Below are 112,854 nucleotides of genomic sequence, written 5' to 3'. Positions count from 1 at the left end.
CGTCGCCGCTCTGGGACAGGCGATGTGACGGACCGTGACGCATCTCCCACATGGCGGGACACACTTGACTGTGCACACCACGCATCGTCACTCTGACGCTATGCCGCCAGAACTCCTTCTCTTCGGCCGGGTCCACGTCGACCTGGTGCGCCACGCGAGCGCGCGCTGTCCGGGTGCCTGAAGACCCCACGGCCCCGTACGCCTCCTCGCAGAAGGATCTCTCCATGACGGCCTCCCCCGATCTCGGCACCTCCCGGACAGCTGCCCCCGAACTCCTCCGCTCCGTCTTCCGGCAGCACGCCGCCGGGGTCGCCGTGATCACCGCGGCGGGCGCCGGCCCGGTCGGGTTCACCGCGACCTCGCTCAACTCCGTCGCCGCCGAGCCCCCGCTCGTCTCCTTCGGCGTGGGCACCTCGTCCTCCAGCTGGCCCGTGGTCGCGGAGGCGGAGCACATCGGCGTGCACATACTCGGCGAGGAACAGCCGGAGCTGGCCGCGACGTTCGCGCGCAGCGGGGCCGACCGGTTCGGCCCGTCCACCGACTGGCGCACCGGCCCGGAGGGGGTGCCGCTCCTCGGGGGAGTGGTGGCCTGGCTGGTCTGCCGGGTGGTGGCCCGGATCCCGGCAGGTGACCACCGCATCGTGATCGCCCGGGTGGAGGCCGGGGACTCCTCCGGAGGGGGCCGGCCGCTGGTCTACCACCAAGGCCGGTTCACCGCTCTGCGAGACTGAGGGCGGGCAAGGCGGCACCGGGGCCAGGCCGTTGGCTACGTCACAGTTCCAAGCGCTTGCTTATGGGTAACGTACTGGGTGTACTGGCGAGTAATATTTCAGCCGGGGGCACGGTCGCCCCGACCGGAAACCGCCCGATAAGGCGCCTATGCTGCGTGCAACAAGGCAGCCCAGAAATGACGATGCAGTAGGAGAGCCGGCGTGAGCTTGAGGATCGTTGTCTGTGTGAAGTACGTGCCCGACGCCACCGGCGACCGGCACTTCGCCGATGACCTGACCCTGGACCGTGACGACGTCGACGGTCTGCTGTCGGAGCTCGACGAGTACGCGGTCGAGCAGGCGCTGCAGATCGCCGGCGAGGCGGACGACGCGGAGATCACCGTGCTCACGGTGGGTCCCGAGGACGCCAAGGACGCGCTGCGCAAGGCGCTGTCGATGGGCGCCGACAAGGCCGTCCACGTCGAGGACGACGACCTGCACGGCACCGACGTCATCGGTACGTCCCTGGTCCTGGCCAAGGCGATCGAGAAGACCGGTTACGACCTGGTCATCGCCGGCATGGCGTCCACCGACGGCACGATGGGTGTGCTCCCGGCGCTGCTCGCGGAGCGTCTCGGCGTCCCGCAGGTCACGCTGCTCTCCGAGGTGTCGGTCGACGGCGGCACGGTCAAGGGCCGCCGTGACGGCGACTCCGCGTCCGAGCAGCTGGAGGCGTCGCTGCCGGCCGTGGTCTCGGTGACCGACCAGTCGGGCGAGGCCCGCTACCCGTCGTTCAAGGGCATCATGGCGGCGAAGAAGAAGCCGGTGGAGTCCCTGGACCTGGAGGACCTGGAGATCGAGGCGGACGAGGTCGGCCTGGGCGGCTCCTGGACCGCGGTGGACTCCGCGGCCGAGCGTCCCGCCCGCACGGCGGGCACGATCGTCAAGGACGAGGGCGAGGGCGGCAAGCAGCTGGCCGAGTTCCTCGCGGGCCAGAAGTTCATCTGAGCCCCGGTCGTTCCCTCCATCGCCGCCCCGCCTCTTTCGCACGCAGGAGATTGAAGTCCCATGGCTGAAGTTCTCGTCTATGTCGACCACGTGGACGGTGCCGTCCGCAAGCCCACCCTGGAGCTGCTGACGCTCGCCCGCCGCATCGGCGAGCCCGTCGCGCTCGCCCTGGGCAACGGTGCCGCCGACACCGCCGCCGCGCTCGCCGAGCACGGCGCGGTCAAGGTCCTGACCGCCGACGCGCCGGAGTTCGCCGACTACCTCGTCGTCCCCAAGGTCGACGCCCTGCAGGCCGCCTACGACGCGGTGTCCCCGGCCGCGGTGCTGCTGCCCTCCTCGGCCGAGGCCAAGGAGATCGCGGCCCGCCTCGCGCTGCGCATCGGTTCCGGCATCATCACCGACGCCGTCGACCTGGAGGCCGGTGACTCGGGCCCGGTCGCGACGCAGTCGGCGTTCGCCGCCTCGTACACCACCAAATCCCGTGTCTCCAAGGGCACTCCGGTCATCACGGTCAAGCCGAACTCGGTCGCCGTCGAGGCCGCCCCGGCCGCGGGTGCCGTCGAGGCCCTCACGGTCTCCTTCTCCGCGACGGCCACCGGCACCAAGGTCCTCTCCCGCACCCCGCGCGAGTCGACCGGGCGCCCGGAGCTGACCGAGGCCGCGATCGTCGTCTCCGGTGGCCGTGGCGTCAACGGCGCCGAGAACTTCGGGATCATCGAGGCGCTCGCGGACTCCCTCGGTGCCGCTGTCGGTGCCTCGCGTGCCGCGGTGGACGCCGGCTGGTACCCGCACACCAACCAGGTCGGCCAGACCGGCAAGTCGGTCTCCCCGCAGCTGTACATCGCCTCCGGCATCTCCGGCGCGATCCAGCACCGGGCCGGCATGCAGACCTCGAAGACCATCGTCGCGGTCAACAAGGACGCCGAGGCCCCGATCTTCGACCTCGTCGACTACGGCGTCGTCGGCGACCTCTTCGACGTCGTCCCCCAGCTCACCGACGAGGTCAAGACCCGCAAGGGCTGACCCGGCCGGAGCTCCGCCCGTACGACGGCCCGGGGCCGCGTGGTGTTCTCACCGCGCGGCCCCGGGCCGTTTCCGATCACCATTGACGCATGACCTGGAGACTTATAACTTCACTATGCGGATGAAAGATTCCGGGAAGTGGAAATTTCTGAACACGTGGAGGGTACGTTCATGGGTCAGCAGGAGAAGGTGGCAACGAGCCTCGCCGGCACGGTCGGTCAGGACATCAGCGCCTCCCTCACGGCGGTGGACGCCGAACTCGCCCGCCGCTACCCGGGGGACCCCGGCACACGCCAGCCCGTCCATACCGTCTACGTCCCCGCCGACGCCTTCACCGCCACCACCCTGCGCACGTGGGGCGACCAGGCGCTGGCGGCGCTCGACGAGCACGCCCCCGACGCCTCCGCGTTCGCCGAGGTGCTCGGCATCCCCCAGGAGCTCGCCGTACCCGTCCACGACCGGGTGCGCGCCAAGCTGGAGCGTGAGCCGGTCGAGGACCTGCGCATCGACTTCGAGGACGGCTACGGACCGCGCCCGGACGCCGAGGAGGACGAGGCCGCCGCCCGCGCGGCGCGCCTGGTCGCCGAGGCGTACGCCGACGGGACCGCGGCCCCGTACATGGGTATCCGGATGAAGTGCATGGAAGCCGCCGTGCGCGACCGGGGCATCCGTACCACCGACATCTTCCTCACCGGCCTGATGCGCGCCGGAGGCCTCCCCGAGGGGCTCGTGCTGACGCTGCCCAAGGTGACGTACCCCGAACAGGTCACGGCCTTCGTGCGCCTCCTGGAGGCCTTCGAGGAGACCCACGGCCTGCCGGCCGGACGCCTCGGGTTCGAGATCCAGATCGAGACCAGCCAGTCGATCCTCGCCGCCGACGGCACCGCCGCAGTGGCCCGCATGATCGACGCCGCGCGGGGACGGGCGACCGGCCTGCACTACGGGACCTTCGACTACAGCGCGTGCGTGGGCGTCAGTCCTGCCTACCAGGCCAGCGACCATCCCGCCGCGGACCACGCCAAGGCGGTCATGCAGGTCGCCGCGGCGGGCACCGGCGTGCGGGTCTGCGACGGTTCCACGAACGTCCTCCCGGTCGGGCCCACCGCGCAGGTCCACGACGCCTGGCGCCTGCATCACGGCCTCACCCGCCGCGCCCTGGCCCGCGCCTACTACCAGGGCTGGGACATGCACCCGGGGCACCTGCCCACCCGTTACGCCGCCGTCTACACCTTCTACCGGGAGGGCCTCGGCCAGGCCGCCTCCCGGCTCGCCGCCTATGTCGCCAAGGCCGGCGGGGACGTCATGGACGAGCCCGCCACCGCGAAGGCGCTCAGCGGCTACCTGCTGCGCGGCATCGACTGCGGGGCCCTGGACACCGACGAGGTCACCGGCCTCACGGGGCTGACCCGCGCGGACCTGGACGGCTTCGCCTCGCCCCGCCGCGGCGGGCTGACCGTGACGGCGCCGTAGGACCCCTCCGGCGGTGACGGCGCCGTACCCCCTCCCGGGCGGTGACGGCGCCGTGGACTGCCTCAGGCCGGTGGCAGCTCTCCCGAACCGCGGGGGATGAGCCGGGTGGGGAGCTCCACCCGGGCCGGGGCGTGCGCGGCGCCGTCGAGGCGGCGGAACAGGTGTTCCGCCGCGGTGCGGCCGACCGCCGCCGCGTCCTGCGAGATCACGGTGATGCCGAGCAGGTCGGCCAGCTCGATGTCGTCGAAGCCGACCAGGGCGATCCTGCGGTCGCACTCGGCCAGGACGCGGACCGCGGTGACCGTCACGCGGTTGTTGCCCGCGAAGAGGGCGGTCACCGGCCCGGGGCCGCCCAGCATGGCCTCGGCGGCAGCCCGGACACGGGCCGGGTCGGTCGGGCCGAGGGAGACCCAGGAATCCTCGACCTCTATCCCGGCATCGGCCAGTGCCGCATGGTACCCGCGCAGGCGTTCCGTCGCGGTGTGGATACGCGGCTGGTCGCCGATGAAGCCGATCCTGCGGTGCCCGTGCGCGATGAGGTGGGCGACTCCCGCGCGTGCGCCGCCGAAGCTGTCCGAGAGGACCATGTCCGCGTCCACCCGGCCCGCAGGGCGGTCGACGAACACGGTCGCGATGCCCGCCTTCATCTCGGGTTCGAGGTAGCGGTGGTCGTCACCGGCCGGGATCACGATGAGCCCGTCCACCCGGCGGGCGCAGAGCGCGAGGACGAGTTCCTGCTCGCGCTCGGGGTCCTCGGCGCTGGAGCCGTTGATCAGCAGGGCGCCGTGCGCGCGGGCCACTTCCTCCACGGCGCGGCTCAACGGGCCGTAGAAGGGGTCGGCCAGGTCTTCCAGGACGAGACCGATGGAGGCGGTGCGCCCCTTGCGCAGGACGCGCGCGCTGTCGTTGCGGCGGAAGCCGAGCGCCTCGATGGCCTCCTGGACGCGGCGCTCGGTGTCGGGGGTGACCCCGGGCTCGCTGTTCACCACGCGGGAGACCGTCTTGAGGCCTACTCCGGCGCGGGCTGCCACGTCCTTCATGGTCGGCCTGTTGCCGTAGCGGGACTCGGAATGGCGGGCGGTCTCGGCCACGGTGCGCTGTCCTGTCGTCGGGAACGGGTGATTCCGGGCTCCGCGGGTGGTGCCGGGGAGGTCCGGAGGGTGTGGCGTCGAGCATAGGCCCTGGACAACGTTGTCAAGAGAATGGAGACTGGGTGGACCATCTGACTGAAGTCGCAGGTCCTGCGCCTCACCCCTCCGGAGAGTCCACACCGATGCTTACCGACCTCGTCGCCGCGCTCGACATCGGCGGTACCAAGATCGCCGGTGCGTTGGTGGACGGAGGCGGATCCCTTCTCGTCCGGGCGCAACGCCCGACCCCCGCCCGTGACGGCGCGGAAGCCGTGATGGGCGCCGTGGGCGACGTCCTGGCGGAGCTGACGGCATCCCCGCTGTGGCACCGGGCCGGCGCGGTCGGCATCGGTTCCGCCGGGCCCGTGGACGCCTCGGCCGGCACGGTCAGCCCGGTCAACGTCCCCGGCTGGCGGGGCTTCCCGCTGGTCGACCGGGTGGCGGCGGCAACCGGAGGCCTCCCGGTCACGCTCGTCGGCGACGGGGTCGCGATGACGGCGGCCGAGCACTGGCTGGGCGCCGCCCGCGGTTACGACAACGCACTGTGCCTGGTCGTCTCCACCGGCGTCGGTGGTGGCCTCGTGCTCGGAGGGAAGCTGCACCCCGGACCCTCGGGCAACGCCGGGCACATCGGCCACATCAGTGTCGACCTGGACGGCGACCTCTGCCCTTGCGGCGCGCGCGGCTGCGTGGAGCGCCTCGCCAGCGGACCGAACATCGCCCGGCGCGCCCTGGAGAACGGCTGGCGCCCCGGCCCGGACGGCGATGCCACCGCGGCCGCGGTGGCCGCCGCCGCGCACGCCGGAGACCCCGTCGCGGCCGCGTCCTTCGAGAGGGCCGCCCAGGCGCTCGCCGCCGGGATCGCCGCCACCGCCACCCTGACCGACATCGACATCGCCGTGATCGGCGGGGGAGTCGCCGGCGCCGGCGAGGTGCTCTTCGCGCCGCTGCGCAGGTCCCTGCGCGACTACGCGACCCTCTCCTTCGTCCAGGGCCTCACCGTGACCTCCGCGGTCATGGGCACCGACGCGGGGCTGGTCGGCGCCGCCGCCGCGGCTTCGGCCATCCGGTCCGGCTCCGGCTCCGGCTCCGCGAACGGTGTGCGGGCGGTCGTCGCGCCGTAGTCCCCGTACGCGCCGCGGGCGGGGCCGGGCCCTCTGAGTCAGCGGCTCCGGTCCGCCGGCTGCTGGGGCACCACCACGAGGAAGGCGTCCCGTTCGAGGTCCATCACGACTTCGGCGGCCATGCCCTCACCGCGGCGGGCCGCCGCGAACTCCTCCGCCGGCCGGCTGCCCCGCGGTCCTCCCGCGGGAAACTGCTCAAGTACCGTGCGACGCACCGCGCATCCCCTCGTGGTTCCAGTGACTGACCGTTCCAACGACGTCCCGCCGCCACCCGTTACGGCGGCGCGAGCGTCCGGACCTCCACCGCGTGACGCCCCCGGCGGCCGCGCCGGCGCAACCGCATTCCCCCGGTGGGTTTCCGGAGCGGGGTGATGCGGGCAAGCCACAGGGGGCTACGGAAGAGGGGGAACCGTGATCGTCTGGATCAACGGTGCGTTCAGTGCGGGCAAGACCAGCGCCGCGTGCGAACTGATCGATCTGATCCCGAACAGCACTTTCTACGACCCCGAACTGACAGGCGGGGCGCTCAGCCGGCTGCTGCCGCAGAAGAAGCTCGCGGAAGTGAACGACTTCCAGGACCTGCCGATATGGCGGCGCCTGGTGGTCGACACGGCCGCAGCCCTTCTCGCGGAACTCCCGGGGGTACTGGTGGTGCCGATGACCCTGCTGAGGCAGGACTACCGCGACGAGATATTCGGCGGACTGGCCGCCCGGCGCATACCGGTGTGCCACGTGCTGCTCTCACCGGAGGAAACGATCCTGCGCAGACGGATCGCCGCGCGCGAGGAATGCGCCGACGACCCCGGGCGCAGCGAGCGGATCCGGCAGTGGGCCTACGAGCACATCGAGCCCTACCGGGCGGCGCTCGGGTGGATCAGGGCCGACGCCCACACGATCGACACCAGCGCGCTCACCCCGTACGAGACGGCCGAGCGGATCGCCGAGGCGCTGCGCACCGGTGAGGCCGGGGAGTGCGGGATCGTCCAGACCCCCGAGCCGCGTGCGGAGACCGTCGCGTCCGGGGTGCTGCTCTTCGACGAGCAGGACCGGGTGCTGCTCGTCGATCCCACTTACAAGCCGGGCTGGGAGTTCCCCGGCGGCGTGGTGGAGGCGGGAGAGGCCCCGGCGCAAGCGGGGATCCGGGAGGTCGCGGAGGAGCTCGGGCTTCGTCTGGAGACGGTTCCGAAGCTCCTCGTCGTCGACTGGGAGGCGCCGAAGCCGCCGGCGTACGGAGGACTGCGTTTCCTGTTCGACGGCGGCCGGCTGCGCGGCGACGAGGCCGCACAGCTGCTGCTGCCGGGCTCGGAGCTGCGCGACTGGCGGTTCGTCACCGAGCAGGAGGCAGCCGGGATGCTCCCGCCGACCCGCTTCGAGCGGCTCCGCTGGGCGCTGCGCGCCCGGGAGCGGTCCACCGTGCTGAATCTGGAGGCGGGGGTGCCCGTGGGCGGCCGGTAGCCGCCCGGGTGCCGCCGTTCACCGGGTGGCGGCCCGCAGGACGGCCGGCGCGTCGACGGTGAGCGGGTCACCGTGCCCGAAGCAGGTGACGGTGGGGCGGTCGACCCGGGTGGGCGGCGACTTGAGGACCGTCAGCGCACGCGCGTACGGGGGCCGTTCCCAGTCGTGCGGTACAGGATCGGGGACAGGCTCCTTGCTCCGGACGTACGGGGCGTCCGCCCGGTGGGCCGGGATCTCCGCGCCGTGCCGCCGGGGGAGGCCTGACCGATCGGGAAGCTGAGCATGTGCAGTTGTGGAGTACCTCGACGGTGTCCGTACGGCGAACGTACGGACGGCCGGCGGCCGTCGCCCGGAATTCTGCTCCGGGCGACGGCCGCTGAGCGCGTACTGCTGGGCGCGTACCGCCGAGGCCGGTGTGTCCTCAGCCCTTCTTGGACTCCGCGTAGGTGCGCAGGAACAGTGCCTCGGCGACCGAGAGCCGCTCGAGCTCCTGGGGGGAGACGCTCTCGTTCACCGCGTGGATCTGCGCCTCCGGCTCGCTCAGCCCGATGAGCAGGATCTCCGCCTGCGGGTAGAGCGCGGCGAGGGTGTTGCAGAGCGGGATGGAGCCGCCCATGCCGGAGGCCTGCATCTCCTCACCCGGATAGGCCTGCCGCATGGCCTCGGCCATCGACGTGTACGCCGGGCTGGTGATGTCGGCGCGGAACGGCTGCCCCTGGCCGACCTGTTCGACGGAGACCCGGGCACCCCAGGGGGCGTGCGACTCGAGGTGGGCGGTCAGCAGCTTCGTGGCCTCGGCGGCGTCCTGGCCGGGCGGCACCCGCAGGCTGACCTGTGCCCGGGCGCTCGCCTGCAGCGACGGGGTGGCGCCGACGACCGGCGGGCAGTCGATGCCGATGACGGTGACCGCGGGCCGGGCCCAGATGCGGTCGGCGACCGTGCCCGCCCCGATGAGCTCCACGCCGTCGAGCACCTTGGCGTCCTTGCGGAACTCGTCCTCCGGGTACTGGAGCCCCTCCCACTCCGCGTCGGTCGTGAGCCCGTCGACCGTGGTCGTGCCGTCCTCGGACCGCAGCGACGCCAGGAGCTGGATCATCGCCGCCAGGGCGTCCGGGGCCGCGCCGCCGAACTGCCCCGAGTGCAGGTTCCCTTCGAGGGTGTCCAGCGTCACGCGCAGCATGGTCATGCCCCGCAGCGTCGCGGTGACGGTGGGCAGCCCGACGCGGAAGTTGCCGGTGTCACCGATGACGATCGTGTCGGCGGCCAGCAGCTCCGGGTGCGCCTCGGCGTACTGTTCGAGGCCGCCGGTGCCCTGCTCCTCGGAGCCCTCCGCGATGACCTTGACCGAGACCGGGACTCCGCCGTTCGCCTTGAGGGCGCGCAGCGCGAGCAGGTGCATGATGAATCCGCCCTTGCAGTCCGCGGCGCCACGCCCGAACCAGCGGCCGTCCCGCTCCGTCAGCTCGAACGGCGGGGAGAGCCACGCGGACTCGTCCAGCGGCGGCTGCACGTCGTAGTGCGCGTAGAGCAGCACCGTGGGCGCGCCGGCCGGGCCGGGGAGGTAGCCGTAGACCGACTGGGTGCCGTCGGGGGTGTCGAGCACGGCGACGTCCTGGAAGTCCTCGGCGCGCAGCGCGTCGGCGACCCATCCGGCCGCCGCCTCGCACTCGCTCCTGGGGAACTGCGCGGGGTCCGCGACCGACCGGAAGGCCACCAGCTCGGCCAGCTCCGTCTTCGCACGGGGCATCAGCGAGGAGACGGACTCGGAAATCGGACGGGCGGTCATGGGCACGCTCCTCGTGGGTGCGACGTTAGGACTGTGGCGCGGTGTGTACGCGGCCGGGGGCGACGCCGTGGACGCGACGTTGCGTGTACAACGAATTCATGGCTGATCCTCCCACAGCGGAGTTCGGCCGCGACGCGCCGTAGGATGCCGTGAGCACTGGGGCCACAGGTCGGATCGGGAGCAGAAGCACATCGTGAGCAGCGAGAACGCAGACGCCGGACGTGAGCCGGAAGAGTCGTCGTCGGTACCGCAGGAGTCCTCGGTCTGGGATGTCGTCGTGGTCGGCGCGGGCCCGGCCGGAGCGTCCGCGGCGTACGCGGCAGCCGTGGCGGGCCGCAGGGTGCTGTTGCTGGAGAAGGCGGAGATCCCCCGGTACAAGACGTGCGGCGGGGGAATCATCGGGTTCTCGCGGGACTCCCTGCCGCCCGGATTCGAACTGCCCCTGAAGGACCGGATCCACGCGGTCACCTTCTCGCTCAACGGGAAGCTCTCCCGCACCCGCAGGTCCAAGCGCATGCTCTTCGGGCTGATCAACCGTCCGGAGTTCGACGCCGGACTGGTGGAGGAGGCCCAGAAGGCGGGGGCCGAGCTGCGGACGGGTGTGGCGGTGACACGGGTCGAGCAGCACGGCCCCGCCGTCCCCGACCGGCGCACGGTCGCGGTCGTGCTCGCCGGCGGTGAGACGGTGCTCGCCCGGGCCGTCGTCGGCGCGGACGGCAGCGCGGGCCGCATAGGAGCTCATGTCGGCGTGAAGCTCGACCAGGTGGACCTCGGTCTCGAGGTGGAGATCCCCGTTCCGGAGACGGTCGCCGAGGACTGGGCGGGCCGGGTGCTCATCGACTGGGGGCCGATGCCGGGGAGTTACGGCTGGGTCTTCCCCAAGGGCGACACGCTCACCGTCGGGGTGATCTCGGCGCGCGGCGACGGAGCGGGGACGAAGCGCTATCTGGAGGACTTCGTCGGCCGGCTCGGTCTCGCCGGATTCGAGCCCACGGTCTCCTCCGGCCATCTCACCCGGTGCCGGAGCGACGACTCGCCGCTCTCCCGCGGACGGGTGGTGGTCTGCGGTGACGCGGCGGGCCTGTTGGAACCCTGGACCAGGGAGGGCATCTCCTTCGCTCTGCGCTCCGGGCGGCTCGCCGGTGAATGGGCGGTGCGGATCGCGGAGTCCCACGACGCGGTCGACGCCCGGCGGCAGGCGCTCAACTACGCGTTCGCGATCAAGGCCGGACTCGGTGTGGAGATGAGCGTCGGGCGGCGCATGCTCAAGCTGTTCGAGCGGCGCCCCGGTCTCCTGCACGCCGTGCTGACCGGCTTCCGCCCCGCCTGGAACGCCTTCGCGGGGATCACCCGGGGGACGACCTCGCTCGCCGAGCTCGTCCGTTCGCATCCGCTGGCCCAGCGGGCGCTCCATGTGATGGACCGCCGGGGAGCGGACGGGGTCAGCTCCCGACCGTGATCCGGAAGACGGGGTGGTCGGGGCAGGCGGCGAGGAGTTCGGCGTCGGTCGACTTCACGGTGATGCCCTGGAAGTACTGGTTGACCTCCCAGCCCCAGCGCTTCAGGTAGGCCCGGACGATCCGTGCCTTCTGCTCGTCGTCCGCGATCTCCACGGCGGTGAAGGCACTGACCTTCCGGCCCACCTTCAGCTCTCCGCCCCCGGCCACGCGCATGTTGCGCACCCACTGGGAGTGGCCGCGGGCGGAGATCAGGTACTGGGCGCCCTCGTAGGGGTGGGGGTTCACGGGGATGCGCTGCATCCGGCCGCTCTTGCGGCCCCGCACCGACAGCTCGGCGGAGCCGAGGAGGCTGACGCCGTGGCGGGCGAGCCACCCGACGACGTTGTTCATCCGCTGGGCGAAGGCGTTGGCCTGGAGGTAGTACGGCTGCTGCGACATGGGTGACTCCTGCTCCACCGGGAGAGCGGTGCTCTCGCTTGAGATCAGTGTGCACGGAAGCGGCACTCAAAAGCAAGAGCGGTGCTCTCGTTTGTGTTCGGCGCTCCGATCGCATGGCACACTGGAGCCCATGAGCACCATCAGAGGGGCCAGGGAACGCGCCCGCATCGAAGTCACCGCGGCGATCAAGGACGAGGCCAGGAAACAGCTCGCCGCCGAGGGCGCCGCGAAGCTCTCCCTGCGCGCGGTGGCCCGTGAGCTGGGCATGGTGTCCTCCGCCCTCTACCGCTACTTCCCGAGCCGCGACGACCTCCTGACGGCTCTCATCGTCGACGCGTACGACGCGGTGGGTGAGGTCGCGGAGGCGGCCGGGGCGAAGGGCGACGGCCGGCCCGGCCCCGACGCCGCCCGCTGGACGGCGGTCGCCTGCGCCGTACGGGAGTGGGCGCTCGCCCACCCCCACGAGTACGCGCTGATCTACGGCTCGCCCGTCCCCGGCTACACCGCCCCGCAGGACACGGTCGGTCCCGCGTCCCGCGTGGGCCTGGTCCTCATCGGCGTCGTGCGCGACGCCCACCGTGCCGAGGGCCTCGCCGTTCCGTCGCTGGACCCCGGGCTGCGTCCCGAGGCCGCACGCCTGGCGGCCGATCTGGCCCCCGATCTCCCGCCGGCCGTCGTGGCCGCCCTCGTCGCAGCATGGGCCCAGCTCTTCGGGCTGATCTCCTTCGAGCTCTTCGGCCAGTTCAACCGGGTCGTCGAGGCACGCGAACAGCTCTTCCGCCACGCGGCGCACGAGATCGGCCGCTCGGTGGGACTGCTGGAGGGCCGCGCTCCGACCGGCGCCGACGGCCCGGGAGCCTGACGCAGGGAGGCGCCGGGACCGGGGCCGTCCGACCGGACGGGTACTCCACAGGGAGTACGGGCGACCACCACGCCCGGCTGACGTGCACCGGCGGCCCGCGCGTCTAGCGTGGCCGGTATGGACCAGCAGCGAGCGCACCCGGGCGCCGGCCCCCGCCCGGCCCCGGACGGCCGGTGGCCCGTCCACGGACCACCGTGGCGCGGCCGGCCGGCCGGCGGCGGGCCCTCCGGCGGTCCGGGAGCGCGGGGCGACCGCCTCCCGTGGCTCTCGACGGTCGTGGTCGGCGTGATCGTGATGGGCGGCACCAGCGTCGCGGCGCACGGCCAGGGCCGCGAACCGCTGGGCCTCGTCGCGCGGCTGCTGCTGCTCGCGGCCGTCGCGGTGCTGCTCGTGCGCCACCGTCACCCCGTCGTCGCCGTGGCCGGAACGTCCGCCGCGACGCTCGTCCATCTCGCGCTGGGGTATCCGTACGGACCCGTCCTCCTCGCCGTCGCCGTCGGCTGCTTCAGCGCGATCGTGTCGGGGCACCGCACGGCCGCGTGGTGGTCGCTGGGCGGACTCTGGGCGGGGCATCTGCTGGCCGCGCACTGGCTGTACCGATGGCTGCCGCCGGACGGCGACGGCCCGGCCCCCTGGAGCCAGGAAGCGTTCGTGACGGCCTGGGCCGTGGCGGTCGTCGCCGCGGCGGAGCTCCTCCGGGTGCGCCGTGAGCAGTGGGCGGCGGCCAGGGCGGAGCGGGCTGCCGCGGAGAAGCGGCGGGCCGACGAGGAACGGCTGCGCATGGCCCGGGAACTCCACGACGTCCTGGCCCACAGCATCTCCGTCATCAACGTCCAGGCCGGGGTCGGGCTGGCGCTGCTCGACGTCGACCCCGAGCAGGCGCGTACGGCCCTCACCACGATCAAGTCGGCCAGCAAGGAGGCGCTCGGCGAGGTGCGCCAGGTGCTGGAGAACCTCCGGGCGCCGGGTGACGCCCCCCGCGCCCCCGCCCCCGGACTCGACCGGCTGCCCGAACTGGTCGACCAGGCCGCGGGGGCAGGGCTCGCCGTCACGGTCGAGACCGACGGAGACCGCGGCCCGGTCCCGCCCGGCGCCGACCTCGCCGCCTTCCGCGTCGTGCAGGAGGCCCTGACCAACGTGGTGCGTCACTCCGGATCGCGTACCGCTCACGTCCGCGTCACGTACGGGGAGGAGCACCTCGGGCTCGTCGTCGACGACGAGGGGCCGGCGACCGGCGGCGACGCGGGAGGCAGCGGCAACGGACTCATCGGGATGCGGGAGCGCGCCGCCGCTCTGGGGGGCACGGTCGCCGCCGGCCCACGGCCCGACGGCGGTTTCCGGGTGACGGCGGAACTCCCGCTGAAGCCCGGCCGGGGCGCCGCACCGGACGCGGCGGGGTCGGAGGGCGCGTCGTGATCCGCGTACTGCTGGCCGACGACCAGCTGCTGGTCCGGGCCGGGTTCCGGGCACTTCTGGACGCCCAGCCCGACATCGAGGTGGCCGGCGAGGCCTCCGACGGTGCGGAGGCCGTAGGCCTGGTGCGTGAACTGCGCCCCGACGCCGTGCTCATGGACATCCGGATGCCGACCCTGGACGGTCTGGCCGCGACCCGTGCGATCACCGGTGACCCCGCGCTCCACGAGGTGAAGGTGGTCATGCTCACCACGTTCGAACTCGACGAGTACGTCTTCGAGGCGATCCGCTCGGGCGCCTCCGGCTTCCTGGTCAAGGACACCGAACCGGACGAGCTGCTGCGGGCGGTGCGTGCGGTGGTGGGCGGCGACGCGCTGCTGTCGCCGGGAGTGACGCGCCGGCTGATCGCCGAGTTCGCGGCGCGCTCCAAGGAACCCGCAGCGGCGACCGTCCTCGACCAGCTGACCGAGCGGGAGCGGGAGGTCATGGCCCTGGTCGGCATCGGGCTCACCAACGAGGAGATCGCCCGCAGACTCGTCGTCAGCCCGCTCACCGCGAAGACCCACGTCAGCCGCGCCATGGTGAAGCTGGGCGCCCGGGACAGGGCCCAGCTCGTCGTGCTGGCCTACGAGTCGGGGCTCGTGCGCCCCGGCTGGCTCGGCTGAGCGGGCCGCAGCCGGCGCTTCTCCGCCGCACGGGGGAAACGCCACAGCACGTGCACGACCCGGAGGACGAACACCAGCGCGCCGAGCACGGTGCCCGCCCGGGACAGCAGGTGTTCGGCGCCGCCCGGCAGCTGGAGGAACACGGCGGGGAGGAACACCCCGGCGAAGGTGACCGCGGCCACCACGGCACCGCTCACGAGCGCGTAGCCGATCTCGACGGTCATCGCGTCCCGCTCCGCCTGCGTGCGTCGTGACATGTCCTGAGTGTCACAGGGGCCGTGACCGGCGACAAGGACGTCCCTCCGCGTCGCGCCCGGAACCGCCTCCGCCTCCGGGTCCGGGGCATGTGGCGCCACGCTGCAGGGCCCCGTCCCAGGACGTCCGGACCCGGACCTGGATCCGGATCCGGCGCACGATCAGACGACCGCGGAGTTCCTCTCCCACAGTCCGGCCACCTCGCGGTCACCCGACACATCGACGGACGAGAGCGGAAGGCGATTCCAGAGCGTCAGGAAGAGGTCCTCGGCCGTGCCGTTCAGCGTGCAGTCGGCGGGCGTGTCCAGGGCGGCGGCCCCGCGTACGGTGTGGGGCGGGTCGGCCGACAGCCGCACCGTCCACACCGCGTCGGTGTCCACGGCCCGTATCCGCAGGGTGCGCGGGGAGTCCGTGCGGACGCGGCTCCTGGCGCGGGCGTGGAAGCCGGCCAGCAGTTCGTCGATGCCGTCGACCGCGTGCGGCGGGGAGACCGCCGTCAGCGGGCCGCCGCGCGCGGACTCGGCGTCCACCCGGTGGACCCTGGTCTCGTGCGCCTGACGGCGTGTCCAGAAGGCGAGCGGTGACGCCGCGGGAAGGAAGGTCCAGCAATCCAGGCCGGCTGGAGCGGCCCGGAGCGCGTCGACCAGCGTGCGGTGGCCCTCGGTGTAGTGGTCCAGGAGCGCCTCCCCGTCGAGGTCGGGCTCCCCGCCGTCCGGACGGTAGGTCAGGTGTCCCTCGACGACGAACGCGGTGGCCCAGCGGTGGATCGCGGACGTGTGCCGGAGGAGGTCGCGTACCCGCCACCCGGGGCAGGTCGGCACGGCGGCGTCCGTGCCCGCCTCACGGGCGGCGGAGGCGAGCGCGTCGCCTTCGGCGACAAGGGCGGTCAGGTGTTCGGAGGTCTCCACGGCGGCGATTGTGCCAGAGCGGGATCAGGCGCCATGGGGGTGTGCCGGGCTGCTCCGGCGGGTGCCCCGGAGCAGCCCGGCGAACCAGCCCAGCGCACAGGCCTGGACGAGCACCGACACCACCAGCGCGAGATAGACGAACCAGGCGGGCCCTCCGGCGTCCGCACCTGCCACGGAGCTGCCCAGGAGGAAGAGGAAGACGGTCGGCGCGGCGAGGAGGAAGACCCAGACACCGGCGAACGACGCGTCGTCGGTGGACACGAACAGGGTGTCCACCGCGACGAACACCGAGACCGCCAGCACGAGGCCGAGATAGACCCGCGAAGCCGTGTTGCCGTATGTCAGTCGCGCCAGTGCGCGCAGTTGCCGAGCGATCGTCACCTGGTGGTTCATGTCCCACTCCCCGTGGATGGCTGATGCCTCCATCGTGCGCCGGGGGAGTGTTCCGCGCCTGAGTACGCCTACTCAACCGCTCAGGTGTTCGCCGCGTTGCGGGCCGCGTAGCCCAGGACCGCCGCCGTGGCGGCGAGCAGCGTCACCGTGACGAGGGCCACCGGAAGGGAGAACCAGTCGGCGAGGAAGCCGATGACCGGCGGGCCGAGGAGCATCCCGCCGTAGCCGAGGGTCGACGCGGCCGCCACGCCGCTCGGACCGGCCAGCGCGCCTGCCCGGCCGACCGCGACGGGAAAGATGTTGGCCAGTCCGAGGCCGGCCACGGCGAAACCGGCCAGGGCGAGCCACAGGGCCGGGGCCAGCGCGCCGAGCAGCATCCCCGCCGCGGCCGTCACCCCGCCCGCCACCAGGGTCCGGGTCTGCCCGAACCGTTCGAGGAGCGCGGTGCCGCTGAGCCTGCCGACGGCCATCGTCAGCGCGAACACGGAGTACCCGGCGGCGGCGAGACCGGGCTCGGCCCCCAGGTCCTGGCTGAGGTGCAGGGCGCCCCACTCGGCCAGGGCGCCTTCCCCGTACGCGGTGCAGAGGGCGATCACGCCGAAGAGGATCACGATCCGGCGCGCGCGGGCGCTCATCCTCCCCGGCTGCTCCGGACGGTCCGCGCCCTCCCGCCCGGACGTACGCGCCACCCGCTCCTCCGCGGGCGGGGCGGCGGCCGATCCGGCGCGCAGGAGCACGGGGCCGGTGACCGCGGTGACGAGGAGGCCGACCCCCGTGAGGGCGAGGAGGTGCGTCGCGGGCGAGAGGCTGCCGGCGACCAGTCCTCCGAGCCCGGCGCCGGCCATGCCGCCGAAGCTGAACGCGGCGTGGAAGCTCGGCATCACCGGCCGGCGCATCGCGGCGACCAGATCGACGGCTGCGCTGTTCATCGCCACGTTCATGCCGCCGTACGCGGCGCCGAAGAGCAGGAGCACGAGGCCGAGGGAGAGGGCCGAACCCGTCTGTGCCGGGAGGGCGATGCTCAGCGACAGCAGCACACCGCAGACCACGGTGACCGCGTGGCTCCCGTAGCGCCGGCAGAGCCTGCCGGTGAGCATCATGGTGATCACCGCACCGGCGGAGACGCCGAGCAGGGCGAGCCCGAGGGTGGAGGGCGTGGCTCCGGTCTGGTGCTTGATGGCCGGGATGCGGACCACCCAGCCGGCGAACAGGAACCCGTCGAGGGCGAAGAACACGGTCAGCGCGGTACGGAGGCGGGCCGACGAGGGAGGGGCGGTGTCTCCGCCGATTCCCCCCGACAGGGCCGTCCGCAGTTTGTTTACTTGCGGCACAAAGTGAGCATAGGGTGGCCCCGACGACGTACGCAAGACGGGGTGCCGCAGCGACCGCCCGGTGGACGGGGCGGGATGCCGAGGCGTCGGCAACGGCCCGGGATCATGGGAGACTCGCCCCCATGAACGGCAAGTCGACCACCACGCGGACGAAGTTGGAGAGGGGCCGCAGCGCGCTCGGGCCCGCCCTGGAGCTCGTGCACACCGGACGCGCCCCCACCCGCGCCGTGCTGACCTCCGAGCTCGGCGTCACCCGTGCCACCGCCGGCGCGGTGGCCGCGGAGCTCGAGGCGCTCGGGCTCATCAAGGTCGACTCCAGCCCCGGATCCGCCGCCGGTTCGCAGGGGCGCCCCTCGCACCGGTTGTCCGTACGCGACAGCGGCCCCGTGACCCTCGCCGCCCAGGTCCACTCCGACGGTTTCCGTGCGGCGCTGGTGGGGCTCGGGGGCAGGATCGTCGCCACCGCGCCCGGCTGCGTCGCTGTCATGGCCGATCCCGCCCAGGTCCTCGGCGAGGTGGTCGAGGCCGGCGCCCGGCTCCTGCGCGAGAGCGGGCTGCGCTGTGTCGGCGCGGGGCTCGCCGTGCCCTCCGCCGTGGCCGAGCCCGACGGTACGGCGCTCAACCCGCTGCACATCGCCTGGCCGGCCGGGGCGCCCGTCCGGGAGATCTTCTCCGCCTGTGTCCGGGCCGCGGGGATCACCGGTCCCGCGTTCACCGGCAACGACGTCAATCTCGCCGCCCTCGCCGAGCACCGGCACGGCGCCGGGCGCGGAGCCCAGCACCTGCTCTGTGTCGCGACCGGCCACCGGGGGGTGGGCGGTGCCCTCGTCCTCGACGGCCGCCTGCACAGCGGGAGTTCGGGACTCGCCCTCGAAGTGGGGCATCTGACGGTGAATCCCGAGGGCCGCCCCTGCCACTGCGGCGGGCGGGGCTGCCTCGACGTCGAGACGGACCCGCTCGCCTTCCTCACCGCCGCCCGCCGGGAGCCAGGCCCCGAGGAGTCGCTGCTCAAGCAGTCCGGCGACCTGTTGCGCACGGAGTACGGCGACCCCCAGGTGCGGGCCGCCGCCGAGGAGCTGATCGACCGGCTGGGCCTCGGCCTCGCCGGGCTGGTCAACATCCTCAACCCGGACCGGATCATCCTGGGCGGGCTGCACCGCGACCTCCTGGAGGCCGACCCCGAACGGCTGCGGGCCGTGGTGGCCGACCGCAGCCTGTGGGGCCGCAGCGGGAGCGTGCCGATCCTGGCCTGCACCCTGGACCACAACAGCCTGGTGGGCGCGGCGGAACTGGCCTGGCAGCCCGTGCTCGACGACCCGCTGGCCGCACTGGCCTGACCGACCGGTCCCGCGTCCGCGCCGTCCGGGTGCCGGGCCCCTGTCCGCGCCGTCCGGGTGCCGGTCCCGCGTCCGCGCCGTCCGGACCGCTCAGACCGTGGCCAGGGCGAAGGCCCGCGCCGGGTTCTCCACGAGCACCGCACCCAGCAGTTCCTGGCCCAGCGACCGCTCCAGCCGCGGGCGCAGCCGCCGCAGCAGGTACGGCATGCCCGGGGTCCCGGGCACCGTGGTGTCGCCGCCGAGCAGCAGCTGCCCGCCGAACCCGGCCTCCGCGAGTTCGGCCAGTTGGTCGGGCAGTCGCCAGTCCGTCGCGTGGTGGGCCCGCGAGGGGCCGTCGAACGCCAGGAACGCGCCCGCCCGCGCGGCGTCGAGCTGAGCGACGCCGTCGGGGAACCTGCCCAGGTGCCCGAGGACCACCCGCCGTGGTTCCACCCCCAGCTTCCCGCACAGCAGATCCAGCACGTCCCGCGCACCCGTGCCCAGTTCCAGGTGGACGGCGATCGGAGCGCCCGTACGGTGATGCGCTCCGGCGGCAGCCGTCATGGTGCGCCTGGCATGCTCGTCGACGCCGTGGAACGCCCCGGCCACCTTGATCAGGCCCGCCCGCACCCCTGTGGCGCCGATCCCGTCCGCGATCTCCGAGACGAACAGGTCCTCCAGCACCGGCATGATCCGGCCGAGCAACTCGGGTGCGTAGTGGGCCGCCTGGTGCAGTCCGGTGGCGGCGACGACCCGCACCCCGGCTTCCCGTGACAGGGCCACCAGCTCCTCGGTACGCCGGCCCATGCCGTACGGAGTCCACTGGACGACGGCTGTCCCGCCCAGCTCGCGGAAGTCCCGCAGCCGCTCCCGGGCCTCTGCGAGGTCGTCCAGCTCCAGCCCGGGCAGCAAGGGTGTGCGGATGAAGAGGTGGTCGTGCGCGTCGCAGACGCCGAGCTCCCCGGCAGGGACGTCCCCGAGGACCGTGCGGACCCGGGTCACCACTGCTTCCCCCGGCCGAGCAGGTCACGCTCCGGTGCCGAGAGGTGCAGCACCTCGAAGCGGTCGCCGGGGATCCCGGACCGCGGCTCTCCCTCCCAGAGGGTGAAGCGGAGCAGCTCCCAGTGGAGGGGGTCGACGGCCAGCGCCGTGGCGACGACGCCGGACAGCGTGGCCAGCCGACGGCTCTCCGCCAGCGCGGACTCCACCGCTGTGGCGGGCCGCACGCTGTCCGGTATCCGCTCGCGGTGGCGGAGCGCGGTGCGGGGGAGTGCCTCCGGAGCCGCTCCCTCCAGGTGGAGGAGTCCGGTCCAGTGCTGCACCTCGGGACGGCCGAAGTCGTCGACGATCCCCTGGAATCCGGGGCCCCAGAGGAAGGCGTTCATGCCCTCGGCGGACGTCCACAGGTAGAGCGGGGCGTACTGGTTCACCGGAGAGGTCTCACCGCGTTCGCGGATCAGATAGGCCTTGAGGCCCAGGCCGGGGAAGTCGTCGAGGAGGTGGCCCCTGGTCGCGACCCGCCTGCGGATGATCTCCATGTCGTAGTCGGCCGGCAGCGTCAGCTCGTACTGCATGGCGTACATCGGAACTCCTCAGGCCTGACGGGACGACGTGATCTGCGGGGCGAGCAGGGAGAGCAGCCCCCGGACGGCCGAGTCGAACGCGGCCGACGACCCGGACGCGCGGGCCAGGACATAGCCGCCCTGGACCGTCGCCACGACGGCGGCCGCGACCTCCCGGGGCTCGATGCCGGGGGAGAACTCCCCCCTGTCCAGGCCTTCCTGGAGGATCTCGGCGAGACGGCCCCGCAGCCAGCCGATGGTCTCGTCCACCGGGGCCCGCAGCGCGTCGCTCGCCACCACGTCGGGATCCATCGTCAGCCGGCCCACCGGGCAGCCCCGCAGCACCTCCCGCTCGCGCAGCAGGTAGGCCGAGATCCGCTCGTAGGCGGATCCCGGGCCGTCCAGCAGCCGGGCCGCCGTCTCCCGCATCTCGGCCGACGTGCGGAGCACGGCGGCGAGCGCCAGATCGGGCTTGCCCGCGAAGTGGTGGTACATGCTGCCCTGGCCGGCCCCCGCCCGCTGCTGGATCGCCTTGGGGCTGGTGCCCACGTAACCGCGCTCCCACAGGAGCTCCTGGGTGGCCTCGATCAACCTCTCCGGAGTGCTCATGAACTCACTGTACATACCAGTAGGTACAGAATCCACGCCGTTCGGTGGATCCACGGAAGCAGGCCACGGGCCCCGGCGTACTTTCCTCGCCGTACAGGGACGGCCGCCACCCGTACGACGCGCACGGCCCCTCGGGGAGACAGGCTCGTGGGTGACAGGAACGCACGGCTGAACCCCTGACCGAGGAGCTGACCGAGATGGACACCCTGGCGAACTCCGGAGGACCCGGACCCTGGATCCTCTTCCTCCCACTCATCTGGGCCGCTGTCGTCATCGGCGTCGTCACACTGCTGCGGCGGACCGTCCTGCGCGGACGCCGCGGCCCGTGGCAGCCGCACGGCCTCCGGCAGGGCGGTCCCGCGGGCGAGCACTCGCCGATCGGCCTCCTGGGCCGGCGCTTCGCCGCCGGGGAGATCGACGAGGACGAGTACTGGCGCAGGCTCTCCGTCCTGGACGAGCCCTACGGCCGCTACAAGGACGTGCCGTCCTGACCGCGTGCGCCGGCCGAGGACCGGGCGCACGGCGCACGGAGCGCGGCGATCCAGGAGGATCGCCGCGGTCCGTGGTGCGGGGCGGGCCCGGTCAGCCGACGACGGCGGACCGGACCCGCGTCCGTGCCGCGGTCGTCTCCATGAACCCCGCGACGTCCGAGCCGAACGGGCCGTCGGTCGTCGACCCGTACACCGGGAGAGGGGGCAGGGCGGTGGTGAACGTCGGCGCGAGCAGGGTGAACCAGATGACCTTTCCCGCGTCGTCGCTCGGTCGTACGCCCCAGCTCTCGCTGACCGCGGCGATCATCGCCAGCCCGCGCCCGGAGGTGGCGGAGAAATCGGCGTCGCACACGGTCGGCAGCCGGGGGTCGTGGTCGTGGACGGAGACCGTCAGCCGGTCGAGCAGCAGCTCGACCTCGACGGTGCATGATTTGTCCGGCTGTGCGTGCCGGTGGACGTTGGTCAGCAGTTCGGTGACGCCGAGCGCCGCATGGTCGATCAGAGGATCGAGATGCCAGTAGCGCAGTTGCGCCGAGATGATTCTGCGGACCTGACCGATCCGCGACGGCAGGGCCTGGAGCTCCACCGCGCAGTGCCTGCTTGGCTCGCTGATCACGGCTGCGACTCCCCGAATGAGGTCCGGAAGAAGACGAAGGAACGGATCCAGCAGATGGCTGGCTGCTGTTTCTGGTCATGCGTGGTCCGCCCTGCGTGGCTCCCGGCGAGGCGGCTTGCGCTGTCACCGCCGGTGCACCATCAGTGACGTGTGACCAGCGTGACTCAGGGGGTTGGGGTCCGCAACTCGCGGTGTCCGCACCGGACCGTAGCGTCAGATGTGCCGTCCCGCGGCATTCCGCAGCGCCTCCAGGAATCTTCGCACCGGGGCGGCTCCGCCGGGCCTGCGATTGCGCTGGCCCATGGTCAGCCGGTACCGCACCCCGTTGATGCGGGCGACCGCCGCGTCGGCGGCCGGGAACCACGGTCTTCCGGCGCTCACCGCCGTCACCGGAGCGCTGGCGATCTCCCGGCCGTTGCTCGTGAGCAGGGCGATCCGGCCGTCCTTGACGATCACTTGGCCGGCTCTGGTCAGCGACCTCGCCCACCGCTGGATCCTGACGTCGCTCGCTCTGAACTCCACCGTGCCGAAATCCGGCGTGCCGAAATCCGCAGCGCTGAACTCTGTCTCGGCCATGGTTACTTCGCCCCCCTTGTACCGGCTTCTGCAAGTCTGCCCGCGGACGGGGTTCCTGCACCAGGGTCCGTCACGACCGATCGCGGCCGGCACCGCGCGGGTGCGGAGGACGGGGACACCTGGGCCAAGGGAGGGCTATGGATCGTCAAAGTGAACGTTTGTGCAGGTGGGGAGAATATCGTGGGCCCCACGGAGTACCGCTGTCATCCCCGAAGGAGAGCGCTGATGGACACCGGTGAGCACACACCCGGCGGTGGCGTCATGGAGACCGTGGACATCGACCGGAGCGACCCTGTCTACCGGGACTGGCTGAAAGAGGCGGTGCGCAAGGTCCAGGCGGACGCGAACCGTTCGGCGGACACCCATCTCCTGCGCTTCCCCCTGCCGGAGCACTGGGGCATCGACCTCTATCTCAAGGACGAGTCGACGCACCCCACGGGCAGCCTCAAGCACCGGCTGGCCCGTTCGCTCTTCCTCTACGGGCTCTGCAACGGCTGGATCCGCCGCGGCAAGCCGGTCATCGAGGCGTCCAGCGGCTCGACGGCCGTCTCGGAGGCGTACTTCGCGAAGCTGATCGGTGTGCCGTTCGTCGCGGTGATGCCCCGGACCACCAGCCCCGAGAAGTGCCGTCTGATCGAATTCCACGGCGGGCAGTGCCATTTCGTCGACGACTCCCGCCGGCTGTACGAAAAGTCGGCGGCCCTCGCGGCCGAGACCGGCGGGCACTACATGGACCAGTTCACCTACGCCGAGCGCGCCACCGACTGGCGGGGCAACAACAACATCGCCGAGTCCATCTACCAGCAGCTGAGGCTGGAGCGGTATCCCGAGCCCGCCTGGATCGTCGCCACCGCGGGCACCGGCGGCACCTCCGCGACCATCGGACGCTACGTGCGCTACATGCAGCACGACACGCGGATCTGCGTACCCGACCCGGAGAACTCCTGCTTCTTCGACGGGTGGACCCGGCACGATCCGCAGGCGACCAGCGACTGCGGCTCCCGCATCGAAGGCATCGGCAGACCCCGGATGGAGCCGAGCTTCGTGCCCGGAGCCATCGACCGGATGATGAAGGTGCCCGACGCGGCCAGTGTCGCCGCCGTCCGGGTGCTGGAGCGCTCCATCGGCCGGAAGGCGGGCGGCTCGACCGGCACCGGGCTGTGGAGCGCCTTCAAGCTGGTGTCCGAGATGGTCGGGAGGGGGAGCACCGGAAGCGTCGTCACGCTGTTCTGCGACCCGGGCGACCGCTACCTGGACAAGTACTACTCCGACGACTGGCTGCGCGCGCAGGGCCTGGACATCCGGCCGTACACCGAGACGATCGACCACTTCCTGGCCACCGGCACCTGGCCCGCCTGAGACGGCCCGCGCACCGGCTCCGGGACGGCGCGCGGATCAGGCCGGGTCCGGGAGCCTCTCCACCGCGACCAGGGCCGCGTCGTCGCCCAGGCGGCCCCCCGCGTGCCGCAGGAGATCGGCGCACGCCTCCTCCAGCAGCCGCTCCGGCCCCAGGCCGGTCCATGACGCCGCCCGCTCGGCCAGCGGGTAGAAGCGCCCCGCGCGGTCCCGCGCCTCGGTGACCCCGTCGGTGTACAGCAGCAGCACGTCACCGGCCCGGAAGGCGAACTTGTCCTCGGTGGGTGGGGCCCCCGACAGGGGCCCCACCCCCAGGGGCGGGCCCGGTTCCGTGGCGTCCAGCGTGTGCACCCGGCCGGCCCGCAGCAGCAGGGGCGGCGGATGCCCACAGCTGACCAGCCGGAGCTCCGGAGCCGCGTCCGGCAGGTCCAGCACGGCAGCGGTGACGAAGGCCTCGACGAGCCCGGGGTCGTCGGACCGCCCGCCACTCTCGTTCAGCGAGTCGATCCGGTGCGCGGCCACGCTCGTGTCCAGCCGTGTCACGAGAGCTGGGAGACGCCCCTCCTGGCGGGCCAGTGCGCGGAAGGCGCCCAGGACCCCGGCGGCGCCGCTGATGGCGTCCAGGCCCTTGCCGCGGACATCCCCGATGATCACGCGGGTCCCCTCCGCCGTCCGCGCCGCAGCGAACAGGTCGCCGCCCAGCTGCGCGCCCTCCTCGGCCGCCAGGTAGAGCGAGGCGAGGTGCAGGGGCCCGCTGCGCACGGGCAGGGGGCGGAGAACGCTGCGCTGGGCGGCCTCGGCCACCGTGCGCAACTGCACCATCTCCGCCGCGTTGCGCTCCCGCAGGCGGGCGAAGAACGTCACGATCGCCGAGATCAGGAACAGGGCGACGATCTGGTACATGTGATTGAGGTCGGTGATGCTGGAGCGCGCCAGCGCCACGGCGGCCTGGGCCAGTACCGCGACCACGCCGACGACGGCGGTCATGCGGGGACCGGCGAACGACGCGGTGAGCGCCGGTGCCGCCACGAGAAAGGGCCCGAGGTGCACCTCGGGCGGCACGTTGATGTCGATCACGGTCACGACGGCGATGAGTGCGAACGGCGCCACGAGGAGCGCCGGGCCCGGCCGGGTGCCGTCCCGCGTCCCCTCGTGCCCTCGCCGGTGACCCATGAGTCCGGGATACCGCACCCGTCCGGCCGCCGCCCCTTCTGGGCGGACGTCCGAGACCCGCCCGCCGTGCCGCGCTCCCTCAGTCCTCCAGCAGGACGCCGAGCTCGCGGGAGAAGACCCGTCGGCCCGCGGTGGCCAGCAGCGGATCGGCCCAGCGGGGCAGCAGCCGCACCCGCAGCTCCTCGACCCAGATGACATGCGAACCCGAATCGGTCGGCCGGACGTCGATCGACGCCCGGCCGCGCACCACCGAACCCCGCTTCTCCAGCGCGCACAGCCCCGCCCGGCCCGCGGTGGGCGGGGTCCACCGCACCACTTCCATCGGATCGTCGAAGCCCAGCGGCCCCAGACCGGTCCTGGCCACGAAGACCGTACCGGTGCGGGTGGGCAGGCCCGTCGTGACGGTGACCGAGGTGAACGGAACCGTCCCGCCGTGCCGGTCCCAGTCGGTCACCCGTCGCCACGCCTCGGCGGCGGGAAGGGGGGAGAAGCGCTCGATGCGGAATACGGCCACAGGCCGATCCTAGGACGTCCGGCGCCCGCGGGCCGGGGAACGGAACACGCGGGCGGCGCGCGGCGGACTACTCGTCCGACGCCCGGCCCGCCACCACCAGGCCCGGCAGATGTTCCTCGATCTCCTGCCGGGCGCCGTCCGGAAGCCCGGCGTCCGTCACGAAGGTGTCCACCTCGTCGAGCGTGGCGAAGGAACTCAGCCCCACGGTGCCCCACTTGGTGTGGTCGGCGACCACGACGACCCGGCGGGCCGCCCGGACGAGGCGCCGGTTCGTCTCGGCCTCCGCCAGATTCGGCGTGGAGAGACCGGCCTCGACCGAGATGCCGTGCACCCCGAGGAAGAGGACGTCGAAGTGGAGCGAGTCGATCGCGCGGTCCGCGACCGGGCCGACGAGCGAGTCCGACGGCGTACGGACACCGCCGGTCAGCACCACCGTCGCGGCCCCGGCCCGCGCGCCGCCCGACGACGTCGGACGCTGCGCGCCGTGGAACACGTCGGCGACCCGCCCCGAATTCGTCACGACCGTCAGCCCCGGCACCTCGAGGAGATGCCGGGCCAGCGCGAACGTCGTCGTGCCGCCCGAGAGCGCGATGGCGCTGCCGGGCACGACCATCGCGGCGGCCGTGCGGGCGATGTCCTCCTTGGCGCTGAGCTCCAGCGTCGACTTGGCCTCGAAACCGGGCTCGTGCGTGCTCGCCTCGACGACCGGGACGGCTCCGCCGTGCACCTTCTCGATGACGCCCTGGCGCGCCAAGGCGTCCAGATCGCGGCGGATGGTCATGTCGGAGACGCTCAGCTTGCGGGTCAGCTCGTTCACCCTGACCCCACCGCGCTTGCGCACATCGTCGAGGATGAGCGCGCGCCGCTGTTCCGCGAGCAGATTCTGGTTCTCGCTCAACGCCGGGCCCCGGTCCTTCCGTCTGTCCGCACGGTCCGGCAGCGGTCCTGCGGACGGCCTCATCCTTTCACGCACGCACGCCCGCCGTCCCACTGGGGAGATTCCGTGAGAGCGGGTGCGTCGAGTGCCCCGCGTCCGGGATGGTGGTGACTGCGCATCAGCTCGGTCCCGCGCACCAGCCCACCCCCTGCCGGCCCCATCCCGCCGGTCCCCACCGGACGGACCAGAGAGCGAGTCACCGACATTGCCCCCTGCCCACCAGGCCGAGGCCGCGCAGAGCCGCGGCGCCGCACTGGAACTGCTCGTCCACGGTGTCGGCGGCACCACCCCGCAGGAGATGCTCGGCGACCCGCGGATCACCAGGATCACCGGTGACGCCACGGCGGCCGTCTACCGGCGCACCGAGGACGTGGGTGCCGAGCAGCACCCGGAACGTCACCGGGACGGCCCCGTCGCCGAGGCCTACTGCTGGTCCAACCTGACCTCGGGCAACGGCTCCCGGGCCCTCTGGCTGCTCCTGCTCCCCTTCATGGTCGTCAACCTCGCCCACTGGATGCGTCCCAGCGCCCGAGGACGCACCCGGGCCGTGCGCCTGTACGGCGTGCTGGTGCGGCTCGTCGCCCTCACCCTCACCGTGCTGCTGACCGCCGCCGCCTGCGAGGTGGCCCTCGACCTGGTGGCCTGGCAGTGCGCCGGCACTCCCGAGTGCTCCGCCCAGCGCTCCTGGCTGGGCTTCCTCTCCACCCACCAGGACGGGTGGTTCGCCCAGCCCGGACGACGCCTCGCCGTCGCCGCGCTCGTGCCCGCCGCCCTGGTCGGACTGCTCTGGTACCTGTCCAACCGCACCTGGAGCGCCTACGAGTCGCAGCGACCGCTGACCTGGGACGAACCGGACAGCACGGAGACGGACGAGGACCCGGACACCGACGTGGTGGCGGAGTCCGGCCCGCGCCGGATCCGTCCCGCCCTCGGCAGGCCCGGGTTCTGGTACGGACGCCGGCTGGTGGCCCGGCTGCGCGCGGCGCACACCGCGGCCGGATTCCTCACCGTCGCCGCCGCGGTCGGCTCCACCGCCGCACAGTACGACCGTGACGCCGGCAGCCCCGTCCCCGCGACGGCCGGTGCCCTGTTCGAGACCGCTCTCGTCCTGTGCGCCCTCGTCGTCCTCGCGGTGGTCTGCCACCGCGGACGCAGCGAGCGGCGCCTGGACAACCGGGTCGACCGGGCGGTCACCACGTTCCTGCCCGGTGCCGCGCTCGGCCTGCTGCTCTGCTCGGTGGTGTACGCCGGCTGGTCGCGTCCCGGCTGGGTCTCCTCGGGAACCCTCCCCGGGGAGACCGTCTTCCGCGCACTCGCCCTGGGCCAGGGCCTGCTCGTCGTCCTGCTCGCCGTGGTGGCGCTGAGCCTGTACCGGCGCGCACCCGAGCCGCGCACCACCCTCCACGGCCTCGGCGGCCCCGCCGTGGCCATGCTCGCCTGCGCCCTCGGCGGGGTGATGACCGGCGGGATCGCCCAGCGCGTCGCCGACTGGCTCGACGGCCCCGGCACCCCCGGCATGGGGGCGGGAGCCGACATACCGGGACCGCCCGTGCTCCTCAGCTGGCAGGCCTCCGTCATCCCCGTCCTGCTCCTGCTCCTGCTCCTGCCCCTCCTCTGGCTCGCGGTCCGCACCATGCGGCGCGCGCGTCGGCTGGGACCCGCGATCGAGGCGGAGTACGAGGAGAAGCGCCCGGAGCCGGGACGCACCCGGAGGATCGCCCGGACCAGGGCCACCGCCGCGCTCACCGACTCCGCGCCCGGGATCCTCGGACTGCTCTCCGGGGCCACCCTGCTCCTCGGCACGGGGGCGGTCACCGGTTCCTGGCTCGCGGGCGAGGTCCCCGGCCTCGCCATGGACGGAACGGGCCCGTTCGTCGAATCGCTCGCCGAGACGGCCCAGTCGACCGGCTCCTGGCTGACCGGATTCGGCGCCATACTGTTCGTCACGTGGGGTCGGCGCGCCTACCGCGACGTCTCCGCACGCCGCACCATCGGCATCCTCTGGGACGTGGGCACGTTCTGGCCGCGTGCGGCCCACCCCTTCGCGCCGCCCTGCTACGCCGAGCGGGCCGTACCGGACCTCTCGTCCCGGATGTGCGCCTGGACGGGGCGCACCCGCGGCAGGCTCGTCATCTCCGGCCACTCCCAGGGCAGCGTGCTCGCCGCGGCAGCGGTGTGGCAGCTCCCCGACTCCGCCCGGCGCCGGGTCGCACTGCTCACGTACGGCTCTCCGATCGAGCGGCTGTACGGGCGCTGGTTCCCCGCCTACTTCGGCCGCGTCCCCCTGGAGGGGCTGCAGCGGTCCGTGCACTGCTGGCGCAACCTCTGGCGTGCCACCGACCCGATCGGCGGCCCGGTCCGCATCGACGAGGGGCGGGGCGGCCACGAGGTGGACCGGGGCCCGCTGAAGGACCCGCTGGTCTACGGCCGTACCGCCGAACACCCGCTCCCCGAACCGGTCCTGGGGCACTCGGACTACCAGGCCGACCCGGTCTTCGCGGTGGAGCGCGCCGCCCTTCTGGAACGGCTCGGACCCGTCCTGCCCCAGCAGCAGGCCGGCGCGGGTGCCCAGGGCGGTGGCGCACCGGACGGCACCGCCCGGACCGGCACCGATCAGGGGAGCGCCGGGAGGTCCTCCGGATAGAGCATGGTCAGGTCGTCCGTGCTCGGATCGGCGAGCTGGGCGACCCGGCCCGCGTGCCGCTCCACCATCGACTCGAAGGTCTGACGAGCCGTCCGGCCGTTACCGAACGCGGGGCCCTTGGGAAGCACGGTGAAGTACTTGACCAGTGCTTCCCCCGTCCCGTCCGCCAGGCTGTACTCGTGCTCCTGGGTCTGCTGCTCGACGATCCGCAGCAGCTCCTCGGGCTCGTAGTCGCTGAAGGTGATCGTCCGCGAGAAGCGCGACGCCACACCGGGGTTGACGGTGAGGAAGCGCTCCATCTCGTGCGTGTACCCGGCGACGATCACCACCACCGCGTCGCGGTGGTCCTCCATCAGCTTCACCAGTGTGTCGATGGCCTCGCGGCCGAAGTCGCGGCCGGAGTCCTCGGGCGACAGCGCGTAGGCCTCGTCGACGAACAGGACACCGCCGCGCGCCCGGTCGAAGGCCTCCTGGGTACGGATGGCGGTCGACCCGATGTGCTCGCCGACCAGATCGACGCGCGAGACCTCCACGAGATGGCCGTGCTCCAGCACACCGAGCGAGGCCAGGATCTCGCCGTACAGCCGGGCCACCGTCGTCTTGCCCGTGCCGGGCGAGCCCGTGAAGACCAGGTGCCGGCGCACCGACGCAGCCTTCAGACCGGCCAGCCGGCGGCGCCGCCCCACCTCGATCATGTCGGTCAGCGCCCGCACCTCACGCTTCACGCTGTCCAGTCCCACCAGCGCGTCGAGCTCGCCGAGGACGGCGTCGGAGTCGCGCGCGGGCTCGGCCGGGGCGGGTGCGGCCGCGGGTGCGGCCGGCTCGGAGGTCCGCTGTCCGGGCATCGCGCCGAGCAGCCCGGGTGTGGTCTGCGTCGCCGTCAGCACCGCGGGGGCCGGGGGAGTGGCGCCGCGCAGTCCGCTCTCGTCGCTGGTGCAGTCCTGTGCCACCGGGCCGGCGGTGTGCCCGTCGCCGGAGCCCTCGGCGAACTCGTAGCCGCCGCGTGCGCACCGCTCGGTGCGGCACCGCGTCAGCGTGGAGCGGCAGCCGTCCATCACGTGGAAGCCGTAGCCCTCGCTCCCCGTGACCCGGCAGCTGTCGAAGGTGCCGCGGCCCTCGGCGGAGACGTAGAAGCCGGCCTCCGCGGGTGAGGTGACCGTGCACCTCTCGATCGTCGGGTCGGCGCCCTTGGTCACGATGACCCCGGTCTGCGCCGCGTCGATGGTGCAGTTGTTCAGCGTGCCGCCGCTGCCGTGGTCGCGGAACCACGCCCCGGTGGACGCCTCGCGGATCCGGCAGTCGTCGAGCTGGGCCGTGGCCCCGTCGCTCACCGAGACCGCCGTGTTGCGGATCTGGGACAGATCGCTGTCCACGACGTCGGCGCGCGAGCCCCGGTCGAGGACGAAGAGGGCGTCCGGCACGTCGTGGACGCGGCACGAGTCGAGTATCACCGTGGCGCCGTCACTGACCCAGACCGCCGGGTAGTCGCCCGTACTGTCGTGGATCTCGCACTGGTTGGCGTCGACGCGGGTGCCCGGATCCCAGACCGAGAGGCCGTTGCGGCCGAATCTGCGGACGGTGGAGCGGGTCAGGGTGAGCACCGAGCGGGACCGCAGATCGACCGCGTTCTCCGGGATGTCGTGGATGTCGCAGTCGGCCAGCGTGACGACGGCGTCGGTGTCCAGGGTGACGCCGTCGGAGGACGTGCGGTGCACGGTGCAGTCCGTGAGGTGCGCGGTCCCGCGGGAGGCGACCTGCACCCCGCTGCCCTTGATCTCGTACACCTCGCAGCCCACCGCCTCCAGTCCGCTGCCCTCCCCGGTCACGCTCAGACCGGCGCCCGACGCGTGGTGCACGCGGCAGCGTTCGAGCCGTGGGTGCGCGCCGTCCCGTACGGAGACACCGGACTGGCCGGCGGAGACGATCTCGCACTCCTCGAACACGCCCCCGGCACCGTCGAGTACGGCGATGCCCACGCCCGCCGGATTGTCGACGGTGCAGCGGCGCACGGTCGGCCTGGCCGAGCCCCGCACCTCCAGGCCGGCGGCCGACCTGGTCACGATGCGCAGGTCCGACAGCTCGGGAGCGCCCTCCTCGACCAGCAGTGCGGGGGCGGCGGAGTCCTGGCCCTCGACGTGGAGGTCCTGGAGGACGGCGGAGGCGCGGACGGTCAACGGGACTCCGTCGGCCGGCGCGATCCGGACCGAGCCGGCGGAACCCTCGGGACCGCGCAGGGTCACCGCGCGGTGGACGACGAGATTCTCCCGGTAGGTGCCGGGGGCGATGGTGAGGACGTCACCGTCCGCTGCGGCCTCCAGGGCTGCGGTGAGGGAAGCGTATTCGCCCGTGCGGCGCCGCCATCGCGATGTGCCGGTGTGCGTCACCTGGACCGTGCCCTGTGCCATGGTGCTGCTGAGCCCCCACCTCGTGCCGTGTGCGCTGCCTCGTGCCTGTCCGTCCGGGCCACCGGTCCACCGGCAGCCCTCCGGCCCGCCTGCCGAGGAGTCGGGCGGGCCGCTCCACCGTAGCGCGCGTGACGGGCGCGAGTTGACGAAGTCGGCTGCTGAGAGGCCCTGCTCGGCCGTGCACGGGGGGAACTGCCCCCCGGGCTCAGCTGCCCGTCCCCGTTCTGCCCCAGTCGGGACCGACTTCGGCCCAGGCGCGGTCGAGCCGGGCGTACCGCCGTTGCATCATGCGCCATACGACGACCCTGCGGGCGATTTCGGTCAGACCGCCCGCGGCAAGCGCGGCGCCCAGACCCGCGAGCGCCGCGTGGGTGTGCGCCGTGGAGGTGTCCATGGGGCGCGGCGCCGCATTCCCCGAGCCGTCCGTCCAGATCCGGATCGGGGTGCCGGGCGCGGTCCTCGTCGCCGCCGTCGACACGGTGCCCGTACGTGCCGTACCGTCCGGGGCGCGCCAGCCGGCCACCACCGACGTACGCATGGAACCCTCGGCGACGGCCGCCTCGGGGTCCTGGGCGAAACGGGACGTCGTGCCCGAGGGCACGCGGACCACGACGGCCGCGGTGGGGTGGAGGTGCTCGTGCTGGGCCCGCACCGTCCGACGGAGCGCGTCGTCCGTCAGTGAACCGACCTTCCAGCCGAACACCGGGGCGACCAGCAGCATCAACAGCAGGGCGGACAGCCCCACCCACGCCTCGTGACGGTCGGTGCGCCGGCACACGGGATTGTGCCGCCACCGCCGGATTCCCAGAACCGCTCGCACAGTCATGCACCCCCTTCCCTACCCGTGATAACCCGACAGGGTGGCGACTGCGTCCGGATCCGGTGAAGAGAGAGCAACCTCACGCCACCAACGCCCCCCTTGTCCCTCCGGGTTCCCTCGGAGGGCCCCGTGCATCCACGCACGGTCAGTCGAGCACCCGCACCGGGTCCCCCACCCGGATCACGCCGGTGCCCTCCGGAATCATGTTCTGGCCGAAGAGGAGGTGCTTCCCGTCGCGGCGGTGCCGGGCGAGTGTGTGGAGCGGCTCCTTGCCCCGCTCGGCCGTCCGCTGGTCCGTGGTCGTGATGACACACCTGCCGCACGGCTTCACGACGCGGAAGGCGACCTCCCCGATCGCGATCCGCTTCCAGCCGTCCTCGGCCCAGGGCGCCGTCCCCTCCACGACCACGTTCGGCCGGAAACGGTTCATCGGCAGCGGCCCCTCCTCCGGGTGATTCCCCTGCGCCACCAGCGCGTTGAGCGCGTCCAGCGAGGACCGTGCGGTGAGGAGCAGCGGAAAGCCGTCGGCCAGGGACACGGTCTCGCCCGGGCGGCCGAACTCCGGATCGACGGGCCTTCGATGCGACGGCGCGTCGAGATGGACGAGCCGGACCTCCGCACCGAGGCGCGCGCTGAACCAGGTGTGTGCGTCATCGGAGGCCACCACCACCTCGACCTTGCTCCGGTGGAGCTCGGCGGTGACGGTGCGGGCCGGATCGGGCACCTCCACCGTGAGCGACGCACCCCCGGGTGCCGACATCGACAACCCGCCACCGGGCAGCGGCTCGGCGGACAGCCCTGCCATGCGGGGCTGCTGACGCTGGGTGACGACCCTGCTCCCGTCGTCGATCAGCATCCAGCGACGGTCGCCATCGAGTCCCCATGGCTCGACGACGGCCTCGTCCGCCGCGCGGGCGGCCAGCGACTTGACCGGGTGGACGTACACGGCACCGAGTGAGGGAGAAAGCATGCCCTCATCCTGCCAGCCGTCACTGACAGTGCGCGGCAGCGCCGGTCAGTACCCCCGGCTCTGGTACGGGCGGTTGTACGGATCCTCGTACGGCGACTGCGCGGGCGCGGGTGCGGGCCGGGGCGACGCGGGACGCATCGCCTCGTACCCGGTGCCGGGCCGCTGCTGCTGCGCCTGCTGCTGGTAGCCGCGGGGCGCGGACGGCTGCTGCGGGATGTAGGGCGCCGGCGCGTGCTGCAGCTGTGCGGGCTGCATCATCGGCGCCTGCTGCATCCCGGCGTTCTGGTACTGCGGCTGGGCCGCCTGCTGCGGGTAGCCGTAGGACCCGGTGTGCTGCGACGGGGCCGCGGGCAGGGCCGGGAGCGCCGACGGCAGAGCCGGCAGATAGCTGTTCCCGGTGTCGTAGGCGGCAGGGACCCGGATCGGCGCGATCTGAGGGGTCCCCCGCTCGGCGACCAGGGAGTCGTAGATCGGGGTGTCGGGGAACGACGGCGCGGCGTAGTAGCCGCTGCCGTAGGTGGAGCGGGGGGAGGTCATGACACATAAGTTAAGCCCACGATGTGCCGGTTGGGGAGACCCAATCTTCGGGTCATCCTTTTTATGCTGGTTCTGTCTGCTTGACCTGGCAAAACATCGTCAAGACTCCTCTTGGCGGCGGGGGAATTTTCGCCGGATGGCCCGATGGATGACAGTAGGTTTCGAATGCACTACAAAGGGCGACGCCCCGTCTGTCGTGTCGGAGCCGGCTATTGCCCGTCAACTGCTGCCTCGTGCGGGAGGGGTGGTTCGACTCCGTCGTGTCGAGGAGCGTGCCGAATGCCGGGGGCCGCCTGCACAGGAGCTCCGCCCTGTCGGCGACCGGCCGCATCCCGGTGCACGGCCTTGTCGTCCCACGCCCAGGGCCGCAGCTTCTCAGGATTGCGTACGACCCAGATCCGGGTGACGAGGCCGTCGGTGACGTCGAACGAGGCCACGGTCGTCACGACGCCCGCGCGACGGGCCACCAGGCCCGGTGCCCCGTTGACCGACCGCTCCAGGAGTTCGAGTCCCGGGGCCCTGTCGGCGAGGGCGACCATGTACCGGGCGATGCGCGGGCCGCCCTCGACCGGACGCAGGACGGTGCCGACCATGCCGCCGCCGTCGGCGGTCATCACGGCGGCGGGGTCGAGGAGGTCGACGAGGGCCGCGATGTCGGTCGCCTCCCAGGCTTCCTTGACCTGTCGCACCGTGTCGGCCTGCCCGGCCGTCGTCACGGGTGCGCGTGGGGCGCCCACCCGGCGCCGGGCGGAGGCCGCCAGCTGTTTGCAGGCGGCGGGCGTGCGGTCCAGGATCCCGGCGATCTCGGCGAAGGGGTAACGGAAGACGTCGTGCAGGACGAACGCCACCCGCTCGGCGGGCGTCATGGACTCCATGACGACGAGGAATGCCATGGTCACCGATTCGTCCAGGACCATCCGGTCGGCCGGATCGGTCCCGTGACCGCCATGCCGCTCGGCACGGTCGGGCAGTGGTTCGGGCAGCCACGCGCCGACGTAGCGTTCACGCCGGACCCGCGCCGAGCCGAGGACGTCGAGGCAGATGCGGCCGGTCACCGTCGTCAGCCAGGCGCCGGGGGACACGATCTCCTCCTGCCGGCCGCGTGGCAACGCGTACCAGCGTGCGTAGGCCTCCTGCACGGCGTCCTCGGCCTCGGCCAGGGAACCGAGCAGCCGGTAGGCGACGTTGATCAGTCGGGGCCGCTCGTCGGCCGCCCCCTCGGCACGCGTCGTCACCGCCCCCATGCCTCCGCCCCCTCGTCCCGCTTCTCGCCCGCCCGGTGCGACCTTATCGATCAACTGACCGCAGAGGGGCGGTCGATGGAAGCACGGGGAGTGCCGCGGTCGCGCGGAGGTGCTGTCCGCGGGGCCGTCCCGCCAGGAGGCCGTTCCCGGAATCCGCGCCGCGCCCGCCTCCGGGCGCTGTCCGGGCCGACCGCCCGGCGTGCCTCCCGGGGCCCGTGTGAGCAGGCGACTTCCGGGAAGTCTGACGAAGGGTGAGCACGCTACGTGCCCGGATTCGGAGAACATGGTGACGTACGATCAGGATGAGGCCGAGCAGCTCCGAGGAGAGCTCGAGGACGCGATAGGCCACTACATGGTGGCGGTGGCGGCCAAACTCCTCGACGAGGGACTGCCGGTGGCCGGCATTTCCGCATTCGGCGCGTACGACGATCCGGGTCAGGCGGAATTCGACGGTGATGTCGAGGGCAGCGTGGAATTCACGCAGGCGTTTCAACAGAGCCTGTCCGGCCAGGACGGCGGCGCAGGTCTTCTCTGGTGCGGCGTTTCCGGCTGGTGCCTCTTCCGCACGCCGCAGGGATCCGGTCAGGTACTCATGGACTCGGCCCGCTGGATGGGCGCCGGTCTGCTGCCGACGCCGGCCCGGGTCGCCGCGTTCCTCTCCACGGCGCGACTCGATCCGTCGACCGCGGGCAGCGACGAGCGGCCGTTCTACCGTGCCCCGCGCAGTGGACCCACGGCACTGCTCGACCGGCTCCACGGACTCGACGACGGCGAAGCCGCCGCAGAGGAGCGGTTCTTCGAACGTCGATTCGCGAGCGTGAGGACCGACGCCTACCAGCGACGCGTCCTCGACGCCCTCACCGCGCCGAAGCAGGGCATCGTCGACGTGGCGCTGCACACGGGAGAAGTCGAGTCCCTGGTGCGGTTCCTGGAGTACGTCGAGGGAGCGGCACCGAGCCGGCAGGCCCGGGAGCTGGCGCGAAGACTCGGATCGGACCTCTCCCTGCGCGCACGGGACGGCCGCGAGAGCCATCACGAGCACCGGGCCGCTTTCGACTACGCCGTGTCCGACGGGGCGGGTGACGGGGCGAAGGCATGATCGCTCAGGGAAGCCCAGTCCTCCGGCCGGCACGCCCCGGTCCTCCGGCAGGCACAGGGGGCAGGGCGTGGCGGCGCGGGCTCCCGGCCATACTTGGCCGTTCCATCCGACGCACCGCGACGAGGATCAGCCATGCCCAGCACCACCAGGATCCGCCTGATCCAGCGCACCGACGCCGCCCCGATCGCCGCGCACCGGGTACGGGACGTCGAGGCCTTCCGGCGGTGGGAGCCGGCCCAGCCGGCCGACTTCTTCACCCCGGAGGGCCAGGCGGAGCGGATCGACGGGCTGCTCGCCGGGCACCGTGCCGGCGCGGTCTGGCCGGGCGCGGTGCTCGCCGACGACCAGGTGATCGGGCAGGTCACCGTAGGAGGCATCCTGCCGCAGCCGCACCTGCGCCGGGGCTCCGTCGGCTACTGGATCGCGAGCGTCGCCCAGAACCAGGGGCACGCCGGTCGCGCCGTCGGGCTCGCACTCCGGGTCATGACGGACGAACTCGGGCTGCACCGCGCCGAGGCGTCCACGAACCTGGAGAACCTGCCGTCGCAACGGGTGCTGCGCCGCAACGGGTTCAGCCCGTACGGCGTCGCGCACTCCTCGATCCTGCTCGACGGGAGCTGGCGGGACGGGCTGCTGTGGGAGCGGATCCTCGGCGACTGAGGAGCAGGCTCGTGACCGGTCCGCTGCCGGATGCCCCGCTCAGTGCGGTGCGGGCTGCGGGTTCAGGGCGTTGCCGATGCTGCAGCCGCCCTCTCCGGGCATCCGCTGGATCCGGGACGGCACCCACACCCTTGTCTCGCCGGGGCTCACGCGGGCGACGAGACAGTCCTGCGGGTCGAATCCGTTGCCCGGCACCGACATGAGGACGCCGACCCGGCCGCCCTCCGCCTTCACCTCGGTACGGATCGCCGGGTCCAGGTCCAGGGAGGCCAGCGTACGGCGCACCCCGGCCTCGTCCGCCCGGCCGCCCTCCGGCACCTGGGGAAGTCGCGCGCGGAGCTCCTCGTAGGGCAGCCGGGGCGGTTCGGGCGGCGGGGCGAAGGTCAGCGGAGGGCCGTCCGGGCAGTCCACGTCGCGGGGGGCCTCGTCCCACTCCGCCTTCGGCGACACGCGTACCGTGAAGCAGCGCCGCACGGTGACCTCTTCGACGTCGATCCATCCGTTGTACGCCGAGCCGGTGGTGCGGACGACCACGTCGACGCCGTCCCCGTCGTGTGTCGACGTACCCGTCAGCCGCATGACCTCGACCCCGTCGATGCCGGAGGCCGAGCGCCCGACCTCCTCCGCCGTGCGAGGACGCTGGCTGTGGAGCAGCCGGCCCGCCCTCCCGGCCACCTCCCGTGCGGTATCCGTCGCCTCGTCGTCGGAGGACTGCACCAGGCCGCAGCCGGCGGTGAACAGCAACAGGGGTGCGAGCAGCAGCAGTCGGCGCATGTGTCCACCTTTCCGAGCGCCGCACGGGGCGGGCACCCGCTCACGTACTCGGACCGGAGTAGGTGATCGTACTCAGGCGGTGCGGTGACCGGAACCGGCGCATCCGCGGGCCCTCGCGGTGGCCCGCCGACCGTTGCGGCCGGTCCACGCGTCGTGGGGAACCCTGGTCCCCGAATCTGAGCGAACGTGCGGGACGGGGCACGGAGCGGTGCTTTGATCGTGCGGAGAGCGAGCGGACGGGGCGCCGGCGGATCGACGGCACCTGTCCCGTCGAGACGGTGGGCTCCCCGGTGGACCGGGGATTAGGTTGGCGGGAAACTCTCCGGGAAGCCGGACGCGTGATGGGGGCGAGCATGACCATGCAAAAGGGAACCAACGTCGCGGTGCCGGCGCGGGCCGTGCGGGTCGAACTGGGCTGGCGGGCTTCTCCCGGGACACCCGACGTGGATGCCTCGGCGCTCCTCCTGGTGTCGGGAAAGGTGCGCAGCGACGCGGACTTCGTCTTCTACAACCAGCCGGCCCACGGATCCGGCGCGGTGCGCCACGAGGGCAAGCGCACCGACGGGGGCGCCGTCACGGACAGTCTCGTCGTCGACTTCGCGCGGATGGAGCCGGCGATCGACCGCGTCGTGGTGGCCGCCTCGGCGGACGGCGGCACCTTCGGGCGGGTGAACGGCCTCTACGTGAGGATCGTCGACGCGGCCGGCGGCTCCGAGATCGCGCGCTTCGAGAGCGCGGACGCGACGGTCGAGACCGCGTTCATCCTCGGCGAGCTGTACCTGCGCCAGGGCGCCTGGAAGTTCAGGGCGGTGGGACAGGGCTACGACACCGGACTCGAGGGCCTCGCGACAGATTTCGGTATCTCCGTCGACGAGCCGCAGCAGGCGCCGGCGGCCCCGCAGCCACCGGCCCCGCAGCCGGTGAGGGCTCCCCAGCCCCCGGCGCGCCCGGCCGCGCCCCAGGCCGCACCGGCGCCCCCGCCCGCGCCCCCCGTCGTGCAGGCCGTCAGGCTGACCAAGGTGACCCTGACGAAGGAGGCGCCCTCGGTATCGCTCTCGAAGCAGGGCGGAACGTCCGGGGCGCTCCGCGTCAACCTCAACTGGGAAGTGCGCAAGCAGTTCAAGGGCTGGGGCGCGAAGCTCGGCAGGGCCGTCGCCGTGCACGGCGACCTGGATCTCGATCTCTGCGCCCTGTACGAACTCACCGACGGGAGCAAGGGGGTCGTGCAGGCCCTCGGGAACGCCTTCGGTTCCCTGCGGCAGCCGCCGTACATCCACCTCGACGGGGACGACCGCACGGGCGCGGTCTCCAGCGGTGAGAACCTCACGGTCAACCTCGACCACAAGGACCGGCTGCGCCGCGTCCTGATCTTCGTCACCATCTACGAAGGTGCCCGGAGCTTCGCCGACCTGCATGCCACGGTCACGCTCCAGCCGCAGAACGGCGCGGCAATCGACTTCTCGCTCGACGAGTGCACCGTGCCGTCCACGGTCTGCGCGCTCGCGCTGATCACGAGCAACGGGGGAGACCTCACCGTGCAGCGCGAGGCGCGCTACCTCGTCCCCCAGCGGGGGGTCAGCCCCCAGCGGACCATCGACGCCGCCTACGGGTGGGGCATGAACTGGACCCCCGGGCGCAAGTGAGCCCGGCCGCGGCCGGGCTCAGGCCTCCGGTGCGGCCTCGGGGCGGGCGTACGTACGCCCCTTCCAGGCCGCACCGCGCCCCCGGTGGTGCCGCACCGCCGAATCGACCGTCATCAGGAGGTAGAGGACCGCGGTGAAGGGCAGCAAGGGCGCCAGCCACAGCGACTGCCGGTAGTACCCGAGCATGGGCATGTACGTCCCCGCCATCACCGCCCAGGCCGCCCCGCCCGCCGACGCGGCCACCGGGTCCCCCGCGGCCAGACCGGCGAACAGGGTGACGGGCGGGGCGACGTAGACGAGGCCGAGCCCCAGGACCGTGCCGGCCAGCAGCACGGGGCTGTGCCGCAGCTGTGCGTACGCGCTGCGCGAGACCATCCGCCACAGGTCGGTGAGGCAGGGGTACGGGCGCACGCTGTCCACCCGGTCGGCGAGCCCCAGCCAGATGCGGCCGCCGGAGCGGCGCACCGCACGCGCCAGCGACACGTCGTCGATGACCGCCTGGCGGATGGACTCAGGGATCCGTGCCCGCTCCGCCGCCCCGGCGCGCAGCAGCACACAGCCGCCCGCCGCCGCAGTGGTCCGCGACCTCGCCGCGTTCACCCGGCGGAAGGGGTAGAGCTGCCCGAAGAAGTAGACGAAGGCCGGCACGACCAGGCGCTCCCACGTGCTCGTCACCCGTAGCCTCGCCATCTGCGAGACCAGGTCGAACCCGCCCGCCCCCTCGGTCCCGGCCGCCGCGACGAGCTCCCGCAGGCTGTCCGGTTCATGGGCGATGTCGGCGTCCGTCAGGAGCAGGAACTCGGGCTTCCGCTGCCCTGCCAGTGCCATCCCGTGCCGCAGCGCCCAGAGTTTGCCCGTCCAGCCCGGCTCCGGCTCACCGGGGGTGACCACCGTGAGCGGCAACCCCCCGCACCGGTCGGAGAGCGTCAGGGCGAGCTCGCCCGTGCCGTCACCGCTGCAGTCGTCGACCAGGAAGACCTCGGCGTCACCCGGATAGTCCTGGGCGAGGAGGGACGGCAGGCTCAGGGGCAGGACGTCCGCCTCGTCCCTCGCGGGGACGACCACGGCCACCGAGGGCCAGCGCGCCGGTTCCCCGCGTGCGGGAAGCCGTTGGTCGGTCCGCCAGAAGAACCCCTGGCCCAGCAGCAGCCACACCCACACGGTCAGTGAACCCACGGCGATCCAGGCAAGGGCGCTCATCCGTCGAAGTGTGCCCCACTCCGACGGTGCCGCAAGGGCTGTCGACTATGGTGACCGGGTGAAGATCGCACTCATGGACTCGGGAATCGGCCTGCTCGCGGCAGCGGCCGCGGTACGCCGGCTGCGGCCCGACGCCGACCTGGTGCTGTCGTCGGACCCCGGCTCGATGCCCTGGGGGCCCCGCACGCCCGAGGACGTGACCCGGCTGGCGCTCGCCGTGGCGCGTGCGGCGGCGGACCACCGGCCGGACGCCCTGATCGTCGCCTGCAACACCGCCTCCGTCCACGCCCTGCCCGCGCTGCGCGCCGCACTGGAGCCCGCGCTGCCGGTCATCGGCACGGTGCCGGCGATCAAGCCCGCCGCCGCGGGCGGCGGCCCCTTCGCCATCTGGGCGACGCCGGCGACCACCGGGAGCCCGTACCAGCGGGGGCTGATCCACGACTTCGCCCGCTCGGTGGACGTGACCGAGGTGCCCTGCCCGGGGCTCGCCGACGCCGTCGAGCACGCCGACGAGGACGCGATCGACCGGGCCGTGGCCGCCGCGGCCGCGCTCACCCCGGCCGGGGTGACGGACGTCGTCCTCGGCTGCACCCACTACGAGCTGGTGGCGGAACGTATCCGCGCCGCCGTCGAGGGCGACCGCCCCGGCCGGGCGCCGCTCGTGCTCCACGGCTCGGCCGACGCGGTGGCCGCCCAGGCACTGCGCCGGTTCGGGGCGCAGCCCGCTCCGTCGGCCGAACCGTCCGGCACCCTCACCGTGCTCCTCGGCGGACACGCCTCGGATCTCACGGAACCCGCTCTGGCCTACGCCGAGGGCCTGCTGCTCAAGGCCGTCAGCCCCGCGGTCTGACCCCCGTCCGGCGCCTCGCCGGGGCCGCGCACCCCGCCCCACGGGCGGGAACCTGGGTACGCTGCTTGGCATGACGGACCACCCCGGTGACACGCGGCACGGTTCGAGCCAGGCCCCGAGCACGGTCTGGACGGGCCGGGCCACCAACCGCTTCCAGTGGCTGCTCGCCGCTGTGGGGGCGGGCTGCCTGGCGCTCGGGATCGAGCTCGCCGTCGACTCGGCCTGGAGCGCCGGGATCGCCCCCCTGCTCATGTCCGTCATCGGCTGTGTCGCCGCCGGACTCCTGATCCTCTTCGGGACCCTCGCCTTCGTCCACGTCGCAGTGAAGGTGGACGGCGACGCCCTCGAGGTGCGCTGCGGTCACGCCGGACTGCCCAGGCGCCGGATCCTGCTCACCCACGTGGTGGGCGCGGACTTCGCCCCCAAGGTCACCCCGCGCCACTGGGGCGGCTGGGGCTACCGCTGGCGTCCCGACCAGGGCACGGCCGTGGTCGTACGCCGGGGGGAGGGGCTGGTGCTCCTGCTGGGGGACGGCAGGACCTTCACCGTCACGGTGGACGACGCGGAGGCCGCCGTACGCTTCATCCGCGACCGGCTGCACCTCCCGGCCACCGGGAAGGCCGCGGGCCCGGCCTGACCCGGCCCCTGCCGGTCCCTGGGCCCCGCGGGCCCCTTGACCTCAGCCCCGCCGGATCCGGGCCCCGGCCGCACGTCTCCGGGCCGGACCGGGACCGCCGTCCGGCGCGGCTGACGTCCTCACAGCCGCTCACCGTAGACTCCGGCAGGTGAGCGCCACCATCACCACCGCCGAACCGCCGCCCGCCCCCGTGTCCCGCAGCCGCACGCTGTGGCCGCGGCTCGTCCGGCCGGCCGCAGCCGTCCTGTCCGGTGTGCTGCTCTACGCGAGCTTCCCGCCCCGGCCCCTGTGGTGGCTGGTGCTGCCCGGCTTCGCCCTGCTGGGCTGGGTCCTGACCGCGCGCAGGGCACGCGCGGCGCTGGGTCTCGGCCTCCTCGCGGGCCTCGGCTTCATGCTCCCGCTGCTGCACTGGACGGGCGAGGAGGTCGGCCCCGTCCCCTGGCTGGCCCTCGCGCTCGCCGAAGCCCTCTTCATCGCCGTCGGCTGCGTCGGCGTCGCCGCGGTCTCCCGGCTCCCGTACTGGCCCGTCTGGGCGGCGGCCGTCTGGACCCTCGACGAGGCGCTCCGGGCCCGTGTCCCGTTCGGCGGCTTCCCCTGGGGCAAGATCGCCTTCGGCCAGGCCGACAGCGCGTTCCTGCCGCTCGCCGCGCTCGGCGGAACCCCCCTGCTCTCCTTCGCCGTGGTGCTGTGCGGCTTCGGGCTCCTGGAAGCCGTCCGGCAGGCCCGCCGGTACCGCGCCACCGGCACCGTGCCCCGCTCCGCCGTGATCGCGGCGGCCGTCACCGTCGCCGCCCCCGTGGCCGCGGCGCTGGCCGCCCTCCCCCTCGTGGACGATTCGCCCGAGGACGGCACCGCCACGGTGGCGGCGGTCCAGGGCAACGTGCCGCGCCTGGGGCTCGACTTCAACTCCCAGCGCAGGGCCGTGCTGGACAACCACGCGGAGCGCACCGAACAGCTCGCCCGGGACGTCGCAGCCGGGAAGGTGGCCCAGCCCGACTTCGTCCTGTGGCCGGAGAACTCCTCCGACCTCGATCCGTACCGCAACGCCGACGCCCGCGAGGCCATCGACCGTGCCGTCCGGGCCATCGGCGCCCCCACAGTCATCGGCGCCGTCCTCACCCCGGACACCGGACCGCTCCGCAACACCCTGATCCAGTGGGACCCGAAGAGCGGTCCCGTGGACACCTACGACAAGCGGCACATCCAGCCGTTCGGCGAGTACATGCCGATGCGCTCCGTCGCACGGATCTTCAGCAAGGACGTCGACCGGGTGCAGCGGGACTTCGGCTCCGGGACCAAGGTCGGCGTGTTCGACCTGGCGGGCACGAAGGTCGGGTTCGTGACCTGCTACGAGGCCGCGTTCGACGACGCCGTGCGCGACACGGTCAAGGACGGCGGTCAGCTGATCGCCGTACCCAGCAACAACGCGACCTTCGGGCGCAGCGAGATGACCTACCAGCAGCTGGCGATGAGCCAGGTGCGCGCGGTCGAGCACGGGCGTTCCGTCGTCGTGCCCGTCACCAGCGGTGTCAGCGCGGTGATCCGGCCGGACGGCACGATCGTCGAGAAGACCAAGATGTTCACCCCGGACGCCCTGGTCGACGAGGTGCCCCTGCGTTCCTCGCTCACCCCCGCCACCCGGCTCGGAACCCTCCCGGAGGGCATCCTGGCGCTGCTCGCCGTGGCCGGACTCGGCTGGGCGACGACCCGCTCGGTGCGTCGGAGGAAGGTACGGAAGGGCCCCACGGCCGGCCCGCAGGACGCCCGGGCCGCAACGTAGGCTCCTCGCATGGCTACTCCTGACTTCATCCGCGACATCCGCGCCACCGCCGGCCACCAGCTGCTTCTGCTGCCGGGAGTCACCGCGATCGTCTTCGACGACGCGGGCAGGGTGCTGCTCGGCCGGCGGTCCGACACCGGCAAGTGGTCGGTCATCGGGGGCATCGGGGAGCCCGGCGAGGAGCCGGCGCTGACCGCCGAGCGTGAGGTGTACGAGGAGACGGCCGTGCGCTGCGTCGCGGAGCGCGTCGTGCTCACCCAGGCGCTGAAGCCGGTGCAGTACGCCAACGGTGACCGGTGCCAGTACGTCGACATCACCTTCCGCTGCCGGGCCACCGGCGGCGAGGCGCGGGTGAACGACGACGAGTCGCTGGAAGTCGCTTGGTTCGACGTCGACGCGCTGCCGCCGCTGAGCGAGTTCTCGTTGTTCCGGATCAAGCAGTCCCTCACCGACGGCCCCACCTGGTTCGCGCGCACCCCCGAGGCCTGACGTTCGGTTCCTGGGCACGGGAAGCGGCGTTCCGTTGACCTCCCCAGGCGCGGAACGGTCGCTTCCCGTGCGTGTCCTCCGGAGCTTGCGCGTCCTGGCTGACCGCAGGTCCGTTTCACCCGGAAACGAGCGCGCAAACCTGAGGAGTCCTAGGGAGCGGCCGGGACCGGTTCGACCTCTCACGGCGCCCGGCCGGAAGCGCGTCGTCCTCCGTACGCCCCCCACGGTGAGAACCCCTCCCGAGCAGGTGTGAAGTGCGTGTGAAGGGGTACGCGGTGCTGGTGCTTCCCGTCATCCTCGTGTTCCTCCTCGGCCTTGTCCTCCTCTGCGCAGGCTTCGCGCTGGAGGAGGTGTGATGAATCACGGCCACGGCGCTCGCCGTCCCCCTCCGGTCATCGCGCCGCTCCGGCCCGTCAGGGCGGGAATGCCCTGGTGGCGGGCGTGCGCACGGTCGCTGCCGTAGTCGGGCGAGGTGCTGCCCGGTGCCCGTCCGTGGACCGGAGGCCCTCCGCCGGGCATGGTGTCGGTCCCGTGCCCCCCATGGCAGGCTGGACGCAGTCCGAGGCGTCACGGCGATGACATACGCTGCGAAGAAACTGTGATGACGAGCATGAGAGAAGGGGTCACCTCGGTGGCAGAGCAAGAGATATCCACCCGCCTGGTGACGCTGCTCACGGAGCAGCGGGAGTCGCTCGAAGCGGCGTGGGTACAGACGGTCTCGCGCACCCTGCGCGGGCGCATCTCCCTGGTGGAGCTGGACCGTGAGCTGCGGGAGCTGTACTCGGCGCTGGTGGAGAGCCTCGGGGCGGGCGGATTCGACTGGCAGGGCGACAAGTACGCCGAAGTCCGCGCCCTCCTCGGTGAACTGTCCCGGAACCGGGCGCGGCAGGGTTTCACGCCGACCGAGACGGCGATCAGCGTGCTCGCCGGCAAGGAGATCCTCGAACCGACGACCGCGACATCGGCCGAGGACATCCACGCCTACCTCCGCTTCAGCCGTCTCATGGACGCCCTCGGGCTCCACACCATCGAGGTGTACGCGAAGGCGCGTGAGGAGATCATCAGCGCCCAGTCCGAGCAGTTGATGGAACTGTCCACCCCGGTCGTGAAGCTGTGGGAGGGCGTCGTCGCCGTTCCCCTGGTGGGCACCCTCGACTCGGCGCGCACGCAGGTCGTGATGGAGAAGCTCCTCCAGACCCTCGTGGACACCGGATCCGACCAGGCGATCATCGACATCACCGGCGTTCCCGCCGTCGACACCGAGGTCGCCCAGCACCTGCTCAAGACCGTGGTCGCCGCCCGGCTGATGGGCGCCGAGTGCACGATCTCGGGCATCCGGCCCCAGATCGCCCAGACGATCGTGGCGCTCGGTATCCAGTTCGGTGACATCGTCACCAAGGCGACGCTCGCCGACGCGCTCAAGCACGCTCTGCGGCGTAACAGCGTCGAGCTGAACCTGCCCGGAGGACGAGCGTGACCGAGCGTGTGCCCGTGCTGAAGATCGGCGACGTCCTGCTGGTCTCGATCCAGGTCGACCTCGAGGACCAGACCGTCCTCGACCTGCAGGACGATCTCGCGGCGCGGATCGTGGCGACCGGGGCGTCCGGCGTCGTCATCGACATCACCGCGGTGGAGATCGTCGACTCGTTCGTCGGGCGCATGCTCGCGACGACGGCGGCCATCTCGCGCATGCTGGACGCCGAGACCGTCGTGGTCGGCATGCGGCCCGCCGTCGCCATCACGCTCGTGGAGCTGGGCCTCTCGCTCGGCGGCGTCCGCACGGCTCTCACCCTGGAGAAGGGGCTCGACATGCTGGCCCGGCCCGACAGCCGTCCTCCGGCGACGACGTGAGCGGGTCGCGGCCCGTCCCCGACGCCGATCACGAGACGATCACCATCGACTCGAACGACGACGTGGTCCGAGCCCGCCAGCTGGTGCGCACCCTGGCCCAGCGGTGCAAGCTCTCCCTCGTCGACCAGACCAAGCTCGTCACCGCCGCCAGCGAACTCGCGCGCAACACCCTGGTGTACGGAGGCGGAGGCGTCATGCGCACCGGACTCGTCCGCCAGGACAGCCGGGTGGGGGTCACGGCCGTCTTCGAGGACTCCGGCCCCGGCATCCCGGACCTGGACCTGGCCCTGACCGACGGCTGGACGTCCGGCGGCGGCCTCGGCCTGGGCCTCAGCGGAGCCCGGAGGCTCGTGGACGACTTCACCCTGGACACCGAGGTCGGCCAGGGCACGCAGGTCGCGGTGACCAAATGGGCTCGCTGACCCCGCCCCTGCTGGAATCCGAGGACATCGCCTGGTTCCGTGACGACGAGTCGCTCCCCGCGTCGGCGAGGGGGGCCGCCGCCGCGCTCGCCAGGCGCCTCGGGTTCGACGCGACACGCTGCGCCGAAGTCGCTCTCGCCGTGAGCGAGGCCGCCTCCAACCTGCGCAAGCACGCCGTCGACGGAGCGCTGCTGCTGCGGATCGTGCGTACGGAGCACGACGCCGGCGTCGAGTTCGTCACGACGGACGAGGGCCCCGGCATGGCCGACGTCGACAGGTGGCTGGTGGACGGTTCGTCCTCGGCGGGCACGCTGGGGATAGGCCTCGGGGCGATCGTCCGCCTCGCCGACACCTTTGACGTGCATTCACTGCCGGGCAAGGGCACGGTCATGTCCGCCCGGTTCTGGACGAAGGACGCCGCAGGCCGTTCCACCGCGCTGGGAGAGCCCGTCGTCGCCGGACTCACCCGGCCCATCACCGGCGAGACCGTGTGCGGGGACACCTGGGCCGCGCGCGCCGTCGGCGGCGGTGAGCACCGACCGGAGCCCACAGCCGCACGGCAGGTGACGGGACGGGCGTCCTCCGACGAGCCGCTCGGCTGGGCGGCGCTGACCGGATTCCGGCCGGAGCCGGACCGAGCCCGGCTGGAGAGAACCGCACAGGTGCGTACGAGCGGCACCGGGGTCCCTGCCCTGTTGCTGATGTTCTGTGACGGACTCGGTCATGGTCCTCTCGCGCACCGTGCCGCCCAGACCGCCGTGACGGCGTTCCGCGACAGCCGGTCGGAGACTCCCGAAGGCGTCCTCGCCGACCTGCACAGGGCCCTCCGCGGAAGCCGTGGGGGAGCCGTCGCCGTGGTGCGCGTCGAGACACTGACGCGGAGCCTGTACTTCTGCGGCGTGGGCAACGTGAGCACCTTCGTCGTCGACTCGGACACCGAGACCAGGCGTTCACTCCTCTCGGCGCCCGGGATCGTGGGCCACCAGCTCCCGACGCTTCGTCCCGTGCGTCAGGAACTCCCGCGCCACGGCGGCGTGGTCATGCACTCCGACGGACTCACCGAGCGATGGCAGCCGGCCGCCCTGCCCGGCTTCCTGGAGCACACCCCGCTGGTGGCCGCTGCACAACTGCTCCGTGAGGCAGGGATACGCAAGGACGACGCGGGCGTCGCCGTACTGAAGGGAAGCTGGTGAGTTCCACCGCGGCCGACGGCACCATCCACCTGGTGACGATCGCCATCACCACAGAACAGGACCTCTTCGCTCTTCGCCGCAGCGGCAAGGCGGCGGCCGAGGCCCTCGGTGCGGAGAGGCAGGACCAGATACGTCTGGCCACCGCGCTGAGCGAGCTCGGCCGGGATCTGCTCGGCTCGTCCGGTCTGAGGGTCGCCCTGAGCACGGGACAGGGAACCCAGCCCGTGCTGCGCGCCGTCCTCCTCTGGGGAGACGGGCCGGGCCCCGGCGACGAGTCCTTGCAGGCCGCCTCCCGACTGGTCCAGGTGCAGCACGAGGACCGGAGCCGGACGCTGCTGATCGAGCAGCAGCTCACCGCGGGCGCACAGACCGCCGAAAGCGTGCAGAGAGCGCGGGACCTTCTCGTGCAGCACAACGGCGGCAGCGTTCTCGAGGATGCCCGGGCCCAGACCAGCGACCTGATAGCCGCCCTGGAGGAGTCGCGGGCGCAGAGGGAGGAACTCCGCCGCCTCAACGAGGAGCTGGAGGAGACCAACCGGGGAGTGGTCGCCCTCTACTCCGAGTTGTCCGAGGAGCTGGAGGAGACCAACAGGGGGGTCGTCGCCCTGTACGCGGAACTGGACGAGAAGTCGCGACAGCTGAGGGAAGCCAGCGAGGCGAAGACACGGTTCTGGGCGAACGTGAGCCATGAACTGCGTACGCCGGTGAACTCCGTGGTGGGCCTCGCCCGGCTCCTCCTCGACGACCGCACCGGCGGGCTCGAGGAGGAGCAGCGCAGGCAGGTCTCCCTGATCTCCGCCTCCGGCGCCACGCTGCTCGCGCTCGTCGACGAGCTCCTGGACGTCGCCAAGGCCGAGTCGGGCAGGCTCGAACCGCACATGGCACAGGTCGACCTGCGGGCCGTACTCGGCCAGCTGCGCGGAACGCTGAAGGGGTACGGCGCGCAGGGCGAGGTGGAGCTGTCGGTCGCCACCTCCGGTCTTCCGCTCGTCACCGACGAGGTGATGCTCACCCGGATCCTGCGCAACCTCCTGTCCAACGCGCTCAAGTTCACGGAGCACGGCACCGTGAGCCTCGACGTCGCGTCCGACGACGGTCCCGACGGCCGCCACGTGGTCTTCACGGTGACGGACACGGGGATCGGCATCCCGCAGGAGGAGCAGCAGCAGATCTTCGAGGAGTTCTACCAGGTGCGCGGGCCGCACCAGCGCGGGCGTTCGGGAACCGGCCTCGGCCTGCCCTACGCGCGCCGCCTCACGGAACTCCTCGGCGGCAGCCTGGTCCTCACGAGCGGGCCGGGTTCGGGTACCCGGGTCACCGTGAGACTGCCCGCCGGACCGGAGCCCGGGGACGCGGGCGTCGCTCCGGCCCCGCACAGCCCGGTCCTCGCGACGCTGGTCACCGTGGACGACGACGAGGTGTTCCGAAGCGCCATCCGTCCCGCCCTGGCCCAGCTGGCCGCCCAGGTGGTCGAGGTCGGAGAAGGCGGCCTTGCGGTCGCCACCGTCCGCACCGAACGGCCCGACGCCGTCCTCCTCGACCTGCACATGCCGGACATGGACGGCTACGCGGTCCTGGCCGGACTCGCCGCCGATCCCGAACTGCACGGCACACCGGTCGTGGTCGTCACCTCGGCCCCCGCCGGATCGCTGGACAGGGAACGACTGGCGCACGCGCGAGCCGTCCTCGACAAGTCCACGCTCACCCTCGCGCAACTGGTCTCCGCCTTCGGAGACGTGAACAGCCCTCGCACAGCCGGAGAGGACGGCGGACCGTGAGTACCCACGCGCATACCGACAGCGCCGTCGCGACGGTCATGGTGCTCGACGACAACGACACGAAGCGCTACATCGTGAGCAGCTGGCTGCGACGTGCCGGTCACACGGTGGTGGAGGCCGCCGACGGGGCCGAGGGGCTCGCCCTGCTGGCCGGGGCGTCCGAAGAGGAACTGCCGGAACTGGCCGTCGTGGACGTGCGCCTGCCGGACATGAGCGGATTCGAGGTGTGCGAACAGATCAAGGCGGACCCGCGCACCGCCTCCCTGCCCGTCATCCACGTATCCGCGACGGCCGTCGAAGTGAGCGACCGCGCCCAAGGGCTGCACCGTGGAGCCGACGCCTACCTGACCGAGCCGATCGCGCCCGACGAGCTGCTGGCCACGGTCACGGCGGCGCTGCGCTACGCCCGTGCCCGCCGACGTGCCGAACGGCTCGCCAGGCGCGTGGCCGCGCTGAACAGCAGCACCCTCGCCGTGTACGGCGCGCGGAACGGTGAGGCCTTCACCACCGCCGCCGCCACGGGGGCGGCCGCGCTGATGTCCTCCCCCGCCGTGGCGCTCTCTCAGAGCCTCGACAACCGCGCACTCCTTCTCGCCACGTCCCCACCGGTCCTGTCCGGTCCGGCGGGGACGGCGGGAGTTCCCGAGCAGCCGACGGAACCCGCCTGGCAGACGGACCTGCATGTCATGGACAGTCTCTGCGAGACGGCTCTCGGGGACGGCATCGGGACGGACACGGTGCTGCTGTCAGGTGAGCAGTGGAGAGCCCTCATCTCGAGGGACGCGTCCGGCCGGGCCGACGTCTTCCCGGGCCGGGTCGGGCTGGTCCTCGCCCGGACGAAGCACGGACGCCCGCCCGTGGCGCTGGCGGTGGACGCCACCGCGCTGGCGGGAGACGACGACGGTGAACTCCTGTCCCAGCTGGCACAGGCGTGCGCCCTGGCCCTGGAGGCGCTCCGCAGCCAGAGCGAGGAGCACGCCCTCGTCCTCACCCTGCAGCGCTCGTTCCTGCCGGACCGGCTCCCTCGAACGGCCGGTGTGGACATGGCGGTGCGGTACGAGCCGGCGGCGGATCACGCCGAGATCGGCGGTGACTTCTACGAGGCCATAGAGACGCCCGACGGCCTGTTGCTGGCCATCGGCGACGTGGCCGGGCACTCCCTCCAGGCCGCCATGATCATGGGTGAGGTCCGCCATTCGCTGCGTGCCTACGCCATCGAGGGGCACGACCCCCGGACGCTGCTGAACCGCCTGGACGCGTTGCTGGTGCGGCTGCGTCCCTCCATCACCGTCACGGTCTGCCTCGTCCTCGTGGAGCCCGGCGGACGGCGGATCCACGTCGCGAACGCGGGACACATACCGCCGCTGCTGAGACGCCCCGACGGGTCCACGTGCTATCTGACGGAACACGGTCCGCTCCTGGGTCTCCAGCTGCCGCACCCTCCCGCCACCAGTCATGACGTGGGGGCGGGCTCCACACTCCTGCTGCTGACCGACGGGCTCATCGAGGTCCCCGGGGAGGATCTGGACGACAGCATGGAGGCGTTGAGCAGCACGCTCCGCGGCGCGCCACAGGAACTGGGGAAGCTGTGCGACGTCCTGCTGGACACCTTCGGAAAGGGGAAGACGGATGACATCGCGCTGCTGGCCGCCCGGCTCCTGTGACACCCTGCTCGCCCCGGCCCGGGCCCATCGTGACCAGGGCGTCGCTCCGTCCCGACGGGGTGCTGGGATTGCCTGACCGCGCGCTGGAACTCACCGCGGACCACAGCCCTTCGGGCGAGGTGGTCCTGAGGCTCACGGGAGAGCTCGACCACCTCACCGCCGACCGCTTCCGCAGGGCCGTCGAGGAGATCCCCCTGCGTGCGGAGTCGCCGCTCGTCCTCGACATGTCCCGGCTCGCGTTCTGCGACTCCGTGGGGCTCACGGAGCTCGTCCTCGCCCACCGCAGAGCCCGGACGGCGGGGGCGTCGGTTCGGCTCGTGGGCGTGTCCAGGGAACTGGGCCATCTGCTCGAACTCACCGGCGTCGACAGGGTGCTGGCCGTGGAGAAGAACCCCCACCGTGCGCCGGGCTCCGGCGGGTGACGGCCCGGAGCCCGGGCGGAAGGTGACGTGACGGCCCCCGTGCCCCGTGACGCGGGGTGCCCGCACGCCCGTCCACGGAGCACCCTGTGGCCGAGGTCCTTCTCCGTCGTGCGGGGCGACGGGCCGGGAGCCGGTGCCCGGCCCGCCCTGGGGGAGTGTCAGACGCTCCGGGCGTCGACGGGCGGCGTCGCGGCATCGGCGCCCTGCCGGCCGGCGTCCGGCTCGATGTCCGCGAGGTCCCGGCTCCGCGTCTCCTTCGCGCAGACGATCGCCAGCACGGTCACGAGCGCGGCGGCGATCACGTACAGGGAGATCGGTGTCGAGCTGCCGAAGTCGGCGAGCAGCGCCGTGGCGATGAGGGGCGCCGGGGCGCCCGCGGCGACCGAGGAGAACTGCGCGCCGATCGACGCCCCCGAGTAGCGCATCCGCGTCGCGAACATCTCCGCGAAGAAGGCCGCCTGCGGCGCGTACATCGCGCCGTGGAAGATCAGCCCGACCGTGACGGCCAGCAGCAGGCTCCCGAAGCTGCTGGTGTCGATCAGCGCGAAGAACGGGAACATCCACAGCGCCACACCGATGGCGCCGACCAGGTAGACGGGCCTGCGGCCCACCCGGTCGGAGAGCGCACCCCACAGCGGGATCACGGCGAAGTGCACCGCGGAGGCGATGAGTACGGCGTTGAGGGCCGTCTGCTTGCTCAGCTCCGCCGACGTCGTCGCGTACACGAGGATGAACGCGGTGATCACGTAATAGCTGATGTTCTCGGCCATCCGCGCGCCCATGGCGATCAGCACGTCGCGCCAGTGATGCCGCAGGACGGCGACGAGCGGCATCTTCTCGGCCTGGGCGTCGGTGGCCTTGCGCTGCTCGGCCTGGGCCAGGGCCGCCTTGAAGACAGGCGATTCATCGACAGAGAGACGAATCCACAGGCCGAGGATCACGAGGACCCCGGAGAGGAGGAAGGGAATCCGCCACCCCCACGCCCCGAACGCGGAGTCGGACATGAGCGCGGTGAGGGCGGAGAGCACCCCGGTCGCCAGCAACTGACCGGCGGGCGCCCCCGTCTGGGGCCAGGACGCCCAGAACCCGCGCCGTTCCGCGTCGCCGTGCTCCGACACGAGCAGCACGGCGCCGCCCCACTCGCCACCGAGCGCGAAGCCCTGCACCAGGCGCAGGACCGTGAGCAGGACGGGCGCGGCGGACCCGATGGTGGCGTGCGTCGGAAGGAGTCCGATGGCGAACGTCGCTCCGCCCATCATCAACAGGCTGAGCACCAGCAGCTTCTTGCGGCCGAGCCGGTCCCCGTAGTGCCCGAAGACCAGGGCTCCGACCGGTCGCGCGGCGAAGCCCACGGCGTAGGTGAGGAAGGAGAGAAGGGTGCCGACGAGCGGGTCGGAATCCGGGAAGAACAGCTTGTTGAAGACCAGCGCGGCGGCGGAGCCGTAGAGGAAGAAGTCGTACCACTCCACGGTGGTGCCGACGAGGCTCGCGGCGACGATGCGGCGGAGGTCGGACGGCGGCGGTGGAGCGGTTGCTGGGGCGGCCATGTGTACCACTTCCGGACAGTTGGCGGGGACGTTTCCGTGTCGCCATACGGTAGGAAGGGGCAGGTCGGGCGCGTATGTGGCGGGACACCACAGTTCGGTCCGCCGGTGTGCGGGCGGGCGCTACGGGACGGTGTTTCCGGGACCGGCCGCGCTTCGCCCGGCGGGCCGGGAGGCCGCCGAGCGAGGCCGCGAGGTCTGCCGTGTGCCCATGGAACGCCGTCAGGCCGGCCGCAGCGCGCTGCGGCCGGCCTGACGGACGGGCGGTCCGGGTCCGTCGGGCCGGGCAGATCCCCCGGTGGTGGTCCCGCGGATCCTGTCCGGCCCCGGTGCCCGGTCAGGAGGGCTTCGACTCCAGGTGGTACGTCGTGTCGACCCAGAAGCCGTTCGTGGCCCTGGCCTTGATCTCCAGTACGTACTGGCCGGGAATCAGCGGGGCCACGCCGCCCCAGAGGCCCCACGCGTAGCGCTGGGTCAGCCCTGTCCTGAAAGGCGCGGTGAACTCCTCGAGCGGCAGGGCGATGCCGTTGAGCGAGGCCGTGGCCTCCGCCACCGACATGGACAGAGGCACCCTCGAGTACGAGCGGGTGTGCTGCATGTTGAGAACGGGGAAGAACAGCGGCCGGGCCGAGGGCACCGCGCAGCGGCGTACGACCTGGCCGCCGTAGGTGCCCGCCAGGAACCACAGATCGTCAGGCTGGTTCCAGGCGGCGTGCTCGCCCGTCGTGTCCTCGACCGGGCTGCGGCCCTCGGGCGCGGACAGGGCCCACTTCCACCACCTGCCCGCGAGCCTCCCGCCCTCCGCAGAGCTCAACTTCCATCCGCTGTCGACCGATCCTGTTCCGCTCATGACACCCCTCCCACGCAGAGCCCCTGGTCCGGGGCCCATTTCGAACGAGCAGACAGTACCCGGGGTGTGTGACCGGCCCGGCGGCGGCCTCCGCCCACCGGAGGCCCCGCCCGACGGGGAACCGGGCGCCGCGGCCGACGGCCAGGTCTGCGGCTGTCAGCCCGGATTCCCCCCGGCCGGCGTCCTCGACGTACCCGTCCGTGCCGGCGTCGGCCAGGAGTCGCAGCGCTCGGGTGCCTGCGTACCGTCCGTGCCCCGGAGCGTCACCTTGATCCCGCCGTCCGCACTCTCCGCGTACGCGAGGGTGCAGACGAGCTGACGTCGTGCCGACCCGGTCAGCCCGCCCACGGGGGCAGCCACGTCGACGTCCACCGTGTCCCCGCTGCGGGAGAGGCGGGCGCGGGCGGTCAGGGAACGGAGGGACGGATCGCTGCGCAAGCCGGCCCGGAGCTCCGCCCCCTGAGGACCCGCCACCAGCGCGGCGAGGGTCTTCTCGGTCGGTGGGCGCGCGGAGGGGTCCGTCGAGCCTGCCTTGTCCTCGGCCTGGCGGGTGTACTCGTCGCCGAAACCCGCCGGGTCCTCGCCGCTCACGATCCGGGGCACCGGCATCAGGGTGCCGTCGGGGGAGAGGAAGAAGAGCAGCATACGGACCTGCCGGGCCGGGAGCACGTCGATGGTGGCGGGCCCGCTCGCCCCGATGACATCCGTCTCCTGGATGCCGCACGCGGTGAGCGCCGCCAGGGCGGCCACTCCGGCGGCAGGACGGAGGAACGTCCTCATTCCTGGGCCTCCTCTGTGCCGGGGCGGTCGTGCAGCGGCAGCTCGACCGTGAACACCGCGCCGCCCTGCGGCCCGTTGGCGGCTCGGACCGTACCGCCGTGCAGCCGCACGTTCTCCTGGGTGATCGCGAGCCCGAGACCGCTGCCCGCCGAACGGCCGCGAGCGGCGTCCGCCTTGTAGAACCGGTCGAAGATGTGCGGCAGCACCTCGGGCCGGATGCCGGGGCCGTTGTCGGTGACCTCGGTGATCAGCACCTCCGCTCCCTCCGCCGTCGTGCCTCTGTCGAGCCGCACGGTGACGGGCTCGCCGCCGTGCCGCAGGGCGTTGCCGACCAGGTTGGCGACCACGAGGTCGAAGCGGCGCGGGTCCAGGCGGATCCGGATGCCGTCGCGCAGTTCGGTGCGGACGCGATCGCCCCAGTGCCGGTGGTCGAGCGTCTTGCGGACGGTTTCCGCGGCGTCGACCTCGTCGGTGTTCAGCTCGGCGGCGCGGGCGTCGAAGCGGGAGATCTCCATCAGGTCCTCGACGAGCACGGCGAGCTTGCCGGTCTCCGCGCTGATCAGCCGCACCGCCCGCGCGGTGTCGGGGTCCAGGCCGTCGGCGTCCTCGTCGAGGACCTCGGTGACGGCCAGCATCCCGGCGAGAGGGGTCCGTAGTTCGTGCGAGACGTCGGAGGCGAACCGGCGGGCACGTGCCTCGGCCTGCTGGAGCGCCTCGACGGAGTGTTCCAGCAGGCCGGCCGACTCGTTGAACGTGCTTGCCAGGTCCGCGAGTTCGTCCGATCCACGGACCTGGATCCGGGTGTCGAGCCGGCCGCTGCCCATGGAACGGGCCGCCCTGTTCAACGCGCGGACGGGGCGCAGCACACTGCGCGCCGCGATCAGCGCGGGTACGAGCGCGATGGCGAGGGCGGGCAGCGCGCCGTTGCGAGCCGCGGTGAGCAGGGCGTCGACGTCGCTCTGTTCGTCCGTCATCCTCATCACCGCGAACAGGAGGAGCCCGGTGGGTACGCTGCTGCCGGCGCTGGTCCTGGTGACGACCGGCATGCCGATCGTGAGGTAGGGAATGCCGTTCTTGACGACCCGCTGGAAGCCGCCGTGCGGTGTGGAGAGGGTGGTGTGGCGAAGCTCCGGGGTGACCACCGAGGAGGTGGGGCTGGTCCCCGACGACACGCGCAGCGACCCGTACTCGGCGAAGACGATCCAGGGGTGCGGTTTGGCCTTGGCGGCGATGACGAAGAGCGTTTCCCGGAGCATGTCGGGGTCCACCGGCAACGTGGGGGCGAGCGTCTCGGCCTGCTCACGGAAGGACGTCACCGCCGTGTCCTGGGCCCCGGCGAGGACGGCGTTGCGCGCCTCGCGGTAGGTGAGCGCGGCGGTCGTCCCGGCGCTCACCGCGGCGACCAGGAGGAACGCCAGGACGAGGCGGGTCCGCAGTCCGAAGGGCGCGGCCCGGCGCGGACGGCCGGTGCGCGGAGCACGGGTCGCGGCGCCGGGCCGGCGGGCGTCGGTCACAGCGGGCCGAAGCGGTAGCCGAAGCCCCGCAGGGTCTGTATGTAGCGGGGGGTGCCCGGTGCGTCCTCGATCTTGTTGCGCAGCCGTCGTACGCAGGCGTCCACGAGGCGGGCGTCGCCGTGGTAGCTGTGTTCCCATACGTGTTCCAGCAGTTGCTGACGGCTGAACACCTGCTCGGGCGCGGCGGACAGGTGGAGGAGCAGCTTCATCTCGGACGGCGCGAGCGCGACACGGTCCCCTCGCTTGGTGACGGTGAGCCCGGCGCGGTCGACGGCGAGATCGCCGTGGAACTCCACAGCGGGCCGACCGCCGCCCGGCTCCTCGATCCTGCGCAGCACGGCGCGGATGCGGGCCTCGATGACCTCGGTGCGGGCGGGTTTGACGATGTAGTCGTCGGCCCCTGCCTCCAGGCCGATGACGACATCGAAGTCGTCCCCGCGGGCGGTGAGCATGATGATCGGCAGCTGGCTGTCCTCCCGGACCTGGCGGCAGACCTGCACCCCGTTCATGCCCGGGAGCATCAGATCGAGCAGGAGCAGGTCGGGCCGGAACTCGGCGAGAGCGACGAGCCCGGCCTCGCCGGTGGCCGCCGTCCGCACCTCGTGGCCGCGGCGGCGCAGCCCGAGCTCGACCCCCTCGCGTACGGAGGGGTCGTCTTCGATGAGGAGCACGCGTGGCATGGGCAGAACATCCCTGGAAGCCGGAGACGGGGCGTGGTGATGACGGTCAGGGCCTGCGGCGCAGACGCGTGGCCGCGCCCCTGACCAGCGCGGTGATCTCGGTCAGCCGCAGGGGGTGGGCCACCAGCAGGAAGACGGCGCAGATGGAGGCCGCTCCCACCCCGGTGGCCGCTGCCGCTCCGCCGGGGGCCGCCCAGCGCGCGGTGACGTGGCCGACCAGCGTCGCGGGCACGGCGGCCAGCAACAGCCGGGCCTGCGCGGCGGCGGTGGTGGAGCGCCACAGTCCGGACGCCCGGGCGTCCCGCGCCGTGAGCCTGCGGTTCAGTGCGAAGGCGGTGACGGCCCAGCCCGTGAACAGCGCCAGGGAGTACGCCCCGGCGATGCCGGTCACCGCCCAGCGCGCCGGGAGCAGCACGTACGCGGTCACGGACAGCCCCGCGTTCAGGCCGGCGATCACCAGGTTGAGGAGGAAGGGGGTCCGTGTGTCGGACAGGGCGTAGAACGTGCGGCTGAGGACGTACTGCCCCGAGAAGGCGATCAGTCCCGGGGCGAACGCCATCAGGGTGCCCGCCATGACCGCGATGTCACGCGCGTCGGTCTCGCCGTACTGGAAGACGAGCGCCATCACCGGCTGTGCCAGGGCGAACAGGGCGCACGCCGCCGGCACGACCGCTGCCGCGCTGGTGCGCAGGGCGTACGAGAGGTCGCGCCGCACCCCCGGCATGTCCGCGTCGGCGGCCGCCGCGCTCATGCGGGGCATCAGCGCGGTCACCAGGGACACCGTGATGATGCCGTGCGGCACGGCCCACAGCAGATAGGCGTTGTTGTACGCGCTGAAACCCGCGCCCCCGTCGATGCCGGTTGCCTGCGCGCGCAGCCCCGCCGCCGTCGCCAGCCGGGTCGTGACCCAGTAGGCCGCCTGGTTGGTGAGCACCAGCAGGACCAGCCAGCCGGCTGACCGCAGCGGGCGGGTGAGCCCGCTGCCCCGCCAGTCGAAGCGGGGACGGAAGCCGAAGCGGGCCGCGCGCAGCGCGGGCACCAGCGCCAGGGCCTGGACGGCGATGCCCGCGGTGGTGCCCCAGCCGAGCAGTGCCGTCTCGGCGGCGGTGAGCGATCCGCCGTCGCCGGACGCGAGGTAGAGGCCGAAGACGGCGATGACCACGACGTTGTTGAGGACGGGCGTCCACATCATCGCCCCGAACCGGCCTCGTGCGTTGAGCACTTGGCCGAGCAGGGTGAACAGCCCGAGGAAGAAGATCTGGGGCAGGCAGTAGCGCGCGAAGGCGACGGTCATGGAGGCCTGCCCGCCCGTGTAGTCGGTGTACGCGCCGACGATCGCCGGCGCGGCCCACACCGCTGCCCCGGTGATCACCAGCAGGGCGAGCACGCAGACGGTGAGCAGCCGGTCGGTGTAAGCCGCTCCGCCGTCCTCGTGCTGCTTGGCCGCCTTGACGAGTTCGGGTACGAAGACGGCGTTGAGGGCGCCGCCGAGGAGCAGCATGTAGACGATGGTGGGAACGGAGTTGCCGACGGCGTATCCGTCCGCCGTCAGCCCGAGTCCGAGCGCGGCGGCGACCACGGCGGACCGCAGGAACCCGGTCGCCCGGGAGACGACCGACCCCGCGGCCATGATCGCGCCGCTGCGCAGGACCGACGACGTGCGGGAGGGCGCCGTCCCGTCGGACGCGGGCGCCGTGGTGACCGGCGCGCTCACGGGCGTGCTCACCGGCGTGCCATGTACGCCTGGAACGCGCGGTACAACGCGTGGTTGGCCGTGCCGTCCAACGGTCTCTCCCATTCCCCCAGCGTCTCGACGACCTCACCTCCGGTGCCGAGCTTCCAGCGCAGCAGCCCGTGGGAACGGTCGTCAGGATCGAGGGTCGAGGGTACCCCGCGCATGTCGTAGACGTGGGCGCCCAGCGCCTGCGCTTCGAGCAGCATGCGCCACTGCAGCAGGTTGGAGGGGCGCACCTCGCGGCGATGGTCGGCGGAGGCGCCCGTCTGGTACCAGACCCGGTGGCCGACATGGACCATGGTGTGCGCGGCCAGGGTCTCGCCGCCGTGACGGGCGAGACAGAGCCTCATCCGGCCGGGCTCCTCCGCGTTGAGCGCGGCGTACTGGCGCTCGTAGTACTCCAGCGATCTGCCGAGCCGGAAACCGTCGCGCTCCTCGGTGATCCTCAGCAGCCGGTAGAACTCGGGCAGGTCCGCCGCGCCACCGGTCACGACCTCGACCCCCGACTTCTCGGCGCGGCGGACGTTGCGCCGCCATTCCTGGTTGAGCCCGGCCCACAGGTCGTCCGGTCCGCGCCCGGCGAGCGGCACCTGGAAGACGTGGCGCGGCTGCGCGTCGCCGTCCTCCTCCCCTCCGCACCTCTGCCACCCCCGGGCGCGCAGCCGTTCGGCGACCGCCGCGCCCAACGGGTCGACCTGGCTCGCGAGGACGTCGGAAAGCCTCCGGCCCGGCCCTGTCGCCGACTTGACCCGCGCGGCGCTCCAGCGGCGGTACGTCGGCGAGGGCCCGATCCGGACGGCGAAGGCACCCGCCGCACGCAGATGGCGCAGCAACGGCCGGAGCCAGCCGTCGATGGCGGGATCCGCCCAGTCGACGACCGGGCCCTCCGGTAGGTAGGCGAAGTACTTCCGTGTGCCCGGGAGTTGGCGCAGCAGGACGAGGGCGACACCGGACAGCCTTCCGGACTCCGGCTCCGGCCCCCAGCCCACGAGCTGCGCCCGCCAGCCGTCCTTGACCTGCGCCCAGGACGGGCACTGCAGGAAACCGGGCCCCAGCTCCGCCCCCTCGCCCGATGCCAGGAACGCGCGGTACACGGCAGGGGTGACGGGCCCCAGTGACATCTCATGGCCGTGGCCGGCCGTCACGAGCAATGCTGACACGGTGTGAGCCTCTCTCCGAGCGGAATACCGGTGATGCTCACAGCCGTCCGTGACCGCTCCGCGGGCCGGATGTGACCGGACGACGACCGTTGCCCGACGGTCGCCGTCACATGGCCGCATCGCCTCTCACCTGCGGTTGCTTCCGCCCTACAGTCGCTGCCGTACCCACCCGACGACCATGGACGGAGGCTCCGTTGAGCCATATACGTGTGCGTATCGCGGCGGTCGCGGTGCTCCTCTCACCGCTCGCCGCCTGTTCGCCGGGACCCGGCCCCGACGCCGTGGCCCGGACCGCCGGCCACGGCGGTGCGGCGGAGCCGCGGGACCGCCCGGCCCGTGTGAGCGTGGTTCCCGAGGGCCGAGCGGTCGGAGCCGGGCGGCCGGTGAAGGTCACGGCGACGGGAGGCACGCTCACCTCGGTCACCGTCGCCGACGGCGACGGCCGCGCGCTGACCGGCACCTTCTCCACGGACCGGTCGAGCTGGACGTCCCGGCGGAAGGCCGCACCCGGCACCTCGTACACCGTCACCACCGCCGCCACCACCGAGGCCGGTACGAAGAGCTCGGACAGGTCCGTCTTCACCACGGTCGCGGCGGACGAGGTCAACAAGGTCGACTGGCGGCCCGGGACCGACACGACGGTCGGCGTCGCCCAGCCGGTCTCCCTCGTCTTCGACCACCCGGTCACCGACAGGGCCGAGGTCGAGAGACAGCTGAAGATCACCACCTCGGAGCGGACCGAGGGCTCCTGGGCCTGGATGAAGGACTGGTCCGGCCGGGACCGGGTCGACTGGCGGCCCGAGGAATACTGGAAGCCCGGTACGAAGGTCACCCTCGACGCGGAACTGAAGGGCACCGATTCCGGCGACGGCGGCTGGTTCGTCCGCGACTACTCGACGACGTTCACCATCGGAGCGAGCCGGATCACCGAGGTCGACCTCGACCGCAAGCTGCTGACCTTCGAACGGGACGGCAGGAAGGTCCGCACCATCCCGGTCTCCGGCGGCACGCCCGGCGGCGACAAGCGGTCCTGGAGAGGAACCGCGGTGCTGATGGCCAAGGAGGGCACGATCAACATGAACTCGGAGACCGTGGGCCTCGGCGACGCGTACGACAAGATGGTCGACCACTCGATGCGGCTCACCTGGTCCGGCATGTACGCGCACGCCGCGCCGTGGAACGCCCGGTGGTTCGGCAGGGCCAACATGAGCTCCGGCTGTATCGGCATGAGTGACGCCGACGCCGCCTGGTTCTACGGCCAGGTCCGCCCCGGCGACCCGTTCGAGATCAAGGGCCGCGACACCAAGGGCACGGTCGCCCCGGGCAACGGCTTCGGTGACTGGAACGTGCCGTGGGAGCGGTGGCAGGAGATGAGCGCGCTGCGCTGACCACTGCGTGCGGCAGCCGGCCGGGCGCGCGGCGGTGGGGCCGGGGGCCGAACCGGTGGGAGCCGCCGGGGCCCGGAGCAGGAGGTGATGCCCGGGCTGCGGCGCCGACCGCGCTCGTCACGACGGGTCGGGCAGTCCGAAGCGGGCGGCGACCCTCCGTGGCGTGGACCGCCGGGCCGAGAAGGAGGAGGCGCGCTCGCGGCGTCACGGCCTGGACAGCTGAAACGTCTCTGCGTCGGTGATCGTAAGCTGGCCCCGGTCGGCGCGTTGGCGAGCGGAGCCACCTGCGGGTCGCCGGCCGGGGCCGGCCGTGCCGACCGGCCGTACACGATTCATCAGCAAGGATGTCCATGCAGGGAGTTCTCACCGGCTTCGCGGTGATCGCCGTCGTCATAGGCGTCGGCTACGTCCTCGGGCGCCGCGGACACCTGGGGGACGACGGCCGCACGGTCCTGACCCGGCTCGCCTTCAACGTGGCGACCCCCGCGCTCCTCTTCACCACGCTGGCGCGAGCCGACCTGTCGGTGATCTTCTCCGAGCGCCTCCTGGTCACGGCGGTGGCCACCGTTGCCACAGCCGCCGTCTTCCTCACCATCGGACTCCTCAGAGGCTGGGGCGCCGGACAGCTCACCATCGGCGCGCTGTGTTCCAGCTACGTCAACGCCGGCAACCTCGGAATCCCGATCGCCGTCTACGTGCTGGGTGATGCCTCGCTCGTCGCCCCCGTGCTGCTCTTCCAGCAGATCGTCGTCACCCCGCTGGCCCTGACCGTCCTCGACCTGACCAGGCCCGGCGGGCCCCGCCCCCTCCGGCAGCGCCTGACCACGCCGCTCCGCAACCCGATGGCGGTCGGCTCGCTGTCGGGTGTCGCGGTGGCCGCCATCGGCTGGACCGTCCCGGCGCCCGCCTTCGAACCGCTCACTCTCATCGGCAACATGTCCGTGCCCGCCGTACTGTTGGCCTTCGGGATCTCCCTGCGCGGCAGCGGCATACCCGCCCGTGGCGAGAACCGGCCCGCAATCGCTCTGTCCGCCGGGCTCAAGACGACCGTGCAGCCGCTCGTCGCCCTGGCCGTCGGCGCGGGAGTGTTCCATCTGCGGGGCGCGGCTCTGCTCGACGTCGTCGTGATCTCGGCCCTGCCCGCCGCCCAGAACCTCTACACCTACGCCAGCCAGTACCGGGTCGCCGAACAGATCGCCCGGGAATCCATACTCCTGTCCACCGTGGCCTCCGTGCCGGTCCTGATCACCATCGCCGCTGTCCTGGGGTGAACCGGCGGCCGTCCCCGAGCCCGCACCCGGTGAGGCCGGAGACCGGTGCCCTCTACACCCGTGCGTGAGGATCCCGCAGACTTTCAGCAGAACACGTCGGCCGGACCAGGTGAGCCGCATACGTTCGAGCGCATGCCAGATACATCTGACGCCACGTCATATCCGGTCCCGCCCTCCCGGCGTGGGGTGCTGCGCGCGGCAGCCGTCGTCGGCGGCGCCCTCAGCGTCCCCGGAGGGGTCCTCGCGGCGGCCGGACCCCCGCCCGCCGCGGCGGCGCCCTCGGTCATCCCCTCGCCCGCTCCCGAACTGCCCTCCGGGCTGGAGCCGTACCGTACGCCCTACATCAACTGGGCCGGTGAGATCACTCATCACGGGCTCTGGGCCTGCGCTCCCCGCGACGGCCAGGATCTCGCGGATCTCGCGAACTGGGCGCACAGCAACGGCTGGCGGCTGCGCGCCCGCGGCAAGGCGCACAACTGGTCGCCGCTCACCATCACCGGGCCGGCCGAGTCGGACCGGAGCGTGCTGCTCCTGGACACGACCAAGCACCTGACCCACATGGAGCTGGTCGATCCGCCCGCCGGCGCTCCCGGCGCCGTCCGGGCGCAGACCGGCGTGACCCTGGAGACGCTGACGGCCTACCTCGCCGGGCACGGGCTGGGTGTCACCAACACCCCCGCCCCGGGCGAGCTGACGCTCGGCGGCACCCTGGCCATCGACGCCCACGGCACCAGCGTGCCCGCGGTGGGGGAGGCCACGCGCCCGGGCCACACCTACGGCACCCTGAGCAACCTCGTCCTGTCGGTCACCGCCGTCGTCTGGGACGCCGCCCGGTCCGCCTACGTCGTACGCACCTTCCACCGGGGCTCCGACAAGGAGTGCGAGGCCCTGGCCGCGCACCTCGGCCGCGGCCTCGTCGTCGAGGTGGTCCTGCAGGCCGGGGAGGAGACACCCCTCCGCTGCCGGAGCCGGACCGACCTCACCAGCGACGAACTGTTCGCCGCTCCGGGCAGCGCACTCGCGCGCAGGGGGAACACCTTCGCCGACTTCCTCGACCGCACCGGGCGGGTGGAGGCCATCTGGTTCGCGTTCACGGACAGGCCGTGGCTGAAGGTGTGGAGTCTCAGCCCGGAGCGGCCCCTCACGGCGAGGGCGGTGCACCATCCGTACAACTATCCCTTCAGCGACTCCCTCCCGACGCCTGTCGCCCGTCTGGCCGGGCGCCTGGTGGGGGAGGCAGCCTGGTACCTCGCCCCGGCCTTCGGCGCCGCCCAGTACACGGTGGCGGCGACGGGGCTGACCGCCACTCTGGCCACCGATCTGTGGGGCGCCGCGCACACCCTGCAGTTCTACCTGCGCCCCACGACCCTGCGGGAGACGGCGAACGGCTACGCCGTCCTGACCCGGCGCGCGGACGTGCAGCGCGTCATCTCGCAGTTCGCGGCCTACTACAGCGAGCAGCTGAAGACACGGGCCGCGCGGGGCGAGTTCCCCGTCAACGGGCAGGTCGAGATCCGGGTGGGCGGGCTGGACCGGCCCGAGGAGTCGGCTGCCCCCGGCGCCCGGCCACCGCTGCTCTCCGTCGTACGACCGCCCGCGGACCGGCCGGAGTTCGACTGCGCGGTGTGGATCGATGTCCTGACCCAGCCGACCACACCCGGGGCCCACGCGTTCTACCGGGACCTGGAGCGTTTTCTCCTCGCCACCTTCGACGGGGAGTACGCCCTGACGCGTGTCGAGTGGTCGAAGGGCTGGGCGTACACCGACACCGAGGCCTGGGCGGACGAGGAGGTCATCGGGACCACGGTCCCGGCCTCGTACGGCCCGGGGCAGTGGACGGAGGCGGTCGGCGTGCTCGACCGCCTGGATCCGCACGGGGTCTTCGGCAACGCCTTCACCGACCGGCTGGTCCGCGCGTGACCGCCCGTACGTGACCGCCCGCGTGACGCGGTGCCGGGCACCGCGTGTCAGGCATCGCGCCACCCGCCGTCGATGCGCAGGGTGGTGCCGTTGACGTAACCCGCCCCGTGGCTTGCCAGGTACGTCACCATCCCGGCGTAGTCGCGGGGCCTGCCGATACGGCCGCTGTCGTTGGGCGCGAGGTTGCTGACGGCATGCGGTTCGATCTCGTCCCAGGTGTCGCCCCAGCCGTTCCTCCGGCCCAGGTCGGTCAGCGTCCGCCGCGTGGCCGCCACGAGGATGCCTCCGGCCGCCACCGCGTTGGACGTGACGCCTGTGTGTGCCAGTTCGCGGGCGAGCGAGGCCGCCAGGTTGTCCCGGGCGGCGTTGGAGGCGGCGTAGTGGGGCTGGCTCGCCTGGGGCAGATGTCCGGTGACGCTGCTGATCTGGATCACGCGACCCCAGCCCCGCTCGCGCATGCCCGGCACGAGGCGCTGGATCATGCGCACACCGGCGATGACGTTGATGTTGTAGAGGTCGGCCCACCGTGCGGCCGAGGTGCTCGTCCAGTCCGCTTCGGGCTCGTAGACGCCCGCGTTGTTCACGAGGATGTCCACCGGCCCCGCCGCGAGCGCCGCCGCCACGGCGTCGTCCGCGCCGGCGTCCGTGCCGATGTCGCCGATCGCGACGGCGGCCGTTCCGCCGTTCTCCCGGATGCGCTTCGCCACCGCTTCGGCCCGTGCCTCGTCCCGCCCGTGCACGACGACCGACGCTCCCTCGGCCGCGAGCTGCTCCGCGATCTCCTGGCCGAGTCCGGCGCTCGATCCTGTGACGAGGGCACGCTTTCCCTCAAGCTGCAGGTTCATGGGACAGCTCTCCTCCGCTTCGGGCCTGTTCCCGGTGGCGGCCCCCGGATGACGGGCGCGCCGTGCTCCAAGGTGCTCGAAGAAAAATGGACCGGCAAGTCCAGAAAAGGGCCGGCCCCCGCGGTGAGCGGGGGCCGGCCCACCGGGCGACGGGACCGCTCACACCCGGCGGTGGAGCAGGAACCCGAGCAGCGCCTCGATCTCATGGGCCGCGCGCGGGCCGAGGGGCACGCTCCGCAGGCAGGCGCGGGCGGCGTTCAGGTGGTGGCGGGCCTCGTCCAGGGTGGCGGCGCGGCCGCCGCAGGACTCGACGAGCGCTGCCGCGCGGGCCGCGCGGGCGTCGTCGAGGGGGAGGGGGGACCGCAGGAGCGCGGCGAGTTCCTCGGAGCGGGGGCCGTCCCCGGCGAGGGCGGCGAGCACGGGACAGGTCTTCTTCCGCTGCCGCAGATCGCTGTACACGGGCTTGCCCGTCACCGCCGGGTCGCCCCATATGCCGAGCAGGTCGTCGACGGCCTGGAAGGCCACCCCGAGGTGACGGCCCGCCAGGTCCAGAGCGGCGACGGTGCGGGCGGGCGCCCCGCCCAGCAGCCCGCCCAGCGCGGCGGCGCAGCCCAGCAGGGTGCCGGTCTTGAGTTCCGCCATGGCGCGGTACTCGTCGGTCCGCACGGCGTCCGGACCCGTCCAGGGGCGGGCGGAGAAGAGCAGGTCCTCCGCCTGACCGCGTACGAGGCCGTTCAGCGTCCCGGACAGCCGGCCGACCGCTGCCGCGGTGTGCGGCCCCGGTGTCTCGACGAGGGTCTGCACCGCGAGCGCGAAGAGCGCGTCGCCCGCGAGTACGGCGGGCCCGGTGCCGTACGCCTTCCACACGGTCTCCCGCTGCCGCCGGGTCCCGTCCCCGTCCATGATGTCGTCGTGCATCAGCGAGAAGGTGTGGATCAGCTCCACGGCCACCGCCCCCGCCACGGCTCTCTCCCCGGGTGCCCCCACCGCCTCGGCGCACAGCACGGCCAGGGCCTGGCGCACACCCTTGCCCTCGTACGACCCGTCGGCGGGCGTCCCTCCCACGCCGCACCAGCCGAGTGAGTACGCGGCCATCTCGCCGTGCCACGGATGGAGCCGGGATATCGCCGCGGACAGCGAGGGGCGCACCAGGTCGCGGCAGCGCGCGAGTACGCGGTCCGCGGTGACCTGGGGTTCCGCCGTCCCGGTGGGGGAGTCGTGGCGTACGGACCCCGTGCCGTATCCGGGTTCCGCCGGTGCGGTCGCGGGGGAGTTCATCGCGTCACCGCCTCCTCGACGCGCTGCCCGACGCCGGGCAGCGGGCCGACCCCCAGCTCCGCCGTCGCCTTGTCCACCATGTCCCGCGCGTGCCGCAGGCCGATCCGGTCCAGGGTCCCGCGGAGTTCGGCCAGCTCCACGGCCGTCTCCGCCGGGTTCCGGCCGAGCCGGGCCAGCGACTTCGCGAGCCCCAGCCGGGAGAGCGCGGTCCCCCGTGGTTCGTTCATCTCCCGGAACTCCGCGAGTGCCTGCGTGTAGAAGTCCCGTGCCTGCGGGTACTGCCCCGCGCGGTAGTGCACGTTGCCCCGCATCTTGTGGTTGTAGGCCAGGGCGCTGGACAACGTCATCTCGCGACACGCGGATTCTGCCTCGGTGAGCAGGGCGAGCGCGCGCTCCACGTCACCGTCCCGTACGGACACGACGTCGGCGATACCACGCAGTGCCCACGCCCGCCCCCGCCGGTCGTCGGCCCGGCCCGCGGTCTCGGCCGCCTCCTCGAAGAGGGCCAGCGCCCTGTCGTACGAGCCGGTGTTCCGGTGCATCTGGGCTATGCCTTCCAGTGCCCAGACCGTGTGCCGGGCCTCGCCCCGCCTGCGGGCCTCGGCCAGCAGTTGTTCGTGCAGTTCGCCGACGGCCTGGTAGTCGCCCTGGATGCGCCCGGTCTCCGCGAGGCCGGCCAGCGAGTAGCCGCGCACCACCACGTCGCCCCCTCGCTCGCCCAGCTCGGCCGCCAGCCCGAGCAGCCGGTAGGCCAGTGCCAGCGAGCCGCGCTGGCGGGCGAGCGTGCCACCGCTCCAGAGCGCCCAGGCCATCGCCCCGACGTCCTCCGCCGCGCGGGCCGCCCGGTAGCTCGCCTTCCATGCGGCGTCGGCCTCCGTCACCCGCCCCAGGCGCCGGTACGCCTCGGCCACCGCGAGCCCGCAGCGCGCCATCTCCCGGTGCTCACCTGCGCGTTCGGCGGCGCGCAGTTCCTCGACGCCCTTCGCCAGTACCTCGGTGAGGGAGGAATTCACCGACAACGAGCCGAGCGCCCCCTGGTACTCCGGTGCGAACGCCTTCTCCTTCGGCCGATGCTGCTGAGTCACCCGTGCCACCCGCTCACTGTCTCGCCTGTCTTCGGAAACATCCCGGCGGTGGTCGGCCGCCGTCCTTGATCAAGACGGTATGAGCGCGCAGAGGTTCCCCGAATCCCCCTGCGCGTCGGTCATGGGTCGTACCTGAGTGCCATGCGAGGGGTCTGCCGTAGTCAGTGGGAGGGATGCCGCACCGCGAGCGGGGCCGCCGGCCGGCGTGTCCTCGGGAGCGGTGGTCCGCCGGCCCTGCCGTCCCGATCCGCCTTCGGCCGTGGACAGTTCGCCGCGCTGCGGGCCGGTGCGCCCGGAGAGACATCCGGGTAGAGTCGCCCACAGCCAAGCAAAGAGAGCCTTACCTAAGTTCGAGGAGTATCGGTGACCAATCCTTTCGAGGACGAGAACGGCACCTACCTGGTGCTCGTCAACGACGAGGGGCAGCACTCGCTCTGGCCCGCGTTCGCCGAGGTGCCGGGCGGCTGGACGGTGGCCCACCAGGAGGACACCCGCCAGGCGTGCCTCGACCACGTGGAGCGGAACTGGACCGATCTGCGGCCCAGGAGCCTGGTGGAGAGCATGGCGGCCGACCCGGCCTGACGCCACCGGGCGCCTCCGCGTGCTCGCGCGTCACCGTCCCGGACCCGGTCCGGACGCGACCGGCACGCCCGGCCGCGTCCGGACCGGCCTCAGCGCGGGGGCCCGGCGATCCGTACGCGACTGCTCCCGCCGTCGGAGAGGAACGCCGCCAGCCCGGCCCCTTCCTCCGCGACGGCCTCGCGGTCGGCCCGGGACAGCCCGTGCAGCGGGGTCACCACCACCGTGCCGTCGTCGGCGCTCCACGTCGCGGAGACCCGCCCGTCGACCAGCACCACACGCTCACCGGCGACCGACAGCCCCCGGTGGGCGTCGTCGATGATCCGGCCGCGGTCGTGATAGCCGAGGATCGCGTTGTCGAACGCCGGCAGGAACCGCACCGGTGCGGGAGTGCCGGGGTCCGGGCGCGGCGCGTCGGGGAGGTCGAGCAGTTCGCGACCGCGTCCGTCCCGGAAGGACACCAGCTCCTCCCGCAGCGCCGACACCGCAGCGGGGAGGCCGGCCAGGCCGCACCACGCGCGCAGATCGGCCGACGCCGCGGGGCCGAAGGCGGCCAGGTAGCGACGCACCAGCGTCTGCCCCACCGGGTCCGACGCGTCGGCGGGTGCCGGGTCGACGTCCCGTCCCAGCCAGGAGGAGAGCAGGACGTTCCGGACCCCTCCCTTGGTGCGCCACAGCCCCCGGGGCGGCGCCTGCACCACCGGTACGAGGGCGGCGAGCACCATCTCGCCCAGCGCCCGGCGCCCCGGCGCCGCGTGACGCCCGGTGAGCGCGTCGACGACCTCGGCGGGGGTACGGGCCTCTCCGTCGGCCAGCAACGCCCTTCCCGCCAGCGCGAGTTCGTCGAGGTCCGTACCGTCGAACTCGTTCCGGTAGACGCCGAGCACCCGTTGACGCAGCATGGCGTCGTGACGGCCACGCCATGCCACGGCGTCGTCGGCGGTGACGAGATGGACCGTACGCCGCATGAGGTGCATCCGCACCACGTCGCGCCCGGTCAGCAGCCCCGACAGGGCCGCCGGTTCGAACTCCCGCAGGCGTGCCCAGAGTCCGACGTACGGCTCCTGCGGTTCCTGCGCCTGGAGCCCGCAGAGGTGCCCGACGGCGACCGGCACCGGGAGCGCGGCCCGGTCGAGCAGCAACTGCCTCGCCAGCGTCGCGCGGTTGAGCGCCCGGGTGTCCAGTACGGTCATCACGTCACCGCCGGGCCCGGACACCGGGGGCTGTCCGCCCCGGGCCTCGCTTCTTCACCGTGTGCCTCTCTTCTCGGGTCCGTCCGTGTGCGAGCGGGAGGGTGACAAGGGATCAGGTCGCCTTCTGCCCGTCGAGCGTCTCCCTCAGGATGTCCGCGTGACCGGCGTGCTGCGCGGTCTCGGCGATGAGGTGCGCCAGCACCCGGCGCACGCTGCGCACGGCTCCCGGTTCGTTCCAGGGTGCGTCCGGCAGCGGGTGGACCGCGGACAGGTCGGGGACACCGGCGACGACCTCCTCGGTCCGGGCGGCGACCTCCTCGTAGTGCCGGAGGACCGCGTCCAGGGTCTCGCCGGGCAGCATCCGGAACTCGTTCCCGTGGTCGGTCATCCACTGCGGGATCCGGTGCGCCGTACCGGCCGCGAGATCGGCCCAGGTGACACCGTCGGGCAGGTCGTGACGCATCCCCGACGGGCCCTCGACCACGAAGCGCATCCACCCGGCCTCGGTGGACGCCACATGCTTGACGAGGCCGCCGGGGCAGAGCGAGCTGACCGTCGGGGACGCGGCGGCCTGCTCGTCGCCGAGCCCGCTCACCGCCTTCGTCAGCGCGGCCCGGGCGGTCGCGAGCGCGGCGAGCAGGTCGGCCCGCTCGCTGTCGAGGGGCGTGGCGGGGGTGCTCATCGTGATCAGTCCTTCTGGTCGTTCCCGGTGTCGTGCGGGACCACCGTCGCAGGGGAAGAGGTCAGGATCTGTCCGCCTCTCCGGGCGATACTGATCGCCATGGCGACGACCTCGGCGCGACTGCTCTCGCTGCTCTCCCTCCTCCAGGCGCGCAGGGACTGGCCCGGACGACTGCTGGCGGAGCGGCTGGAGGTCAGTGCCCGTACCGTGCGCCGTGACGTCGACCGCCTGCGCGAGCTCGGCTACCCCGTGGTGGCCACCAAAGGGCCGGACGGGGGATACCGGCTCGACGCCGGCACGGAACTGCCGCCGCTGCTGTTCGACGACGACCAGGCCGTCGCCCTGGCCGTCGCGCTCCGGACCGCCGCCGCCACCGGTGCCGGTATCGAGGAAGCGGCGGAACGCGCCCTGAGCACCGTCCGGCAGGTCATGCCCGCACGGCTGCGCCATCGCGTGGACTCCCTCCACGTCACCGCGGTCGGACGGGCGGGTGCGCAGCCGGATCCCCAGGCCGACCCCCGCGTCCTCGTGGCGCTCGGCACGGCCGTACACGCCCGCGAGGTGCTGCGCTTCGACTACCCTCCGGCGTCCCCGGACTCCGGCGACGCGCCGGCCGAGAGATCGCCGCGCCGGGTCCAGCCGCACCACCTCGTCACCTGGGGAGGGCGCTGGTATCTCGTCGCCTGGGACCTGGAGCGGGAGGACTGGCGCACCTTCCGCGCGGACCGGATCACCCCGCGCACCCCGACGGGGCCACGCTTCACCCCGCGTGACGTGCCCGGCGGGAACGTCGCGGCCTTCGTGGCCGGCAGGTTCCGGGGCTCCGACGGCGACGGCGACTGGCCCTGTCTCGGCGAGGTGATCCTCGATCTGCCGGCCGCCGCCGTGTCCGGACACGCCGGCGACGGGTTCGTCGAAGCCCTCGGCCCCGACCGCTGCCGGCTCGTCCTGGGTGCATGGTCCTGGCCCGGACTGGCCGCCACCATCGGCAGGTTCGACGCCGGCGTCCAGGTCGTCGGGCCGCCCGAGCTGAGGGACGCCTTCGCGCACCTGGCCCGTCGCTTCGCCGACGCCGCCGAGCGGTGACCGGGCGTCACCCGCCGTCCTGACAGGGCGTCACGCGCCGTCCGGCCCGGGCCCGCGGAGGACCGGGACAGCGGGGCCGGTCAGGCCTCCCCGGCGGTCGCCGTCTCCCGCGCCGGGCCCGCCACCGCGAGCTCGTCGCGCCGGGACCGGTGCGACATCCATGCGGCGACCAGGGCGCCCGAGATGTTGTGCCACACGGAGAACACCGCGGCCGGCAGGGCGGCCAGCGGACTGAAGTGGGCCGTCGCGAGTGAGGCGGCGAGCCCCGAGTTCTGCATGCCGACCTCGAAGGCCATGGCGCGGCTCGCGGGCCTGCCGAGCCCCGAGATCTTGCCCGCGCCGTAGCCGAGGGCGAGCCCGAGGCCGTTGTGCAGCACGACGGCGATCAGCACGGTCACCGCGGCCGACTTGATGGCACCGGCGCTGCCCGCCACGACGGCGCAGACGATCGCGGCGATGGCCAGCGACGACAGCCAGGGCATGAACCCCAGCACGCGGTCGACGAACCTGCCCGCGACCAGCCGCACCACGAGGCCGCCGAGGACCGGCAGCAGGACGGTCTTCAGGATGTCCGTGATCATCGAACCCGCGTCCACCGGCAGGTACGCCCCGGCGAGGAGCAGCGTGAGCGGCGGCGTCACCAGAGGGGCGACCAAGGTGGAGACGGTCGCGACGGAGACCGACAGCGCCACGTCACCGCGGGCGAGGAACGTCACCACGTTCGACGCCGTGCCGCTGGGCGCGCAGCCGACCAGGATGAGCCCGGCGGCCAGCTGCGGCGGCAGGCCGAGCAGATGGGCGATCGCCCAGCCGAGCCCCGGCATGATCACGTAGTGGGCGACCAGACCGATGGCCACGGCCCACGGGCGCTTCGCCACCCCCCGGAAGTCGAGCGGAGTCATCGTCAGGCCCATGCAGAACATGACGATTCCCAGCAGGTACGGGACCGACTCCGTCCAGCCGTCGAACGTGCCGGGGGTGACGAGACCGGCCACGCCCGCCACAAGCACGAGGACGGGGAACACCGTGACGGCGCGCCTCGCGGCCCTGTCGTCGGACCGCGGCTGATCAGGGGTTATCTGTTCGGTTTGCACAGGCGCGATGAGACGCCGCAGGCGGGGGCCGCCGCAAACGAGTCTCATGATGCGGACGGACTGTCCATGATGCGTTCAGCGTGGCGCCCTCGCCGGCGGTGGTCACAGACGCAGTTCACGCCCCTGCCAGCGCCTCCGCAGCCAGCGGTCGTGACCGGCCAGCACGATCGCCCCCGGACCCGCCCCCATGGCGGCCTCCAACTCGTCGCAGAGCCGAGGGGACAGATGGTTCGTCGGCTCGTCGAGCAGCAGCAGCTCGGGCGGGTGCGCCACCAGGAGTGCCAGTGCGAGCCGACGGCGCTGACCGACGGACAGGCGCCCGACCTGCTTGCCCAGGTCCGCCTCGCTCATCAGCCCCAGCGAACCCAGCGGCACGGCTTCCGCGCGCTCGGCTCCGAGCGTCTGCGCGTAGGTGTCCCGGACGGTACGGTCCGGCCGGTCGAACACGGTGTCCTGCGTCAGCAGTCCGACCGAGACCCCGCTCCTGCGCCGTACGTCGCCGTCCGCCGCGAGACGGCCGGCGAGCACGGCCAGCAGCGTCGACTTCCCCGTGCCGTTCCCACCCGTCACGAGCAGGCGGTCGGTCGCCGACACATCGAGCCGGTCGACGGCGAGCCGGCCGTGCACCCGCACGTCGCGCAGCGAGACGAGGGTGCCCTCCGCCGACGCCCCGCCGAGTGCGGCGCGGCGGAAACGCAGCGGCTGCGGCGGCTCAGCGGTCCGGTTCCGCTCCAGGTCCCCCAGCCTGCGGGCGGCGTTGCGGACCCGCCGTGAGATCTGGCTCTGCACCCGCCCGGCCCGCAGTCCGTAGCCCATCTTCTCGTTGTCGCGCGGCCCGCGGTCCGGGGCGACACGGTGTGTCGTCGTGCCGATCGACCGCCGCAGGGCCTCCAGTTCCTCCTGCTCCTCGGCGTACCGCCGCTCCCAGCGCTCCCGTTCGGCGCGCTTCTCGGCCTGGTAGGCGGTGTAGTTGCCCCCGTAGCGCACCGGGCCGTCCACGGCGGGGTCGAGATCGATCAGATCCGTGCACACGGCGTCGAGGAAGGCCCGGTCATGGCTGGCCACGACGACGACGCCGGGCAGGCCGCGTACCTGCTCCTCCACGAACGCGGCGGCGCTGTCGTCGAGGTGGTTGGTCGGCTCGTCCAGCAGGAGTGCGGACGGCCTGCGGACCAGCAGGGAGGCCAGGGCCAGACGGCCGCGCTGGCCGCCGGACAGGGAGCCGAGCGGCCGATCGAGCCCGACCCCGCCCAGGCCGAGGCCTTCGAGCACGATCGCGGCGCGCCGGTCGGCGTCCCACGCCTCCTGTTCCTGGGCGGCCTCGAGCCGTCGGCCGTAGGCGTCGAGCAGCGCGGTGTGACCGGGGGAGTCCTCCGGGGTGCCGGCGAGCTCTCCCGAGAGGCGTTCGAGCTCGGCGAGCGTGTCGCGGACCTCGTTCAAGGACTCGTCCAGCACGTCGGCGATCGTCGCCGCGGAGTCGAACGGCATCTCCTGGTGCAGGAACCCCAGATCGGCGGGGCGCGTGACGCTTCCCGCGTCGGGTTCGTCCACCCCGGCGAGCAGGCGGAGCAGCGTCGACTTGCCGACGCCGTTCTCCCCGATCAGGCCGATGCGGTGGCCGGGTGACGCGGTGAGGGAGAAGCCGTCGACGACCCGTCCGCTGCCGAAGGAACGGACGACGTCGTGTGCGAGCAGGGGTGCGGAGGCTTCGGACATGGGTGTGACCTCGCAGGGCATGAGGACGGACGGACGTCCGCCCGGGTCGGACAGGGGGAGGGGGGTCGACGCGCGGCATCGCGGCCGCGGTGCTGTCACGCACCGGCCGAGGCCGATCACATCCAGGTGGTGTCACCCGGAGATGTCGTCGTCTCCCACCATGTCCGGTCTCCTCACCGAGAGATCAGTGTCCGGGAGGGACCCTAGCAGCCGCCGTTCCAGGGATCCCGTCGTCCCCACGGGGCCGGGTCCCCCGCCGTGTGCGCCGGATCGCGGCCGCCGGGGATGCGGAGGGGCGTGCTTGCGGGCAGCGTGGGGGAGTGTCGCAGCTGCTGAGAACCCGGTGGATCCCCGTAGGCCTCATCGTGCTGGCCGTGGTGGTCGACGTGGTCACGCCGCACGACGTGACCTCCGCGCCGCTGCTCATGGCCGCGCCCGTCGCCGCCGCCCCCCTCCTCGGGGTCCGCGGGATCATCGGCGTGGGCATCACCGCGATGATCGTCCACGCGCTTCTCGCGCAGGTCGACGGGACCTTCGGCTGGCGTGCGGGCGTGGCCAACCAGATCACCCTCGCGGCCGTCACCGCGCTCGCCGTCCTGATCCACCGCACGCTGCGCAGACAGGACGCCCGTGCCCGCCGCGCCCAGCAGGTCGCGGCCGTCGCCCAGCGGGCCGTACTGCCCAGGCCCCCGTCACGCCTGGGGTCCCTGCACATCGACGCCCGGTACGTACCCGCCGAGAGCGAGGCCCTGATCGGCGGGGACCTGTACGTGGTGCAGAACACCCCGTACGGCATCCGGGTGATGGTCGGTGACGTGCGGGGGAAGGGGCTCGGGGCGGTCAGCGCGGTCAGCGCCGATCTGGGCGCCTTCCGGTACGCGGCGGACGAGGCCGAGGACCTGTCGCAGCTGGTGACCCGGCTGGAACGGGCCCTCCTGCGCGAGGGCGGCCGACGCGGCGGCCAGCAGCAGGAGGAGGGCTTCACGACGGCTCTCATCGCGGAGTTCTCCACGGACCTGGAGACCGTGCGCCTGGTCAACCGGGGTCATCCGCCCCCCGTGCTGATCGACCCACAGGGCGGCGCCACGCTCCTCGGCGCGTCCGAGGAGGCGCCCCCGCTGGGTATGAGCGACCTGGGTGCCTGGTCCGCCCCGGTCGACAGCTTCGCCTTCCCCGCCGGCTCCACCCTGCTCTGCTACACGGACGGAGTCACCGAGTCCCGGAACGCCGCGGGGCGCTTCTACGACCCCGTCGTCCGCCTCCCGCTCGTACTCGGCAGGCGACTGCGCACCGGCGCCCGCGTCACGCCGGGCCAGATCCTGGACCTGCTGATCCAGGACGTGCACCGCCATGCCGACGGCCGGCCCCAGGACGACCAGGCCATGCTGGCGCTGCACCGTTCCCGTGACGACCCCGAGCCCGTCGCGGCCGCACCCCCCGCGGCCTGAACGGGCGAGGTGAAGGGGACACGATCGGACTGACGTTCCCCTGCCGGGGGAGGCCGCGGACCGTTTGCCGGGCGGCACACCGGACATGATCCGCCCGTGACAGAGCGTACTGACCCGATGACGTGGACGCTGAAGAGCGAGCGTCCGCAGCCGGCCGGTTATCTGACGGTGCGGTGCCGGACCTACGTGCAGCCCGACGGCAAGGACTCGGAGTGGGACATCCTCCACGGCTCCCGGACGGTCGCCCTCGTGGCGTTCACCGAGGACGGCCGGGGCATCCTCGTGCGCCAGTTCCGCCCGGGCCCGGGCAAGGTGCTGGCCGAGCTGCCGGGCGGCATGATCGAGCCCGGCGAGGAGGTCCTGCACGCGGCGGCACGCGAGCTCCTCGAGGAGACCGGCTACCAGGCAGGGAGCGCCGAAGTCGTCATGCGGACGTACCTGGCCTCCTACGCGACCCATGTGCGCTACGCGGTGCTGGCCAGGGACTGCCGCAAGGTCGCAGAGCCGACCCCTGACGCGGAGGAGTTCGTCGATCCGGTCACCCTGTCGCAGGACGCCTACGTGGACCATCTCCTCGGCGGCGAGTACACCGACGCGGACGTGGGCCTGGCGGGGCTGGTCGCGGCGGGCCTGCTCCTCAGGAAGCCCTGAGACACCGCCATCCGCCGCACGGGGCCCGTCCTTGACGTGCGTGCGGTTCCGGCCCCGTCCAGACTCGGTTCATGCGCACCCACAGGGTTCCCTCGGGCACCGGCGCGGTCGACCCCCCTGCCGGACGGGGCGCCGCCCACCAGACGCTGGCACTCGCGGCGATGCTGTTCGCCGTGTCGATGACGTTCATCGACCAGACGATCGTCTCCATCGCCGCCCCGAGCATCGTCGACGAGCTCGGCCTCTCGTCCTCCGGGATGCAGTGGGTGGTCAACGCGTACCTGCTGTCGCTCGCCGCCTTCTTCGCCCTCGGCGGGCGGCTGTCCGACATCGTCGGCCACAAGCGGGTGATGCTCATCGGCACCCTCCTGTTCGTCGTCTCGTCCGTGCTGTGCGGATGCGTTCCGGCCGGTGACCTCGCACAGACCTGGCTGATCGTCTTCCGCGCCACCCAGGGACTCGGCGCGGCCCTGATGTTCCCGGCCGCGCTCGCCGTCGTCGTCGCCGTCTTCCCGGTGGAGAGGCGTGGCAGGGCACTGGCGCTGTTCTTCGGCCTGTCGGGCGCGCTCACGGCGGTCGGGCCGCTGCTCGGCGGCTGGCTGACCGCCTGGACCTGGCGGGCCATCTTCTGGGTGAACGTACCGATCGCCGTCATCGCCCTGGTCCTCGCGGCCATGGCCCGCATCCCCGGGTCCCGCCGGCGGGAGAAGCTGGACGTGCCCGGTGCGGTGCTGATCGCCGTGGGCATGGGGCTGAGCGTGCTCGGCTTCCAGCAGGCGTCCGCGTGGGGCTGGAGCTCCGTCGCCACCTGGGCCTGCATCGTCGGCGGGCTCGCCCTCCTGGTCGTGTTCTGCCGCTACGAACGCGGGGTCGCCCAGCCGCTCATCACGCTGAAGGTCTTCCGCGACCGGGCGTTCACCGTCGACATGCTCGTCCTCTTCCTCGCGATGCTCGCCTTCGTCCCGGTGTTCTTCTTCGCCTCCGTGTACGCGCAGGTCTCGCTGAGCGCCTCGCCGAACCAGGCCGCGCTGTACCTGCTGTACTTCTTCATCGGCTTCGGCATCGCCTCCCAGTGGGGCGGCCGCATCCTGGACCGGCGCGGAGCCCGGCCGGCGCTGAAGCTCGGCACGGCGCTCGGCGCGGTGGGGTTCGCCCTGTGGGCGAACAAGCTGACCGACCTCTCGATGCACGACCAGTGGCCGTACGCGGCCCTCGCCGGTGCGGGCATCGGCTTCCTCCTCGCACCCGCGTCCACCGACGCGGTCAACCGGTCGATCGGCGCCTCGTACGGTGAGGTCACCGGCATCACCCAGACCGTGCGCAACTACGCGGCCAGCATCGGCATCGCCGTCTTCGGGACGGTCCTCACCCACGTCACCACCGACAAGGTCATGGAGACCCTCACCTCCCGGGGCGTCCCGGCGGGCACGGCGAACGACGCCGCCAGATCGGTCGCGGAGGCCGTCACGGGGAACCCGGACGCCCAGGAACCGGCCGGTGACGGCCGGATCGCCACGCTGATGCGGGACTCCATGGACGCCGTCCGGCTGGACTTCGCGGAGGCGAACCAGTGGGTGTTCTACGGGATGGCCATCGCGCTCGCGGTCGCCTACGTGTGCGCTCATCTGCACCCGGGGACACGGGTGACCGGAGAGACCGCCGCGGAGTCACCCGCGCCGTCCACGACGGGGGAGTGACGCCTCACGGGTGTGCGGCGGCTCCCGCCGGGGAGGCGTGACGCATGCACTCATGGACTCTCGACGACATGCCCGACCTCTCCGGCACCACCGCGGTGGTCACGGGCGCCAACAGCGGGATCGGAGCGGTGACCGCGCTCGCCCTGGCCCGCTCCGGCGCGCGGACGATCCTCGCCTGCCGGGACCCCGAACGCGGCGGGCGCGCCCTGGACGCCGTGCGCCGCGCAGCGCCCGGTTCGGACGCCCGGCTCGTCGGTCTCGACCTGGCGGACCTCTCCTCCGTCGCGGAGGCAGCGGGCCGGATCGCGAAGGAGACCGACGGCAGGCTCGACCTGCTGGTCAACAACGCCGGGGTGATGGCCCTGCCCCCGCTGCGGACGGCCGACGGATTCGAGATGCAGTTCGGCACCAACCACCTCGGCCACTTCGCGCTGACGCACCATCTTCTGCCGCTCCTCGGGGCGGGCACACCCTCGCGGGTCGTGACGGTGTCGTCGCTGGCGCACCGCATCGGGCGCATCGACTTCGCCGGCCTCGACGCGGAACACGGCTACGACAAGTGGCGCGCCTACGCGCAGTCCAAGCTCGCCAACCTGCTCTTCACCGCGGAACTCCAGCGCCGCGCGGACCTGGCGGGCAGGCCGATCCTCTCGCTGGCCGCCCATCCCGGCCTCGCCGCGACGGAGCTCGGACAGGCGGGCCCCCGCCTGGCCGGACGGGCCTGGGCGGCGAAGCTGGAACGGGTCACGCGCCTGTACACCCAGCGCCCGTCGGCCGGTGCGCTCCCCACGCTGTACGCCGCCACCCTGCCCGACGCGCTCGGCGGGAGTTACTACGGCCCCCGTCTGCTCGGCGAGACCAGGGGAGCGCCCGGGCCCGCCCGCATGTCGGCCCGCGCGCAGGACATGGACACGGCCCGCGCCCTGTGGGACGTGTCGGCGCGTCTCACCGGGGCGGACGCCGACGCCATCTGACCGCGTCACCGCCCTCGCCCGTCCCGGTGGAGGAGGGCAAGGGCGGGCGGAGCGGGACCGGACGGCGGCCGGGTGAGGCGCGTCTCACCCGGCCGTCGCCGCTTGCTATGCAACCAGTTGCATAAGACGATCGGGGCATGGCGCTCGAACACGCGATCCTCGTCTCCCTGCTGGAGCAGCCGGGCTCCGGCTACGAGCTGGCCCGGAGGTTCGAGCGGTCCATCGGGTACTTCTGGACCGCCACGCACCAGCAGATCTACCGCGTGCTCAAGCGCATGGAGACCGAAGGCCTGCTCGACGTCCGCGACGTCCCGCAGGAGCGCCGGCCGGACAAGAAGGAGTACTCCGTCGCCGGCCCCGGCCGCGCCGTCCTCGCCGACTGGCTGCACGAGCCGATCGAACCCGAGAGCCTTCGCCACGACCTCGCCGTGAAGATCCGGGGCGCCGCCTTCGACGACCCGGCCGCGCTGCTGAACGAGGTCGAGCGCCACCACCGGGTGCACAGCGACCGCCTCGCGCACTACCTGGCCGGGGAACTCCGTGACTTCACCGGGCCCGGCGCTCCCGCACCGCTCGACGCCGGCCAGGAGCTCCAGCACGTCGTGCTGCGCGGCGGCATCGCGTACGAGCGGATGACGGTCGCCTGGCTCGACGACGTCCTCGCCACCCTCCACAGGCTCGGCACGGCCGGCCCGCATACCTGAACCGTCCCGCACCCTCTCCCGCCCCAACCCCTCGGAAGGCGTATCACCATGGCCGACCCGCTGCTGTTCAACCCGCGTGCCTACGACCCGGCGCACTTCGACCCCGAGACCCGCAGGCTGCTGCGCGCCACCGTCGACTGGTTCGAGTCCCGGGGCCGGCGCCGGCTCGTCGAGGACTACCGGTCCCGCGCCTGGCTGGGGGACTTCCTCGACTTCGCCTCCAAGGAAGGCCTGTTCGCCACCTTCCTCACCCCCGCAGCCGCCGCCGAGCGGGAGGACCAGCGCTGGGACACCGCCCGGATCGCCGCGCTCAACGAGATCTTCGGGTTCTACGGCCTCGACTACTGGTACGCCTGGCAGGTGACCATCCTCGGTCTCGGCCCGGTCTGGCAGAGCGACAACGCCGCCGCCCGCAGCCGGGCGGCACGGCTCCTGGCCGAGGGCGAGGTGTTCGCCTTCGGGCTGTCGGAGAAGACGCACGGCGCCGACATCTACTCCACCGACATGCTCCTGGAGCCGACCGGGGACGGCGGCTTCCTGGCCACCGGCTCCAAGTACTACATAGGCAACGGCAACGCGGCCGGCCTCGTCTCCGTCTTCGGTCGCCGCACCGACGTCGAAGGCCCCGACGGCTACGTCTTCTTCGCGGCCGACAGCCGCCACCCCGCCTACCACCTGGTGAAGAACGTCGTCGACTCCTCCAAGTACGTCAGCGAGTTCCGCCTCGACGGCTACCCGGTCGTCCCCGACGACGTCCTGCACACAGGGCGCGCCGCCTTCGACGCGGCCCTCAACACCGTCAACGTCGGCAAGTTCAACCTCTGCACCGCCTCGATCGGCATCTGCGAGCACGCGATGTACGAGGCCGTCACCCACGCGCACAACCGCATCCTCTACGGCCGCCCCGTGACCGCCTTCCCGCACGTCCGGCGCGAGCTGGCCGACGCGTACGTCCGGCTCGTCGGCATGAAGCTGTTCAGCGACCGCGCCGTCGACTACTTCCGCTCGGCCGGACCCGACGACCGCAGGTACCTGCTCTTCAACCCGATGACGAAGATGAAGGTGACCACCGAGGGCGAGAAGGTCATCGACCTGATGTGGGACGTCATCGCGGCCAAGGGCTTCGAGAAGGACACCTACTTCGCCCAGGCGGCCGTGGAGATCCGCAGCCTGCCCAAGCTGGAGGGAACGGTCCACGTCAACCTCGCCCTCATCCTGAAGTTCATGCGCAACCACCTGCTGGAGCCGGCCGGCTACGAGCCCGTGACGCCCCGTCCGGACGCCGCGGACGACGCGTTCCTCTTCCGGCAGGGGCCGGCCCGCGGCCTCGGCTCCGTACGCTTCCATGACTGGCGCCCGGCCTACGACGCGTACGCCGCCGTGCCCAACGTCGCCCGCTTCCGTGAGCAGGCGAACGCCCTGTGCGCCTTCGTGGCCGAGTCGGCGCCCGACGAACAGCAGAGCCGTGACCTCGACTTCCTGCTGTCGGTCGGCCAGCTCTTCGCACTGGTCGTCCACGGCCAGCTGATCCTGGAGCAGGCCCGGCTGACCGGCCTGGACGAGGACGTGCTCGACGAGCTGTTCTCCGTACTCGTCCGCGACTTCTCCGCGTACGCCGTCGAGCTGCACGGCAAGGACTCCGCCACCGCGGAGCAGCAGGCCTGGGCCATCGCCGCGGTCCGGCGCCCCGTCGTCGACGAGGCCCGCTCGGCGCGCGTCTGGGATCGCGTCGAGGCGCTGTCCGGGGCCTACGAGATGGCCGAGTAGCGCCGCCCGGGTACAAGACCGGGGCCGGACCGCTTCGCCGGCGCTCGTCCGGGCATATGGAAGGTCCGGCAGCCGGATCCGGCCGGCTGCCAGGAGGAGGCGACCATGAACACGGTGTGGATCTGGCAGGCACAGCTGGACCGTTCGCTGGGCGAGGACGTGATCGGTTACGACGTGGAGGCGGCGGACGGGAGCGTGGGCACGGTCATCAGGCTCTCGCCGGTGCCGGGCTACGACCACCTGGTGATCGACGCGGGTGTCTGGAAGTTCGGGAGGAGCGTCGTCGTGCCGGCCGGCATGGTGACCGCGGTCGACGCCGGCGAACGAGTGATCCGGGTCGGGTGCACCAAGGAACAGATCAAGGACGCCCCGCGCTTCGAGCGTGACCAGGACACGGGCGATCTCTTCTACCTGCGAGGGCTCGGCCGGTACTACGAATCCCTGGTCACCCCCGTTGAATGACCGTGGAGCCGGCGCCACCCCTGTCGGTGGCGCCGGTCCCCGCCGTCTCAGGAGGACCGCACCCGGAGGCTCCTGCGGCCGAGTACGGCCTTGACCGGGACGAGCGCCAGCCATGACCACATGGCGGCCGCGGGGGAGACGGCGTAGGCGAGCGGCACGGTGGCACCGAAGACCAGGGCCGTGCCCCCCAGATCGGCGGCGATGGAGCGGGCTGTCCGCTCCGCGGCGTGGTCCTTCGGCCACGACCGGCGCAGTCCGGTCCTCAGCACAGCCAGTTCCAGCAGGTTGGTGATGCTCACCGCGCCCGCGTAGACCGCGACGGCCAAGGGCTGGGAGGCGTACTCGGAGAGGAGCGAGGTCGGGAAGGGGATGAGCGCGATCGCGCCCAGCCAGATGAGCGCGAACCTCAGCGGCGGCGCGTCGAACCGGGGGACCAGCTCCATGATCCGGCGGTGGTCGCGCCAGAAGGCAGCCAGGATCATGAAGCTCAGGGCATAGGCGCCGAGGTCCGGCAGGACGTCCACCACGGCATCCTGGAAGCCCTCGGCAGTCAGGCCCGGAGGCACCCGGACATCGAGCACCAGCAGGGTCATGGCGATCGCGAAGATCCCGTCGGACAGCGCGGTGAGCCGTTCCGTGATCTTCGCTTCACCCGTTCCCGCCCGGCTCTCGTCCACCCGCCCAGCGTCCCGGTGCCGGGGCGGCACAGGGCGGATTAGGCCGACGGCGGGCATGCCGGGCACGTGGCCCGGGGCGGCGGCGGACCGGCGTCGGCGCTGCCGCGCCGACGCCCGGGCGGGAGGGTCAGGCGGTCTGGAGGCTGTCGTCCTGCCTGTCCGCGGGACGGCGAAGCCCGGGGGAGACCGTGGCCCGCATGCCGAGCATGGAGTCCGCGACGTGGAGTGCCTGCTGGACAGCCTGGGTGCCGGTCATCACGCACAGGGTGTAGGCGGCGTCCTCCACGGCCCGGGCGGTCGCCTCGGTGGAGCGGCGGGCATCCTCGATGCGTGCGTCGGCATAGCGGGCCAGAGCCACTCTCAGGTCCTGAGGACTGGGTGTCAGCACAGCGGGTTCTCCTCTGGGTTCGATCCACGTCCGGGGTCCGGAGCACGAGGCCGGCGTCGTCCCGGCCGGCGGTGCGGTTCACACTCCGTCATGTGATCCGGCGTCACGCGTCTACCCGCTCGCGAGCGGAGTACGCTCGCCCGTCAGCGTGTGCGCCGACGGTTGCCGCCGCGGGCGTTCTACCGTTCACCGATGCGATCTGTCCCCTGGTGGGTCCTGTTCTCCTCCTTGAGCGCCCCGATCCTCCTCGTCGGGGGCTGGGCGGTCTCGGCGGAGCTCCAGGGGCCCGCCTATGACCCCGCGTCGACCACGATCAGCGTCCTCGCCGCCGACGGTGCCGCCGGCTACTGGGTGATGACGTCGGCCCTGCTCGCTCTCGGAGCCTGCCACCTGATCACCGCCTGCGGGCTGCGCCCCGCAGCACCGCCCGGACGGGTGGCCCTGGCCGGCGGCGGGCTCTCGGCCATACTGCTGGCCCTGTTCCCGGCGCCGCGCAGCGGCGGCTCGTTCGATCACGGTGTGGTCGTGGCCGTGGGATTCGTCCTGCTCGCCGTGTGGCCGGTCCTGGCCGTGCGGCGCGGCCCCGGTCCCCGGCGGATCACGCCCCTCAGTGAGGCCGGCCCGGGGGCGCAGGCGACGGCCCCGCTCCCCGACAGGTCGGCACCCTGGGGGCTGCGGCCGGCCCCGTCCACGACGGCGGCGGCGCTGATGTGGCTCGGCGGGGCCTGGTTCCTGCTCGCGCTGTTCGTCCTCGACACCGCGGGAGCGGCCGAGCGCGTCATCACGTTCGCGCAGTCGTTCTGGCCGCTCGTCGTGGCCTTCTCCTGCTTCCGGCACACGGACGGCGACGGGCAGCGGACCTGACTCCTGGGCACCCGGGCACCCGGGCGGGAGCGTGGCGGACGGCCCCTCGACGCCCGGTGCCGGAGGGCCCGCCCGCAGACGGGCCCTCCGGCACCGGGCGTCGAGGGGGTGGTGCGGGCTACGGCTTGCGGCCCACCGCCACGTAACCGGCGCTGATGATGTCGTCCTGGCCGGGGACCGGTTCGCCCAGCTCGGGATGCCAGGCCTCGCCGGCCACGATGCCCGGCTCGACGAGCTCGAGTCCGTCGAAGAAGCGGGAGAACTGGTCACGGGTGCGGGGCGCCAGCGTGAGCGTGTTCGCCTTGTACATCTCGTCGACCTTGCGGGCCTCGGCCGGGTGGAAGTCGGCCGTGACGTGGGAGATCACCACATGGCTGCCCGGTGCGAGCACGCCGGTCAGCCGGTCCACCAGCTCGTACGCGCCGTCCTCGTCACTCACGAAGTGCAGCAGCGCGATCATCGAGAGGGCGACCGGCCGGCTGAAGTCGAGTGTCTTGCCCGCGCGTTCGAGAATGGCGTCCACATCCCTGGCGTCCGCCTGGACGTAGTCGATGGCGCCCTCGTCGGTTCCCTTCAGCAGGGCCCCGGCGTGCGCCAGGACGATCGGGTCGTTGTCGCAGTAGACGACCCGGGTGTCGGGCGCCGCCTGCTGGGCCACCTGGTGGAGGTTGGGTTCGGTGGGTATCCCGGTGCCGATGTCCAGGAACTGCCGGATCCCGTTGTCCGTCAGCCATCGGGTGGCGCGGTGCATGAAGGCCCGGTTCACCTTCGCCATGACCGGGACCCCGGGTTCGACGGCCAGCATCTGACGGCCCATGGCCTCGTCCACCGGGTAGTTGTCCTTGCCCCCGAGGAACCAGTCGTACATCCGGGCGGGATGAGGTCTGCTGGTGTCGATGCGCAGGGCGGGGGCATCGTTCTCCGGTCGGGACATGGCGGACTCCTGGATGGGCGCGGCAGCGGTTGATCAGCTTGCGAACAGAATAGGGAACGTGAGCGTCGATCATGTCGCTCCCACGACAACTCATGTGTCGTAGAAGGTCACTTCGCGACAGTTGTCGCCTACGTGCTGGATCGTCGTACCGGCCGGGCCGGTGGGTACGACGGGCAGGGCCGCCGTACCCACCGACCCGGCCGGTGTGCCGTGCCGGTCAGCCGGTGCTGCAGGAGACGGGCGGCCAGGTCCAGTTGCCGTTGGCCTGGATGGTGGCGCCCCAGGTGTTGCCGCTGCCGTTGGGTTTGGCGGTCAGGGTCTGTGCGCTGGGGTAGGTGGCGGTGGTGTTCCAGGTGGAGAGGACCTTGGCGGGGGAGGGGACGTTCATGGTGACGGTCCAGTTGCTGGAGCCGGTGACCGAGACGTTGAGGTTGTAGCGGTCGCTCCACTTGCTGCCCGCGGTCACGGTGGCGGTGCAGCCACCACCACCGCCACCTCCGGTGCCGCCGCTGTCGGGTGCCACGGCGCGGCCCGTCTGCGGGGAGATCATGCCGGCGCACAGTCCTCGGCTCGCCAGGCCCTGGGCGATGCGCGGGATCGCGGCGAGCGTGTTGGCCGGCCAGTCGTGCATGAGGATGATCTGGCCGTTGGTGAGCCGGGCGTTCGCCGCCACGATCGCGTCCGTGCTCGCGTTGTTCCAGTCCTGCGAGTCGACGTCCCAGATGATCTGGGTGAGTCCGTACGCGGCCGCTGCCGCCTGCACGGTCGCGTTGGTCTCACCGTACGGGGGGCGGAAGAGCTTCGGCGTGCCGCCACCGCCGGCGGCGATCGCCTGCTGCGTGCGGGAGAGCTCGGAGTCGACCTGGGCCCGGCTCTGCTGGATCAGGTGCGGGTGGGTGTAACTGTGGTTGCCGACCCACATGCCGGCGTCGACCTGCGCCCGGACCTGGGCCGGGTCGGAGGCGGCGTACTGCCCCTGGTTGAACATCGTGGCGCGCAGACCGTTCTGCTTCAGGGCGTTGAGCAGGGCGGGCGTACTGCCGGACGGGCCGTCGTCGAAGGTGAGGCCGACGTACCCGTTGCAGGCCGCGGACGGGGCGGCGTGCGAGGGAGTGGTGTCGACGGCGACCGTGGCGGTCGCGGCCGTCGCGGCGACGGCCAGGGCCGTGGTCACCGTCCGGAGGGACAGGCGTGGCGTGATGCGCATGCGGGTGTCCTTCGCTTCCTGGTGGACGAGGGGAACGGGGCGGTTGCGGGGCGGCGGGCACGGGCCGCCGCCCCGCCGGTGCGAGGGGTCCGTCGCCCGGCTGTCAGCCGGTGCTGCAGGAGACGGTCGGCCAGGTCCAGTTGCCGTTGGCCTGGATGGTGGCGCCCCAGGTGTTGCCGCTGCCGTTGGGTTTGGCGGTCAGGGTCTGTGCGCTGGGGTAGGTGGCGGTGGTGTTCCAGGTGGAGAGGACCTTGGCGGGGGAGGGGACGTTCATGGTGACGGTCCAGTTGCTGGAGCCGGTGACCGAGACGTTGAGGTTGTAGCGGTCGCTCCACTTGTCGCCCGCGGTCACGGTGGCGGTGCAGCCGCCACCGCCCCCGCCACCACCGCCGCCGCCCGAGGTGCCGCCCACGGTGATCTGGGAACTGCCGCTGCTCTGGTAGCCCTCGGTGGCCATGATCATGTAGTTGAAGGTGCCGAGGTTCATGCCGTTCCTGGCCCACGCGTCGAAGTGGTTGCCGGTGGTGATGGTTCCACCGGTCCGCTTCGACTGACGGACGCTCCAGAACTGCTTGAACGTGCGCGTGCCCTCGATGGAGGGGGCGTTGACGCGGGTCGTCTCGTAGATGTCGTACGTTCCGCCGTCGCTGGTGACCGTTCCCTTGAACGTGCCCGTCGGGCGGTAGGTGCCCCAGTTGTCGACGATGTAGTACTCCACGAGGGGGTTCGTCGACCACCCGTAGAGGGTCAGGTACGCGTTGCCGGACGGGTTGAAGGTGCCGGAGTAGGTGACGCTCCTGCGTCCGCCCGTGCTCCAGCCCTTGCCCGCCACGAAGTTCCCGGTGTTGCTCCAGGAAGTGCCGTAGCCGCCGCCGGATGCCAGGTTCATCGAGACCGAACCGGGGCTGTCGGTCCAGAAGGAGTAGTAGTACCCGTTGTCCGTGCCGGTCTGGTTCGAGTTGACGACCGTGTCGGCGCTGGCGGCGCCGGGCAGGGCGAGTACGGCCATCGCGGCCGTCGCCGCGGCTAAGGCATTGCGGATGAACCGTCTGAACCGGCCGGGTGTGCGGCTCGTCGACTGTGCGGGTGCGTCGTTCATGTGCGTGCTGTCCTCCTCGTGCTCGTGAGGCCGGGTGGGGGGCCGGGCAGCGCGGGACGCCCTCTGTGGGGGTGTCGATGGAGCAGACGAAGGCGCCGACCGTGCGTCGGTGTCGCACGACCCGCCGGACCGGCCGGTCGTCACGCCTCGGCGACCGGCCTGAGTACCGGGTCGGGGTGGACCCGGATCGACAGTGGTTGAGGTCTGTCGACGCCGAACAGTGTTGATCTGGGGCAGTCGGGTGTCAATAGTTTCGTCATGGATTACGAAAGCGTCGATCAGGGATCGTTGGTGATCCGTGGGAATAATTCCAGTTCAATGAGGGTGAGAACCGATTAGATCTCTCATGATGACGAAGCTGCGAAAAATGGTCTTCGGAAAACAGGGTGCTCGATTTCGAAACATTCGAAGACTTTCGGCTGTGTTGCGGTCCCGTCCGGACCTGTGGCGCGGCGCCCCGCCTTACCTTTCGCACGCCCGCGTCGTCGAGTCGGTGAGACCTCACCGATCAGATGCCCCCAGGGGCGGAACAGGGGACCGTGACATGGCCACCCAGGCGACCGCACAGCGCAGCTTCTCGTTTCTGCAGATCGCGATCACCCTGCAGACCTTGACCATCTTTCTTCAAGCGGTCTCCGCCGGACTGCTGCTGACCTCGTCCTACGGAGAGACGCTGCACAGCGTCGGCGCCCGCGTGATGTACGGGGCGTCGATGCTGTACGTGCTCGCGGCGGTGCTGGCATGGAAGCCGGGCGGGGGGTCGCCCCGGCCTGTCCTGCACGCCTCCGGGTTCCTCGTCCTCGCCTCGGTGCAGGTCGCGCTCGGCATCGCGCACGTACCGGCGGTCCATCTCCCCCTGGGAGTGCTGATGTTCGGGCTGAGTGTGCTCGCGCTGGCACGGCGCTGAGTCCGGGCAGGCACAGGCCGGAGCTCCCGGCGGTCGTTCCGCCGGGAGCCCCTTCCCCGTGTTCTCACCCCGTCGGCGCCGAGTCGTCAGCGCACGGCCTTGAGGGCGTTGTTGAGTTCCAGCACGTTGACGCGGGGCTCGCCCATGAACCCGAGAGTGCGGCCCTCGGTGTGCTCGTCCACGAGCTCCGCCACCCGGTGCACGGGGAGACCGTTCCGCTCGGCGACCCGGTGGACCTGAAGTTCCGCGTACGCCGGGGAGATGTCCGGGTCGAGGCCCGAGCCGGAGGAGGTGACGGCGTCGGCCGGGACGTCCTGGGGCAGCACCTTGTGGTCAGGGGTGGAATTGTCCGCCACGACGGCGGCCTTCGCCTCGGTGACCCAGGTGATCAGCTCGGCGTTGTCCGCGGCGCGGTTGGTGGCACCGGAGAGGATCAGTGAGTACCGGAGGTTGACGCTGTTGCCGCCCAGGCCGTTCGAGGGGCGGGGCTGGAACCACCTCAGGTCCGGCCTCACCGCCTCGTCCGGGTCGTCGGGATTCCGCTTCGGCAGGTCGTAGGTCTGCCCGATCAGCGAGGACCCGACGGTGCGGCCGCTTTCGTCGCTGATCTCGGAACCGTTCGCCTTGCCGCTGAAGAGCGCCTGCGCGACGCCCGTGACGGCCAGCGGGTAGAGGACGCCGCAGACGACGCTCAGCACGAGAAGGGCGCGCAGCCCCGCTCCGAGCAGCCGGGCGGTGTTCTTGAGAGAGGTGTTCATGGCTGGTCAGCCGTTCTGGTTCAGGAGAGCCCGGGAATGAGGGAGATGAGCATGTCGATGATCTTGATGCCGATGAACGGGGCCACCAGGCCGCCGAGCCCGTAGATCCCGAGGTTGCGGCGGAGCATCCTGTCGGCGCCGGCCGGCCGGTACCGGACCCCCTTGAGGGCGAGCGGGACGAGGGCGACGATGATCAGCGCGTTGAAGACGACGGCCGACAGGATCGCGGACTCCGGCGACGCCAGGCCCATCACGTTGAGCTTGTCCAGGCCCGGGTACACCACCGCGAACATGGCCGGGATGATCGCGAAGTACTTCGCGACGTCGTTGGCGATGGAGAACGTGGTCAGGGCGCCGCGCGTGATGAGGAGCTGCTTGCCGATCGCGACGATCTCGATCAGCTTGGTGGGGTCGGAGTCCAGGTCCACCATGTTCCCGGCCTCCTTGGCGGCCGAGGTGCCGGTGTTCATCGCCACGCCGACGTCCGCCTGGGCGAGCGCGGGGGCGTCGTTGGTGCCGTCCCCCGTCATCGCGACGAGCTTGCCGCCCGCCTGTTCCCGCTTGATGAGGGCCATCTTGTCCTCGGGCGTGGCCTCGGCGAGGAAGTCGTCGACCCCCGCCTCCTCGGCGATCGCCTTGGCCGTCAGCGGGTTGTCACCCGTGATCATGACGGTCCTGATGCCCATCCGGCGCAGCTCGGTGAAGCGCTCCCGCATGCCGTCCTTGACGACGTCCTTGAGGTGGACGACCCCCAGGATCCGGGCCCCCTTCGCGTCCTCGACCGCGACCAGCAGCGGTGTGCCGCCCGCCTCGGAGATCCGGTCGGCGAGCGGGCCGGCGTCGTCGGCCACGTGGCCGCCCCGCTCCCTCACCCACGCGACGACCGAACCGGCCGCGCCCTTGCGGGCCTTGAGGCCGTCGACGTCCACCCCCGACATGCGGGTCTGCGCCGTGAAGGCGACCCAGGTGGCACGGACGAGCTCGCCCTGGTGGCGTTCGCGCAGACCGTACGCCTCCTTCGCGAGCACCACGATCGACCGGCCCTCAGGAGTCTCGTCGGCGAGCGAGGACAGCTGCGCGGCGTCGGCCAGCTCCGCCTCGGTCGCGCCCCTGACCGGGACGAACTCCGCGGCCTGCCGATTGCCGAGCGTGATGGTGCCGGTCTTGTCGAGCAGCAGCGTCGAGACGTCACCCGCCGCCTCCACGGCGCGCCCCGACATGGCCAGGACGTTGCGCTGGACGAGGCGGTCCATGCCCGCGATGCCGATCGCGGAGAGGAGCGCGCCGATCGTCGTCGGGATCAGACAGACCAGCAGAGCGGTGAGGACGATCAACGACTGCCCGGCGCCGGCGTGGATGGCGAAGGGCTGGAGCGTCACGACGGCGAGGAGGAAGACGATGGTCAGCGAGGCCAGCAGGATGTTGAGCGCGATCTCGTTGGGGGTCTTCTGCCGGGCCGCCCCCTCCACCAGGGCGATCATCCGGTCGATGAAGGTCTCGCCCGGCTTGGTGGTGATCCTGACGACGATCCGGTCGGACAGGACCTTCGTGCCGCCCGTGACGGCACTGCGGTCGCCACCGGACTCCCTGATCACCGGAGCCGATTCGCCGGTGATGGCGGACTCGTCGACGGACGCGACCCCTTCGACGACGTCACCGTCACCCGGGATGGTGTCGCCGGCCTCGCAGACGACCAGGTCGCCGACGCGCAGCTCCGTCCCGGGCACCTCCACCTCGTCACGGCCGTCCAGACGGCGGGCGACCGTGTCCGTCCTGGCGTTGCGCAGGGTGTCCGCCTGAGCCTTTCCGCGGCCTTCGGCCACCGCCTCGGCGAGGTTGGCGAAGACCGTCGTCAGCCAGAGCCAGGCAGTGATGGCCCAGCCGAACCAGTCACCCGGATCCCGGAGTGCCAGCAGCGTGGTGACCACCGAGCCGACGAGCACCACGAACATGACGGGGGACTTGATCATGATGCGCGGATCGAGCTTCCTCACCGCGTCGGGGAAGGACGTGAGCAGCTGCTTCGGGTCGAAGAGACCCCCGCCGACACGGCCCGGCCCGGCGCCTGCCGACGGGTCCTCGTGCGGGGCACGGGTGGGGGTGACGGTGCTCATGAGGCGAGTCCTTCGGCGAGCGGACCCAGCGCCAGGGCCGGGAAGTAGGTCAGACCGGTGATGATGAGGATCGTTCCGACGAGCAGGCCCGCGTAGAGCGGCTTGTCCGTCCGCAGGGTGCCCGCCGTGGCCGGGACGGGGCGCTGCTCGGCGAGCGAGCCGGCCAGGGCCAGGACGAACACGATCGGGAGGAAGCGGCCGAGCAGCATCGCGATGCCGATGGTGGTGTTGAACCACTGCGTGTCGGCGTTGAGCCCGGCGAAGGCGGAGCCGTTGTTGTTGGCGCCGGAGGTGTAGGCGTAGAGGATCTCGGAGAATCCGTGCGCGCCGCTGTTGGTCATCGAGTGGGGCGGAGTGGGCAGCGCCGTCGCGAGGGCGGTGAAGCAGAGCACCAGCGCCGGGGTGATCAGGATGTAGCACGCCGCGAGCTTGATCTGGCGGGTCCCGATCCTCTTGCCGAGGTACTCGGGGGTGCGGCCGACCATGAGGCCCGCGATGAACACCGCGATGACCGCCATCACGAGCATGCCGTAGAGGCCGGAGCCGACGCCGCCGGGGGCGATCTCACCCAGCTGCATGCCCAGCATGGTGATCCCGCCTCCGAGCCCCGTGTACGAGGAGTGGAAGGAGTTGACCGCGCCGGTCGACGTCAGGGTGGTCGCCACGGCGAAGATCGACGACCCGCCGATGCCGAAGCGGGTCTCCTTGCCCTCCATGGCTCCGCCGGCGATCTCGAGCGCCGGACCGTGGTGGGCGAACTCCGTCCACATCATCAGGGCCGTGAACGCGATCCAGATGGTGGCCATCGTGGCCAGGATCGCGTAGCCCTGCCGCAGGCTGCCGACCAGACGGCCGAACGTGCGGGTCAGCGCCGACGGGATCAGGAGGATCAGGAAGATCTCGAAGAGGTTGGAGAACGGCGTCGGATTCTCGAAGGGGTGGGCGGAGTTGGCGTTGAAGTAACCGCCACCGTTCGTCCCCAGCTCCTTGATGACCTCCTGCGAGGCGACCGCGCCCCCGTTCCACTGCTGGGCGGAGCCGGTGAACTGTCCGACCTCGTGGATGCCGGAGAAGTTCTGGATGACACCACATGCCACCAGCACGATCGCGCCGACCACCGCGATCGGCAGCAGGATCCGCAGCGTGCCGCGCACCAGGTCGGTCCAGAAGTTGCCGAGTTCACCGGTGCGCGAGCGCGCGAACCCGCGTACCAGGGCCACGGCGACCGCCATGCCGACCGCGGCCGAGACGAAGTTCTGCACCGCGAGGCCGCCCGTCTGCACGACGTGGCCCATGGCCTGTTCGCCGTAGTACGACTGCCAGTTGGTGTTCGCCACGAAGGACGCCGCGGTGTTGAACGCCTGGTCCGGGTCGATCGACGCGAAGCCGAGCGATCCGGGCAGTGCGCCCTGGAAGCGCTGGAGCGCATAGAGGAAAAGGACGCTCACAGCGGAGAACGCGAGTACGCCGCGCAGATAGGCGGGCCAGTGCATCGAGGCCGACGGATTGGCTCCGATAGCACGGTAGATCCACTTCTCCGGCCTGTAGTGCTTTTCGGAGGAGTAGACCCGGGCCATGTAGTCACCGAGCGGACGGTATGCCAGTGCCAGCGCGGCTGTCAGCGCGAGCAACTGGAGCACACCAGCTGTTACGGGGCTCATATCGGGCTTCAGAACCTCTCCGGGTACACAAGCGCAAGGACGAGGTAGACCAGCAGGGAGACGGCCACGACCAGGCCGGCGATGTTCTCGGCGGTCACAGCTTCGTCACCCCCCTCGCGATGAGAGCCACCAGCGCGAAGACCGCGATCGTGGTGACGACGAAGGCCAGGTCGGCCATCGTGAGCTCCTGAATGAAGTGAACGAATTGGAATCGGCCGGTGCGGCCGCTCAAAAGCAAAGCGCAGGGTCGGCTGTGCGTAATGCCCCTTTGACGGGCTCCATACGGGCGCGGCGGAATTCTTGACGCCGTCCGTACGGGAGGGTTTTCGGGCAGGCGTACGCCACCCCTTTCCGTATCGGTCCTCACCCGCGGACGTGATATCGGAGAGGGGCGGCGGCGCCCTTCTGTGTTCCGGCCCTGACCTACTCCCCGACGTCCCGGCCGCGGAAATCGTCGAGGGTCTCCCGGCGTACCAGCAGCCGGGCGGATCCGTCGGCGACCGCCACCATCGGGGGCCGGCCGACCATGTTGTACCCGGAGGCCATGGACAGGTGGTAGGCGCCCGCCACGGGTACGGCGAGGAGGTCGCCGGGCCGTATGTCGCCCGGGAGCTCCACGTCGGCGGCGAGTACGTCGCCCGCCTCGCAGTGCCGGCCGACCACCGTGGCCGTCGTCGGCGCGGCGGGGGAGCGGCGGCCGATCAGGCGTGGCGCGTAGCGGGCCCCGTACAGGGCGGGCCGGGGGTTGTCGCTCATGCCCCCGTCGACGGCCACGAACACCTGACCGCCCGTGTGTTTGACGGCCAGGACCCGGTAGAGCACCACCCCGGCCGGCCCCGTGATCGCCCGGCCGGGCTCGATGACGAGCCGGGGTGCGTCGAGGCCCGCCGACGCGCAGGCCGACGCGAGTGCGCAGCGCAGTTCGCGGGCGAGGGCCGAGAGGTCGAGTGCGGGCTCGCCGGGCCGGTACGGGACGCCGTGGCCGCCACCCATGTCGAGCTCGGGCAGCGCGATGCCGTGGACGTCGCGGATACTGGCCATCAGACCCACCACACGGCGCAGGGAGGCGACGTACGGCTCGACCTCGGTGATCTGTGAGCCGATGTGGCAGTGCAGGCCGGTCAGCCGGAGCTGCGGCTGGCTCAGGATGCGGGCGACCGCGTGTTCCGCCGACCCGTCCGCCAGGGAGAGCCCGAACTTCTGGCCGTCCGTACCGGTGCGGATCTTCTCGTGCCCGCCGGCGGAGACGCCGGGCGTCACCCGGAGCATCACCCGCTGGTGGCCGTGCGGCCCCACGGCCGCGGCGAGCCGCGCGATCTCCGAGGGACTGTCGATGACGATCGTGCCGACCCCCAGCCGCAGGGCCGTCTCCAGGTCGCGGGGCGACTTCGCGTTGCCGTGCATGATGACGCGCTCCGGCGGGAAGCCGCTGGTGACCGCGAGTTCCAGCTCGCCCGCCGAGCACACGTCCAGCCCGAGGCCCTCGTCGCGTACCCAGCGGATGACGGCCCGGCACAGCAGCGCCTTGGCGGCGTACATCACGTGGGCGTCGGGGAAGGCGGCCCGGTACGCGCGGCAGCGGGCGCGTACCTCCGACTCGTCCAGGACGTAGACCGGTGTGCCGAAACGGTGGGCGACCTCGGTCAGGGCCACCCCGCCGACCACGACGTCTCCGTCCGCCTGCCGCCGGGTGGACACCGGCCATACGGCCAGGTCGTCGGCGTCCGCAGCGGTCGTCCCGGGGACGAGAGCCGTGGTCATGACGCCGTCCCCGTGCTCAGGGCCCGTACCGGGAGACGGCCGGGCCGGTGCTCCGGCGGGGCGACGGGGTGCGCCGACAGGGCCGGGTCGACTGTCAGCAGGTCCGCGCCGAGCGGCGCGCAGAGGGCCCGCAGCAGGCCCTCCGACAGCCGGATGGACGCCTGGTTCCCGCCCAGTGTCCGGGCCAGCCGGTCCAGGGTCGTGAAGCCGACGGCCGTGCGTGTGCCCAGGGGAGTGCGGAACAGCCTGATCGCCGTCCCCGCTCCGTCTCCCGGCCGGACGGGCACGTACAGACGCCCGGCCGGGAGCGGTTCCTCGGGCTCGGGATCACTTTCGTACCGGAACAGACACATGGGGCCCTCCTGGGGTTCTCCGACGGTGGCGCCCCGGATGCGGGGAGGCGGTCCGGGGCGATGCACCGAAGCTATCCCCGCGACGGCACCCCACGGCCCGGCCCCTGACGGCACCTTGACGTTCGACGGTCCTGTCCATACACCTCCCTGACGGGCACGCGTGCGCGTTACCGTGGGGCGTTCCCGAGGGAGAGGAGGGGCCGTGTGAACGCCGAACCGGGCCCCGCGGTCGTCCTGATCACCGGAGTGATGGCGGCGGGGAAGTCGACCGTGGCCCAGCTCCTGGCCGAGCGTCTGCCGCGGGCGGCGCACGTGCGGGGCGACCTGTTCCGCCGCATGATCGTCTCAGGCCGGGAGGAGCTGATGCCCGAGGAGACCGAGGAGGCCAGGGCCCAACTGGACCTGCGCCAAAGGCTCTCCGCACTCGTGGCCGACGAGTACGCGCGTGCGGGATGGACCGCGATCGTCCAGGACATCGTCATCGGCGAGGACCTGGAGCGATACGTCGCGAGGGTGCGCACACGGCCGCTGTACGTCGTCGTGCTCGCACCCTCCACCGAGGCGGTGCGGGCCAGGGAGGCGGCGCGGCACAAGACCGGGTACGGCGCCTGGACGGTCGAGGCCCTCGATCGCGGCCTCCGTGAGGAGACACCGGACATCGGGCTGTACGTCGACACCTCGCGGCAGACACCGGACGAGACGGTCGCGACGATCCTGGCCGGTCTCGCCCAGGCCCGTATCTCCACGGACTGAGCGGCCCGGCGTCCACGTCGGCCGTCCACCTCGGCCGGGATGGCCGATACCCTCTTCGCGGCTAGGTAGTGTTGCGATTTGCCTAATGGTATTAGGTAAACGCATAATCGAATCTGCCGGAGGGAAGGGTGGCCATGGCCAGAGCAGGACTGACCGCAGAACGCCTGACGCAGGCCGGGGCGGACATGGCCGACGAGGTCGGCTTCGACAAGGTGACCGTCGCGGCACTCGCCCGGCAGTTCGGTGTCAAGGACGCGAGTCTCTACTCGCATCTGAAGAACTCGCAGGACCTCAGGACGAGGATCGCCCTGCTGGCCCTGGCCGAACTCGCCGACCGCGTCGCCGCGGCGCTTGCCGGGCGTGCGGGCAAGGACGCGCTGGAGGCGTTCGCGAACGCCTACCGCGACTACGCCAGGGAGCACCCGGGCCGTTACGCCGCGGCGCAGCTCAGGCTCGACCCGGAAGCGGCCGCCGCCAGCGCCGGAGCCCGGCACGCCCAGATGACGCGGGCGATCCTGCGCGGCTACGACCTGACGGAGCCGGACCAGACGCACGCGGTCCGGCTGCTCGGCAGCGTCTTCCACGGCTACATCAGCCTGGAGTCCGGCGGAAGCTTCAGCCACAGCGCCCCCGGCACCCAGGAGACCTGGTCGCGGGTCCTGGACGCACTCGACGCCCTGCTGCGGAACTGGCCCGACTCCTGACGCTCCGCCGGCCCCACAGACCAGACACACGTACGGACGGCGGAGACCGATGAGCCCCCACTCCCAGCTGATGACCACTCCCCTCACCGAAGACCTCGTGCGCGGTGCCCTCGACCTGGAGCGCACCGAACACGGTCTGCTGCCGCACCGGCTGCCCGCCCGGGCCCGCGCCCAGAACACCGACGGGCAACTGGCCATGGCGGAGGCCCAGCCCTCCGGCGTACGGATCGTCCTCCGTACCCGGGCCACCGTCGTGGAGCTGGACACCCTGCCCACCAAGCGGGCGTACGTGGGCGCCCCGCCCCGACCGGACGGCATCTACGACCTGGTGGTCGACGGCCGCCTCGTGGGCCGGGCCGGTGTGAAGGGCGGCAACACCCTGACCATCGACATGGCCGCCGGATCCGCCGAGGTCCGGCCGGGACCGGTGGGTACCGTCCGCTTCGACGGGCTGCGAGCCGGGCCGAAGGACGTGGAGATCTGGCTGCCGCACAACGAGACCACCGAGCTGGTCGCCCTGCGCACCGACGCCCCCGTCGAAGCCGTCCCGGACCGGGGCCGCGCGGTGTGGCTGCATCACGGCAGCTCCATCAGCCACGGCTCCGACGCCGCGAGCCCCACCACCACCTGGCCCGCGCTGGCCGCGTCCCTGGGAGGGGTCGAACTGGTCAACCTGGGGTACGGCGGCAGCGCCCTGCTCGACCCGTTCACCGCACGCACCTTGCGTGACACACCGGCGGACCGGATCAGCGTCAAGGCGGGCATCAACCTGGTCAACACCGACGTGATGCGCCTGCGTGCCTTCACCCCGGCCGTACACGGCTTCCTCGACACGATCCGCGACGGTCACCCCACCACACCGCTGCTGGTGGTCTCGCCCCTCCTGTGCCCCATCCACGAGGACACCCCCGGCCCCAGCGCCCCGGACCACAGCGCCCTGAGCGAGGGCAGGCTGAGCTTCCGGGCCACGGGGGACCCCGCGGAGACCGCCGCCGGCAAGCTGACCCTGACGGTCATCAGGCGTGAGCTCGCCCGCATCGTCGAGCAGCGGGCGGCCGAGGACCCGCATCTGTACTACCTCGACGGCCGCGAGCTCTACGGCGAGGCGGACTCTGCCGAGCTGCCGCTGCCCGACGCGCTGCACCCCGACGCCGCCACACACCGAAGGATCGGCGAGCGCTTCGCACGGCTGGCATTCCGCGCGGGCGGCCCTCTCGCGGCCGACGGGTCACGCCCCTGAGACGACCCCGCCGCTGAGACGGCCGCGTCACGGGGACAGCCCCGCCTTCCCCGGCCCGCGTGCGACGGGCGCGGCGGTTGAGAGCCCGGACGTACAAGAGCATTCTTGAACAAAGGCCGCAGCTGTATGTCCGTGGCGGCCCGCCGAGGCGGGGAGGACGAGTGATGGGTCCGTGAACATGGACGAGGCGGGCTCCACAGGCCCGCCCGCGGACACGGCCGGTCGCACGCCGGACACCGTCGGCGACCGGCGTCCGGGTGGCCTGCCGTCCGAGGAGGAACGCTGCCGGATCCTGGCGCAGCTGCCGGTACCGGTCGCCTACTTCGGCCGGGACCAGCTCCTCTCCATGGCGAACGGGGCCGCGGCCGAATCGGTCGGCAGGACCGAGGCGGCGCTGCTCGGCCTGCGTCCGGGCGAGGTCGAGCCGGGACTGTTCCTTGAGGGCGGGGAAGGGCTCTCCGACGCCATCGCCCGCGTGCTGAGAACGGGCGAGGGCGAGCCGTACGAGACGCACCTCATGGTGGAGGGCAGCGAACACATCTGGCAGGCGGCGATGTCGCCCGTACGGAACGACGCGGGTGAGGTCGAGGGCGTGTCCGTCGTGACACTCGACACGACCGACCAGTTCTGGGCACGGAGGCGTCTGGCCGTGCTGAACAAGGCCAGCAGGCGGATCGGCAGCACCCTGGACGTGGGACGCACCGCCGAGGAGCTGGCGGAGCTCGCCATCGAGGACTTCGCCGACTTCGTCACGGTCGATCTCCTCTCCGAGGTGCTGACCGGTGACGAGGCGCGTTCCGTCCTGCACCGGGACACGATCAGCTTCCACCGGGTGGCCCAGCGGTCCGTGCTCGAGGGATGCCCCGAGTCGGTCGTCCCCCTCGGCGAGATCCATTCCTACGACCGCGACTCCGTGATCGGCCGCGCGCTGGTCCTCGGCGAACCGGTGCGCGTCGCCGTCGACGACGAGACTCTGCGGGACTGGGCGGCGGACGAGCCGGTACGGTCGCGGAGCATGCGGGACCACAAGATCCACTCCGTCCTCGTGGTTCCGCTGCGGGCCCGCGGAGTGACGCTCGGCACCACGCTGTTCTGCCGGCACAGGACGCCCGGGGGATTCGGCACCGTGGACCTGCAGCTCGCCGCCGAGCTCGCCTCTCGGGCGGCCGTCTGTATCGACAACGCCCGTCGCTACACCCGCGAGCGGGCCACGGCCCTCGCCCTGCAGCGCAGCCTGCTGCCCCGCCGGGCCGCCCGGCAGAGGGCCGTCGAGGCCACCGCACGCTATCTCCCGAACACCACGGGCGCGGGCATCGGAGGAGACTGGTTCGACGTCATCCCGCTGTCCGGCGCCCGGGTCGCCCTGGTGGTGGGCGACGTCGTCGGCCACGGCCTCCACGCCTCGGCCACCATGGGCCGGCTCCGCACCGCCGTACGGACCCTCGCCGACGTCGACCTCGCCCCCGAGGAACTGCTCACCCAGCTCGACGACCTGGTGTCCACGCTCGACCGCGAACAGCCCGCCGACAGCTCCGAAGGCGCACCGGTCGCCGGTGCGACCTGCCTCTACGCCGTGTACGACCCGGCGACCGGACACTGCACGATGGCCAGGGCGGGCCACCCCGAGCCGGTGGTGGCACGCCCCGACGGAACGGTCGAACAACTGCCGCTGCCCGCGGGGCCGCCGCTCGGAGTGGGCGGAGTCGCCTTCGAGGCGGCCGAGTTCGAACTGCCCGAGGGCAGTCGGCTGGCCCTGTACACGGACGGTCTGATCGAGACGGCCGACAGGGACGTCGACACAGCCCTCGCCGAACTGCGTGACCTGCTCGGCCGTCCGGCGCACTCGCTCGAAGAGACGTGCGACACCGTGATGGACGCACTCGTCCCCGAGCAGCCGGACGACGACGTCGCTCTGCTGTTGGCCCGCACGAGACGCCTCGACGCGGGCCACTACGCCTCGTGGGACCTCGTCGCGGATCCTGCCGTGGTCTCGAAGGCCCGCAAGCGAGCCTCCGCGCAGCTCGTGGCGTGGGGCCTGGACGACGCGGTGTTCACCACGGAGCTCGTCGTCAGCGAGCTGGTCACCAACGCCATCCGCTACGGCGGCGACCCCATCCGGCTCCGGCTCATCCGGGACACCGCGCTCATCTGCGAGGTCGTCGACGGCAGCAGTACCGCGCCCCATCTGCGCCGTGCCCGGATCTTCGACGAGGGCGGGCGCGGTCTGCTGCTCGTCGCGAGTCTCACGGAACGCTGGGGCACCCGCTACAGCGGCACCGGCAAGACCATCTGGGCCGAACAGCCCCTGCCGGGAACGGAGGAGGCGGACCTGGCCTGAGGCGCCCCGCACCGTCAGGGCGTTCCGGCTCGGCCGTTCCGGGAGGACCCCGGCCGGTCCACGCCTAGGACCGGCGCCCGCCGAACTGCCAGGCGTGGACCTCGATGTCGGCGTACCGGTCCTCGGTCAGGATGTCGCGTGCCGCGCCCGGGTCCGTGGCGCGTACCAGCGCCGCCGTGCCCAGCCAGTCGGCGCCGTCGTCGGACAGCAGCGGCCCGTAGGCGATCAGTTCGTCCGGGACGGCCGGCACCGAGAGGTCCGCTGCCGGGCCCGAGCCGAGGCCGAGCACCAGGTACCGGTTGCCGTCGGTGTCGCCGCCGGGGAAGTCCCACATGGTGCGTCCCAGCGTGTTGCGCCAGCGGCGCAGCAGCACGTCGCGGTAGACGCCGGCCTGGTGGTTCGGCTCGTCGAAGGCGAACGCGCGGGCGGCGGCGGGACAGGGCAGGTCGAGGACGTGCAGGCTGCCGGTGGGTGTGTCGCCGTCCAGGGTCGGCCCTCGGGCGATCATCTCCTTCGCGTACCCGTCCATGTAGGACCAGTGCTCTTCGATCAGTTCGTCACGCAGCGCCAGGGAGCCGATGCGGTCGCGGTGGTAGCAGAGGAACTCCATACCCGGAGGATCTCCTCGATGAGGGGGCCAGGTCGAGGGGGTTTCGGCCGGTGGCCGCTCGACTGCGTGCGTCCGGCGGCTCCCGGCACAGGGAGCCGCCGGACGCACGGTGGTCAGACCGCGGGGGCCGGGTACGTCGGGTACTCCACGCCGGAGACGTGCTGCACGACCCGGATGACCTGGGAGGAGTAGCCGAACTCGTTGTCGTACCAGAGGTAGAGGATCGCGTTGTCGCCCTCGACCTTGGTGGCGCCGGCGTCGACGATCGACGCGTGGCGGGAGCCGATGAAGTCGCTCGAGACCGCGTCGGGCGCCGTGATGAAGTCGATCTGGCGCCTCAGCGGCGAGGTCAGAGAGACGTTGCGGAGGTAGTCCAGGACCTCCTCGCGGCTGGTGGCGCGCTCGAGCTGCAGGTTGAGGATCGCGATGGACACGTCCGGGACCGGCACGCGGATCGAGCTGCCGGTGATCTTCGCCTGGAGGTCCGGCAGCGCCTTGGTGACGGCGGAGGCGGCACCCGTCTCGGTGATGACCATGTTGAGCGGCGCCGAACGGCCACGGCGGTCCGAGTTGTGGTAGTTGTCCAGCAGGTTCTGGTCGTTGGTGAACGAGTGGACGGTCTCCACGTGGCCGCGCAGCACGCCGTACTCGTCCGCCATCGCCTTCAGCGGCGGGACGATCGCGTTGGTCGTGCAGGAGGCGCACGAGATGATCTGCTCGTCCGGCTTGATCGTGTCGTGGTTGACGCCGTGCACGATGTTGGGGACGTCACCCTTGCCGGGCGCGGTCAGGACCACCTTCGCGATGCCGGGGCGCAGGTGCCTGGAGAGCCCCTCCCGGTCGCGCCAGCGGCCCGTGTTGTCGATGAGGATGGCGTTCTTGATGCCGTGGGCCGTGTAGTCCACCGACGTGGGGTCGTCGGAGTAGATCACCTGGATCGCGTTGCCGTTGGCGATGATCCTGCTGTTCGCCTCGTCGACGGTGATCGTGCCCTGGAACTGCCCGTGGATGGAGTCACGGCGCAGCAGCGAGGCACGCTTCACGATGTCCTGTCCGGCACCCCGGCGCACGACGATGGCGCGCAGACGCAGACCGTTGCCGGAACCGGTCTTCTCGATCAGCAGGCGGGCCAGGAGCCGGCCGATGCGGCCGAACCCGTAGAGGACGACGTCGCGCGACTCGCGGCGCTCCGTCTTGTTGGCTCCCGTCGCGCCGGCCACGGCCTCCGCGGTGAAGTCCTCGACGGACAGTCCGCGGTCGTCGCTCCGGTAGGTCGCGGCGAGCATGCCGAGGTCGATCTGCGACGGGCCGAGGTCCAGTGCGGCGAGAGCCCGCAGGAACGGGAGGGTCTCGGTGACCGAGAGCTCCTCGCCGGCTATCTGCCGGGCGAACCGGTGGGTCTTGAGGATGCTGACCACCGACTTGTTCACCAGGGAGCGGCTGTGGATCAGGATCGTGACGTCCTGCTCCCGGTGCAGCTTCCCGATGATCGGGATCATCGACTCCGCGATCTCCTCACGGGTCTTCCAATTGGTGAACGAGTCCTCGGTGAAAGTCACAAGTCCATCTTTCGAGCTAGGCGGTGCTCATATGTTAACCGCACTCGATTCCGGTCGTTCAGCCGGTGCCGGTCAGGGGGCCCGCCCGCTCGAATCGATGTGGCTGGTCAGGACTCGCATCCGGTGCCACCTGTCGGGAGACGGACCGGTGGCCGAACCTCACCCCCTCCCACGGCACCTCTGCCGGGAACGGCTCCGCGCGGCGCTGCCCCGCCGGGCGCGGAGCGGCCCGCTCGATCCCGGGCTTCACGCCCTCGACCCGCCCCAGCCACTCCAGCAGCTCGCCGCGCAGCTCGTCCGCGGCCTCGCGGTGCGAGGAGAGCCCCGCGAGGTTGTCCAGCTCGTAGGGATCGGCCGCCAGGTCGTACAGCTCGGTCTCCGTGTAGTGCGCGGCGGCCGGCTCGTTCCAGGCGTCCGCTCCCGGCGCGTCCACCACGTACTTCCACCGGGCGGTGCGCACCGCGCGGCCGACCCGGTCCTCGCTGATCTGGACGAGGACGGACCGGGGCCGCCCGGGATCCTGGCCCCCGCCGGTCAGTGGCAGCAGGGACCGGCCCTGGACGCCGTCCGGTACGGCGATGCACGCGGCCTCCAGCAGGGTCGGCATCAGGTCCACGGTGCTCACCGGCTGCCGGACGAGCCCGCCCCCGGTGAAGCCCGGTCCGGTGAGCGCCAGCGGAACCCGGACGGACGCCTCGTGGGCCGACCGCTTGTACTCGCTGTTGCGGGTCCGGAAGTGGGAGCCGTGATCCGCTGTCCACGCCAGCACGGTGCCCTCCGCGGTGCCCAGACTCCTCAGCGCGTCACGCAGCCGCCCCACCCCCTCGTCCACGCGTTTGATCTGGCCGAGATACCCGGCGAGATGGCGGTGCGCGCCGCCCTGCGGGGCGCCCGGCGCGAGTGCGGCCAGATCCGGTGGCAGCCAGGCGCCCTCGTAGCGCTCGCGGTGGCCCGAGGGCGCGGGGTAGTCGTCGGTGGGGTTCTGGTGGTGGGGTTCCAGCAAGGAGACGAAGAGCAGGTAGGGGCGGTCGTGGTGGTCGGACACGAAGCGGATCGCGGCGTCGATCAACGCGTCCGAGCGGTACCCGGGGAGCCTGACCGGCTCGCCGTCCTCGTCGTACACCACCGTGCGGTAGGCGTCCGAGGTGAACTCGAGCCGGTCCGAGGCCAGCCACCTCTCGTAGCCGCCCCGCCGCTCGCGGGGCACGGGACCGTCCGGTCCGTCCTCGCCGGCCAGGTGCCACTTGCCGAGGTACCCGGTCGTGTACCCGGCCGCGGCGAACGTCCCCGCGAGGGTCGGGACGTCCACGGGGAGCGGCAGCCCGTTGCGGAACACGCCGGACGCGGTGGGGAAGAGCCCGGTCTGCAGGGACGAACGGGCGGGCGCACAGACGGGGTTGGGGGTGATCGACTGCTCGAACAGGGTTCCCTCGCGGGCGATCCTGTCGAATTCGGGCGTCACCCCCGCGCGGTTCCCGTGCGCGCCGGTGGTGTCCCAGCGCTGCTGGTCCGTCAGGATCACGATCACCTGCGGGGGTGCCCCGGCGGACGGCGCACGGGCGCCGTCCGCCGGGGCGGGCGCGTCGGGGTGCCCACTCATGCGAGCGTCGCCTCCGGGGCCGATGCGCCGGACGCGATGCCGAATGCGGGGTCGGGCACCTCCTCGGGGCTGATCAGCGTGGAGGAGCGGCCGTCGACGCCGACCGGGATGTCGCCGTCGATGGTGACACGGCGGAGCTTGCGCTCGTGGGCGTCCGAGTCGTCCACGCCGTAGTGCTGGGTGGCGCGGTTGTCCCAGATGGCGACGTCGCCGGTCTGCCACTGCCAGCGCACGGTGTTCTCCGGGCGCTCGATGTGGGACTGGAACAGGTCGAGCAGCGCGCGGGAGTCGCGGCCGGTCAGTCCGCTGATGCGCTGGACGAAGTTGCCGAGGAGCAGGACGCGTTCGCCGGTCTCGGGGTGGACGCGCACCACCGGGTGCTCGGTGAGGAACTTCGTCGAGGTGAACACCTTCCGGTACTGGGCGAGCGCCTCGGGACGGGCCTCCGGGCGCAGGGCCACGTAGTCGTAGTCGTTGGAGTGGACCGCGCGCAGGCTGTCGGCGAGCACCCGGAGAGGCTCGGGCAGGTCGGCGTACGCCGCGCCGGTGTTGGACCACAGGGTGTTGCCGCCGTACGGCGGGATGACGACGGCGCGCAGGATCGAGAAGGCCGGATAGGCCGGCACGAAGGTCACGTCCGTGTGCCACTGGTTCGCCCGGCCGCCGTGGTCGGAGTCGATGCCGAGCGAGTAACGCCCGTCGGCGGACGGGACGGTGGGGTGCGCGACCGGGGTGCCGAGCAGCCGGCCGAACGCCTCGTGGCTGTCCTCGTCCAGGTGGTCCTGGCCGCGGAAGAAGACGACCTTGTTGGCCAGCAGCGCGGCCCGGATCTCGGCCACGGTGGCCGGATCGAGGTCGCCGCCGAGGCGCACCCCGGAGATGACGGCGCCGAGCCGGCCGCCGATCTTCTGGACGGCGACGGTGGAGGCGGGGGCGGTGGTTGCTGAGGACATGACGGGATTCCCTTCGGATGGTGGGATCGCCGCGACCGGTCCTGATTAATCTTGGAGCGGAATTAATCAGCCGAGTCGGGGGTGTGGGAGGTGCGGAGCGCCGGGGTGCGGTTGAACCGTGGTGCGAGGTGAGGACGCCGGAGTCGTACGGGCCGTCGGGCGGTCGGATCAGCCGGCGGAACAGGGGCCCGGACACGCCACCGCTGTGGTGGGGCGGCCGGCGTGGGCGGGCCGCGCATCGGGAACGGCCGTCGCGAACATGCCCCGGAGACTTCCAGCGCCCCACGGCGGACGTCAAGCACGTGCCCGTGTCCCCGAGAGGGCCGGGCGGTGGTTGAATCGGCGCTCGCACGACGTCCGCACCCCCTCGGATGACACTCCGTCAAACCGCCTCCGACCTGGGGTTACTCACTCGCTCGCCGAGGTGGTGCGCACCCCGTACGAGAACCGGGCGCGAGGCCGGGACCGATTTCACGCCGCCGTAATGTTGCGACCGCCGGGCGTCGCAGGACCGTAAGGAAGGCCACCATGACAGCCGCCCCACAGATCTCCCGGGCGACCGGCGACGGCCGCCGCGAGGCCAACGCCGCCACGGTGTTGCGCACGGTGCTCGACCACGGGCCCGTCGCCCGCCGGACCATCGCGGATCTCTGCGGGCTCAGTCCGGCCGCCGTCTCCCGTCAGTGCACCGACCTCGTCCGCCTCGGCCTGGTGAGGGAACTGCCCGAGCTGGTGGAGAGCAGTGGTGTCGGCAGACCGCAGATCCCCACCGACCTGCACACCGACACGGCCGGGGAGCAGGGCGGAAGCGCGGGTCCGGTGGCCGGTGGCATCCACATCGGGGTGCCCGCCTCGACCTTCGGACTCATGGACCTGCGGGGCCGGCTGCTCGCCCGGCGCCATCTGCCCCACGACGGTCTGGCCGCCGGGGACATGCCGCGCCGCATCATCGACGGCATGCGGGGATTCCTCGACGACACGGTCCGTGGCAGGCCGCTGCTGGGGGTGGGTGCCGCCCTCGGTGGCTGGGTCGATCCCGGCCTGGGGACGGCGGTGCGGCACGACGCGCTGGGCTGGCACCACCGCCCGCTCGCCGCCGAGATCGCCCGTGGCCTGGGCGGAATCGACGTACGGATCGACAACCACGCCCGCGCGATCGCCCAGTCGGAGATCCTCTTCGGCCGGCCCGCCGCTCGCCGCAGCCTGGTCCACCTCTTCGTCGGCAACGTCGTCGACGCGGCCCTCGGAATCGCCGGGGTGGTTCACCAGGGGCCCGGGTCCGGCGCGGGCGACGTGGCCCATCTGCCCGTACCGGACTCCACGACCCCCTGCCTCTGCGGGAGGACCGGATGCCTGGAGGCGACGGCCTCGAACACGGCGATCGCGCTGACCGCGGTGCGCCGCGGCATCGTGCCCGAACCGGACGCGTTCCTGGTGGTGGACGCGGCGGCCGCCGGGGACCGGCGCGCGGACCGGCTGCTGCGCGAGCGTGCCCGCGCGGTCGGGCGGGCGGCCGCCCTGCTGCTCGACGTCCTCAATCCGGACCTCGTCGTGGTCACCGAACACTCCAGCCTGCTCAACCCGGAGTACCTGGAAGAGATACGCGGCGCCGCGATCGACCTCTCCCATGTCTGCGGGGATCCCGAGCGCATCGTCAGTCCGCATGCCGGGACCGCGGCCCTGCCCGTGGCCGCCGGCACGATCCTGCTGAACCCGCTGTTCAGACGGCCTTTGGCGACCATCGAGCGCTAGCCCGTGGAGGGAGGGGTCGCAGGAGGCGTGCGTACCAGGATGCGGACAGGACGGGTTGACCGTCCGGCGGAGCCACTGTCATATTGCTCCCGTGAACCCGGACATGCGCCTCATCTCCCGCAGGCACGTCGACCTCTGTCGACAGGCCAGCGCGGTCTGTGCCGTCCGCGACTGATCCCCGTCCACTCCTCTCCGGCCCGCATCAGGTGCCGTTGACGCCGCACGGGCGGAGTACCGCCCCCGGCCGACGCCGTCGTCCCGGGTCCGGCCGCTTCCGCACGGCCTGATCGGCGCTCCCGTGTGCCCCCGGTCCGATGTCCGGGCCGGTCTCCGGTCCGGTTCTCGGGCCGCACACCCTTAATTCGTGCCGCAGCGGAATGAATGCGCGAACGCGTCCCGCTCCACCCCCTCACCGTCACAGGCAGGCTTCGATGACCGAGCTGTATCCCTCCATGCCCACCGGACCGTCCCGGCGTTCCACCCTGCGCGCCGCGGGTGGCGGCACCCTCCTTCTCGGACTGGGCCTGGCGGGCTGCCGCTCGGCGGTCTCGGAGGCCTCGTCCGACCCCAGCGGCGCCGGCGCCGAACCGAAGCGCGGCGGTACCCTCACCGTCGCGGTCAACGCCGACTTCACTCCGGGCCTGCTCTACTCGCAGAGCCAGCAGTCCTCCCAGCACCGGCTCATCTTCAACACCCTGACCCGCTACGACGACCAGCTGCGCCCGAAGCCGGAGCTGGCCATCTCCTGGACGTACGCCGACGACGGACGCGCCCTCACGCTGCGGCTGCGCGACGACGTCACGTTCCACAACGGCCGGAAGTTCACCGCCGACGACGTCGTCTTCGCGGTGAAGAACCTCCAGAAGCCGGTACGGGCTGCCCAGTTGCGCAGTACCGCCGCAGCCGTCACCGGTTTCGAGAAGCGCGGCGACCATGAGCTGGTGCTCAAGCTGGCGCACCCGGTGAACAACCTGTTCGACCTCTTCGAGTTCATGATCATCACCGATCCCGAGTCGGCCGAGGACGCCGTCACCGGCAGGAAGCTCATCGGCACCGGCCCGTTCGTCCTCAAGAAGTGGAGCCCTGGCTCGGGCCTGAGCCTGCGGCGGAACGAGAACTACTGGCAGCCCGGCCGCCCCTACCTCGACGGGGTCGAACTGCGCGTGATCCCCCAGGCCGACGCGCTGATCTCCTCCCTGCGCTCCGGTCAGTCCCAGCTCTCCTTCAACGTGCCGGGCAAGAACCTCGGCGCGATCAAGAGCGACGAGCGGCTCTCCGTCACCGACTACGACACGGGCGCCGGAGCCGTCTACCTCGGCGTCAACACGACGGTCACCCCGCTCGACGACAAGACCGTCCGGCACGCGCTCGCCTGGGCCGTCGACCGCGAACGGCTGCTCGCACAGACCCTCGGCGGCCACGGCCTCGCCTCCGCCGCCCCGTGGCCCACGTCCTCGCCCGCCTTCACCGAGGCCCATCGCACCCACTACTCCCACGACCCGGGCAAGGCCAGAGAACTGCTGCGGTCCGCCGGACACACGAAACTCGCGTTCCCCCTGCTGCACCTCGCGCTGCCGGGCGAGACCGCGATCGCCGAATCCCTCCAGTACGACCTGGAGCAGGTGGGCGTCCACGTCACCCTCCAGCCCACCGACCCGGCCACGGCGCAGAAGAAGCTGATCTCCCAGGGCATGCCGGCCCTGTGGACGCTGGGGCACGGATTCGCGCAGGTGCAGCCCTCCACCCTCGCGGTGAGTGCCTATCCGTTCAACGAGGCGAAGAACACCTCCCGTTACCGGTCGGACGAGTACACCGACGTGGTGCGCGAGGCCTGGACGGAGCCCGAGTCCACGGCCGCGGCGGCCAACGCCCTCCACGAGCGGATCTCCCGCATCCTGCTCGACGAGGCGTTCATCATCGACCTCGTCGTCCGCGGCCAGGTGCAGGTCTCCGCCGCCGGGCTGCACGGTGTCACGCTCAACAAGTTCTCGTACCTGAACCTCGACGACGCCTACCTGGTGTGACATGCGCGGCTACCTGCTCCGGAGGCTTCCCTCCGCCGTCCTCGTCCTGCTCGTCGCCTCCTTCCTGATCTTCACCATCCTGCGGCTCGTCCCCGGCGACCCCGCCACCACGCTCGCGGGACCCGACGCGGACGCGGCGACCGTCGCCGCGATCCGGGACCGGCTCGGCCTCGACGCCCCGCTCCTCACCCAGTACGTCCACTGGATCGGCTCACTGGTCACCGGTGACCTCGGGCCCTCGTACGCGATCGGCGGACAGACCGCCGACCTGATCCGGGACGGGCTCGGTGCCACCCTCGAACTCACCCTGGCCGCACTGCTCTTCGTGATCCTGCTCGGGGCGGCCTTCGGCGTGCTGGGCGCGACCTCCCGGAGCCGCTGGATCCGGTCCGCGGTCCGGGTGACGACGACCGCCTCGCTCGCCGTGCCGCCCTTCATCAGCGGCGTCCTGTTCGTGCTGCTGTTCGCCGTGGTCCTCGGTGTGCTGCCACCGGGCGGACGGGTCGCCTTCCTCACGGCCCCCGACCTCGCCGTGCAGTACCTCCTGATGCCGGCGCTCTGCCTCGCCCTCCCCAGCGCCGCCGTCCTCGGCCGCTACCTCAAGGACGGGATCGAGAACGCGCTGGCCGAGGAGTACATCCGCACCGCGACGGCGGCCGGTGTCGCACCCCGCCGGCTGCTGTGGCGGCACGCCGTCCCCAACGCGCTCCCGCCCGTCGTCACCCTGCTCGGCATGCAGACCGGGCACCTGCTCGGCGGAGCCGTGCTCGTCGAGGCGATCTTCGCCTGGCCGGGCCTCGGCAGGCTCGCCGAGCAGGGCCTCGTCAGCCGGGACTACCCCGTCGTCCAGGACCTCCTGCTGCTCCTGGTCGCCGTCTTCGTCCTCGTCCAGCTCGTCACCGACCTCGTGTACGCCTGGCTCGACCCCCGGATCAGGTGGGAGTGACCCATGACCGCACCGACCGACACCGTCCTCGCCGGACCGCCCCCGCCCGCGGCCACCCGCAGGCCCGGTCGCCGCAGCCGCCCGCGCCACCCCTACCGCACCGCGCTGTCCACCGCCCGCGCCCGCACCGGCCTCGTCCTCGTCGGAGCGGTGGTGCTCGCCGGCCTGCTGGCGCCGCTGCTCGCCGGGCACGGACCCACCGACCAGAGCACGCAGAGCCTGGCCGCCCTCGGGACCCCCGGGCACCCGCTCGGCACCGACGACCTGGGCCGGGACCTGCTCAGCCGGGTCCTGTACGGCATCCGCGCCGACCTCGGGATCATCGCACTCGCCGTGCCGCTGGGGGCCGTACTCGGCTGCCTCGCCGCGCTCACCGCCGCCGCGCACCCGGTGGCGGACACGATCGCCCAGCGGGTCTTCGACCTCGTGCTCGCGTTCCCCGGCCTGATCCTGGCGCTCGCCGTCACCGCGATCCTCGGACCCGGCCGCACCCCCGTCGTCCTCGTCATCGCCCTCGCCGAGATCCCGGTGTTCGGGCGTCTGCTGCGCGGCTCGGTCCTCGTCCAGCGGGAGCGGGAGTACGTGACCGCCGCCCGGGTCGGCGGGAGTTCCGGACGGCGGGTGCTGTTCCGGCACATCCTGCCCAACGCCGCGGACCCGCTGATCGTGCAGATCGCGGTCTCGCTGACCGTCGCCGTGTTCATCGAGGGCGCGATGAGCTTCCTCGGAGTGGGCGTACGGCCGCCCCAGCCCACGCTCGGAGCCGTGCTGAGCCAGTCCCTGCCCTACCTCTCCGAGGCCCCCCACTTCGCGGCGGGTCCCCTGATCACCGTGACCGCGCTCGTCCTCGGCCTCTCGCTCGTCGCCGAGGCGCTCAACCGGGAGATACGCCGATGACCGCCCACGAGCTGCTCGAAGTCCGTGACCTCGGTGTGGAGTTCACGACCCCCGACGGGCCGGCCCTCAGAGCCGTACGGGGTGTCTCCTTCAGCCTGCGCCGCGGTGGGACCCTCGCGGTGGTCGGCGAGTCCGGATCCGGCAAGTCCACCACCGCCCTCGCCCTCACCCGGATGCTGCCCGGCACCGGCCGCATCACCACCGGGCAGGTCCTGCTGGACGGTCAGGACCTGGCGGACGCCACCGACGCCGAACTGCGCGCGGTGCGCGGCGCCCGCATCGGCATGATCTTCCAGGACCCCATGACGGCCCTCAACCCCGTGATGACGGCCGGCCGCCACCTCGACGAGGCGCTCCGCGCCCACGGGAACCACGACCGGACCGCGCGCCGGGCCCGCGCCGTCGAGCTCCTGGACAGGGTCGGCATCCCCGACCCCCACCGGCGTGTGGACGACCATCCGCACCAGTTCTCCGGCGGCCAGCGCCAGCGGATCCTCATCGCCATGGCCCTGGCGGGGGAGCCCGACATCCTCCTCGCCGACGAACCGACCACCGCGCTGGACGCCACCGTCCAGGACCAGATCCTCACCCTGCTCGCCGACCTCAACCGGGAGACGGGCACCGCCCTGGTCCTGATCACCCACAACATGGGTGTCGTCGCCCGCTCCTGCGAACGCGTCCTCGTCATGTACGGGGGGACAGTCGTCGAGGACGGCCCCACCGCCGAGGTGCTCACCCGCCCCCGTCACCCGTACACCGCCGGACTCCTCGCCGCCGTGCCGCGCCTTTCCTCCCCCTCCGGCACCCGCCTCACCGGTATCCCCGGCAGTCCGCCCGACCTCACCCTCCTCGGGGACGGCTGCGCCTTCGCGGACCGCTGCACGCTCGTCGAGGACCGCTGCCGTACGGGTACGCCCCCGCTCGCCGCGCTCACGTCCGGGGTCCGGGCGGCCTGCCTGCCCGCCGCAGGGCGTACCGACCCGCTGCCGGCCCCGGCCCCTCCCGCCCGGATCGACCGCCCCTCGACCGGAGACGTCGTTCTGGAGGCCCAGGACCTGCGCAAGACGTACAAGGGGCGCGGGATACGCGGACGGAAGGGTTTCACCGCGCTCGACGGCGTGTCCCTGACCCTGTCCGCGGGGGAGACCCTCGGCATCGTCGGAGAGTCGGGCTCCGGGAAGTCGACCCTGGCCCGGGTGCTGGCCCACGCCCATCCGGCGGACGGCGGCAGGGTGCTGCTGCGCGGCGAGGACGTCACCCGGCCCTCGCGCCGTGCACTGCACTCCGTGCGCCGCCAGGTCCAGATGGTTTTTCAGGACCCGTACGCCTCGCTCAACCCCAGGATGACGGTCCGTCAGATCGTCGGTGAACCCCTGCTCGCCTTCGGCCTCGGTGACCGCGAGGAGAGGGAGGAACGGGTGGCCGAACTGCTCCGGCTGGCGGGCCTCGATCCGGCCGTCGCCGACCGGCACCCGCGCTCCTTCTCGGGCGGCCAGCGCCAGCGCATCGGCATCGCCCGGGCACTCGCCCCCGCGCCGTCCGTCCTCATCTGCGACGAACCCGTCTCCGCGCTCGACGTCTCCGTGCAGGCGCAGATCGTCGGCCTCCTCACCGACCTCCAGCGCGACCTCGGACTCGCCCTCGTCTTCATCGCGCACGATCTCGCCGTGGTCCGGCAGGTCAGCCACCGCATCGCGGTGATGCACGGCGGGCGCGTCGTGGAGAGCGGCAGCGCCGACGACATCTGCGAGAACCCGGCCGACCCGTACACCCGCGCCCTGCTGGCCGCCGTCCCGGAACCCGTGCCGCGGGCTCCGCGCACCGTCAGGGCGGAGGCCCTCGCATGAGCGCCTGCTGCACCCCGGGACGTCCCTGTACGGGTAGCGCCGCCACGGACCTGCTGCCGCTGCCGTCCGTACGCCGGGCCGGAGCGGCGCCGGCCGTCACCCGGCGCGCGATGGCCGAACTGCCGGGCGGTGTCTTCCGGATGGGCGATGCCTTCGGCGAGGGCTACCACGCCGACCGGGAGGGCCCGGTGCGCGAGGTGGCCGTGGCACCCTTCGCCATCGACACCACCGCCGTCAGCAATGCCGCATGGGCCGAATTCGCCGCGGCCACCGGCCACCGCACCGACGCCGAGCGCTACGGCAGCTCCTTCGTCTTCCACCTGCTCGTCCACCCGTCCGCCGAACGAGGCGTCCTCGGCCGGGTGGCCGGCGCCCCCTGGTGGCTCGGGGTCACCGGCGCGGCCTGGGACGCCCCCGAGGGCCCCGGCTCCGACCTCGAAGGAAGGGCCGACCATCCGGTCGTCCACATCTCCCACGACGACGCCCTCGCCTACTGCGCGTGGGCCGGGCTCAGGCTGCCCACCGAAGCCGAATGGGAGTACGCGGCGCGCGGTGGCCGGAACGGGGCCCGCTACCCGTGGGGTGACGACCTCACCCCCGGCGGCCGGGAGATGTGCAACACCTGGCGCGGCCGTTTCCCGTACCGCTCGGAGCGGCCGGGCGGCCGTACGGGGACCGTGCCCGTCACGGCGTACGAACCCAACGGCTTCGGCCTGTTCAACACCTCCGGCAACGTGTGGGAGTGGTGCTCCGACGCCTTCGGGCGCGGTGAACGCGTCATCCGCGGTGGCTCCTACCTGTGCCACGCCTCGTACTGCAACCGCTACCGCGTCGCCGCCCGCTCCCACAACACACCCGACTCCTCGACCGGCCACGGCGGCTTCCGCTGTGCCCGCGACCTCGCCGACACCCCCGCCGCGAAAGGACGTACCGCCCCGTGAAGGCCGTCATGGTGATGTTCGACAGCCTCAACCGGCACCTGCTGCCGCCCTACGGCGCCGACTGGATCCACGCCCCCCACTTCCGGCGTCTCGCCGAGCGCACGGTCACCTACGACACCTGCTACGCCGGCTCCATGCCCTGCATGCCGGCCCGCCGCGAACTGCACACCGGACGCCACAACTTCCTGCACCGGGGCTGGG

108 protein-coding genes (2 of these 108 running past the window's edge) are annotated in these 112,854 nt (G+C 72.3%); 55 read left to right on the top strand and 53 right to left on the bottom strand.

What is annotated here, in order from left to right:
• From OG488_RS03700 to OG488_RS03680, 5 genes are all read left to right on the top strand, one after another.
• Positions 1 to 28 carry the end of a TlpA family protein disulfide reductase gene (locus OG488_RS03700; RefSeq protein WP_329225852.1) on the top strand. The gene continues 299 nt to the left of window position 1, outside the view, so only the last 28 of its 327 coding nucleotides appear in the window; its start codon lies beyond the left edge, outside the window; the stop codon is at positions 26 to 28.
• A gap of 196 nt (positions 29 to 224) precedes the next feature.
• Positions 225 to 731, top strand: a complete 507-nt coding sequence (locus OG488_RS03695; protein ID WP_329225850.1) for a flavin reductase family protein — start codon at positions 225 to 227, stop codon at positions 729 to 731.
• Between the two features lie 201 nt (positions 732 to 932).
• Complete coding sequence (locus tag OG488_RS03690; protein ID WP_329225848.1) at positions 933 to 1,718, top strand: electron transfer flavoprotein subunit beta/FixA family protein; 786 nt, start codon at positions 933 to 935, stop codon at positions 1,716 to 1,718.
• A 60-nt stretch (positions 1,719 to 1,778) separates the two neighbouring features.
• Complete coding sequence (locus tag OG488_RS03685; protein ID WP_329225845.1) at positions 1,779 to 2,741, top strand: electron transfer flavoprotein subunit alpha/FixB family protein; 963 nt, start codon at positions 1,779 to 1,781, stop codon at positions 2,739 to 2,741.
• A gap of 171 nt (positions 2,742 to 2,912) precedes the next feature.
• Positions 2,913 to 4,211, top strand: coding sequence for a DUF6986 family protein (locus tag OG488_RS03680; RefSeq protein ID WP_329225843.1), 1,299 nt, complete (start codon positions 2,913 to 2,915; stop codon positions 4,209 to 4,211).
• Positions 4,212 to 4,273: 62 nt separating this feature from the next.
• Here the strand turns inward: OG488_RS03680 and OG488_RS03675 are convergent, their stop codons facing one another.
• Entirely contained in the window at positions 4,274 to 5,302 is a 1,029-nt protein-coding gene (locus OG488_RS03675; RefSeq protein ID WP_329225842.1) for a LacI family DNA-binding transcriptional regulator, read from the bottom strand.
• Positions 5,303 to 5,484: 182 nt separating this feature from the next.
• On the opposite strand from OG488_RS03675, the gene OG488_RS03670 reads away from it, so the two are divergent.
• Positions 5,485 to 6,465 (top strand): ROK family protein, encoded by a 981-nt coding sequence (locus OG488_RS03670; protein WP_329225840.1) that lies wholly within the window; start codon positions 5,485 to 5,487, stop codon positions 6,463 to 6,465.
• Between the two features lie 38 nt (positions 6,466 to 6,503).
• On the opposite strand, the gene OG488_RS03665 is transcribed toward OG488_RS03670, so the two are convergent.
• Complete coding sequence (locus OG488_RS03665; protein WP_329225838.1) at positions 6,504 to 6,680, bottom strand: hypothetical protein; 177 nt, start codon at positions 6,678 to 6,680, stop codon at positions 6,504 to 6,506.
• A 196-nt stretch (positions 6,681 to 6,876) separates the two neighbouring features.
• Between OG488_RS03665 and OG488_RS03660 the strand changes: the two genes are divergently transcribed.
• Positions 6,877 to 7,920, top strand: coding sequence for an NUDIX hydrolase (locus OG488_RS03660; RefSeq protein ID WP_329225836.1), 1,044 nt, complete (start codon positions 6,877 to 6,879; stop codon positions 7,918 to 7,920).
• Positions 7,921 to 8,341: 421 nt separating this feature from the next.
• On the opposite strand, the gene OG488_RS03650 is transcribed toward OG488_RS03660, so the two are convergent.
• The gene (locus OG488_RS03650; RefSeq protein ID WP_329225835.1) at positions 8,342 to 9,706 is read right to left on the bottom strand and encodes a dipeptidase; all 1,365 of its coding nucleotides are present in this window, start codon (positions 9,704 to 9,706) and stop codon (positions 8,342 to 8,344) included.
• Between the two features lie 193 nt (positions 9,707 to 9,899).
• On the opposite strand from OG488_RS03650, the gene OG488_RS03645 reads away from it, so the two are divergent.
• Positions 9,900 to 11,165 carry a geranylgeranyl reductase family protein gene (locus tag OG488_RS03645; protein WP_329225833.1) on the top strand — a complete coding sequence of 422 codons (1,266 nt, stop codon included), beginning with the start codon at positions 9,900 to 9,902 and terminating at the stop codon, positions 11,163 to 11,165.
• Here the strand turns inward: OG488_RS03645 and OG488_RS03640 are convergent.
• Positions 11,149 to 11,604, bottom strand: a complete 456-nt coding sequence (locus OG488_RS03640) for a nitroreductase/quinone reductase family protein (protein ID WP_329225832.1) — start codon at positions 11,602 to 11,604, stop codon at positions 11,149 to 11,151. The genes OG488_RS03645 and OG488_RS03640 overlap by 17 nt on opposite strands.
• Positions 11,605 to 11,734: 130 nt before the next feature.
• On the opposite strand from OG488_RS03640, the gene OG488_RS03635 reads away from it, so the two are divergent.
• From OG488_RS03635 to OG488_RS03625, 3 genes are all read left to right on the top strand, one after another.
• Positions 11,735 to 12,466, top strand: a complete 732-nt coding sequence (locus OG488_RS03635) for a TetR/AcrR family transcriptional regulator (RefSeq protein ID WP_329225830.1) — start codon at positions 11,735 to 11,737, stop codon at positions 12,464 to 12,466.
• 117 nt (positions 12,467 to 12,583) lie between these two features.
• Complete coding sequence (locus OG488_RS03630) at positions 12,584 to 13,882, top strand: sensor histidine kinase (RefSeq protein WP_329225828.1); 1,299 nt, start codon at positions 12,584 to 12,586, stop codon at positions 13,880 to 13,882.
• Positions 13,879 to 14,544 (top strand): response regulator transcription factor, encoded by a 666-nt coding sequence (locus tag OG488_RS03625; protein ID WP_329225826.1) that lies wholly within the window; start codon positions 13,879 to 13,881, stop codon positions 14,542 to 14,544. Before OG488_RS03630 ends, OG488_RS03625 begins: the two co-directional genes overlap by 4 nt.
• On the opposite strand, the gene OG488_RS03620 is transcribed toward OG488_RS03625, so the two are convergent.
• From OG488_RS03620 to OG488_RS03605, 4 genes are all read right to left on the bottom strand, one after another.
• Positions 14,505 to 14,801 carry a DUF6332 family protein gene (locus tag OG488_RS03620; protein WP_329225825.1) on the bottom strand — a complete coding sequence of 99 codons (297 nt, stop codon included), beginning with the start codon at positions 14,799 to 14,801 and terminating at the stop codon, positions 14,505 to 14,507. The two genes, OG488_RS03625 and OG488_RS03620, sit on opposite strands and share 40 nt — an antisense overlap.
• A gap of 159 nt (positions 14,802 to 14,960) precedes the next feature.
• Positions 14,961 to 15,707 carry a maleylpyruvate isomerase family mycothiol-dependent enzyme gene (locus OG488_RS03615; protein WP_329225823.1) on the bottom strand — a complete coding sequence of 249 codons (747 nt, stop codon included), beginning with the start codon at positions 15,705 to 15,707 and terminating at the stop codon, positions 14,961 to 14,963.
• A 24-nt stretch (positions 15,708 to 15,731) separates the two neighbouring features.
• A complete protein-coding gene (locus OG488_RS03610) occupies positions 15,732 to 16,100 on the bottom strand; it encodes an SCO4225 family membrane protein (protein ID WP_329225821.1) in 369 nt (122 codons plus the stop codon).
• Between the two features lie 80 nt (positions 16,101 to 16,180).
• A complete protein-coding gene (locus OG488_RS03605) occupies positions 16,181 to 17,431 on the bottom strand; it encodes an MFS transporter (RefSeq protein WP_329225819.1) in 1,251 nt (416 codons plus the stop codon).
• A 122-nt stretch (positions 17,432 to 17,553) separates the two neighbouring features.
• Here OG488_RS03605 and OG488_RS03600 point away from each other — a divergent pair, with 122 nt between their 5' ends.
• Positions 17,554 to 18,768, top strand: a complete 1,215-nt coding sequence (locus OG488_RS03600) for an ROK family protein (RefSeq protein WP_329225817.1) — start codon at positions 17,554 to 17,556, stop codon at positions 18,766 to 18,768.
• A 90-nt stretch (positions 18,769 to 18,858) separates the two neighbouring features.
• Here the strand turns inward: OG488_RS03600 and OG488_RS03595 are convergent, their stop codons facing one another.
• From OG488_RS03595 to OG488_RS03585, 3 genes are read right to left on the bottom strand one after another with little or no spacing between them, the layout of a single operon-like run.
• Complete coding sequence (locus tag OG488_RS03595; protein WP_329225815.1) at positions 18,859 to 19,749, bottom strand: phosphotriesterase family protein; 891 nt, start codon at positions 19,747 to 19,749, stop codon at positions 18,859 to 18,861.
• Entirely contained in the window at positions 19,746 to 20,330 is a 585-nt protein-coding gene (locus OG488_RS03590) for a DUF4865 family protein (protein ID WP_329225814.1), read from the bottom strand. The genes OG488_RS03595 and OG488_RS03590 overlap by 4 nt, the downstream gene beginning before the upstream one ends.
• Before the next feature lie 9 nt (positions 20,331 to 20,339).
• On the bottom strand, positions 20,340 to 20,918 hold the full coding sequence (locus OG488_RS03585; RefSeq protein WP_329225812.1) for a TetR/AcrR family transcriptional regulator: 579 nt from the start codon (positions 20,916 to 20,918) through the stop codon (positions 20,340 to 20,342).
• Positions 20,919 to 21,115: 197 nt separating this feature from the next.
• Between OG488_RS03585 and OG488_RS03580 the strand changes: the two genes are divergently transcribed.
• Positions 21,116 to 21,409 carry an SHOCT domain-containing protein gene (locus OG488_RS03580; protein WP_329225810.1) on the top strand — a complete coding sequence of 98 codons (294 nt, stop codon included), beginning with the start codon at positions 21,116 to 21,118 and terminating at the stop codon, positions 21,407 to 21,409.
• A gap of 91 nt (positions 21,410 to 21,500) precedes the next feature.
• On the opposite strand, the gene OG488_RS03575 is transcribed toward OG488_RS03580, so the two are convergent.
• Positions 21,501 to 22,025, bottom strand: coding sequence for an ATP-binding protein (locus OG488_RS03575; protein WP_329225808.1), 525 nt, complete (start codon positions 22,023 to 22,025; stop codon positions 21,501 to 21,503).
• Between the two features lie 213 nt (positions 22,026 to 22,238).
• Positions 22,239 to 22,601: a hypothetical protein gene (locus tag OG488_RS03570; RefSeq protein ID WP_329225806.1), complete on the bottom strand. Its 363-nt coding sequence runs from the start codon at positions 22,599 to 22,601 to the stop codon at positions 22,239 to 22,241.
• A 225-nt stretch (positions 22,602 to 22,826) separates the two neighbouring features.
• Here OG488_RS03570 and OG488_RS03565 point away from each other — a divergent pair, with 225 nt between their 5' ends.
• The gene (locus OG488_RS03565) at positions 22,827 to 23,960 is read left to right on the top strand and encodes a PLP-dependent cysteine synthase family protein (protein WP_329225804.1); all 1,134 of its coding nucleotides are present in this window, start codon (positions 22,827 to 22,829) and stop codon (positions 23,958 to 23,960) included.
• Between the two features lie 36 nt (positions 23,961 to 23,996).
• On the opposite strand, the gene OG488_RS03560 is transcribed toward OG488_RS03565, so the two are convergent.
• The 3 genes from OG488_RS03560 to OG488_RS03550 form a co-directional block, all read right to left on the bottom strand.
• The gene (locus OG488_RS03560; RefSeq protein WP_329225803.1) at positions 23,997 to 25,130 is read right to left on the bottom strand and encodes a PP2C family protein-serine/threonine phosphatase; all 1,134 of its coding nucleotides are present in this window, start codon (positions 25,128 to 25,130) and stop codon (positions 23,997 to 23,999) included.
• 79 nt (positions 25,131 to 25,209) lie between these two features.
• Positions 25,210 to 25,644 carry an SRPBCC family protein gene (locus OG488_RS03555; protein ID WP_329225801.1) on the bottom strand — a complete coding sequence of 145 codons (435 nt, stop codon included), beginning with the start codon at positions 25,642 to 25,644 and terminating at the stop codon, positions 25,210 to 25,212.
• Between the two features lie 67 nt (positions 25,645 to 25,711).
• Positions 25,712 to 26,542, bottom strand: coding sequence for a DeoR/GlpR family DNA-binding transcription regulator (locus OG488_RS03550; protein WP_329225800.1), 831 nt, complete (start codon positions 26,540 to 26,542; stop codon positions 25,712 to 25,714).
• Between the two features lie 244 nt (positions 26,543 to 26,786).
• Here OG488_RS03550 and OG488_RS03545 point away from each other — a divergent pair, with 244 nt between their 5' ends.
• Positions 26,787 to 29,225 (top strand): hypothetical protein, encoded by a 2,439-nt coding sequence (locus tag OG488_RS03545; protein WP_329225798.1) that lies wholly within the window; start codon positions 26,787 to 26,789, stop codon positions 29,223 to 29,225.
• On the opposite strand, the gene OG488_RS03540 is transcribed toward OG488_RS03545, so the two are convergent.
• The 5 genes from OG488_RS03540 to sigJ all read right to left on the bottom strand — a co-directional run bounded on the left by OG488_RS03540 (position 29,195) and on the right by sigJ (position 35,201).
• Complete coding sequence (locus OG488_RS03540; RefSeq protein ID WP_329225796.1) at positions 29,195 to 31,630, bottom strand: right-handed parallel beta-helix repeat-containing protein; 2,436 nt, start codon at positions 31,628 to 31,630, stop codon at positions 29,195 to 29,197. The two genes, OG488_RS03545 and OG488_RS03540, sit on opposite strands and share 31 nt — an antisense overlap.
• Positions 31,631 to 31,835: 205 nt before the next feature.
• Positions 31,836 to 32,456: an Rv1733c family protein gene (locus tag OG488_RS03535; protein WP_329225795.1), complete on the bottom strand. Its 621-nt coding sequence runs from the start codon at positions 32,454 to 32,456 to the stop codon at positions 31,836 to 31,838.
• A 139-nt stretch (positions 32,457 to 32,595) separates the two neighbouring features.
• Entirely contained in the window at positions 32,596 to 33,420 is an 825-nt protein-coding gene (locus OG488_RS03530) for an MOSC domain-containing protein (RefSeq protein ID WP_329225793.1), read from the bottom strand.
• 45 nt (positions 33,421 to 33,465) lie between these two features.
• Positions 33,466 to 33,957: a DUF6643 family protein gene (locus OG488_RS03525; protein WP_329225791.1), complete on the bottom strand. Its 492-nt coding sequence runs from the start codon at positions 33,955 to 33,957 to the stop codon at positions 33,466 to 33,468.
• A 209-nt stretch (positions 33,958 to 34,166) separates the two neighbouring features.
• Positions 34,167 to 35,201, bottom strand: coding sequence for an RNA polymerase sigma factor SigJ (sigJ, locus tag OG488_RS03520; protein WP_329225789.1), 1,035 nt, complete (start codon positions 35,199 to 35,201; stop codon positions 34,167 to 34,169).
• 283 nt (positions 35,202 to 35,484) lie between these two features.
• Between sigJ and OG488_RS03515 the strand changes: the two genes are divergently transcribed.
• The gene (locus OG488_RS03515; protein ID WP_329225787.1) at positions 35,485 to 36,300 is read left to right on the top strand and encodes a hypothetical protein; all 816 of its coding nucleotides are present in this window, start codon (positions 35,485 to 35,487) and stop codon (positions 36,298 to 36,300) included.
• Positions 36,301 to 36,432: 132 nt separating this feature from the next.
• A complete protein-coding gene (locus OG488_RS03510; RefSeq protein WP_329225785.1) occupies positions 36,433 to 36,960 on the top strand; it encodes a GNAT family N-acetyltransferase in 528 nt (175 codons plus the stop codon).
• A 39-nt stretch (positions 36,961 to 36,999) separates the two neighbouring features.
• On the opposite strand, the gene OG488_RS03505 is transcribed toward OG488_RS03510, so the two are convergent.
• Positions 37,000 to 37,734: a translation initiation factor IF-2 gene (locus OG488_RS03505; protein WP_329225783.1), complete on the bottom strand. Its 735-nt coding sequence runs from the start codon at positions 37,732 to 37,734 to the stop codon at positions 37,000 to 37,002.
• 341 nt (positions 37,735 to 38,075) lie between these two features.
• On the opposite strand from OG488_RS03505, the gene OG488_RS03500 reads away from it, so the two are divergent.
• Positions 38,076 to 39,377, top strand: a complete 1,302-nt coding sequence (locus OG488_RS03500; RefSeq protein WP_329225781.1) for a TerD family protein — start codon at positions 38,076 to 38,078, stop codon at positions 39,375 to 39,377.
• 18 nt (positions 39,378 to 39,395) lie between these two features.
• Here OG488_RS03500 and OG488_RS03495 read toward each other — a convergent pair whose 3' ends face one another.
• Positions 39,396 to 40,577 carry a glycosyltransferase gene (locus OG488_RS03495; RefSeq protein WP_329225779.1) on the bottom strand — a complete coding sequence of 394 codons (1,182 nt, stop codon included), beginning with the start codon at positions 40,575 to 40,577 and terminating at the stop codon, positions 39,396 to 39,398.
• 58 nt (positions 40,578 to 40,635) lie between these two features.
• Here OG488_RS03495 and OG488_RS03490 point away from each other — a divergent pair, with 58 nt between their 5' ends.
• The 11 genes from OG488_RS03490 to OG488_RS03440 all read left to right on the top strand — a co-directional run bounded on the left by OG488_RS03490 (position 40,636) and on the right by OG488_RS03440 (position 51,663).
• Entirely contained in the window at positions 40,636 to 41,427 is a 792-nt protein-coding gene (locus tag OG488_RS03490; protein ID WP_329225777.1) for a glutamate racemase, read from the top strand.
• Between the two features lie 70 nt (positions 41,428 to 41,497).
• Positions 41,498 to 42,064: a hypothetical protein gene (locus tag OG488_RS03485; protein ID WP_329225775.1), complete on the top strand. Its 567-nt coding sequence runs from the start codon at positions 41,498 to 41,500 to the stop codon at positions 42,062 to 42,064.
• 148 nt (positions 42,065 to 42,212) lie between these two features.
• Positions 42,213 to 43,844, top strand: coding sequence for an apolipoprotein N-acyltransferase (lnt, locus tag OG488_RS03480; protein WP_329225774.1), 1,632 nt, complete (start codon positions 42,213 to 42,215; stop codon positions 43,842 to 43,844).
• Between the two features lie 9 nt (positions 43,845 to 43,853).
• Positions 43,854 to 44,333, top strand: a complete 480-nt coding sequence (locus OG488_RS03475) for an NUDIX hydrolase (RefSeq protein ID WP_329225772.1) — start codon at positions 43,854 to 43,856, stop codon at positions 44,331 to 44,333.
• A gap of 631 nt (positions 44,334 to 44,964) precedes the next feature.
• Entirely contained in the window at positions 44,965 to 45,810 is an 846-nt protein-coding gene (locus tag OG488_RS03470; RefSeq protein ID WP_329225770.1) for an STAS domain-containing protein, read from the top strand.
• Positions 45,807 to 46,184, top strand: coding sequence for an STAS domain-containing protein (locus OG488_RS03465; RefSeq protein WP_329225769.1), 378 nt, complete (start codon positions 45,807 to 45,809; stop codon positions 46,182 to 46,184). The genes OG488_RS03470 and OG488_RS03465 overlap by 4 nt, the downstream gene beginning before the upstream one ends.
• Complete coding sequence (locus OG488_RS03460) at positions 46,181 to 46,606, top strand: anti-sigma regulatory factor (protein ID WP_329225767.1); 426 nt, start codon at positions 46,181 to 46,183, stop codon at positions 46,604 to 46,606. The genes OG488_RS03465 and OG488_RS03460 overlap by 4 nt, the downstream gene beginning before the upstream one ends.
• A complete protein-coding gene (locus OG488_RS03455) occupies positions 46,594 to 47,799 on the top strand; it encodes an ATP-binding protein (protein WP_329225765.1) in 1,206 nt (401 codons plus the stop codon). The genes OG488_RS03460 and OG488_RS03455 overlap by 13 nt, the downstream gene beginning before the upstream one ends.
• Positions 47,796 to 49,577: a hybrid sensor histidine kinase/response regulator gene (locus tag OG488_RS03450; RefSeq protein WP_329225763.1), complete on the top strand. Its 1,782-nt coding sequence runs from the start codon at positions 47,796 to 47,798 to the stop codon at positions 49,575 to 49,577. The genes OG488_RS03455 and OG488_RS03450 overlap by 4 nt, the downstream gene beginning before the upstream one ends.
• Entirely contained in the window at positions 49,574 to 51,241 is a 1,668-nt protein-coding gene (locus OG488_RS03445; RefSeq protein WP_329225761.1) for a fused response regulator/phosphatase, read from the top strand. Before OG488_RS03450 ends, OG488_RS03445 begins: the two co-directional genes overlap by 4 nt.
• A 59-nt stretch (positions 51,242 to 51,300) precedes the next feature.
• The gene (locus OG488_RS03440; protein WP_329238407.1) at positions 51,301 to 51,663 is read left to right on the top strand and encodes an STAS domain-containing protein; all 363 of its coding nucleotides are present in this window, start codon (positions 51,301 to 51,303) and stop codon (positions 51,661 to 51,663) included.
• Positions 51,664 to 51,821: 158 nt separating this feature from the next.
• Here OG488_RS03440 and OG488_RS03435 read toward each other — a convergent pair whose 3' ends face one another.
• The 7 genes from OG488_RS03435 to OG488_RS03405 form a co-directional block, all read right to left on the bottom strand.
• Positions 51,822 to 53,210: an MFS transporter gene (locus OG488_RS03435; RefSeq protein ID WP_329225759.1), complete on the bottom strand. Its 1,389-nt coding sequence runs from the start codon at positions 53,208 to 53,210 to the stop codon at positions 51,822 to 51,824.
• Between the two features lie 334 nt (positions 53,211 to 53,544).
• On the bottom strand, positions 53,545 to 54,057 hold the full coding sequence (locus OG488_RS03430) for a hypothetical protein (RefSeq protein WP_329225757.1): 513 nt from the start codon (positions 54,055 to 54,057) through the stop codon (positions 53,545 to 53,547).
• A 156-nt stretch (positions 54,058 to 54,213) separates the two neighbouring features.
• Positions 54,214 to 54,837, bottom strand: a complete 624-nt coding sequence (locus tag OG488_RS03425) for a hypothetical protein (RefSeq protein ID WP_329225755.1) — start codon at positions 54,835 to 54,837, stop codon at positions 54,214 to 54,216.
• Positions 54,834 to 56,351 carry an ATP-binding protein gene (locus OG488_RS03420; RefSeq protein WP_443074204.1) on the bottom strand — a complete coding sequence of 506 codons (1,518 nt, stop codon included), beginning with the start codon at positions 56,349 to 56,351 and terminating at the stop codon, positions 54,834 to 54,836. The genes OG488_RS03425 and OG488_RS03420 overlap by 4 nt, the downstream gene beginning before the upstream one ends.
• On the bottom strand, positions 56,348 to 57,031 hold the full coding sequence (locus OG488_RS03415; RefSeq protein ID WP_329225753.1) for a response regulator transcription factor: 684 nt from the start codon (positions 57,029 to 57,031) through the stop codon (positions 56,348 to 56,350). Before OG488_RS03415 ends, OG488_RS03420 begins: the two co-directional genes overlap by 4 nt.
• Positions 57,032 to 57,077: 46 nt before the next feature.
• Positions 57,078 to 58,757, bottom strand: coding sequence for a murein biosynthesis integral membrane protein MurJ (murJ, locus tag OG488_RS03410; protein ID WP_443074203.1), 1,680 nt, complete (start codon positions 58,755 to 58,757; stop codon positions 57,078 to 57,080).
• A complete protein-coding gene (locus tag OG488_RS03405) occupies positions 58,754 to 59,926 on the bottom strand; it encodes a lipid II:glycine glycyltransferase FemX (RefSeq protein ID WP_405696999.1) in 1,173 nt (390 codons plus the stop codon). Before OG488_RS03405 ends, murJ begins: the two co-directional genes overlap by 4 nt.
• A 194-nt stretch (positions 59,927 to 60,120) precedes the next feature.
• On the opposite strand from OG488_RS03405, the gene OG488_RS03400 reads away from it, so the two are divergent.
• From OG488_RS03400 to OG488_RS03390, 3 genes are all read left to right on the top strand, one after another.
• Positions 60,121 to 61,314, top strand: coding sequence for a L,D-transpeptidase (locus tag OG488_RS03400; protein ID WP_329225751.1), 1,194 nt, complete (start codon positions 60,121 to 60,123; stop codon positions 61,312 to 61,314).
• 350 nt (positions 61,315 to 61,664) lie between these two features.
• Positions 61,665 to 62,585: an AEC family transporter gene (locus OG488_RS03395; RefSeq protein WP_329225749.1), complete on the top strand. Its 921-nt coding sequence runs from the start codon at positions 61,665 to 61,667 to the stop codon at positions 62,583 to 62,585.
• Positions 62,586 to 62,717: 132 nt separating this feature from the next.
• Entirely contained in the window at positions 62,718 to 64,505 is a 1,788-nt protein-coding gene (locus tag OG488_RS03390) for a cholesterol oxidase substrate-binding domain-containing protein (protein ID WP_329225747.1), read from the top strand.
• Between the two features lie 47 nt (positions 64,506 to 64,552).
• Here the strand turns inward: OG488_RS03390 and OG488_RS03385 are convergent, their stop codons facing one another.
• The 3 genes from OG488_RS03385 to OG488_RS03375 form a co-directional block, all read right to left on the bottom strand.
• A complete protein-coding gene (locus tag OG488_RS03385; protein ID WP_329225745.1) occupies positions 64,553 to 65,350 on the bottom strand; it encodes an SDR family NAD(P)-dependent oxidoreductase in 798 nt (265 codons plus the stop codon).
• A gap of 159 nt (positions 65,351 to 65,509) precedes the next feature.
• Positions 65,510 to 66,628 carry a polyprenyl synthetase family protein gene (locus OG488_RS03380; protein WP_329225743.1) on the bottom strand — a complete coding sequence of 373 codons (1,119 nt, stop codon included), beginning with the start codon at positions 66,626 to 66,628 and terminating at the stop codon, positions 65,510 to 65,512.
• Positions 66,625 to 67,713 (bottom strand): tetratricopeptide repeat protein, encoded by a 1,089-nt coding sequence (locus OG488_RS03375; RefSeq protein WP_329225741.1) that lies wholly within the window; start codon positions 67,711 to 67,713, stop codon positions 66,625 to 66,627. The genes OG488_RS03380 and OG488_RS03375 overlap by 4 nt, the downstream gene beginning before the upstream one ends.
• Before the next feature lie 363 nt (positions 67,714 to 68,076).
• On the opposite strand from OG488_RS03375, the gene OG488_RS03370 reads away from it, so the two are divergent.
• A complete protein-coding gene (locus OG488_RS03370; RefSeq protein WP_329225739.1) occupies positions 68,077 to 68,295 on the top strand; it encodes an MbtH family protein in 219 nt (72 codons plus the stop codon).
• A gap of 89 nt (positions 68,296 to 68,384) precedes the next feature.
• Here OG488_RS03370 and OG488_RS03365 read toward each other — a convergent pair whose 3' ends face one another.
• On the bottom strand, positions 68,385 to 69,485 hold the full coding sequence (locus OG488_RS03365; RefSeq protein WP_329225737.1) for a winged helix DNA-binding domain-containing protein: 1,101 nt from the start codon (positions 69,483 to 69,485) through the stop codon (positions 68,385 to 68,387).
• Positions 69,486 to 69,597: 112 nt separating this feature from the next.
• The gene (locus tag OG488_RS03360) at positions 69,598 to 70,176 is read right to left on the bottom strand and encodes a DinB family protein (protein ID WP_329238395.1); all 579 of its coding nucleotides are present in this window, start codon (positions 70,174 to 70,176) and stop codon (positions 69,598 to 69,600) included.
• Between the two features lie 90 nt (positions 70,177 to 70,266).
• On the opposite strand from OG488_RS03360, the gene OG488_RS03355 reads away from it, so the two are divergent.
• The gene (locus OG488_RS03355) at positions 70,267 to 71,253 is read left to right on the top strand and encodes a helix-turn-helix transcriptional regulator (RefSeq protein ID WP_329225736.1); all 987 of its coding nucleotides are present in this window, start codon (positions 70,267 to 70,269) and stop codon (positions 71,251 to 71,253) included.
• Positions 71,254 to 71,333: 80 nt separating this feature from the next.
• On the opposite strand, the gene OG488_RS03350 is transcribed toward OG488_RS03355, so the two are convergent.
• Both OG488_RS03350 and OG488_RS03345 read right to left on the bottom strand, forming a co-directional pair.
• Positions 71,334 to 72,347: a bile acid:sodium symporter family protein gene (locus OG488_RS03350; RefSeq protein ID WP_329225735.1), complete on the bottom strand. Its 1,014-nt coding sequence runs from the start codon at positions 72,345 to 72,347 to the stop codon at positions 71,334 to 71,336.
• A gap of 102 nt (positions 72,348 to 72,449) precedes the next feature.
• Complete coding sequence (locus OG488_RS03345) at positions 72,450 to 74,063, bottom strand: ABC-F family ATP-binding cassette domain-containing protein (protein WP_329225733.1); 1,614 nt, start codon at positions 74,061 to 74,063, stop codon at positions 72,450 to 72,452.
• 320 nt (positions 74,064 to 74,383) lie between these two features.
• Between OG488_RS03345 and OG488_RS03340 the strand changes: the two genes are divergently transcribed.
• The 7 genes from OG488_RS03340 to OG488_RS03310 all read left to right on the top strand — a co-directional run bounded on the left by OG488_RS03340 (position 74,384) and on the right by OG488_RS03310 (position 81,766).
• Complete coding sequence (locus OG488_RS03340) at positions 74,384 to 75,511, top strand: PP2C family protein-serine/threonine phosphatase (protein ID WP_329225731.1); 1,128 nt, start codon at positions 74,384 to 74,386, stop codon at positions 75,509 to 75,511.
• Between the two features lie 96 nt (positions 75,512 to 75,607).
• A complete protein-coding gene (locus tag OG488_RS03335; protein ID WP_329225729.1) occupies positions 75,608 to 76,162 on the top strand; it encodes an NUDIX hydrolase in 555 nt (184 codons plus the stop codon).
• Positions 76,163 to 76,323: 161 nt separating this feature from the next.
• Positions 76,324 to 77,859 (top strand): MFS transporter, encoded by a 1,536-nt coding sequence (locus tag OG488_RS03330; protein WP_329238393.1) that lies wholly within the window; start codon positions 76,324 to 76,326, stop codon positions 77,857 to 77,859.
• Positions 77,860 to 77,903: 44 nt separating this feature from the next.
• Entirely contained in the window at positions 77,904 to 78,833 is a 930-nt protein-coding gene (locus OG488_RS03325; protein ID WP_329225727.1) for an oxidoreductase, read from the top strand.
• Positions 78,834 to 78,970: 137 nt separating this feature from the next.
• Entirely contained in the window at positions 78,971 to 79,537 is a 567-nt protein-coding gene (locus tag OG488_RS03320) for a PadR family transcriptional regulator (protein WP_329225725.1), read from the top strand.
• 48 nt (positions 79,538 to 79,585) lie between these two features.
• The gene (locus tag OG488_RS03315; RefSeq protein WP_329225723.1) at positions 79,586 to 81,304 is read left to right on the top strand and encodes an acyl-CoA dehydrogenase family protein; all 1,719 of its coding nucleotides are present in this window, start codon (positions 79,586 to 79,588) and stop codon (positions 81,302 to 81,304) included.
• Between the two features lie 105 nt (positions 81,305 to 81,409).
• A complete protein-coding gene (locus tag OG488_RS03310) occupies positions 81,410 to 81,766 on the top strand; it encodes a hypothetical protein (protein WP_329225721.1) in 357 nt (118 codons plus the stop codon).
• A gap of 47 nt (positions 81,767 to 81,813) precedes the next feature.
• Here OG488_RS03310 and OG488_RS03305 read toward each other — a convergent pair whose 3' ends face one another.
• Together OG488_RS03305 and OG488_RS03300 are read right to left on the bottom strand one after the other, a co-directional pair.
• Positions 81,814 to 82,443, bottom strand: coding sequence for a TMEM175 family protein (locus OG488_RS03305; RefSeq protein WP_329225719.1), 630 nt, complete (start codon positions 82,441 to 82,443; stop codon positions 81,814 to 81,816).
• Positions 82,444 to 82,570: 127 nt separating this feature from the next.
• Positions 82,571 to 82,831 (bottom strand): DUF5133 domain-containing protein, encoded by a 261-nt coding sequence (locus tag OG488_RS03300; protein WP_329225717.1) that lies wholly within the window; start codon positions 82,829 to 82,831, stop codon positions 82,571 to 82,573.
• 192 nt (positions 82,832 to 83,023) lie between these two features.
• Here OG488_RS03300 and OG488_RS03295 point away from each other — a divergent pair, with 192 nt between their 5' ends.
• Positions 83,024 to 83,695: a DUF998 domain-containing protein gene (locus OG488_RS03295; protein ID WP_329225715.1), complete on the top strand. Its 672-nt coding sequence runs from the start codon at positions 83,024 to 83,026 to the stop codon at positions 83,693 to 83,695.
• A gap of 118 nt (positions 83,696 to 83,813) precedes the next feature.
• On the opposite strand, the gene OG488_RS03290 is transcribed toward OG488_RS03295, so the two are convergent.
• The 3 genes from OG488_RS03290 to OG488_RS03280 form a co-directional block, all read right to left on the bottom strand.
• Positions 83,814 to 84,629 (bottom strand): SAM-dependent methyltransferase, encoded by an 816-nt coding sequence (locus tag OG488_RS03290; RefSeq protein ID WP_329225713.1) that lies wholly within the window; start codon positions 84,627 to 84,629, stop codon positions 83,814 to 83,816.
• Positions 84,630 to 84,846: 217 nt separating this feature from the next.
• The gene (locus tag OG488_RS03285) at positions 84,847 to 85,836 is read right to left on the bottom strand and encodes a polysaccharide deacetylase family protein (RefSeq protein WP_329225711.1); all 990 of its coding nucleotides are present in this window, start codon (positions 85,834 to 85,836) and stop codon (positions 84,847 to 84,849) included.
• Positions 85,837 to 85,939: 103 nt separating this feature from the next.
• Positions 85,940 to 86,935 (bottom strand): glycoside hydrolase family 11 protein, encoded by a 996-nt coding sequence (locus tag OG488_RS03280; protein ID WP_443074202.1) that lies wholly within the window; start codon positions 86,933 to 86,935, stop codon positions 85,940 to 85,942.
• A gap of 544 nt (positions 86,936 to 87,479) precedes the next feature.
• Between OG488_RS03280 and OG488_RS03275 the strand changes: the two genes are divergently transcribed.
• Positions 87,480 to 87,842 carry a hypothetical protein gene (locus OG488_RS03275; protein ID WP_329225709.1) on the top strand — a complete coding sequence of 121 codons (363 nt, stop codon included), beginning with the start codon at positions 87,480 to 87,482 and terminating at the stop codon, positions 87,840 to 87,842.
• A gap of 86 nt (positions 87,843 to 87,928) precedes the next feature.
• Here the strand turns inward: OG488_RS03275 and OG488_RS03270 are convergent, their stop codons facing one another.
• The 7 genes from OG488_RS03270 to OG488_RS03240 all read right to left on the bottom strand — a co-directional run bounded on the left by OG488_RS03270 (position 87,929) and on the right by OG488_RS03240 (position 94,489).
• Complete coding sequence (locus tag OG488_RS03270) at positions 87,929 to 88,600, bottom strand: potassium-transporting ATPase subunit C (protein WP_329225707.1); 672 nt, start codon at positions 88,598 to 88,600, stop codon at positions 87,929 to 87,931.
• 20 nt (positions 88,601 to 88,620) lie between these two features.
• Positions 88,621 to 90,714: a potassium-transporting ATPase subunit KdpB gene (gene kdpB / locus OG488_RS03265; RefSeq protein ID WP_329225705.1), complete on the bottom strand. Its 2,094-nt coding sequence runs from the start codon at positions 90,712 to 90,714 to the stop codon at positions 88,621 to 88,623.
• The gene (gene kdpA, locus OG488_RS03260) at positions 90,711 to 92,375 is read right to left on the bottom strand and encodes a potassium-transporting ATPase subunit KdpA (protein ID WP_329225703.1); all 1,665 of its coding nucleotides are present in this window, start codon (positions 92,373 to 92,375) and stop codon (positions 90,711 to 90,713) included. The genes kdpB and kdpA overlap by 4 nt, the downstream gene beginning before the upstream one ends.
• Positions 92,376 to 92,383: 8 nt before the next feature.
• Positions 92,384 to 92,473 (bottom strand): K(+)-transporting ATPase subunit F, encoded by a 90-nt coding sequence (gene kdpF / locus OG488_RS03255; RefSeq protein ID WP_033304754.1) that lies wholly within the window; start codon positions 92,471 to 92,473, stop codon positions 92,384 to 92,386.
• Positions 92,470 to 92,607 (bottom strand): hypothetical protein, encoded by a 138-nt coding sequence (locus tag OG488_RS03250; protein ID WP_329225699.1) that lies wholly within the window; start codon positions 92,605 to 92,607, stop codon positions 92,470 to 92,472. The genes kdpF and OG488_RS03250 overlap by 4 nt, the downstream gene beginning before the upstream one ends.
• Before the next feature lie 191 nt (positions 92,608 to 92,798).
• Positions 92,799 to 94,136, bottom strand: a complete 1,338-nt coding sequence (lysA, locus tag OG488_RS03245) for a diaminopimelate decarboxylase (RefSeq protein ID WP_329225697.1) — start codon at positions 94,134 to 94,136, stop codon at positions 92,799 to 92,801.
• On the bottom strand, positions 94,133 to 94,489 hold the full coding sequence (locus OG488_RS03240; RefSeq protein WP_329225695.1) for an SAV_915 family protein: 357 nt from the start codon (positions 94,487 to 94,489) through the stop codon (positions 94,133 to 94,135). The genes lysA and OG488_RS03240 overlap by 4 nt, the downstream gene beginning before the upstream one ends.
• 204 nt (positions 94,490 to 94,693) lie before the next feature.
• Here OG488_RS03240 and OG488_RS03235 point away from each other — a divergent pair, with 204 nt between their 5' ends.
• The 4 genes from OG488_RS03235 (at position 94,694) to OG488_RS03220 (ending at position 99,524) form a co-directional block, all read left to right on the top strand.
• Entirely contained in the window at positions 94,694 to 95,242 is a 549-nt protein-coding gene (locus OG488_RS03235; protein ID WP_329225694.1) for an AAA family ATPase, read from the top strand.
• A gap of 134 nt (positions 95,243 to 95,376) precedes the next feature.
• Positions 95,377 to 95,946 (top strand): TetR/AcrR family transcriptional regulator, encoded by a 570-nt coding sequence (locus OG488_RS03230; protein WP_329225692.1) that lies wholly within the window; start codon positions 95,377 to 95,379, stop codon positions 95,944 to 95,946.
• A 49-nt stretch (positions 95,947 to 95,995) separates the two neighbouring features.
• The gene (locus tag OG488_RS03225) at positions 95,996 to 97,186 is read left to right on the top strand and encodes a GDSL-type esterase/lipase family protein (protein ID WP_329225691.1); all 1,191 of its coding nucleotides are present in this window, start codon (positions 95,996 to 95,998) and stop codon (positions 97,184 to 97,186) included.
• Between the two features lie 178 nt (positions 97,187 to 97,364).
• Complete coding sequence (locus OG488_RS03220) at positions 97,365 to 99,524, top strand: SpoIIE family protein phosphatase (protein WP_329238387.1); 2,160 nt, start codon at positions 97,365 to 97,367, stop codon at positions 99,522 to 99,524.
• A gap of 64 nt (positions 99,525 to 99,588) precedes the next feature.
• On the opposite strand, the gene OG488_RS03215 is transcribed toward OG488_RS03220, so the two are convergent.
• The 4 genes from OG488_RS03215 to OG488_RS03200 form a co-directional block, all read right to left on the bottom strand.
• The gene (locus tag OG488_RS03215; protein ID WP_329225689.1) at positions 99,589 to 100,134 is read right to left on the bottom strand and encodes a YciI family protein; all 546 of its coding nucleotides are present in this window, start codon (positions 100,132 to 100,134) and stop codon (positions 99,589 to 99,591) included.
• Positions 100,135 to 100,247: 113 nt separating this feature from the next.
• Positions 100,248 to 101,693 (bottom strand): glyceraldehyde-3-phosphate dehydrogenase, encoded by a 1,446-nt coding sequence (locus OG488_RS03210; RefSeq protein ID WP_329225688.1) that lies wholly within the window; start codon positions 101,691 to 101,693, stop codon positions 100,248 to 100,250.
• Positions 101,694 to 101,751: 58 nt separating this feature from the next.
• Positions 101,752 to 103,293: a sulfatase-like hydrolase/transferase gene (locus tag OG488_RS03205; protein ID WP_329225687.1), complete on the bottom strand. Its 1,542-nt coding sequence runs from the start codon at positions 103,291 to 103,293 to the stop codon at positions 101,752 to 101,754.
• Positions 103,290 to 104,246 (bottom strand): TauD/TfdA dioxygenase family protein, encoded by a 957-nt coding sequence (locus OG488_RS03200; RefSeq protein WP_329225686.1) that lies wholly within the window; start codon positions 104,244 to 104,246, stop codon positions 103,290 to 103,292. The genes OG488_RS03205 and OG488_RS03200 overlap by 4 nt, the downstream gene beginning before the upstream one ends.
• Before the next feature lie 528 nt (positions 104,247 to 104,774).
• On the opposite strand from OG488_RS03200, the gene OG488_RS03195 reads away from it, so the two are divergent.
• The 8 genes from OG488_RS03195 to OG488_RS03165 all read left to right on the top strand — a co-directional run.
• The gene (locus OG488_RS03195; protein WP_329225685.1) at positions 104,775 to 105,998 is read left to right on the top strand and encodes an ROK family transcriptional regulator; all 1,224 of its coding nucleotides are present in this window, start codon (positions 104,775 to 104,777) and stop codon (positions 105,996 to 105,998) included.
• 103 nt (positions 105,999 to 106,101) lie between these two features.
• On the top strand, positions 106,102 to 106,173 hold the full coding sequence (locus tag OG488_RS39205) for a putative leader peptide (protein WP_356316515.1): 72 nt from the start codon (positions 106,102 to 106,104) through the stop codon (positions 106,171 to 106,173).
• 256 nt (positions 106,174 to 106,429) lie between these two features.
• Positions 106,430 to 108,022 (top strand): ABC transporter substrate-binding protein, encoded by a 1,593-nt coding sequence (locus OG488_RS03190; RefSeq protein ID WP_329225684.1) that lies wholly within the window; start codon positions 106,430 to 106,432, stop codon positions 108,020 to 108,022.
• A 1-nt stretch (position 108,023) separates the two neighbouring features.
• Positions 108,024 to 108,968, top strand: coding sequence for an ABC transporter permease (locus tag OG488_RS03185; protein WP_329225682.1), 945 nt, complete (start codon positions 108,024 to 108,026; stop codon positions 108,966 to 108,968).
• A 3-nt stretch (positions 108,969 to 108,971) separates the two neighbouring features.
• On the top strand, positions 108,972 to 109,865 hold the full coding sequence (locus OG488_RS03180) for an ABC transporter permease (RefSeq protein WP_329225681.1): 894 nt from the start codon (positions 108,972 to 108,974) through the stop codon (positions 109,863 to 109,865).
• Positions 109,862 to 111,712: an ABC transporter ATP-binding protein gene (locus OG488_RS03175; RefSeq protein WP_329225680.1), complete on the top strand. Its 1,851-nt coding sequence runs from the start codon at positions 109,862 to 109,864 to the stop codon at positions 111,710 to 111,712. The genes OG488_RS03180 and OG488_RS03175 overlap by 4 nt, the downstream gene beginning before the upstream one ends.
• Entirely contained in the window at positions 111,709 to 112,653 is a 945-nt protein-coding gene (locus OG488_RS03170; protein WP_406460750.1) for a formylglycine-generating enzyme family protein, read from the top strand. Before OG488_RS03175 ends, OG488_RS03170 begins: the two co-directional genes overlap by 4 nt.
• A protein-coding gene (locus OG488_RS03165; RefSeq protein ID WP_329225679.1) for a sulfatase crosses the window boundary here: on the top strand, positions 112,650 to 112,854 show its start. The gene runs 1,604 nt beyond the window's last position; the window shows 205 of its 1,809 coding nt (coding positions 1-205); it begins with the start codon at positions 112,650 to 112,652; the stop codon falls past the right edge of the window. Before OG488_RS03170 ends, OG488_RS03165 begins: the two co-directional genes overlap by 4 nt.

It is taken from the genome of Streptomyces sp. NBC_01460 (assembly GCF_036227405.1).
In the GTDB taxonomy this organism is placed as follows: Bacteria; Actinomycetota; Actinomycetes; order Streptomycetales; family Streptomycetaceae; genus Streptomyces.
The sequence above is the reverse complement of the archived record's forward strand: the minus strand, read 5'-3'. Positions and strand labels throughout refer to the sequence as shown.

What these genes read in the sequence shown, in the direction of transcription:
- OG488_RS03695 (WP_329225850.1), top strand. Translation starts at nt 225, where the DNA reads ATGACGGCCTCCCCCGATCTCGGCACCTCCCGGACAGCTGCCCCCGAA.
- OG488_RS03685 (WP_329225845.1), top strand. Translation starts at nt 1,779, where the DNA reads ATGGCTGAAGTTCTCGTCTATGTCGACCACGTGGACGGTGCCGTCCGC.
- OG488_RS03680 (WP_329225843.1), top strand. Translation starts at nt 2,913, where the DNA reads ATGGGTCAGCAGGAGAAGGTGGCAACGAGCCTCGCCGGCACGGTCGGT.
- OG488_RS03670 (WP_329225840.1), top strand. Translation starts at nt 5,485, where the DNA reads ATGCTTACCGACCTCGTCGCCGCGCTCGACATCGGCGGTACCAAGATC.
- OG488_RS03650 (WP_329225835.1), bottom strand. Translation starts at nt 9,706, where the DNA reads ATGACCGCCCGTCCGATTTCCGAGTCCGTCTCCTCGCTGATGCCCCGT.
- OG488_RS03640 (WP_329225832.1), bottom strand. Translation starts at nt 11,604, where the DNA reads ATGTCGCAGCAGCCGTACTACCTCCAGGCCAACGCCTTCGCCCAGCGG.
- OG488_RS03635 (WP_329225830.1), top strand. Translation starts at nt 11,735, where the DNA reads ATGAGCACCATCAGAGGGGCCAGGGAACGCGCCCGCATCGAAGTCACC.
- OG488_RS03630 (WP_329225828.1), top strand. Translation starts at nt 12,584, where the DNA reads ATGGACCAGCAGCGAGCGCACCCGGGCGCCGGCCCCCGCCCGGCCCCG.
- OG488_RS03620 (WP_329225825.1), bottom strand. Translation starts at nt 14,801, where the DNA reads ATGTCACGACGCACGCAGGCGGAGCGGGACGCGATGACCGTCGAGATC.
- OG488_RS03610 (WP_329225821.1), bottom strand. Translation starts at nt 16,100, where the DNA reads ATGAACCACCAGGTGACGATCGCTCGGCAACTGCGCGCACTGGCGCGA.
- OG488_RS03600 (WP_329225817.1), top strand. Translation starts at nt 17,554, where the DNA reads ATGAACGGCAAGTCGACCACCACGCGGACGAAGTTGGAGAGGGGCCGC.
- OG488_RS03590 (WP_329225814.1), bottom strand. Translation starts at nt 20,330, where the DNA reads ATGTACGCCATGCAGTACGAGCTGACGCTGCCGGCCGACTACGACATG.
- OG488_RS03585 (WP_329225812.1), bottom strand. Translation starts at nt 20,918, where the DNA reads ATGAGCACTCCGGAGAGGTTGATCGAGGCCACCCAGGAGCTCCTGTGG.
- OG488_RS03580 (WP_329225810.1), top strand. Translation starts at nt 21,116, where the DNA reads ATGGACACCCTGGCGAACTCCGGAGGACCCGGACCCTGGATCCTCTTC.
- OG488_RS03570 (WP_329225806.1), bottom strand. Translation starts at nt 22,601, where the DNA reads ATGGCCGAGACAGAGTTCAGCGCTGCGGATTTCGGCACGCCGGATTTC.
- OG488_RS03565 (WP_329225804.1), top strand. Translation starts at nt 22,827, where the DNA reads ATGGACACCGGTGAGCACACACCCGGCGGTGGCGTCATGGAGACCGTG.
- OG488_RS03560 (WP_329225803.1), bottom strand. Translation starts at nt 25,130, where the DNA reads ATGGGTCACCGGCGAGGGCACGAGGGGACGCGGGACGGCACCCGGCCG.
- OG488_RS03540 (WP_329225796.1), bottom strand. Translation starts at nt 31,630, where the DNA reads ATGGCACAGGGCACGGTCCAGGTGACGCACACCGGCACATCGCGATGG.
- OG488_RS03535 (WP_329225795.1), bottom strand. Translation starts at nt 32,456, where the DNA reads ATGACTGTGCGAGCGGTTCTGGGAATCCGGCGGTGGCGGCACAATCCC.
- OG488_RS03530 (WP_329225793.1), bottom strand. Translation starts at nt 33,420, where the DNA reads ATGCTTTCTCCCTCACTCGGTGCCGTGTACGTCCACCCGGTCAAGTCG.
- OG488_RS03525 (WP_329225791.1), bottom strand. Translation starts at nt 33,957, where the DNA reads ATGACCTCCCCCCGCTCCACCTACGGCAGCGGCTACTACGCCGCGCCG.
- sigJ (WP_329225789.1), bottom strand. Translation starts at nt 35,201, where the DNA reads ATGGGGGCGGTGACGACGCGTGCCGAGGGGGCGGCCGACGAGCGGCCC.
- OG488_RS03515 (WP_329225787.1), top strand. Translation starts at nt 35,485, where the DNA reads ATGGTGACGTACGATCAGGATGAGGCCGAGCAGCTCCGAGGAGAGCTC.
- OG488_RS03510 (WP_329225785.1), top strand. Translation starts at nt 36,433, where the DNA reads ATGCCCAGCACCACCAGGATCCGCCTGATCCAGCGCACCGACGCCGCC.
- OG488_RS03505 (WP_329225783.1), bottom strand. Translation starts at nt 37,734, where the DNA reads ATGCGCCGACTGCTGCTGCTCGCACCCCTGTTGCTGTTCACCGCCGGC.
- OG488_RS03500 (WP_329225781.1), top strand. Translation starts at nt 38,076, where the DNA reads ATGGGGGCGAGCATGACCATGCAAAAGGGAACCAACGTCGCGGTGCCG.
- OG488_RS03495 (WP_329225779.1), bottom strand. Translation starts at nt 40,577, where the DNA reads ATGAGCGCCCTTGCCTGGATCGCCGTGGGTTCACTGACCGTGTGGGTG.
- OG488_RS03485 (WP_329225775.1), top strand. Translation starts at nt 41,498, where the DNA reads ATGACGGACCACCCCGGTGACACGCGGCACGGTTCGAGCCAGGCCCCG.
- OG488_RS03475 (WP_329225772.1), top strand. Translation starts at nt 43,854, where the DNA reads ATGGCTACTCCTGACTTCATCCGCGACATCCGCGCCACCGCCGGCCAC.
- OG488_RS03455 (WP_329225765.1), top strand. Translation starts at nt 46,594, where the DNA reads ATGGGCTCGCTGACCCCGCCCCTGCTGGAATCCGAGGACATCGCCTGG.
- OG488_RS03435 (WP_329225759.1), bottom strand. Translation starts at nt 53,210, where the DNA reads ATGGCCGCCCCAGCAACCGCTCCACCGCCGCCGTCCGACCTCCGCCGC.
- OG488_RS03430 (WP_329225757.1), bottom strand. Translation starts at nt 54,057, where the DNA reads ATGAGCGGAACAGGATCGGTCGACAGCGGATGGAAGTTGAGCTCTGCG.
- OG488_RS03425 (WP_329225755.1), bottom strand. Translation starts at nt 54,837, where the DNA reads ATGAGGACGTTCCTCCGTCCTGCCGCCGGAGTGGCCGCCCTGGCGGCG.
- OG488_RS03415 (WP_329225753.1), bottom strand. Translation starts at nt 57,031, where the DNA reads ATGCCACGCGTGCTCCTCATCGAAGACGACCCCTCCGTACGCGAGGGG.
- OG488_RS03395 (WP_329225749.1), top strand. Translation starts at nt 61,665, where the DNA reads ATGCAGGGAGTTCTCACCGGCTTCGCGGTGATCGCCGTCGTCATAGGC.
- OG488_RS03390 (WP_329225747.1), top strand. Translation starts at nt 62,718, where the DNA reads ATGCCAGATACATCTGACGCCACGTCATATCCGGTCCCGCCCTCCCGG.
- OG488_RS03385 (WP_329225745.1), bottom strand. Translation starts at nt 65,350, where the DNA reads ATGAACCTGCAGCTTGAGGGAAAGCGTGCCCTCGTCACAGGATCGAGC.
- OG488_RS03380 (WP_329225743.1), bottom strand. Translation starts at nt 66,628, where the DNA reads ATGAACTCCCCCGCGACCGCACCGGCGGAACCCGGATACGGCACGGGG.
- OG488_RS03365 (WP_329225737.1), bottom strand. Translation starts at nt 69,485, where the DNA reads ATGACCGTACTGGACACCCGGGCGCTCAACCGCGCGACGCTGGCGAGG.
- OG488_RS03355 (WP_329225736.1), top strand. Translation starts at nt 70,267, where the DNA reads ATGGCGACGACCTCGGCGCGACTGCTCTCGCTGCTCTCCCTCCTCCAG.
- OG488_RS03345 (WP_329225733.1), bottom strand. Translation starts at nt 74,063, where the DNA reads ATGTCCGAAGCCTCCGCACCCCTGCTCGCACACGACGTCGTCCGTTCC.
- OG488_RS03330 (WP_329238393.1), top strand. Translation starts at nt 76,324, where the DNA reads ATGCTGTTCGCCGTGTCGATGACGTTCATCGACCAGACGATCGTCTCC.
- OG488_RS03325 (WP_329225727.1), top strand. Translation starts at nt 77,904, where the DNA reads ATGCACTCATGGACTCTCGACGACATGCCCGACCTCTCCGGCACCACC.
- OG488_RS03320 (WP_329225725.1), top strand. Translation starts at nt 78,971, where the DNA reads ATGGCGCTCGAACACGCGATCCTCGTCTCCCTGCTGGAGCAGCCGGGC.
- OG488_RS03315 (WP_329225723.1), top strand. Translation starts at nt 79,586, where the DNA reads ATGGCCGACCCGCTGCTGTTCAACCCGCGTGCCTACGACCCGGCGCAC.
- OG488_RS03310 (WP_329225721.1), top strand. Translation starts at nt 81,410, where the DNA reads ATGAACACGGTGTGGATCTGGCAGGCACAGCTGGACCGTTCGCTGGGC.
- OG488_RS03295 (WP_329225715.1), top strand. Translation starts at nt 83,024, where the DNA reads ATGCGATCTGTCCCCTGGTGGGTCCTGTTCTCCTCCTTGAGCGCCCCG.
- OG488_RS03290 (WP_329225713.1), bottom strand. Translation starts at nt 84,629, where the DNA reads ATGTCCCGACCGGAGAACGATGCCCCCGCCCTGCGCATCGACACCAGC.
- OG488_RS03285 (WP_329225711.1), bottom strand. Translation starts at nt 85,836, where the DNA reads ATGCGCATCACGCCACGCCTGTCCCTCCGGACGGTGACCACGGCCCTG.
- OG488_RS03280 (WP_443074202.1), bottom strand. Translation starts at nt 86,935, where the DNA reads ATGAACGACGCACCCGCACAGTCGACGAGCCGCACACCCGGCCGGTTC.
- OG488_RS03275 (WP_329225709.1), top strand. Translation starts at nt 87,480, where the DNA reads ATGGCCACCCAGGCGACCGCACAGCGCAGCTTCTCGTTTCTGCAGATC.
- OG488_RS03270 (WP_329225707.1), bottom strand. Translation starts at nt 88,600, where the DNA reads ATGAACACCTCTCTCAAGAACACCGCCCGGCTGCTCGGAGCGGGGCTG.
- kdpB (WP_329225705.1), bottom strand. Translation starts at nt 90,714, where the DNA reads ATGAGCACCGTCACCCCCACCCGTGCCCCGCACGAGGACCCGTCGGCA.
- kdpA (WP_329225703.1), bottom strand. Translation starts at nt 92,375, where the DNA reads ATGAGCCCCGTAACAGCTGGTGTGCTCCAGTTGCTCGCGCTGACAGCC.
- lysA (WP_329225697.1), bottom strand. Translation starts at nt 94,136, where the DNA reads ATGACCACGGCTCTCGTCCCCGGGACGACCGCTGCGGACGCCGACGAC.
- OG488_RS03240 (WP_329225695.1), bottom strand. Translation starts at nt 94,489, where the DNA reads ATGTGTCTGTTCCGGTACGAAAGTGATCCCGAGCCCGAGGAACCGCTC.
- OG488_RS03230 (WP_329225692.1), top strand. Translation starts at nt 95,377, where the DNA reads ATGGCCAGAGCAGGACTGACCGCAGAACGCCTGACGCAGGCCGGGGCG.
- OG488_RS03225 (WP_329225691.1), top strand. Translation starts at nt 95,996, where the DNA reads ATGAGCCCCCACTCCCAGCTGATGACCACTCCCCTCACCGAAGACCTC.
- OG488_RS03220 (WP_329238387.1), top strand. Translation starts at nt 97,365, where the DNA reads ATGGACGAGGCGGGCTCCACAGGCCCGCCCGCGGACACGGCCGGTCGC.
- OG488_RS03215 (WP_329225689.1), bottom strand. Translation starts at nt 100,134, where the DNA reads ATGGAGTTCCTCTGCTACCACCGCGACCGCATCGGCTCCCTGGCGCTG.
- OG488_RS03205 (WP_329225687.1), bottom strand. Translation starts at nt 103,293, where the DNA reads ATGAGTGGGCACCCCGACGCGCCCGCCCCGGCGGACGGCGCCCGTGCG.
- OG488_RS03200 (WP_329225686.1), bottom strand. Translation starts at nt 104,246, where the DNA reads ATGTCCTCAGCAACCACCGCCCCCGCCTCCACCGTCGCCGTCCAGAAG.
- OG488_RS03195 (WP_329225685.1), top strand. Translation starts at nt 104,775, where the DNA reads ATGACAGCCGCCCCACAGATCTCCCGGGCGACCGGCGACGGCCGCCGC.
- OG488_RS03190 (WP_329225684.1), top strand. Translation starts at nt 106,430, where the DNA reads ATGACCGAGCTGTATCCCTCCATGCCCACCGGACCGTCCCGGCGTTCC.
- OG488_RS03185 (WP_329225682.1), top strand. Translation starts at nt 108,024, where the DNA reads ATGCGCGGCTACCTGCTCCGGAGGCTTCCCTCCGCCGTCCTCGTCCTG.
- OG488_RS03180 (WP_329225681.1), top strand. Translation starts at nt 108,972, where the DNA reads ATGACCGCACCGACCGACACCGTCCTCGCCGGACCGCCCCCGCCCGCG.
- OG488_RS03175 (WP_329225680.1), top strand. Translation starts at nt 109,862, where the DNA reads ATGACCGCCCACGAGCTGCTCGAAGTCCGTGACCTCGGTGTGGAGTTC.
- OG488_RS03170 (WP_406460750.1), top strand. Translation starts at nt 111,709, where the DNA reads ATGAGCGCCTGCTGCACCCCGGGACGTCCCTGTACGGGTAGCGCCGCC.